Below are 111781 nucleotides of genomic sequence, written 5' to 3' on the forward strand. Positions count from 1 at the left end.
AGCAAACCTCGCTGCAGGTGTTTTTCAGCCCCGAACTGGTGGCCGGCAAACAGGCGCCAGCGGTCGACGGCGACCTTTCGCCAGAGCAGGCTTTGCGGCAGCTGTTGCAGGGCAGCGGTCTCGATTATCAGATCAATGAAGGCTCGGTGACGCTCGCTCCAGCCGCCACCTCCGCAGCCAGCAACGGCCCGCTGGAGCTCGGCGTGACCGACATCAAAGTGGTCGGCGACTGGCTCGGTGACGCCGACGCGGCGGTGGTGCAGAACCACCCCGGCGCACGCACGGTGATTCGCCGCGAAGCGATGGTCGAGCAGGGCGCGATGAACGTCAGCGACGTGCTCAAACGCGTGCCCGGCGTGCAGGTGCAGGACTCCAATGGCACCGGCGGCAGTGATATTTCCCTCAACGTCGGCGTACGCGGTCTGACTTCGCGCCTGTCGCCACGCTCGACCGTGCTGATCGACGGCGTACCTGCCGCGTTTGCTCCGTACGGCCAGCCGCAACTGTCGATGGCGCCGATTTCCTCGGGCAATCTCGACAGCATCGACGTCGTGCGTGGCGCCGGTTCCGTGCGTTACGGGCCGCAGAACGTCGGCGGCGTGATCAACTTCGTGACCCGCGCGATCCCGGAGAAAACCACCGGCGAAATCGGCACCACCCTGGAAACCACGCAGTACGGCGGCTGGAAACACATCGACACCGCATTTCTTGGCGGCACCGCCGACAACGGCATGGGCGTCGCGCTGCTGTACTCCGGCGTCAACGGCCACGGCTATCGCGAGCGCAACAACGGTAACGACATCGACGACGTGCTGCTCAAGACGCACTGGGCGCCGACCGATCAGGACGACTTCAGCCTCAACTTCCACTACTACGACGCCAATGCCGACATGCCCGGCGGCCTGACCCAGCGTCAGTACGACGACAAACCGTACGAATCGGTGCGTGACTACGACCAGTTCACAGGCCGGCGCAAAGACGTGTCGTTCAAGTGGATCCGCCAGATCGACGAGCGCACTCAGGCAGAAATTCTCACCTATTACACCGACAGCTTTCGCGGCAGCACCATCGCCGCGCGCGATCAGCGCACCCTCAGCTCGTACCCGCGTTCCTACTACACCCTCGGCATCGAGCCGCGCGTGTCGCGGGTGTTCGATGTCGGCCCGACCACCCAGGAAGTCAGCGTCGGTTATCGCTATCTGAAAGAGGCGATGCACGAAGAGTCGAGTCGTCTGGCGCTGGTCAACAATCAGCCGGTGGTCACGCCAACCTCTGACGGCCATGTATTCCAGGATCGCACCGGTGGCACCGAGGCCAATTCGGTGTATGTCGACAACAAGATCGACGTCGGCAACTGGACCATCACCCCAGGCATTCGCTTCGAACACATCAGCACCGATTGGCACGACCGCGCCGTGCTCGACACCGCTGGCCGGCCGGTCCAGGAGAAAAACCGCAGCATCGAAAGCAATGAGCCGCTGCCGGCGCTGAGCGTGATGTATCACCTCTCCGATGCCTGGAAACTGTTCGCCAACTACGAAACCTCGTTCGGCAGCCTGCAATATTTCCAGCTCGGCCAGGGCGGTTCGGGTGACAGCACCGCCAACGGTCTGGAGCCGGAAAAGGCCAAGACCTACGAGATCGGCACGCGTTACAACGATGATGTCTGGGGCGGCGAGGTGACGCTGTTCTACATCGACTTCGATGACGAACTGCAATACATCAGCAACGACGTCGGCTGGACCAACCTCGGCGCGACCAAGCACCAGGGCATCGAAGCCTCGGCGCACTACGACATGGCCGCCCTCGATCCGCGCCTCGATGGTTTGACCGCCAACGCCGGTTTCACCTACACCCGCGCCACCTATGAAGGCGAGATCCCCGGCTTCAAGGGCCGCGATCTGCCGTTCTATTCGCGGCAGGTGGCCACGGTCGGATTGCGTTACGAGATCAACCGCTGGACGTACAACATCGATGGCTTCGCCCAATCGAAACAGCGTTCGCCGGGCACCGGTGTGAATGCGGATGGCAGCTTCAATGGCAACTACATCACCGAAGGCACGGCGGACGGGCAGTACGGCGACATCCCGGGTTACGTGACCTGGAACGTGCGCGGCGGCTACGACTTTGGTCCGCAAGTGTCGAACCTCAAGCTCGGCGCCGGGGTGAAGAATGTCTTCGACAAGCAATACTTCACCCGCTCCAGCGACAACAACTCGGGGATGTATGTCGGCGCGCCGCGCACGTTCTTCGTGCAGGCCAGCTTAGGTTTTTAAAGCACAAGATCAAAAGATCGCAGCCTTCGGCAGCTCCTACAGGGGAACGCAAATCCATGTAGGAGCTGCCGAAGGCTGCGCTCTTTTGCTTTAGACCTTCAGGACTTTGCCGCCGATCGCCACAGCCACCAGCAACACTGCCATCAATCCGAAGGCAAAACTCAGGCTGCTGGCATGCGCGACAAAACCGATCACCGCCGGCCCGGCGAGAATCCCGGCATAACCCAGCGTGGTAATCGCCGGTACCGCGATGCTCTCCGGCATCACCGTCTGCTTGCCCACCGCCGTGTACAGCACCGGCACGATGTTCGAGCAACCGGCGCCGACCAGCGCATACCCGATCAGCGCCGCTTGCCAGCTCGGCGCGAAGGTGGCGAGAAACAACCCCGCCGCCGCCAACAGACCGCCGAACAGAATGATCCGCGTCGCACCGAGCTTACGCACGATGCGGTCACCGAGCAGACGGCCGACGGTCATGGTCAGGGCAAACGCTGCGTAACCCATTCCCGCGTAAGCCGTGTCGATCCCGCGTTCCTGAGCGAGGAACACTGCGCTCCAGTCCAGCGCCGCGCCCTCGGTGAGGAACACGATAAAGCACATGCCGCCGATAAACAGCACGATGCCATGGGGAATGGCGAACGCCGGGCCGGAGCTGTCGCTGCCATAGGGCAACATGTGCGGCACGCACTTGAGCAAGGCGCCGATCAGCAAAACCACTACCACCAGCATCGCCGCCAGCGGTGTCAGCCCGAGGCCGAGCAGGGCACTGACGCCCGCCGCACCGACAATGCCGCCGAGGCTAAACAGGCCGTGGAACCCCGACATCATGTGCTTGCCGCTGGCGCGCTCGACGATCACTGCTTGCAGGTTCACCGTTGAATCCACCGTGCCGAGGCCGGCACCGAACATGAACAGCGTGGCGATCAGCGCCGGGATCGATGACACCGTCGCCAGCAACGGCAGCGCCGCGCAGATCAGCAAGGTGCCGCCGGTGGCCACGCGTCGACAACCAAAACGCGTGGCGAGAATCCCCGCCAGCGGCATCGCCAGAATCGAGCCGACACCCAGGCACAGCAGCAATAACCCCAGCGTGGCCTCATCCAGCCCGGCCCGCGCCTTGGCGTACGGCACCAGCGGCGCCCAGGCGGCGATGCCGAGGCCAGCGATGAAAAAAGCGACGCGGGTGGACATCTGTTGCAGACGTCCGGGGACGAAGGTGTCTTGGGGGTTGAGACTGGTCATATCGATCCTTGGCAAAAAAACAACTGCATCCCGAGTGACATTCTGACGGCGTTGAGGTTCGATCTCAGGCCTTTCGGGGCATAACGGTGAACATCCTACCCTGTGGGAGCGAGCCTGCTGGCGAAAGCGGTGGGTCAAATATGGAATTGTCGACTGACGCACCGCCTTCGCGAGCAGGCTCGCTCCCACACTGGTTTGCGGTTTACAGTCGGATTTTCGCCAGCATGGAATACGGGAACAAGGCATGACGAAGTTCTACGACGCACGCGGCAATATCTACGGAGTGGTCTCACCCGAAACCTTGCGCGAGGCCGGAATCGCTTTGCCAGCGAGGGCCGCAGAGTGCGCCGTATCCAGGCAGCAATGGAGCGAAGCCGCCATCGCCCGGTGCTGCGATTGGCCCGACGGCCAGCGTCCGGCCAACAGCAAACCCCACCGCAGCGACGGCCTGCTGATCGGCCCGTTTCAGGCATCTGCGCCGTTCGATGTACTGATCGTCAACACTGACGGCAGCCTCGCCGAGCGCAGCGGTAACGGCCTGACGATTTTTTCTCAGGCATTGACCGAGCAAGGCTTGATGCCGGAGCAGGGCGCCATGCTCCGCGTTCATCATGACAAGGGCGAAGCGCTGGAAACGGCGGTGACACCGGCCGAAGTCGGAGGCGTGCGCGGTTTCTGGCTCGACCTCGCTCAGCCTGGCTTCGGCCCGGAGGCTGTGGGTGCGCAGACGGTTGAAAACGCTCAGTTCAATCATCGCGACGTCAGCCATGTCCAGCCCCTGGCACAACTCGATCCCACTTGGACCCACAGCCAATTCGTCCGCATCGGCAATCCGCACTGTGTAACGCTGCTCAGCGATGCAAGCGCTTTGCCGAGCAACGAACAGATGCGTGAACCCACCCTGAACCAACGGCTTACAGCGATCGCCTATGCGATGCCCAACGGTGCCGGCAATCCGTGCCCGGCGGGCGTCAATCTGCAATGGGCCGTGCTGGTGTCGCCGCAGCAAGTCCTCGCCCGGGTATTCGAGCGTGGCGAAGGACCAACCGCATCATCCGGCACCAGCGCCAGTGCGGTCGCGTGTGCCGCGTGGCGGGTGGGTTGGGTCGAGGCGGGAGAAGTGCGGGTGGTCATGCCGGGTGGCACCGCACCGGTTTTGCTTGAGGTTTCTGAAGGGGAGTTGCTGCGCGTCAGATTGTTTGGCACGGCGCGGTTGATCGCTTGATTCCGCCGACGCTATCGCTGGGATCTTCTGTGAGAGCGAGCCTGCTCGCGAAGAGGTCGGCACATCCAATATCGAGGTGCTTGGCATGGCGCTTTCGCGAGCAGGCTCGCTCCCACAGGGTTGGCTCTCGGCCCATCAGGTTCAGCGTACTTCTCAGCTGAACTCCACCACCGGCATCTGCCGCTTCATCAACACCTTGCCGCCGCGAATCGAATACAGCGGCAGGCCCTGGCTGCGGATCACTTCGTAGTCGCTGTCCGCCGAGAGAATCAGCAGGTTCGCCGGGCGGCCCTGTTCCAGTCCATAACGCTCGCCCAGGTGCATGGCTTTGGCGCTGTTGTCGGTGACCAGATCCAGCGCACTTTGCAGGTTGCGATAACCGAGCATGTGGCAGATATGCAGACCGGCTTCAAGCACGCGCAGGATGTTGCCGTTACCCAGCGGATACCACGGGTCGACGATCGAATCCTGACCGAAACACACGTTCATGCCAGCTTCGAGCAGTTCATTGACGCGGGTCACGCCCCGGCGTTTCGGGAAGTTGTCGAAGCGTCCTTGCAGGTGAATGCTTTCGGTCGGGCAGGAGACAAAACTGATCCCGGAATGGCCGAGCAGGCGGAACAGTTTGGCGCAGTAGGCGTTGTCATAAGAGCCCATCGCCGTGGTGTGGCTGGCGGTGACGCGGGCGCCCATGTCGCGGCTGCGGGCTTCTTCGGCGAGCACTTCAAGGAAGCGTGAATGCGGATCGTCAGTCTCGTCGCAATGCACGTCGACCAGGCAACCGGTGCGCTCGGCCAGGTCCATCAGGAACTTCACCGAGCTGACGCCCTGATCGCGGGTGTACTCGAAATGCGGAATGCCGCCGACCACGTCGGCGCCCATGCGGATCGCTTCTTCCATGAGCTCACGCCCGTTGCGGAACGACTCGATGCCTTCCTGCGGGAACGCGACGATTTGCAGGTCGATCAGGTGACGACTTTCCTCGCGCACTTCGAGCATGGCCTTGAGCGCGGTGAGTTGCGGGTCGGTGACGTCAACGTGGGTGCGCACGTGCTGAATGCCGTGGGCGGCCAGAGCCTGAATGGTCTTCTTGGCGCGGGTCTTGGTGTCTTCTTCGGTGATGGTGACCTTGCGCTCGCCCCAGCATTCGATGCCCTCGAACAGCGTGCCGCTCATGTTCCAGCGCGGCTCGCCAGCGGTGAGGGTGGCGTCGAGGTGGATGTGCGGCTCGACGAAGGGCGGCACCACCAGATTGCCGCCGGCATCGAGGTCATCCGGGCCGAGGGTCGGCGCTTCGGTCTGACGGGCGATGCTGTGGATCAGGCCGTCTTCAAGGTGCAATTCGTGCAGGCCTTCCTGGTTGCGCAGGCGGGCGTTGATGATGTGCATCAGGCGAATCCTTTTTATAGGTCTTGTAGTGGTGCGCTGACGCGACGGGCGCCGAGCATACCGGTGACGATGACATACGTTAGCGCGGCAGCGGCAATGCCTACCAGCGGCGCGACCCAGGGCGAACTGAACGCAGCGACGGTACCCACCCCGTAGGCCCCGAGCCCCGGCCAGTTGAACGCCGGCAACCGTGCGTCGGCCAGGCGCGGATAGTGCCCGCGCCAGCGGTAGAAGAAGTCAGCCATGATCACCCCGCCAATCGGCGGAATCACCGTGCCGAGCAGAATCAGATACGGCACCAGCATGTCGTACATGCCCAGCAGGGCGAGCAGGGTGCCGATCACCGCGCCGCCCAGGGTCACAGTTTTGCGCCGCCCGGTGCGCAGCAGGTTGCAGCCGGCGACGGCGAAGTTGTAGATGGTGTTGTCCTGAGTGCTCCAGATGTTCAGCAACAGCATGGCCATCGCGGCCATGGCGAAGCCTTGCAACAGCAGCACTTCGACCACATCCGGCTGTTGATAGACGATCGCGCCGTACGCGCCGATCAGCACCATCAGGCCGTTGCCGATGAAAAAACCGATCAGGCTCGCCAGCACCGCGACTTTTGCCGAGCGCGAAAATCGCGTCCAGTTGGTAGCTTGCGTTGCGCCGCTGACGAAGGTGCCGAAGACCAGGGTGATCGCTGTCGACCAGTCCAGCGAACCGCTCGGCACCACGCTGAGCAAGCCTTCGAAGCCGCCGACTTTCACGGTCGCTGCCCACATCGACAGCATCAGAAGCAACATCATCGCCGGCACCGCGATGTACGAGAGAATTTCCAGGCCGCGATAACCGATGTACGCCGTGGCGCAGAAGCCCAGACCGAATAGCACCATCAGGACCAGCACGGTGGTTTCATCGAGATTGAAATACTTGCCGATCACCACCGCCGCTGTCGCCGTGCCCCACGCGTACCAGCCGATCTGGGTAAAGCCGAGGATCAGGTCGCTGAGCTTGCTGCCGACTTCGCCAAAACAGAAACGGCCCATCAGCACCGAATTGAGGCCGCTCTTGAAGGCGATGTAACCCAAGCCTGCCGCGTACAGACCGAGCAACAGGTTGCCGACAATGATCACCGCCATCATCTCGGCGAAACCGAACGCGACCCCGAGCTTGCCGCCGGCAAACATGGTCGCGGTGAAAAACGTGAAGCCCAGTAACACCATCGCCGTCGAGGCCAGGCCTTTGCGCGCGTGCATGGGGACTTCACTGAGCGGGTAATCGTTGCCGGAAGCGTTCTGCGTCATGGGGCAGTCCTTGCTGGAAGGGGAAGACGCAGGAGGGTTGCAGCTGTCGTGCCAAACGGCGCAAGTGAACGAATGTGTAGACGCGAGTGAGATTTTCAGCGCGAAAGCAGTGCACTGAATGCACCAGGAGCCCAATGTGGGAGCGAGCCTGTGATGTGCACGGCAGATGAGTCAAACCTGGCGCCGGACTCTTGTGGGAGCGAGCCTGCTCGCGAATACGGAGTGTCAGTCACCGAATAAATTGACTGGAACGACGCTTTCGCGAGCAGGCTCGCTCCCACAGGGGCGGGGAGATGTGTGTTGCTTATTCGCCGCGATAGATGCAGCCGCTGGTGCACGTCTCATGAATGCGGATCGCGCTGAGTTCCGGCAGCAATGGCTTCATCTCATTCCAGATGAATTTGGCCAGCACTTCGCTGGTCGGGTTTTCCAGGCCGGGAATGTCGTTCAGGTAGTTGTGGTCGAGGCGCTCATACAGCGGCTTGAAAATCGCTTTGATCTCGGAGAAATCGCGAATCCAGCCAGTGTGCGGATCGAGGTCGCCGCTCAGGTGCAGCGCGACCTTGAACGAGTGACCGTGCAGGCGTCCGCACTTGTGGCCGTCCGGGACGTGCGGCAGGCGGTGGGCGGATTCGAAAGTAAACTCTTTGAAGATTTCCACGGTATTTTCGGCTCTGTTCAGATGGCGTTCGCCGCAGCGATTCGGGCAGGCGGCGAGTTTATCAGCTTGTCTTTGACCGTGCTGACTAAAGGGTCAGCAAGCGCTCGGCGAGGCGACCGTTGGCCGTCAGTTCGAGAAATTCGTCGCCCAGTCGGCGGCTCTCGTCCATCGCCGTGTGCCAGTATTTCTGCCGGCTCGGCGCATCGCCCATAAAGCGTTTGAAGTCATTACGATCGGGCAGTTTGCCGTAGGGCAGGCGCGCCAGATATTCCTTCGACGGCGCGACCAGCAGCACATCCTGCAGACGCTGCACCGAAGCGCGGCGCCAGGGCAGGGTCTTGTCGAACCAGCCGGGAATCACCCGATCGGTGAAGTGCGGATAGAGCACGATGCCGTCGCCGCTGTAGGGCAGGTCGAGGTGGTAGTCGAGCAAACCGCCGTCGCGGAACGTACCCGCGCCGGCGCCGGGCAAGTCGCGTACGCCTTCCATGACCATCGGGATCGATCCGGAAGCGAGCAGGGCCTGGCGCAGGTTGCCGGTGTTGAGGGCAACGAAGCGCGAGGGGAAATCGGTCAAGGCATCAAGCGGCGGCGCCAGGCGCGGATCGTGGATGATCAGCCGTTCGAAGTGCCGCGACAGCCGCGCACGACCGCGCAGGTTGTCGGCGATCACCGAGCCCAACGCCAGACCGAGGCGCCCGCGATGGTCTTCAGCGAGGCGGCCCTGGCTTTTCACCACCATGATGTTCAAGCGGTAATCGGCGTTCTCGAGGATGCTCGCATCGCGGCCGTCGAGCAGGTCATTGAGCATGCGCTGCGAGCTCTGGCTGATCTCGGCCATGCTCACGCCTTTGTTGAAATTCTGCTCGGCATACAGCTGGCCGAGGCGGCGAATGCCCTCGGCGGCGTCCGGCAGGCAGGCGCTGGCGAAGCGCCAGGAACCCACCGAGGCGCCGATCAGCGAACGCTCGCGCGGCGCACTCGGCAGCCACTCGCCGAACAACGCCAGATCGAGCCCCTGTATCCCCAACGCCTTCGGCCCACCGGCCGCACCGGGCAGGGTGCCGACGTCCGCGGCGTGCAATCCCTGCGCACGAATCCGCGCCATGGCCCGTGGGCCGGCCTTGAGGGTGAGGGCGGGAAACTTGATGTGGATGGCGGTCATACCGGTCTCGATCGTTAGCAAGCTGGCGATTATAAGCACATGTTGCAGGCCCATGTAGGAGTGAGCCTGCCCCACAAGGGGGGCAGACGCAAACCAGTGTGGGAGCGAGCCTGCTCGCGAAAGCGGTGGGTCAGAAACATCGTTGCGGCTGACACTGCGCCTTCGCGAGCAGGCTCGCTCCCACAGGGGACCTTGCCAGCAATGGGGCACAATGATGGCCATTCAGTTTCAGTTAAGTTGACCCCGCTATGGTGCCCACCGTAAGCAACATATAAGAATTCGGAGACACCCATGAAAACCCTGACTGCCCTGACCACTGCCTCGATCCTCGGCCTTGGCGCCAACACTGCGCTGGCGCGCGATCTCGGACCTGACGAAGCGCTTCGTTTGCGCGACGCTGGTACTATCGTCTCCTTCGAGAAGCTCAATTCAATCGCGCTGGAAAAACACCCCGGTTCGGAAATCACCGAAACAGAGCTGGAGGAAGAGTACGGCAAGTTCATTTACCAGATCGAACTGCGCGACCCGAAAGGGCTGAAGTGGGATCTGGAGTTGAACGCCGTCGATGGTGAAGTGCTCAGGGATCATCAGGATACGTAATGAAGCTGAATAGTCGCGCCACCCGCCTGACGGCGCTGGCGCTGGTGTTGTTGTGCAGCACGGCCATGGCTCGCGACCTCGATCAGGACGAGGCGCTGGCCCTGCGTCGCGATGGCGTGATCCTGCCGCTGGAGCAAGTGCTGCAGCAGGCCATGGATCGCTACCCCGGCGCCAAACTGCTGGAAGTCGAGCTGGAAGAAAAACACGACGTGTACATTTACGAAGTCGAATTGCTGACGGTCGAAGGCGTGGCGCGCGAGCTGCACCTGAAGGCCGATACCGGCGAGTTAGTCAAAGACAAGGAAGATTGATCGATGCGTTTGCTTCTGGTGGAAGACCACGTACCGCTGGCCGACGAATTGCTTGCCGGCCTGCAACGCCAAGGCTACGCGGTGGATTGGCTGGCCGATGGTCGTGACGCGGTGTATCAGGGCAGCAGCGAGCCCTATGACCTGATCATCCTCGACCTCGGCCTGCCCGGCGTGCCGGGGCTGGACGTGTTGGCGCAGTGGCGTGCGGCCGGACTGGCGATTCCGGTGCTGATTCTTACCGCGCGCGACTCATGGGGCGAGCGCATCGAAGGGCTGAAGGCCGGCGCTGACGATTACCTGACCAAACCTTTCCATCCGGAAGAGCTGTACCTGCGCATTCAGTCACTGTTGCGCCGCTCCAAGGGCCAGGCCAACCAGCCGACCCTGCAAGCCGCCGGCCTGCATCTGGACGAAGGTCGCCAGTGCGTGGTTCGCGACGGCGCCGACATCCAGCTGACCGCCGCTGAATTCCGTCTGCTGCGCTATTTCATGCTGCACCCCGAACAGATCCTCTCGAAAAGCCACCTCGCCGAACACCTCTACGACGGTGAGACCGAGCGCGACTCCAATGTCCTTGAAGTCCACGTCAATCACCTGCGGCGCAAGCTCGGCAAAAGCGTGATCGAAACCCGTCGCGGCCAGGGTTACCTGTTCGGCGGGCAAGCTTCATGAGATCAATCCAGCGCCGTTTGAGCCTGGGTTTGATCAGTGTGATGGTGATCGTCGGTCTGGTACTGGCGCAAACCAGCCTGTGGTTGTTCGAAGTCGGTTTGCAGCGCTACCTCGAAGCCGGCCTGCGCAACGACAGCGAAAGCCTGCTGGTAGCGCTGGTGCGTGGCCCGCAAGGTTTGCAATTGGATGAGCGGCATCTGTCGCCGGCCTATCAGCGGCCGTTTTCCGGGCATTACTTTCGCATCGATTTCTCCGACAGCCACTGGCGTTCGCGCTCGCTGTGGGATCAGGAACTGCCGCTGCTGCAACACCCGGGGCTGCACAGCAACCTGCAACTGGGCCCGGGCGGGCAACGCTTGCTGATACTGCGCTCGGACTATCGGCGCCTGGGTCAGTCGATCTCTATCAGCGTCGCCCAGGATTACACGCCGGTCAGCGACAGCTTCCAGCGCATGCGCCAGATCGGCCTCGGCCTGGGGCTGGCGGCGTTGCTGCTGATCCTGTTCCTGCAACGCCTGACCGTGCGCCGCGCGCTGAAACCGCTGGAACGCGCGCGCGAACAGATCGCTCAGTTGCAGCAGGGCCAGCGCTCGCAACTCGACGATCAGGTGCCGGTGGAACTGGAGCCGCTGGTGGCGCAGATCAACCATTTGCTCGCCCACACCGAAGACAGCCTCAAGCGCTCGCGCAATGCCTTGGGCAACCTTGGCCACGCGCTGAAAACCCCGTTGGCGGTGCTGCTTAGCCTGGCCTCCAGCGACAAGCTCGATGACCATCCCGAGCTGCGCAGGATTCTCAAGGAACAACTGGAACAGGTGCAGCAGCGCCTCAATCGCGAACTCAATCGCGCGCGGTTATCCGGGGATGCGCTGCCCGGCGCGTTGTTCGATTGCGATGCCGAGTTGCCGGGGCTGCTGGCGACGCTGAACATGATTCACGGCGAGCATCTGGCCTTGAGCTACGTCGCACCGCCGGGCTTGCAACTGCCGTGGGACCGCGAGGACTTGCTGGAACTGCTCGGCAACCTGCTCGACAACGCCTGCAAATGGGCCGATGCCGAAGTGCGCTTGAGTGTGATCGAACGGTCTGACGGCTTTGCCCTGAGCGTGGAAGATGATGGGCCAGGGATTCCCGAGGAGCAGCGGTCTCAGGTGTTCAGCCGTGGCACGCGGCTGGATGAGCAGACCCACGGGCATGGGCTCGGCCTTGGGATCGTGCGGGATATTGTCGATACCTGGGGTGGCTTGCTGGTGCTGGGGGAAAGCGAGTGGGGCGGGTTGAAAGTGGTGATTGAACTGCCTCGGCGGTGAGCCCTTGAAAAGCCCCTCACCCCAACCCTCTCCCAGAGGGAGAGGGGACTGATTGTGTTGTTCTTGAGAGATGCATCCACTTGAAATCCGAGTCGAACTCAGGACTTGAATGGCATGAAGATCGGCTCCCTTTCCCCCTCGCCCCCCTTGGGGGGAGAGGGCTGGGGTGAGGGGGGATTGGAACTGACACCCCGCACTTGTCAAACGCGAAACTGATCCATCAACCGCTGCTGCTGATTCGCCAGGCTGTTGAGTGACTGACTGACCCGCGCCGACTCGTTCGCCTGGCCGGACAGCGACTCGGTCACATCGCGAATCGTCGCCACGTTGTTATTGATCTCCTCAGCCACCGCGCTCTGCTCTTCGGCAGCACTGGCGATTTGCAGGTTCATGTCGCTGATCACGGTAACCGCATCGCCAATCTGCCGCAGTGCCGTGACAGCCTGTCCCACCTGCTCGACACTGCCCTGGGCCTGACGATGGCTGTTGCCCATCGAGCCGACCACTTCCTGCGTGCCGTTCTGCAATTGCTCGATGACCTGACGGGTTTCCTCCACCGACTCCTGAGTGCGGCGCGCAAGGTTGCGCACTTCGTCGGCGACTACGGCAAAACCGCGTCCGGCTTCCCCGGCGCGGGCGGCTTCGATGGCGGCGTTGAGCGCCAGGAGGTTGGTCTGCTCGGCGATGGCGCGGATGGTTTCCAGCACCGTGCCGATCTTCTCGCTGTTCGCAGCCAGCCCTTCGACCTGAACCATCGCTGCGCTCATGTCGGCGGCGAGGGTGTCGATGCTTGCGGTGGTGCGGTCGATCACGGTCAGGCCCTGACGGGTGGCGCGGTCGGCGTCCTTGGCAGCTTCGGCGGCCTGGGCGGCGCTGCGTGCCACATCCTGCGCTGTGGCGCTCATTTCGTGGGACGCGGTGGCGACCTGATCGACCTGACGATATTGCTGCTCCATGCCGGCGCTGGTCTGGGTGGCGATGGCCGAAGACTGGTCAGCGGTGTTGCGCGCGTCCTGCACCGAGCGTTTCACCTCGGCGATGATCGGCTGCAACTTGTCGAGGAACTTGTTGAACCAACCGGCCAACTGGCCGAGCTCGTCCTGCTTGTCATAGGCCAGACGCCGGGTCAGGTCGCCTTCGCCGCTGGCGATGTCTTCAAGCATGTGCGCCACGCCGAGAATCGGTTTGGTCACGCTGCGCGCCATCAGCCACACCAGCAGCAAACCGATCAGCGCGGCGAGCAGGCCGAGGCTCAGTTCGATCAGCGTGCCCGAAGTGTTGCTCGCATCCAGTTGCTGCTTGAGCGCTTCGGCGCGGCTGACCAGGACTTTCTCCGGCACATCAAGCAGCACGCCCCACGCCGGTCCACCGGGAATCGGCTGGAACGGCGACAGCACTTTCAATTGGCCGTTGCTGTGCAGGCTGCTCACGCCAGTGCTCGCGGCGAGCAGGCGCAGCAACTCGCTGCCGCTGGCCTGATCCACCGCATCCAGGCGCTGGCTGAGTTTGCCGGCATCCGGGCTGTAACCGGCGAGCAGGCCGGCGGGGCTGACAATACTGACGGCGGTCTGACCGTCATACAGCTTGCGGCTGGCGTTCTGGCTGATCGCTTGCAGGCTGTTGAGGTTGATGTCGACCGACAACGATGCGATGACTTTGCCGTTGACCTGCAGTGGGAAGACGATGCTGGTCATCAGTACTTTCTGCCCGTCGATGACATAGAAGTACGGCTCGATCACGCACGGTTTGAGCGTGGTGCGCGGGCAGGTGAACCAGGCGTTGGCGGCCTGACCGCTGGGGCCGGTGCTGGTGTCGCTCATGTCGCTTTCCGGCAGCGCCATCGAAGTGACTTTGCCCGGGGTCGGCTGCGACCAGTACAGGGCAAAACGGCCCTTGTCGTTGCTGCCCAGCTCAGCCTGATCGGCGAACAGTTCGTCCTTGCCGTCCAGTGCATTGGCTTCGAACACCAGCGACAGGCCGAGCAGGTCCGGGTTGGCTTGCAGCGCGGATTTGACCTGACGGGTCATGTCCTCGCGCAGATCGAAGGCATCGAGAAAACGCTTCTCGGCCTGCTCACGCAAAAACAGTACCTGCCGCGAGAAACCGTGGCCGTACTGATAGGCGTCCATGAATTGCTGACGAATGCCGCCGGCCTGCACTTCACCTTGCGACTCGATCCGCGCCTGCGCCGACTCGGTGAGCATCTCCATGCTCGAGGCCTTGACCAGCGCCGAGCTGTGTTCCATGCGATACAGCGAAAGACCGACCAACAGGGTCACGATACCGGCCAGGCAGAGGCCGGCGAGCAGGGTGATTTTCCATTGGATGGAAAGTTGTCTGAGCGACATGGAAATATCCTTATCCGATAAATATCTGAGACTTTGCACTGTAGCGGCAGAAAAGCAGGTTTCTTGAGCGGCAAGCCACAAGCCACAAGCCACAAGCTGCAAGCCACAGGCGCTATGGCTATCGCTTTTCGCCTTTTTCTTGCCGCTTGAAGCTTGAAGCTTGAAGCTGCTTCCTTCAAAGTGCGCTCCCTTCTAATAAGACCCTCTGTACACCTCCGCCGGCCAACCCCGGGCGGACTCATCCTGTCTGGCGGTGTGTTTTCACCCGCAGTGTTTTTTGAGGTAGTGAAATGAATGCAGTCATAGCAGCCGTCGGCGTCATGCTGATCCTCAGCCTGTCGCGCGTGCATGTGGTGATCGCGCTGATCGTCGGGGCGCTGGTCGGTGGCCTGACCGGCGGTCTGGGCATCGACGCAACACTCAAGGCGTTCAACAGCGGTCTGGGCGGCGGCGCGACCGTGGCGTTGTCCTACGCCTTGCTCGGCGCTTTCGCCGTGGCGATTGCCAAATCCGGCCTGGCCCATGCGCTGGCCGACAAGGCCCTGGCCATGGTGGATCGGCAGCATGCAACCGGCGGCGGTAACGTCAAATGGCTGCTGATTGGCTTGCTGTGGGTGGTGGCGATTGCCTCGCAGAACATTCTGCCGATCCACATCGCATTCATTCCGCTGCTGGTGCCGCCACTTCTATATGTACTGACCAAGCTGCAACTCGATCGCCGTTTGATCGCCTGTGTCATGACCTTCGGCCTGATCACCCCGTACATGTTCCTGCCGGTGGGCTTCGGCAACATTTTCCTCAACGAAATCCTGCTGGCCAACGTCGCCCGCAGCGGCGTCGACATCAGCGGCATCAATGTCACCCACGCCATGGGCATTCCGGCGCTGGGCATGGTCTTCGGCTTGGCGATCGCGTTCATCAGCTATCGCAAGAAGCGCGTGTATGACCTGGCGAAGATCGAACAGGTCGAGCAGACGGCGGTGCACTACAACCCGCTGAGCCTGATGATCGCCGGTGTGGCCATTGCTTCGGCATTCGTGGTGCAGTTGCTGCTGGACTCGATGATTATCGGCGCTCTGGTCGGGTTTCTGATTTTCTCGGTGTCGGGCATCGTCAAATGGCGCGAGACCGATGACCTGTTCACCGAAGGCATGAAAATGATGGCGATGATCGGCTTCATCATGATCGCCGCCTCAGGTTTTGCCGAGGTGATGAAGGCCACCGGGCAGGTGCAGACGCTGGTCGAATCGTCGGCGGCCTGGATCAATCACAGCAAAGGCGTCGGGGCTTTGTTGATGCTGCTGGTGGGCTTGCTGGTGACCATGGGCATCGGTTCGTCGTTCTCCACCGTGCCGATTCTCGCAGCGATCTTCGTGCCGTTGTGCGTGCAACTGGGCTTCAGCCCGATCGCCATTGTCTGCATCGTTGGCACTGCCGGCGCGCTGGGCGATGCCGGTTCGCCGGCCTCGGACTCGACCCTCGGCCCGACCTCGGGTCTGAACATCGACGGCCAGCATCACCACATCTGGGACACCGTCGTACCGACCTTCCTGCACTACAACCTGCCGCTGCTGGTGTTTGGCTGGGTTGCGGCGATGGTTCTCTAAACGCCCCACCAACCCCTGTGGGAGCGAGCTTGCTCGCGAAAGCGGTGGATCAGTCGCAGTTGCAGCGACTGACACGACGCCTTCGCGAGCAAGCTCGCTCCCACAGGGGCCCGGGTATTTCCCGGACTCAACTTTTGCTCCGGCGTGCCGTTAAAGCCTTTAACCACGCCAACAAAATCAAAAGAGTGAGTCCCCCGATGCGCCTGAGTCTCAAGGCTAAAGTCCTGTCCCTTGCCGTTCTGCCGGTGCTGCTCTTCGCGCTGGTCATCAGCGTGACCACGCTGTTCATCCTTCAGGAACAGGCGCGCAAGGAAGTCGAACAGACCCGCGAGCGGCTGCTCAGCGACGCCAAGGCCACCCTGCAAAGTTACGTCGCCGTGGCCATGACCACGATCAAACCGCTTTACGACGCCGCCGCACCGGGCGACGACGCGGCGCGGGCGCAGGCGATCAAATTGCTCTCGGGCATCCGCTACGGCAAGGACGGCTACTTCTTCGGCTACGACTCCGAGACCGTGCGTCTGTTCAAGGCCAACGACCCCGACGGCGTGGGCAAAAGCTTCAAGGACAACCGCGATCCGAACGGCGTCTACGTCAACCTCGGCCTGGTCAAAGTGGCCAAGGACGGCACCCACTATCTGCAATACAGCTCGCCGCTGCCGGGCAACGCCAAGGTGCTGGTGCCGAAACTCGGCTACACCGAATACCTGCCGAAGTGGGACATGGCGGTCGGTACTTCGGTCAACCTCGACGGCATCGAAGCACAAGTGGCGCAGGTCGAGGCGCAAGTGCAGGAGCGCGTGCAAGGCGTGGTGCTGAGCATTGTCGGCGTCGCGGTGCTGGTGCTGTTGGTGATCGCGGCAGCGGGCATGCTGCTGGCCAACACCATTCTGCGCCCGCTGACCCTGATGAAAGCCAACCTCGACGACATCGCGGCGGGCGAGGGCGACCTGACCCGGCGCCTGAACATCACCAGTCAGGACGAACTCGGCGAACTGGCTGGCTCGTTCAACCGTTTCGTCGACAAGATCCACGGCCTGGTGCGGCAGATCACCGAGATGACCACGCAACTCACCGGGCTGGTTACTCAGGTCTCGGAACAGGCGCAGCGTTCCGATCAGGCCATGGAGCGTCAGCGCCACGAAACCGATCAGGTCGCCACGGCGATCAACGAAATGTCCGCCGCCGCCCAGGAAGTAGCCAAGAGCGCACAGAACGCCGCCGTCGCCGCTCAGCAGACCGACGAAGAAGGCCAGAGCGCCAAGCGCGTGGTCGCGGGCAGCATCAAACAGATTCATGCGCTGGTCGACGATATCCGCAACAGCGGCGTGTCGCTGGACAGCTTGCAGCAGGACGTCAGTTCGATTGTCGGCGTGCTTGGGGTGATTCGTTCGATTGCCGAGCAGACCAACCTGCTGGCGCTCAACGCCGCGATCGAAGCGGCGCGCGCCGGTGAGGCCGGTCGTGGCTTTGCGGTGGTTGCGGACGAAGTACGCGCACTGGCCAGCCGCACGCAGATCAGCACCCAGGAAATCCAGGGCATGATCGACCGCTTGCAGGCCGGCACGCAGCAGGCGGTCGAGGCCATGCGCCGGTCCAGCGAGGCCGGCGACGGCACTTCCCAGCAAGCCAATCAGGCCGGTGCATCGCTGGACGCCATGGCGCAGTTGATCGCGACGATCAACTCGATGAATGCGCAGATCGCCAGCGCAGCGGAAGAGCAGACGGCGGTGGCCGAAGAGATCAACCGCAGCGTGCATCAGATTGCGGTGGCAGTGGATAGCGTCGCCGATGAAACGCAACTGGGCGCGCAGACGTCACGCAGTCTGGCGGAGCTGGGACAGCGGTTGGGCAAGCTGGTCGGGCAGTTCCGCATCTGATGGCCTGAAAAGCCTCTCACCCTAGCCCTCTCCCAGAGGGAGAGGGAACCGATTGGGGAATATTGCGGGATTACGCCGACCTGAAAGTCCTGCTTTGAATCCATAATCGACGCGGTTTTTCAGGTCGATGCAGTAGGTGGGACACCTCGGTCGGTTCCCTCTCCCTCAGGGAGAGGGCTAGGGTGAGGGGCTCTTGATCTTCAGGCTCTGTCCCAATAGGGAATCTCGCCAAAGCACTCGACAAAAAAATCAATCACCGTGCGCACCTTCACCGACAACCGTCGGCTCCCCGGCCACAGCACGGCGATCTGCTGCGGTTCCAGGCTGTTCGACACCTGATATTCCCCCAGCACCGGCACCAGTGTGCCCTCGCGTACCGCTTCGCCAATCAGCCACGACGGAAACATCACCAGCCCCAGCCCCTGCTGAGCGGCCTGGGTCAGTGTGTCGGCGTGGTTGCCGGTGATCGGGCCTTTGACGGTGTACGGCGTCCAGTCCTCGCCATCACGGCGGAAAAACCAGCGCTGCTGACCGGCCGCGCCTTTGTAGGCCAGGCACTGATGTTGCGCGAGTTGGTCGGGATGCTGCGGCGTGCCGTGGCGTTTGAGATAGGCCGGGCTGGCCGCGACCTGAAAACGGTGCGGCGCCAGAATGCGTGCCTGCATGCTCGAATCGTGCAGCGCGCCAATGCGAAACAGCAGGTCGGCGCCTTCCTGTAGCGGGTCGACGTAATGGTCGGTTTGCTGGATATCCAGTTGCAGCTTCGGATAGCGCGCGCAGAGCTCGCCCAGCCAGGGCGTCAGATGGCGCTGGCCGAACACCACCGGGGCGTTGATGCGCACCAGTCCGGTGGGTTCGCTTTGCTGTTCCTGCAACGCCTGTTCGGCTTCTTCCAGTTGCACCAATAGCAGCCGCGCATGGTGGCCGAGCGTGCGCCCGGCTTCGGTAGGCGTGACGGCGCGAGTGTGGCGGTAGAGCAATTGCTGGTTGAGCGCCTGTTCCATCAATTGGATCTGCCGCGAAATGGAGGAGGGCGCGACACCTTCGCGGCGGGCGACTTCGGAAAAACTGCCGTGGTCGAGGACCGCTACAAACAGCCTTAACGCTTTGAATCCGAGTTCGTTGAGCCCGTGCATGCCATGTCTCGCTGTGCGTATTGCGCAAAAGTGTTGTCCGGATGCTCCCATTTATCGCACAGCGGCGCCAGCCGATAATCCGCGCCATTGTTTTTGAGCGTGGAAGGTTATGTATGCAGACGTTGGATGAAGGGGGGGTTGCTGCACCGGTGAAAAGATCGGTGTTGCGTCTGCTGTTGCTGCCGCTGGTGATTCTCGCTGGCATGGGCTTGTCGGTGGAGGCCGGTTTGCTCGGGCCGCTGGGTGAGCAGGTCGGGCATCTGTGGGCGACGTTGAGCATCTTCGGCGTGGGTTCGGCGATCCTGTTTTTGCTCTTGCTGTTCGCCGGTCCGCAAAAAGGGCCGGCGCTGACCGAGTTGCCGCGCTGGCAGTTGATCGGCGGGTTTCTCGGGCCGATCTACGTGGTGGTGCTGACGCTGGCGACGCCGCATATCGGCATCGCCATGACGATGATTGCGATTTTGTCCGGTCAGGTCGGCAAGAGTGTGCTGATCGACCATTTCGGCTGGTTCGGCGCGACGCGCAAGAAGGTCAACGGTGAGCGCTGGCTGGCGTTGGGCTTGATTGTGGTGGCTTTGGTTCTGATTGCGCGGGGGTGAGTGATGGGTCTGGTGATTTTGTTGGCGGTGGTGGTGTTGGCCGGTGCGGTGTTGAGTGTGCAGGCTGCGATCAATGGTCGTCTGGGTGAGACGGTCGGTGTGCTGCGCTCCAGTCTGCTGACCTTTGCGGTGGGCGCGGTGGTGACCGGGTTGTTGATTCTGTTTTTCGAACCGGCGCAGGCGGTGAGTCTGCTTGAGGTGCCGAAGTGGCAGTTGACCGGGGCGCTGTTCGGCGTGGTGTACATGATGGTGATGGTGGGCGCGGTGCCGGTGGTCGGGACGGCTGTGGCGACGGTGGCGGTGATTGTCGGGCAGTTGGGGATGGGGATGTTGATCGACAATTTCGGCTGGTTGGGGAATCCGGCGATCGGCTTGTCTCCGAGCCGGATGTTGGCGATGGTGTGTCTGGCGGTGGCTTTGGTGTTTATGTATCGGAGTTCGCGGCAGGCGCAGTGATTTTATTTGTTTGACTGTGTACATATCCGTTGCAGCGGGTGTTGCTTCTGGCGGTTCCGCTGTGTACGACTGCGTCGTTCGGTCGCTGCGCTCGCGTTTTGAGTGGTTAGGAGCGGGTGGTGTCTGGCTTTGGTTTTGTGCTGGGATTCGCCCCTCACCCCAGCCCTCTCCCGGGGGAGAGGGGGCCGATTTTCGCGCTTTTCAAAATCTGCGTTCGACTCGGTATTCCACGTCGGCGGGTTTCTCGCAATCATCTCGGTCAGTTCCCTCTCCCTCCGGGAGAGGGCTAGGGTGAGGGGCTTTTGATTTTTGCGCAGGTCTGTGCTGCGCGCAGTTGTTCTGTTGGAGCGAGCTTGCTCGCGAAAGCCATCTTCCGGTCGCTCAATCTCTCATCAATGACCCAGCCTGCAACACCACCTTCTACACTGTCCCTTATGGCTTGCTCGCAAGCCTCAGACAACCACCACGCAAGGAGTCTGTCCCATGTCCGACAAAAAATGCGACTGCCCGGGCTGCAACTGCACGATCAAAGAAGGCGAACATTCCTACGCTGTGCACCGCAAACACTATTGCTGCGAGGCTTGCGCTCATCACCACAAGGGCGGTGAAGAGTGTGCGATGAAGGGTTGCGGTTGCGCTCATCCGAAATAAGCGGGGCAAAAAAAAGTGGAGCCTAATCAGGCTCCACTTCCATTTTCAGACTGTCGTCTTCCTGTCGCTCAAAGTGCCTCACCGTGCCTTGCAGTGTTCGCCCTTCAACCTTGACCACGACAATCTTCGCTTGGTCGAGGTCTTCCGGTACCGGTGCCTGGACGCACAAGGTGAAGCGATAAGGGTCATCCGCGACCGTTTCCAGTGCGACTGCGCAATTCACCGTTTTGGTGATCTGGCCGAAGAAGGTGGTCAGGCCGTAGTCCAGTCGGGCCGGGTGATAAGTGTCGGTCATCGGTCGATTCCCCCTGTCGATTGCCAAGCCTGCGGTGAAGGCGGTGGGGTCAGTTGGTCTGGCGCCAGGTGACGTTTTCCAGGCCGAATTTTTCTGCCATCGGTTTGCTGGTCTTTTGTACTTTCTCGCGGCCGAAGCGCGGGATGCGACCCACGCCCGCGTCGCAGCTTGCCCAATGCCAGGCTTCGGCGTTGTCCATTTTGTCCGAGCGGATAATGAACGACTTGGGGGTGCCATGCAGTGTGTAGTCGATGACGTAAAGTTTTGCGTTGTTCATAAAGCCCGTATTCCTCCCTGTGGTATTAAACGGATCGCGCTGTGCCGGGAAAATTCATTCGGATTGTCCGACGGTAGCTATCGTTGGCGAGGGCGGGGCGTGCTGGTTACCATGGTGGCTTCGCCAACCCCCTGTGAACGCTCGCCATGGCCCTCGCCGCGCCCCCTGATCTGACCGACACCGATGTGCCCGTGCAACCGCTGGCGCGGACCTACCCTCGTGGCTTGTTCATCGAGCCGCACGAGCATGTCTGGGGGCAGTTGCTGTATGCGATGAGCGGGGTGATGTGGGTGGAAACCCCGCACGAAGCGCTGGTGGTGCCGCCGCAGCGGGCGGTGTGGTTGCCGCCGGGAGTGCCGCACGGGATTCGTGTGGTGTCGGATTTGCAGATGCGCAATATCTACCTGCGCCCGGCGCTGGCGGCGACCCTGGATGCGACGGTGCAGGTGATCGAGGTCGGCGGGTTGCTGCGCGAGTTGATCGTCGGGCTGGTGGCGCAGGGCGATGCCGGCGAGGCTGAGTATTACGATGCACTGGTCGGGCTGGCGTTGCTGGAGCTGCGCCGGGCCAGGCGTTCGCAACTGAAGATTCCGCTGCCGGACGAGTCCGACCGGCGTCTGATGAATCTGTGTCAGGCCGTGATGGCCGCGCCGTCGCTGGAGATTCCGTTCGAGCAGCATGCGCAGAACGCCGGGGCCAGTGTGCGTACGCTGGCGCGGTTGTTCAAGGACAGCCTCGGCATGGGCTTCGCCGAATGGCGACGGCAGGTGCAGTTGGCGACGGCGGTGGCAGCGTTGATTCAGGGCGTGGCGGTGAGCGTCATTGCTCGCGAACTGGGTTATTCACCGAGCAGCTTCAGCGACATGTTTCGCCGAGAGCTGGGGGTGGCGCCTTCGCAATTCTCGGCAACTTGAACAGATCCCGGTGGGAGCGAGCCTGCTCGCGAAAGCTTTGCACCAGGCAATGAAGTGCTGACTGGAAGACCGCATTCGCGAGCAGGCTCGCTCCCACACGGTTCTATGGCGGCTGCAGAAGGTTTGTCCGAAATTCAGAAGTCCTTGGCCGATACCGCTCCGCCCGTTTCCCTAGACTCTGCCCATCACTTATCGCGGCGGAGTTCCTCCATGAACTACCTCATTTCTCTGGCCATCGGCCTGGGCGTCGGCCTGCTCTACGGCGCGCTCGACTTCCGTTCTCCCGCACCACCGGCGATCGCGCTGGTCGGTCTGCTCGGCATGTTGGCCGGTGAGCAGTTGTGGCCGCTGGGCCGGCAACTGGTCGCTGGCTGGTTGTCCTGAATTTCCCTTTTTCCTTTCGATGGATGTGCCCATGAAAGCGTTGCAATTCGATCAGACCGGCGACCTGTCTTCCCTGCGTTTCGTCGACGTCCCGACCCCGGTGCCCGGCGCCGATGAAGTGTTGGTGCAGATTAAGGCTGCCGGGCTCAACCCCAGCGATGTGAAAAACGTCCTTGGGCGTTTTCCTTACACCACACTGCCACGGGTTCCGGGGCGGGATTTTGCCGGGGTGCTGGTCGAGGGGCCGCAAGCACTGATCGGTCAGGAAGTCTGGGGTACCGGGCGCGAGCTGGGCTTCTTCGCCGACGGCGCCCATGCGCAATTCGTCAAATTGCCGGCCAGCGGCGTGGCGCACAAACCGGCGCATTTGAGTTTTGCTCAGGCGGCCAGCCTTGGCGTGCCGTACACCACGGCGTGGGATGCGCTGGAACGCAGCCTGGTCAGCGCCGATACGCACTTGCTGGTGATCGGCGGCGGGGCAGTGGCCACCGCGGCTTTGGCCCTGGCAAAAGTACGCGGCGCGCAATTGCTGGCGGCGGCGCGCCGGCCCGAGCAGGTCGCGGATCTGCAGCAGCAGGGCTATCAGACGATTCAACTGGATAAGCCTGAAGACCTCGGTGCCCAGGTCAACGCGGTGTATCGCGGCGGCGCCGACGTGATCTTCGACACCACCGGTTTCTGGCTGCCGGCCTCGGTGGCGGCACTGGCCACCTTCGGCCGCATCGCCATCATCGCCGCGCCGGTCGACGGCCACGTGCAATTGCCGGCGCTGGCGCTGTATCGCAAGGGCGGTTCGGTGGTCGGGATCAACTCCTTGTTGTACGGCGTTGAGGCGTGCGCGGCGATGCTCGAGCAGTTCGGGCGGTTCTTCGATGAGGATCGCTTGCCGCTGCCGCAGGGCCTGGTTGAGGTGCCGCTGTCTGAAGGGCCGGCGCGCTATGCAGAGGTCAACCAGGGCGGTGGCGACAAGATCATTTTGCTGCCCTGACTCACGCAAACCCCTGTGGGAGCGAGCCTGCTCGCGATGGCGGTGTATCATTTAAACAGTCGGCGACTGACACTCCGCTTTCGCGAGCGGGCTAGCTCCCACAGGAAATCACGCTACAAATGTGGGAGCGAGCCCGCTCGCGAAAGGGCCGCTCGGTCAGCACAAAAATCTGCGCGCTCGCGCTCTGCTAGAATCCGCCCCATTCATTGCCAGAGACTCTCCCATGAGCGAGCCGATTCGTCTGACCCAATACAGCCATGGCGCCGGTTGTGGCTGCAAGATTTCCCCGCAGGTGCTGGAAGTGATCCTCGCCGGCAGCGGCGCACAGAACCTCGATCCGAAACTCTGGGTCGGCAACGCCTCGCGTGATGACGCGGCGGTGTATGCGATCGATGCCGAGCGTGGTGTGGTGTCGACCACCGATTTTTTCATGCCGATTGTCGATGACCCGTTCGACTTCGGCCGAATCGCCGCAACCAACGCAATCAGCGACATCTACGCGATGGGTGGCGATCCGTTGATGGCGATCGCGATCCTCGGCTGGCCGGTGAATGTGCTGGCGCCGGAAGTGGCGCGGGAAGTGATTCGTGGCGGTCGCTCGGTGTGCGACGCGGCGGGCATTCCACTGGCGGGCGGGCATTCGATCGATGCGCCGGAGCCGATCTTCGGCCTCGCCGTCACCGGTCTGGTGGAAAAACGCCACATGAAACGCAACGACACTGCTACCGCCGGTTGCCTGTTGTACCTGACCAAACCGTTGGGCATCGGCATCCTCACCACCGCGGAAAAGAAGGGCAAGTTGCGCGCCGCCGACGTCGGTGTGGCCCGCGACTGGATGTGCACCCTGAACAAGCCCGGCAGCCGCTTCGGCAAACTCGCCGGCGTCACCGCGATGACCGATGTCACCGGTTTCGGCCTGCTCGGGCACTTGGTGGAAATGGCCGACGGCAGCCAGTTGACCGCGCGCATCGCCTATGACCGCGTGCCGCGTCTGGACAGCGTCGAGTACTACCTCGATCAGGGCTGCGTGCCGGGCGGTACGCTGCGCAACTTCGACAGCTATTCGAGCAAGGTCGGCCGCGTGCAGGAGTTGCACAAACGCGTGCTGTGCGATCCGCAAACCAGCGGCGGTCTGCTGATTGCGGTCACGCCTGAAGGCAATGACGAGTTCCTCGGCGTCGCCGCCGAACTGGGCCTGAACCTTGCGCCGATCGGCGAACTGGTTGAGCGACAGACGAACGCGGTCGAGGTGATTTGATGCTCCGCGACTGCACCGACTACCGCGACATTTTCCTCAACGACCGACCAATGATGGATGCCCGCGCGCCGGTCGAGTTTCACAAAGGCGCGTTTCCCGGCGTGGTCAATCTGCCGCTGATGAACGATCTGGAACGGCAGAAGATCGGCACCTGCTACAAGCAGCATGGCCAGCAGGCGGCGATCGAGCTGGGCCACCAACTGGTGTCCGGCTCGGTCAAGGCCGAGCGCATCCAGGCCTGGGCCGACTTCGCCCGGGCTCATCCCGATGGTTATTTGTATTGTTTTCGCGGTGGCTTGCGCTCGCAGATCACCCAGCAGTGGCTGCGCGACGAGGCGGGCATCGACTATCCGCGCGTCGGCGGCGGCTACAAGGCGATGCGCAGTTTTTTGATCGACACCCTTGAGCAAGCCATCGCGCAGTGTGATTTTGTTTTGCTCGGCGGCATGACCGGTACCGGCAAGACCGAAGTGCTGGTGCAGTTGCGCAACGGTGTCGATCTGGAAGGCCACGCCAACCATCGCGGCTCCAGTTTCGGCAAACGTGCCACCGGGCAGCCGTCGAACATCGATTTCGAGAATCGCCTGGCCATCGACTTTCTGAAGAAACGCGATGCCGGGATCGAGCAGTTTGTGCTCGAAGACGAGAGCCGCGTGGTCGGCAGTTGCGCCTTGCCACTGCCGCTGTATCAGGGCATGCAGCAGTACCCGATGGTCTGGCTGGAAGATCGTTTCGAGGATCGCGTCGAACGGATCCTGCGTGATTACGTCATCGATCTGTCGGCGGAGTTCGCCTCGGTACACGGTGAAAACGGTTTTGCCTTGTTCTCCGAACGTCTGCTGGAGAGTCTCAACAACGTACAGAAACGCCTCGGCGGCGAGCGCCATTCGCGGATGCTGGTGTTGATGGAGCAGGCGCTGGCCGAGCAGGGCCGCAGCGGCGCGGTGGACCTGCATCGCGGCTGGATCCAGGGCTTGCTGCGTGAGTATTACGACCCGATGTATGTGTTCCAGCGCGAGAAGAAGGGCGGGCGGATCGAGTTTGCCGGGGAGCGGGGGGCGGTAATCGAGTATTTGCGTGCGAGGGTGAGTCAGAAGGCTTGAGGCGCAAGCGACTGGCCTCTTCGCGAGCAGGCTCGCTCCCACAGTTGAAATGCGTTCCCCTGTGGGAGCGAGCCTGCTCGCGAAGACGCAAGGTCAGGCGCTACAAAAATCAGGTCGGGCAAGTGTCCTTGCCGTTATCCAGCCCCTGCTTGTAGCTGTGGCTCTGCAGACTGGCCTTGCCGTTGTGCCACTTCAGGGTCAGCACATACAGCGAGTCGAAGTCATCGCCGGCCCAGTCATCGGTGATCTTCTGCCGCTCGCCCACTGCGTTGCCGGCGACCTTGTTGATCAGCTCCGGCAGGTAGCCGTGAGACCAGGCGGTGTAGATCGTCGAGTTGTGGTACTTCTCGTCCAGCAGCTCGCGGGCCAGATCGCTGGTGTCGTTGGCGGAGAACTCGATGTTCACCGGCAGGCCGAGCTTGATCGCGGCCGGGCTGATGGTCATCAGCGGACGAATGTAGCTGTAGGAATTGTCCAGCTCGCCTTCCTCGACGTTGCGCGTCGGGTTGGCGGCGAACACGTAGTCAGCCTTGCCGAATTTTTCCGGCAGCAGCGTCGACAGGTCGATGGCGCGGTTCAGGCCCTGGCAGTTGAGCTGGCCGAGGCCGCCTTCGGGCTTTTCCGCGTGGCGCAGGAACACCAGCGTCTGCGTGCCGTCCGCCGGTTGTGCGCGGCTTTCGCTGGATTCGAGGGACAGAAACAGCGCGCTGACTGCCAGCAGGGAGGGCAGGGCCACGTACGCGCGATGTTTGAAGCGTTTGGCGAAACTCATCAGGTTCGTCATCAATTTGAAGGTTCTTCAGCAAATCGGTTAAGGCTGACAAACCTTGGCACCGCGGGCTCCCAGCACCGGGTGTTTCCCTGTCGTGAACAGCTTCCTCTGCGAGAAAGGCATAGCTCAGAGTCCTGTAATGCCCGTTTGGTTCGATCCGGGCCATTGCGCAGCACTCTAACGGCAACCTTTGCGGGCATGCAGGCAGGTTAGCGACAGGATGTTACGGTTCGTGTAGGCGCAGCGGCGGGCCTACTTTATGATCGGTTTTCAATTTGTGACTGGATGCTTCCAATGACCGATCTGTCTGCATTCCCGATTACTCAGAAATGGCCGGCGCAGTACCCGGACTGGATTCAGCTCTACTCCCTGCCGACCCCCAACGGCGTCAAAGTGTCGATCATGCTCGAAGAGATTGGCCTGCCGTATGAGCCGCACCGCGTCGGTTTCGACACCAACGACCAGACCTCGGCGGAATTTCTCTCGCTGAACCCGAACAACAAGATTCCGGCGATCCTCGACCCGCATGGCCCGGAAGACCAGCCGCTGCCGTTGTTCGAATCCGGCGCCATCCTGATTTATCTGGCCGACAAAAGCGGCCAGTTGCTCGCTCAGGAAGGCGCGCTGCGCTACGAGACCGTCCAGTGGCTGATGTGGCAGATGGGCGGCGTTGGCCCGATGTTCGGCCAGCTCGGTTTCTTCAATAAATTCGCCGGCAAGGATTACGAGGACAAGCGTCCGCGTGATCGTTATGTCGAAGAGAGCAAACGCCTGCTGAACGTGCTCAACACTCGCCTCGAAGGCCGCGACTGGATCATGGGTGAGCGCTACACCATCGCCGACATCGCTACGTTCCCGTGGGTGCGCAATCTGCTTGGTTTCTATGAGGCCGGGGATCTGGTCGGGATTCAGAGTTTCCCCAATGTCACGCGGGTGCTGGAGCGGTTTCTCGCGCGCCCGGCGGTCATTCGTGGCCTGACCATCCCGTCCTGACACAACACAGTCGCCTCTGTGGGAGCGAGCCTGCTCGCGAAAGCTTCGTATCAGACACCATTTTCGTGTCTGATCCAGCGCATTCGCGAGCAGGCTCGCTCCCACAGGGGGAAATGCGCGATCAGCAGCAGGATTATTACAAGCCCGGTAACGCTCTCTTGATTGATCCAGGTTTGTCCCGCACCCGCCGCAAGGCATAAGCTTCGCCCCCTACGACTTTCGTCTCATCCGCTGTTTTCAGGAAAGGCCCCATGTCCAGTCAGTTCCCCGAAGCACGTCCCCGCCGTCTGCGCCGCAATGCGAGCCTGCGCAGTCTGTTCCAGGAAACCGAGTTCAGCCTGAATGATCTGGTCCTGCCGATCTTCGTCGAGGAAGACATCGACGACTTCGTGCCGATCACCAGCATGCCCGGCGTGCAGCGCATTCCCGAGCGCAAACTGGCCAGCGAAATCGAGCGCTATGCCCGTGCCGGCATCAAGTCGGTGATGACCTTTGGCGTGTCCCATCATCTCGATGCCAACGGCAGCGACACCTGGCGCGAAGACGGTCTGGTGTCGCGCATGTCGCGCATTGCCAAGGACGCCGTGCCGGAAATGATCGTGATGTCCGACACCTGCTTCTGCGAGTACACCGATCACGGCCATTGCGGCGTGATGCACAACCACGAGGTCGACAACGACCAGACCCTGATCAATCTCGGCAAGCAAGCCGTAGCGGCCGCCCGCGCCGGGGCTGACGTGATCGCACCGTCGGCAGCAATGGATGGACAGGTGCGCGCGATTCGTCAGGCGCTCGACGCCGCCGGCTTCACCCAGATTCCGATCATGGCCTACTCGACCAAATTCGCCTCAGCGCTGTACGGTCCGTTCCGCGAGGCCGGCGGCAGCGCGCTCAAGGGCGATCGCAAAAGCTATCAGATGAACCCGATGAACCGCCGCGAAGCCCTGCGTGAATCGCTGCTCGACGAGCAGGAAGGTGCCGATGCGCTGATGGTCAAACCGGCCGGCGCCTACCTCGACATCATCCGCGACATCCGCCAGGCCTCGAACCTGCCACTAGCGGCGTATCAGGTCAGCGGCGAGTACGCGATGATCAAGTTCGGCGCCCAGGCCGGAGCGATCGATGAGGATCGCGTGGTCCGCGAAAGCCTAGGCGCGATCAAGCGTGCGGGGGCGGATCTGATCTTTACTTACTTTGCGATGGATCTGGCGCTCGCCGGGATCTAAGCAACACCTTGTCCTCCTGTGGGAGCGAGCCTGCTCGCGAAAGCGATATGTCAGCCGACATCCATGTTGGCCGAGATACCGCCTTCGCGAGCAGGCTCGCTCCCACATTTTAATTTTTGGTGTGTCAGTTGAAGAACGGCCGAATGCCGTGATCGCGGAAGTAGCGTTCGATCACCTTCGGATCGGCGCTGTTATCGGCAATCGCCACATAGGTATCCGGCCGCAGCAGGTAAAACCCGTTGCGCCCCAAACCCGCCGTTTCGAACGCCGGGCGCCAGCCGAAGACGTGCAGCGGCAAGTGGTGTTCGGCGCACCAGGCGATCATTTCGTCGCTGGTGTCGCCATAGACATGCACTTGCCAGCACGGCTGCCGTAGCGGTTCGAAATTATCCCCTTCGCCATCATGCGCCCACGGCAAGCGGTCACCGCCGTGCACATGGCCTGCTTCACCCTGGCTGAGCGGCATGCCGCGATAGTTGAGGGTGACTTGCGAGACCGTGCGAAACAGGAACTCGCGACTGGCCTCGAATCCAGCCATTTTCGGAATCAGAAACGGCGCCACGCGCATCCGTAACAGGTCTGCCATACGCCCTTCGGCAGTGACGAAACTGAACACCTTGTCAGTGGTGGACACCAGCCGGCGAGCGAAGGCGATGCGCTCGGTTTCGTAGGTGTCGAGCAGTCTCGGTTCGGCGCCACCGCTGAGCACTGCTGCAAGTTTCCACGCCAGATTGATCGCATCGCCGATGCCGGTGTTCATGCCCTGCCCACCGGCTGGGCTGTGCACATGGGCGGCATCGCCGAGCAGAAACGCCCGGCCGCTGCGAAAGTGCTCGGCCACCCGGTGATGCACGCGATAAGTGGAGAACCAGTGCACGTCTTCGATATGCACTTTCAGGTGCTCGATAGCGCGGCTGCTGACGTCGGAAAACTGCAAGGTGTCGGCACGCTCGGCGCGTTCATCACGCACCGTGCCGATCAGCCGCGCACGGCCTTCGCCGGCCAGTGGGAATACCGCAAGAAAATCCGCTTCGTCCAGATCCAGATGCAGCTCGCCATTCAGTGCCGGGCCGCTGGCCGTGACATCAGCGACGTAGAAAATCTGCTGATAGGTGCCACCGGTGAAGTCGGTGTCGAGGGTTTTGCGCACCACCGAACGAGCACCGTCGCAACCGGCCAGATAACAGGCTTGGCAGGCTTCCTGCTGGCCATCGGGCAGGCGCAGACGAGCGGTAATGGTGTCGGCGGTTTCTTCGAAACTGTCCAGCGCGGTATTGCGTTCGACGCTGACGCCGTAGTCTTCGAGGCGCTCGAGCAACAGCCGTTCGTGCTCGTCCTGCGGGAAGATCTCGACGACGGCGTAGGGTGTCAGGCCTTCGCCGATGCGCTTGAGCGGCAAGTGCGCGACCGGTTTGCCGTTGACCCAGAAATTCGCCGCCGCGACCTGATGGCCGCGACGCACGATGGTGTCGGCGAGGTCGAGTTGGCGATACAGCTCGAGGGTGCGTGCCTGCACGGCCAGAGCGCGGGAAGTGGAGCCTGGCGCCGAGGTCTTGTCGATGATGCGCACGCGCACGCCGAGTTTGCTCAGCCACAGCGCCAGGACCAGACCGGTCGGGCCGGCGCCGATGATCAGCACGTCGCTGCGGTTCATGGGGCTGTCCTTTTGTGGCGGTGCAGCAAGTATGGATCAGCGGGAGAGGGTGGCCAGTGTGGTCGGCCAGACGGGACAGGGCGGCTGTTTTGCGCATACCTGGAAATGGGCTGCACGGCTGAAAACCCCTCACCCCAGCCCTCTCCCGAGGGAGAGGGAGCCGATCGGGGGCTTTTCAAGTCCTGAGTTCGACTGGATATTTCAGGTCGGCGTAATTCGAAAGAACATCTCGGTCAGTCCCCTCTCCCTCTGGGAGAGGGTTAGGGTGAGGGGCTTTTGATCTTTTCAGCAGTCAGAAATCAATCGTCCCGGACAACTTCGCCACTCGCGGTTCACCTTGGGTCAGATAGCCGCCCTGAGCCGATTCCCAGTACTTCTTGTTCGCCACGTTCTCAACACCGAACCGCACGGTCACGTCCTTCTCCGACACCTTGAACGCATAGCGCGCGCCCGCGTCGAAGCGGTTCCAGGTCGGCAGGCTGAGGTTGTTCGCCGCATCGGCGTATTGCCCGCCGGTGCGCAGCATCCGCGCATTCAGCGCGACGCCTTGCAGACCCGGCACGTCCCAATCCACGCCAGCGTTGAACTGGAAGGTCGGCACGCCGATGGCGTGGTTACCGTCGTTGGCGCCGTTGAGGGTATTTTTCAGTTCGGTGTCCATCAGGGTCAGGCCGCTGATCAGGCGCAGGCCGTCGATCGGCTCGCCGAAGACGTTCATCTCCACGCCTTTGTTGATCTGCTCGCCTTCGCGCACGTAGGTGCAAGTGGTAGCGCTGTTGATTTCGCAGTAGCCGTCGCTTGGCTGTTCGATGCGATAAACGCCCAGGCTCGCGCCGTAGGTGCCCATGTCGACCTTAACGCCGAGCTCGGTCTGCTTGGAGCGCTTCGGTGCGTAAACCTCGTTGCCGTTGGTCACGCGGAAACCGCCAGAGCTGGTCGGCGAAGTCGGCCCTTGGGCCAGGCCTTCGATATGGTTGGCGTAGAACGACACATGCTCCCACGGCTTGAACACGATGCCGTACACCGGCGTGGTGATCGATTCGTCGTAGCTCGACGAACGCGGGCCGCTGCCGTAGCTGGCGTAGCTGTAACCCTGCACCACCAGTTGCTGACGACGCAGACCGGCCGTGACCAGCAGGCGATCATCGAAGAAACCGAGGGTGTCGGAAATTGCCACGCTGCGGTTGAAGGTCTTGCCGACGATGCCTGGATCGTTGAGATCGCCGCCAGAGAAATTGCCGACCGGTGCCGGAGGAGTGATCGGGTGATAGATGTTGTTCGAGTAGCGGGTCAGGTCGAAGTCATAGGCACTGCGCTGCTCGGCCCAGATCCCGGTCAGGCCGAAATTCAGCTTGTGGCTGACCGGGCCAGTGTTGAATTTGCCGTTGAGACCGGCCATGACGCTGGTGTTGTCCTCGTCATGCGGGACGAACGAGCCGGTGGTGAACGAGGCGCCGCTGTTGCCAACCAGCGTGGTCGAGTTGTAGCGGCCGACTTCACGGGTGTGCTTGGCGCCACCGGCGGCGTAGGCGGTCCAGTTGTCGTTGAGGTCGTACTCGGCGCGGAGCATGCCGAAGGTGTCTTCGATGTCGGTGTAACCCCATTTCGGCGCGTAGTTGGTGTCCGCCGATGGCGCATCCGGGATGTGCGTGGCGGTGCCGAGGTTGACCGAGCTGCGGCCACCGTTGACGCGTTCCTTCTGATAGGCAAAGTCGCCGGAAACCCGCAGCGCATCGCCGCGATAATCCAGACCGATGGCGAACAGTTTCGAGCGCTGGTTCTCGTGATCGATACCGGTGTCGCCTTCGCGCTGCGACAGGTTGACCCGCGCGCCGAAGCGGTTGTCTTCACCGAAACGCTGGCCGATGTCGAAGTGATGACCGATGCGGCCTTCGCTGTTGATGTCGGTGGTGTAACGGCGCAGCGGCACGTCGCCGGCGCGCTTGGGTTGCAGGTTGACGCCGCCGCCGATGCCGGAACCGGTCGGGGTCACGCCGTTGATGAAAGCGTTGGGGCCTTTGAACACTTCCACGCGCTCCAGCGCATCGGTGGAAATGATCTGCCGGGGCAATACGCCGTATAGGCCGTTATAGGAAATATCATCGCCATTGAGCGGCAGGCCGCGAATCATGAAGACCTGCGCCTGGTTGGAGAAGCCCGAGGCCTGGCGCACGGAAGAATCGTTGAGCAGCACGTCGGCGACGTTTTCCGCCTGCTGATCCTGGATCAATTGCTCGGTGTAGGACGCTGCGCTGAACGGCACGTCCATCATGTCCTGATTGCCGAGCACGCCCAACTGGCCGCCGCGCGCAACCTGACCGCCAGCGTAGACCGGGGGCAGGGCGTTGGGTGTCGGGGCCTGGGCATTGACGTTGACGTCGTCGAGCACCAGCGCTTTGCTGTTTTGTTCAGCAGCGTGAGCGGTGACGGTCAGGGAGCACAGCAGGGCAAGCAAAGTCGGGCGAAATGGAGCGCCGAGTCGAGCTGAAGCGGGCATGTCGGATACCTGGAGGCGAACGGCCAATGAAAAAAAAGGGCGGCGCGGAACTCCTTGCGCTAATGCGACTCCAGGCGCGAATGATAGGGTTTCGCAGTAACGTTTTGCAATCAGTTTGTCATCAGCCTTGGAGGCGCTGCCGAAGGCATGGGTCGCGATCGGACGATCTTTTGATTTTGTCTTTTAAAACAAGATCAAAAGATCGCAGCCTGCGGCAGCTCCTACGGGGATTGTGTATCGTGGCTTCGGGTTCACGGATTGGAAAAGTGCATGTACACCTCAAGATTGATCATCGCCCTCGGCGCCGTGCTGCTGCTCGCCGGTTGCGCCAGCCAGCGCAGCAACGAACCGGCGCCGCGTCCGCCGGCTGAAGTGAAGGCGGAAATCGTTCGGCTGTTGCCGGCGAAAACTGCCGACCGTCAGGGCTGGGCCACGGACATCTACGCCGCGTTTGCCGCACAAGGCATCAGCACCACCACGCAGAATCTGTGTTCGGTACTGGCCGTGGCCGAGCAGGAGTCCACTTTCCAGGCTGACCCGACGGTGCCCGGCCTGGGCAAGATCGCCCGCGACGAAATCGATCGCCGCGCCGCCAAGGTGCACATCCCCAGCCTGCTGGTCAGCGGCGCTCTGCAAGTGCGCTCGCCCAACGGCAAGAGCTACAGCGAACGTCTGAATGCGGCGCGCAGTGAAAAAGAGCTGAGCGCGATTTTCGACGACTTCATCGGCATGGTGCCGATGGGCCGCACGCTGTTCGGCGGCTTTAACCCGGTGCACACCGGCGGGCCGATGCAGGTCAGCATCGAATTCGCCGAGGAGCACGCCAAGGATTACCCGTACCCGGTGGACGGCACGATTCGTCGTGAAGTGTTCAGCCGGCGCGGCGGCATGTATTTCGGCATCGCCCATTTGCTCGGTTACCCGGTGAATTACCGCGAGCCGTTGTATCGTTTCGCCGATTTCAACGCCGGCTGGTACGCCAGTCGCAATGCCGCGTTTCAGAATGCGGTGAGCCGCGCTTCCGGCATCCCGCTGACCCTGGACGGCGACCTGATTCGCTACGACTCGATCATGCCCGGCAGTACTGAACTGGCGGTGCGCACCCTCGGCAAGTCGCTGGGCATGCGCAACCCGACGATTCGCGATCAACTGGAGAAGGGCAAAACCCTGGAATTCGAAGAGAGCAAACTCTATCAGCGCGTGTTCGAACTGGCGGAGCGGGCCGAAGGCAAGGCGTTACCGCGCGCGGTATTGCCGGGGATTGTGCTGCAGAGTCCGAAGATCACCCGCAAACTCACCACAGCCTGGTTCGCCAAGCGCGTGGACGAGCGCTACAAACGCTGCATGGCCAAGGCCGGATAAAACACGCAGACATAAAAAACCCGGCTGCGGGAGCCGGGTTTCTCTGCGGTGTTGCGCTTGCAGTCATGCATCAGGCAACACGGCGTTCGATCAGACGATCCGAACCGCCTTCTGCAACGCGACGTTCGATCAGACGATCCGAACCGCCTTCTGCAACGCGACGTTCGATCAGACGATCCGAACCGCCTTCTGCAACGCGACGTTCGATCAGACGATCCGAACCGCCTTCTGCAACGCGACGTTCGATCAGACGATCCGAACCGCCTTCTGCAACGCGACGTTCGATCAGACGATCCGAACCGCCTTCTGCAACGCGACGTTCGATCAGACGATCCGAACCGCCTTCTGCAACGCGACGTTCGATCAGACGATCCGAACCGCCTTCGGCTACACGGCGCTCGATCAGACGATCCGAGCCACCTTCGGCAACGCGGCGTTCGATCAGACGATCCGAGCCACCTTCGGCCAGACGGCTTTCGATCAGCTTGTCCGAACCGCCTTCGGCGATCATGGTGTGCGCCGGGGTGGCGGCGAAAGCGTTAACTGCGAAAACCGAGAAAGCGATGCTGAGAAGAGTCTGGCGTTTCATGATGGTGTGCTCCGGGGTGTTGTTGGTTGGTATGGAGCTGATGTTACGCCCGGGATTTTTTATGAGAACTTCATTGCCGTGATGGTGAACATCGACGTCGCTGATGGTTGCGGACAACCGCGTAGCAGAGCCTCAGAGCACCTTTACCGCACGCCCGATCGCCTGAATCGGCCCGGTCGGTTTGCCGATCGGTGAGCCGTTGGCGCCTTCCAGCGTCAGCTCAAACAGCTGGTTCGGCTGCAACGGCGGCAGTTTGTCCAGCGGCACCGACAACGCCTGCCCCGGCTTGACCAAGCCCAATGAAACCGGCCCCGACCAGCCGTCAGCCTTGGTCCAGAACTCCAGCGCCTTGTCCGCCGGCACCTCGACCACTCCTAACGGGATCAACTGGATCTCCCGCGCATTGCTCGCCTGAATCACCCAGCCCGGCGCTTTGTCCTGCGGCGCCACCAGCACCACCAGATAACTCGGTTTCGGCGCAGTCTGGGTCAGAAGCATCGTGCCGAGGATCAATGTCGCCGCCAGCCCGGCCGCGCTCAAGCCGCGCCACAGTGGCAGCAGGTTCCACCACGAAGTCAGTGGTTTCTTCACCGTCAGCCGTTCGAGACTGCGCTCGATGCGCGGCCATAACTGCGCCGAGGGTTGCTGAGGTTCGGCCAGATCGGTCAGCTCCAGCAGACGCCGCTCCCAGGCATCCACCGCTGCACGCAATTCGGGATCGTTCGGCAGGCGCCGTTGCACCTCGATGCGCTGCTCGAACGATAAGGTCCCGAGTACGTATTCGCCGGCCAGTTCATCCCGTTCCTGCGCTGATTCGCCGGTCATCCCATGCACTCCCGCAAAGCATTGAGGCTGCGCTTGATCCACGCTTTGACCGTGCCCAGCGGCGTGTCGAGGCGTGCGGAAATCTGCGCGTGGCTGTAACCGTCGACGTAGGCGTGGAGGATGCAGCTGCGCCGCTGCGGTTCCAGCTGCTCGAGGCAGCGATGAATGCGCGCCGAGTGAACATCGACCGCCTCATCAGGCGCCGCTGACTCATGTTCTTCGCTGAACGGCGTTTCCCGACTTTGCTTGCGCAACTGATTCAACGCCAGGTGCCGGGTCACGCTGAACATCCAGCCCCGCGCCGAACCCCGCGCCGGGTCGAAGCCGGCCGCGCCGTGCCAGATCTTGATGAATGCCTCATGCACAATGTCCTCCGCCAGCGCCGTATCGCGCACCAGCCGCTTGGCCACGCCGAGCAGGCGCGGGCCTTCCTGCACATACAAATCGCGCAAAGCCGCGCGCTCGCCCCGGGCACAGGCGGCGAGGCGGGCTTCATAATCGAAAACGGATTCGGGTAAAGGCATGGGGTGCAATCTAGCTCACATTTCCCAAACATCCAGATGCATTGTTCCCAGTGGGAGCGAGCCTGCTCGCGAATGCGGTGGGTCAGAAAGTAATAAGGCGACTGACACTCCGTCTTCGCGAGCAGGCTCGCTCCCACAGGATTGTGCACTGCTTCCGAATATCAGTTCGCCGCCCAGAAAATATAATCCGCCTGGTACTTCACCACTTCCTGCTTGCCCTTGTTTGCCATGGTGCACTCGCTGCCCGGCGCGACGCCGCCCTTGAGCGCGACACGCTGGATATAGCTGACCCCGGTCATCGCGCCTTTGCCCTCGGCCGGATTGGCCTTGACCAGTTGATAGGGCAGGTTGCCCGGGCTCGACGGTGCCACGGCCAATTGCGTGCCGGTGACTTTCGAACCGTCCTTGGCTTGCCAGGTCGCTGGCGGGCCGAAATAGGTGCCGACCTGTTTGCCGCTGCGATCATTGAGCACCGCTTTCGGACCGACAAAGGTCCATTCGGTCTGCCCGGCCATATTGGGCTTGTCGCGGCATTCGTAGGTGATCTCGCCAACCCCGGTGGTTTCCAGGGCAATCTTGTGCCCGTCCGGCACCTTGATCGCGTCGGGATAACTGCTCTGGGCGAAGGTGGTCGCGGTGAAGGCGAGCAAACCGGTGAAGCCAATCAGCTGGGTGATGTTCATCCGATGATTCTCCGAAAAGGGTAGGGCGCTGACAGCACCAGAGTGGGCTGTTACAGGGACTACCCGTGGCGGAGGCGATTGGATGCAGTGCCGGAAAAATAAATTTCAAACACCACCGATCAAACCTGTGGGAGCGAGCCTGCTCCGGGCGGCGTTCCGACGAAAGCGTCGGGCCAGCCAGCACTTATGTGACGGATGCACCGCATTCGCGAGCAGGCTCGCTCCCACAAGATTTTGCATCTGGCGTGAACGATTCATTGACAGAATTTTCTACGTCAGGCCAGCCAGCCATCTACCCTGTGCAAAGGCCTTATCGGGGGAACGGACATGTACCAGCTCTACGGGCACAAGAATTCCGGCGCGGCTGCCATCGAGGCGGCACTGGAGTTGTGCCAGATCGCCTATCGCTTCATTGATACCGAAGCCAGCGCCGAGGCCGACGAGGCGCTGGGCAAACTCAATCCGTTGAAACAGATACCGACCCTGCAACTGCCGGACGGCAGCGCCATGACCGAAAGTGCGGCGATCCTGATTCACCTGGGCCTGACGTTTCCCAAGTCCGGCCTGCTGCCGAGCAAGGCTGCCGATCGTGATCAGGCGATTCGCGGCCTCGCCTATATCGTCAGCAATTGCTACGCGGCGGTCGGCATCATCGATTACCCCGAGCGCTGGCTGAGCACGCCCGACGAGAGCGCACGGCAAAATCTGATCGCCGGCACGCGCCAGCGCTTGCACTTCAGTTGGGAGGTGTTTGCCGATCAGTTTTCCGGGGAGCTGTATCTGGATGATGAAACGCCCGGCGCACTGGATGTGCTGGCGGCCGTGGTGAGCCGCTGGGCCGGCAGCCGCGAACACCTGCGCCAGACCCGCCCGGGCTTTTATGCGTGGCTGCAAAGGATCGACCGGCACCCGGTGCTGGCACCGGTGTTTGAGCGGCATTGGCCGGCCTGACGGGCGAGATCGTTCCCACGCTCTGGGTGGGAATGCCTCAACGGACGCTCCGCGTTCGGCTTTAGAGGGACGCGGAGCGTCCCGGGCTGCATTCCCACGCAGAGCGTGGGAACGATCATCACTGACCTGGCGCATTCGCGAGCAGGCTCGCTCTCACAAGGGGTCACGGCGGTGGGCTCATTCGCCGCGAATGTACTGCTCCAGCTGTTTGATCAGCTCGGCCTGTTCGGCAATCGCTTCCTTCACCAGGTCGCCGATCGACAACAGGCCGATCAACTGGCCGTCCTCGACCACCGGCAAGTGGCGCAGGCGTTTGTCCGACATGATGCCCAGGCAAGTATCGACGGTTTGCCGGGTGTCGACGGTGATCACGTCCTTGACCATGATGTCGCGCACTGGCGTACCGACCGAAGAGCGTCCGTGCAGCACCAGTTTGCGTGCATAGTCACGCTCGCTGATGATGCCGACCACTTTGTCGTCTTCGACCACCAGCAAGGCGCCGACGTTTTTCTCGGCCATCTTCATCAGCGCTTCGAGCACCATGTGATCGGGTTTGATCTGGTGCACTTCCTGATTTTTCTGATCTTTGAGCTTGAGCAGTTGGGCGACGGTCTTCATGGCGGTTACTCAGGTGTTGTCGTTGTTCATCAAGCATCGTAGACGCAGCCGCGCAGAGCAAGGTGGCAAAGCGGCAGTTAGCGTGCAAAAAACGCCATTTGCCGGAAAAAACATCTTTGTATCGGTAAATGAAGCATCTGTGGCCAAGGGATTTTATCTGTAACAAGGGTATTTATCTCTGGCAGAGGATTTATCTGTGGTGATGGGATTTATCTGTGGCGAGGGGATTTATCCCCGCTGGCCGCGAAGCGGCCCCGCTTTTAATGAAAGGGCCTGCTGCGCAGGCCAAAGGGGATAAATCCCTAGCCACAAATGCTGCGTAGAATGGCGCTCTGATTGAAACGTTGAGGTCGCAGTGGTGGATTTACAGCAGGGCTTCGTCCTGACCCGGCATTGGCGCGATACGCCGGCCGGCACCGAAGTCGAGTTCTGGCTGGCGACGGACGCCGGGCCGCGCCGCGTGCGTCTGGCGCATCAGCCGTCGGTCGCATTTATTCCCGCCGCACAGCGAGAAGCAGCCGAGCGTCTGCTGCACGATGAAAAGAATGTGGAGCTGCGATCGTTGGCCTTGCTCGATTTCCAGCATCGTCCGGTGCTCGGTCTGTATTGCCAGCAGCACGGCCAGTTGATGCGCCTCGAAACCGCGCTCAACCGCGCCGGCGTCGACGTCTTTGAAGCCGACGTGCGTCCACCGGAACGCTATCTGATGGAGCGCTTCATCACCGCGCCGGTGCTGTTTGGCGGCACGCCTGATGCTGACGGCGTACTGATCAACGCCCAACTGAAACCCGACCCCACTTACCGGCCGAAACTGCGCTTGGTCTCACTCGACATCGAAACTACCGAAAACGGCGAGCTGTATTCCATCGCGCTGGAAGGCTGTGGCGAGCGGCAGGTGTACATGCTCGGCACGCCGAACGGCGACGCCAGCATTGTCGATTTCGACCTCGAATACTGCGATTCGCGCACGCTCATTCTGAAGAAGCTCAACGACTGGTTCGCCCGCCACGACCCTGACGCGATCATTGGCTGGAACGTCGTGCAGTTCGATTTGCGCATCCTCCATGAACATGCGCGGCGTCTTGGCGTGCCGCTGAAGATCGGTCGTGGCGGCGAAGAAATGCAGTGGCGCGAGCACGGCAGCCGCAATCACTACTTCGCCTCGGCAGCGGGGCGGCTGATCATCGATGGTATCGAGTCGTTGCGTTCGGCGACCTGGAGTTTTCCCTCGTTCAGCCTGGAAAACGTCGCGCAGACCCTGCTCGACGAAGGCAAGGCGATCAACAACCCGTACCAGCGCATGGACGAGATCAACCGCATGTTCGCCGAAGACAAACCGGCGCTGGCCAAATACAACCTCAAGGACTGCGAGCTGGTTACGCGGATTTTCGCCAAGACCGAACTGCTGACGTTTTTGCTCGAACGCGCCAGCGTTACCGGACTGCCGGCCGACCGCAGCGGCGGTTCGGTTGCCGCGTTCACCCATTTGTACATGCCGTTGATGCACCGTCAGGGCTTCGTTGCGCCCAATCTGGGCACCAATCCACCGCAGGCCAGCCCCGGCGGGTTTGTCATGGATTCACGCCCGGGGCTTTACGAATCGGTGTTGGTCCTCGATTACAAAAGCCTCTACCCGTCGATCATTCGCACCTTTCTGATCGACCCGGTGGGCTTGATCGAGGGCCTGCAACACCCGGACGACGCCGACTCGGTAGCGGGTTTTCGTGGCGCACGCTTCTCGCGCACCCGGCATTGTCTGCCGTCCATCGTGGCGCGAGTGGCCGAAGGGCGCGAGACCGCCAAGCGTGAGCACAACGCGCCGTTGTCCCAGGCGTTGAAAATCATCATGAACGCCTTCTACGGTGTGCTCGGCTCCAGTGGTTGCCGGTTTTTCGATACCCGGCTGGCCTCGTCGATCACCTTGCGGGGCCACGAAATCATGCTGCGCACCCGCCAGTTAATCGAAGAGCAGGGCCATGCGGTGATTTACGGCGACACCGATTCAACCTTCGTCTGGCTGCGCAGTCTGCACGGTCAGGATGAAGCAGCGCAGATCGGCCATGCGCTGGTCAAGCACGTCAACGATTGGTGGCGCACGCATGTGCGCGAGGAATATGGGCTGGAAAGCGCGCTGGAATTGCAGTTCGAGATTCACTACAAGCGCTTCCTGATGCCGACGATTCGCGGCGCCGAGGAGGGCAGCAAGAAGCGCTACGCCGGTCTGGTCACCCGCGCCGATGGCAGCGAGGAAATGGTCTACAAAGGCCTGGAAACCGTGCGCACCGACTGGTCGCTGCTGGCCCGGCAATTTCAGCAAGAACTGTATGAGCGGATCTTTCAGCGCAAGCCGTACCAGGATTATGTGCGCGATTACGTGCGCAAGACCCTCGCCGGCGAGTTCGACGATCGGCTGATCTACCGCAAGCGTCTGCGCCGCACCCTCGACGACTACGAACGCAACGTACCGCCGCACGTCCGCGCCGCGCGGCTCGCCGATGACTACAACGCCGAGCAGGGTCGGCCCCGGCAGTATCAGAACGGCGGCTGGATCAGCTACGTCATCACCCTGGCCGGCCCGGAGCCGCTGGAGGTACGCCGCGCCGCCATCGACTACGACCACTACATCACGCGACAGCTGCAACCGGTGGCGGATGCGATTCTGCCGTTTGTCGACGACGACTTCTCAACCCTGATCGGTGGGCAACTGGGCCTGTTTTGAGTCGAGCAGTTGCAGCGTCCATTCATCGAGAATGCCGTGGAAGTACCGCTCCAGCGCCTGATGGAACAGACTGTCCTCGGCGCTGAACTGGGCGAACAGGGTCATCGAAGAATGAAATTTCAGGTCATCGGGATGGCCAAACATTTCTGCAATCGAGCGCTGCGGCACATTCAGCACCAGTTGCGTGCAGGTGCGCAGCCGCGCCCCGAGCAGGTCGTGGACCAGATAGGCCCGGGCTTCCTCGGCTGAACCGATGGCGAAGCGGCGGGCCATTTCGCTGCCGCCCAATCCGGCGAACTGCGGGAAGACGAACCACATCCAGTGGCTGCGCTTGCGGCCTGTCTCGAGTTCACGCTGGACCCGTTCGAACACCGGATCCTGTGCCTGGACAAAACGTTGCAGGTTGTACGGGTCTTGCAGATCTGTGCTTCTCATCGCGAAGCCCTCGCAGTCGGCAGCTCAGACCATGGCCAGGCGCTGCTTGCGTTGTGGCGCCGGGAACACTTTGTCCAGCGCCGCCAGATCCCCGGCGTCCAGTTGCAACTGGGCCGCCTCGGCATTGAGTTGCACATGCTCGGGGCGCACAGCTTTGGGAATCGCAATCACGCCGTCCTGACGCAGGAGCCACGCCAGTGAAATCTGCGCCGGGGTGGCGTTGTAACGACTGGCAATGTCTTGCAGTACCGGCTCGGCGAGCATCGCGCCGCCCTGGCCGATCGGACAGTACGCCATCAACGGCAGGCGCTGATGCTGGCACCACGGCAGCAGATCGAATTCGATGCCGCGCTCCTCGAGGTTGTACAACACCTGATTGGTGGCGCAGGCCGAGCTGGACAGTTCTTCGAGATCGTCGACATCGAAATTCGACACGCCCCAACGGCCGATCTTTCCGTCCTCGCGCAGACGCTCGAAGGCTTCGACGGTTTCCTCCAGCGGATACTGACCGCGCCAGTGCAGCAGATACAGATCGATGTAGTCGGTGCCGAGCCGACGCAAACTGCGCTCGCAGGCTTGCGGGATGCCCTGGCGGCTGGCGTTGTGCGGGTAGACCTTGCTGACCAGAAAGACTTGATCGCGCAGACCGGCAATGGCTTCGCCGACCACCGTTTCGGCACCGCCCTCGCCGTACATCTCGGCAGTGTCGATCAGGCTCATGCCCAGCTCGATGCCGCTGCGCAGCGCAGCCACTTCACGGCTGTGCGCCGAACGATCCTCGCCCATGCGCCAGGTGCCCTGGCCAATCACGGGAACCTGCACGCCGGCCAACTCAAGGGTACGCATTCAAACCTCCTGGCTTAAAGAGTCGATATCTTTAGTGGGCAGCAGGATAGGGCAAGGGTTCCCGGAAGGAAGCCAAGGATGAACCCAGATCAATTGTGGCGAGGGGATTTAGTGGCGAGGGGATTTATCCCCGCTGGGCTGCGAAGCAGCCCCAAAAGCCTGCAACAGAACGCTGTCTGATACAGCGCGTGTTGCAGGATCGGGGCTGCTTCGCAGCCCAGCGGGGATGAATCCCCTCGCCACAGGGGGAGCATGGCAGGTTACTTGGCGGAGAACTTGAGGATCACGCTTTGGGTATACGTCTGCCCCGGATCAAGCCGCGTGCTCGGGAAGTCCGGCTGGTTCGGCGAATCCGGGTAGTGCTGGGTCTCGAGGGTGAATGCGCCCCAGTGTGGATAGACCTTGCCGCCCTTGCCCTTGACCGTGCCGTCGAGGAAGTTGCTGGTGTAGAACTGCACGCCCGGCTCGCTGGTGAACAGTTGCAGGACGCGTCCGGATTGCGGGTCGCTGACTTCGGTAGCGAGCTTGCTGACATCGCCCTTGGTGTCCAGCGCCCAGTTGAAATCGAAGCCGCCCTGTTTCGGCTCGGCGAATTTCAGCTGCGGATGATCAGCCTTGATGTGCGTGCCGATCGCCGTCGGTTTGCTGAAGTCCATCGGCGTACCGGCGACAGGCGCCAGCTCCCCGGTCGGGATCAGTTTCGCGGTGACCGGGGTGTAATGGCTGGAGTTGATCATGGCGACTTGCTTGAGAATGTCGCCATTGCCGGCACCGGCCAGGTTGAAGTAGCTGTGGTTGGTCAGGTTGAGCACGGTCGGCTTGTCGGTGCTGGCCTTGTAGTCGATGCGCAGCTCGTTGTTGTCGGTCAGGCGATAGGTGACTTCGGTGGTCAGATTGCCCGGGAAACCCATCTCGCCGTCGGCCGAGAGGTAGGTAAGGGTTACGCCCACCGAATCCTTGTCCTTGGTTTCCCTGGCCTTCCAGACTTTCTTGTCGAAACCTTCGGGGCCGCCGTGCAGGGCGTTGGATTTGTCGTTCTGCGGCACTTGATAGCGCTTGCCATCGAGTTCGAAAGCACCTTCGGCCAAACGGTTGCCGAAGCGGCCGATGGTCGCGCCGAAGTACGCGGTGCCTTTCTGATAGCCCTGCACATCGTCAAAACCCAAGACGACGTCGTCGAACTTGCCGTGTTTGTCAGCGACTTTCAGCGCTTGCAGGGTCGCGCCGTAGGTAATCACGGTGGCTTGCATGCCGTGGCTGTTGCGCAGGATGTACTGTTCGACAGGCGTGCCGTCATTGGTTTTGCCGAAGGCTTTGTGTTCGGCGGTCAGGCCCGCCGCGTTGGCGGAAAGGGTAGCGATCATCAGGGACAGTCCGAGGCCGGAGAGCAGGTGACGGGATTGAAGCATGGTTGACCTTCCTTTTTGTTGTTGTTTTCGCATTGACCGTAGGAGCTGCCGAAGGCTGCGATCTTTTGATCTTGATCTTGATTTTTAGAAGCTAGATCAAAAGATCGCAGCCTTCGGCAGCTCCTACATGTCACTAGTCATGCTATTAGAGTCGAGAGAGAAGATTTATAGCGGATTTACCGCTGTTGGCAAATATAAAGTCCGACTAATTGATATGGCGAAAAGCACCGAAGGTCGGCTCACCGCCCGGGCACTGCACTTTTTCGCAATCGGCGGCTCTATGCATGGCCAGGATGCGGTGACTCCCGCCGCACAGGAATGTGCCTCTCCGAGACTTCATGCCGAGTGTTTTTGCCCTGATCACCGTCGCTCACCGCCGCCCGTGCCTGCTGCTGGCCTGCCTGTTGTCGCTGTTGCTCAGCGGCTGCAGCCACCAGAACGGCAACGGATTTTTCAATCAGATGCGTGAAGGGCAGCCGCAGGAATTTCTGCAGACCAGCGTCGACCGCATGGCCACCCTGGCGATGCGCGACAACCTCGACAGCCTCTATCGATTGATGGGCAAGCTTTACCTGCGCAACCCGGAAGAACTGCGCAAATCCGGTTTCCTCACCGTCAACGCCGCCGTGAAACAGGTGCGCCTCGCTGTCGAGCAACAGCAGCCGTTGCCCGTGCTGGGCGGGCGCAAGGACCTGGCGGCGCTGAGCTATGCGATGAGTCCGGAATTCCTCGGCGACCGCGTCGGCGCGTTCATCTATGCGATCGGCAGCATGCTGGTTACCGCCCACGGCAATCGCACCGAGTTCTACATGACCGACGCGATCAACCCGACGTTCGTGCACAACGCCGCGCGCAACATCGAAAAAGCCATGTGGATTTTGTCGCAACGGCAGAACAAGGAAGGCCAGCCGTTGCTGTTCTCCAACGAAATCTCGGAGGAGGGCAGCAACCTCAGCTTCGCCACCGAATTCAGCAAAATCGTCGCGCGCCTGGATCTGCTCACGCAGATGCTCGATGAGCGCTATCGCAGGATCGGCCTGAATTACGCGCAGAGCCTGCTGTTCTTGAATTTCCTGCCGGTGCAGTGAGCCCCGCAGGTTTGCTGTAGCGCAAAGATCCACTGTGGGATCTGCGGTGAATTCGATATGGCATAACGATAGACCGCATCGATATATGTGGTTATAAGAAAAATCGCTATGCTGCGGGCCAGATTTTCCTGTCGTTTTCTGGACGTTTGAATGGAATTGGCAAATTTCGGCCTGGTGATTGCCGGGCTGGTGGTGGGGTTTATCGTAGGCATGACCGGTGTCGGCGGCGGTTCGTTGATGACGCCGATCCTGCTGTGGTTCGGCATCAACCCGGCGACGGCGGTGGGTACCGACCTGCTGTACGCCGCAATCACCAAATCCAGCGCCGTCCTCGTTCACAGGAAGAACAAGAACATCGACTGGGCCATCACCGGCTGGCTGACCCTCGGCAGTGTGCCGGCGGTGGCCATGACCCTGTGGTTCCTCAGCACCCTGCACACCGCGCCGGACGCGATGAACGCCATCATCAAACAGGCGCTCGGCTTCGTCCTCTTCGCCACCGCCCTGGCAATCTTCTTCAAGAAACGCTTGCTCGAATTCGCCCACAAACGCGCGGGTGGCAACTACAACCCGAGCGGTTCGCGGCTTAACGTGATGACGGTGATCACCGGTCTGATCCTCGGCACCATGGTCGCCCTGACCTCGATCGGCGCCGGCGCACTGGGCACCGTCGCCTTGTTTATCCTTTACCCACTGCTGCCAACCCGCCGCCTGGTCGGCACCGAAATCGCCCACGCCGTACCCCTGACCCTCGTCGCCGGCCTCGGCCACGCAAGCATGGGCAACATGGACTGGGGCGTGCTGGGCTTCCTGCTGATGGGCTCGCTGCCCGGCATCTGGCTCGGCAGCCACCTGACCGGACGCATCTCCGACGAAGTCCTGCGCCCGTGCCTGGCGACGATGCTGGTGTTGATTGGTTACAAGTTGGCGTTCTGATTCGACCTGGAGAAAACACTTCCAATGCAGCGGCCTTAGGGATGTGCCGATGATCGCTTGCGTCATGTTGCGCAAAGTTCTCCCTGACCTAAGCTTCTGACAGGGCAATGCCTTTTTGCCAGACGCCGCCGGAACAATCGCCACGATGCGCAATCAGTAGTGCGTGGATATCAAAAGGAGATGCGCATGCTCATCAGGTCCCTGACCCTGACCCTCTTGCTGGCAATCGCCGGCCCCCTGTTCGCCGCCGACAGCGATTCACCCCTGGCCGGGGACGTGGGCCGCGCCCGCCCGCTGATCGTGATTGCGCAAAGCACCGTCGACCCGGTGTGGCTGAGCCTGAAAAAGTCGCTGGAAGACCCCGCCAACAAAAAGGGCGTCACCGACCGCAACATCAAGGTCTACACCATCCTCAGCATGTCCGGCCAGCTCGACGGCAAGGACATGGGCCAGCAGGACACCATGGCCCTGCTGCGTTCGCTGAAGCTCGGTGCCGGCGCTTATCCAAAAGTGTTCCTGGTGGGCAAGGACGGCGAAACCAAGCTCTCCGCCTCGGGTGATGAAGCCAAGGCATTGAGCCTGGCGAAAATCTTCGAAACCATCGACGCCATGCCCATGGCCGAAAAAGAAGCCGCCGCTGCGGCCGCCGCCGCACAAACGCCTGCCGCCACCGAGCCGGAACCGGCCAAAGGCGCGAAGGGCAGCAAACCGGCGAAACCAAGCAAACCACCGCAGATGCCGGATGATTGATTGCGCGTTGCGTGAGTGAAGCAAAATCCCTGTGGGAGCTGGCAAACCAGCTCCCACATTTTTTTGTGAAGTGCACAGTTCAAATGTGGGAGCGAGCCTGCTCGCGATAGCGGTTTTTCAGGCGCTGAAAGGTGACTGATCGAGCGCATTCGCGAGCAGGCTCGCTCCCACAAGTCATCTGCTGATCGAAAGTCATTGCAGCATGTGCCTGCCGAAACGTCTGACGCCAACACCCTTCAAATCGAGTGGATTTTTCCTGCAAGACGCGGCGGTCGTGGTGAACTGGTGCGTTGTGACGCAGAGGGATAACCTCTTTTGGCCGCTGAAAAACACAGTGGTCGGATGTGGAAGTCCGGTTGTTCGGTTACATCCATCAATGTCTCAAAAGCGCATGTCGACGGGTTTTATGTCAACATCGCCGCGTTTTGGCGGCTGTGCGCAGGAGCACTCTCGAGTGCGCCGGGTATTGGTGGATTGGCCTGGTCTTCCACACCTGCGTACAGCTGCCACCCTCATGTGGAAGTGAGACAGGTAGTGTTTCCTACAATCCACAACGGTAATCAACACATGAAAAAACACACTCCAAATCCCCCCGAATCCCCCCTGGATTCAAGCTCCTTCGACTCCAATAATCCGCGTCTGCGCCACCCCGGCCAACCCGATCCCATCAGCCACGTTTTCACCATTCTCCCCGACATCGACACGGCGACACTGCTGAGCCATGCCTGCGAAACCCTTGCCTCACTGAACGTACTGACCACCGATCTGGCCTGCGAGTTGAGCGGTGCGCAGCGCAGCCTGACGTTGTCGATCCAGCAATTGGCGGTAGTCGGAGAACTGCTGGTCAACCGCGCGCTGGACAATCTCGATTCACCCGCAACGGCGACTCAACATTGAACAGGGAGGTTCTACCATGGCGCGCTACATACCGATCACCGGGATCGACTGCAAGATCCCCTGTCTGCTGATCGACAGTGAAGCTCCACTGGATGTCCTGCACGGCACTGCGGCCTATCGCTTGCGCTGTGTAACGCAATTGATGGAAACCCTGGCGCTGGTTGACGGCAAGGGGCACGACGCCTTGTTGCTGCAGGATCTGGCTCGGGTCTCGGCAACCGTGCTGCGTGACAGTTGCGACCTGATGGATGTCATCGGCTGGAAGTTGCAGGCGCAGCTTTAAGCGCTGAAACGAAAAGATCGCAGCCTGCGGCAGCTCCATCAACCGAGTGAAAACCCGATCCTGTAGGAGCCGCCGCAGGCTGCGATCTTTTGCTCTTAATCCGCCAACGCACTGAAAACCGTATACGCAATCTTCACCCGTTCGGCATTCGGGTAATTCTTGTTGGCCAGAATCACGATGCCCATGTCTCGCGACGGCACGAACGCCACATACGCGCCAAAGCCCCGCGTAGATCCGCTTTTGTTGAACAGCACGTTGGCCGGTTCAGCTTGCGGTGGGGTCAGCCACTCGACTTTGTGCGGCTCCATGGCCATGGGGGTCGAGTTGCCGTTTTGCAGTTTTTCCAGGCTGAGCGGGTAGGCGTAGCGTTCCCAGCCCAGGCCTTGGGTCATGTCGCCGACGCGGTAATAACCGATGTGGGTGTTGGCGATGGCTTGGTGCAGATCAGGCGCAAGGCTGGCCGGTTGCAGCTGTGCCTGGACGTAACGCAGCAGGTCGGCGGCGCTGGTTTTGATGCCGTAGGCTTCGGCGTCGAGGGCGCCGGGGCTGACGCGTACCGGTTGGTCGGCGCTGTCGTAGCCTTGGGCATAAAGCTTCGACTGCGCTGACGGTACGCTGAGGAAGGTGTGCTGCAAGCCGAGTTTCGGCAGCAGGGTTCGCGTCATTGCCTGGTCGAACGGCTGGCCGAGGCTTTTCGCCGTCAGGTAGCCGAACAGGCCCAGGCTCGGGTTGGAATACAGGCGATGGCTGCCGGCGGGAAATTGCGGTTTCCACTGTTGGTAATAGCCGAGCATCTTGTCGGAAGAATCCGCCTCAGCGGGGAATTGCAACGGCAGTCCGCCTGCACTGTAGGTGCCCAGTTGCAGCACGCTGATGTTGTCGAAGGCGCTGCCCTTGAGCTCCGGCCAGAGTTGGCTGGCCTTGCTCGACAGGTCGAGTTTGCCTGTGGCCTGTGCGTAACCAGCGAGGGTGGCGGTGAAGGTTTTGCTCACCGAGCCGACTTCGAACAGGGTGTTTTCGCTGACCTTTTGCGCGGTGTCTTTAGCGGCAACCCCGTAGTTAAAGTAATGCGCCTGGCCATTCAGCGTGATCGCTACCGTCAGCCCCGGGATGTTGTTTTGCCGCATCACCGGGGTGACGGCTTGGCTGACCAGTGCCTGCAATTGCGCATCCGTCGGCGTTGCGGCATGACAGGCAACGCTGCCGACGAACAGTGCGAAAGCGCTGTAGGAAAAGACCTTGCTCGGTTTTAAGGAACACATGATTGAATCACTCTCCATGAGTGTCGATTGTTGTATCCCGCTACACTGCGGGTGATTTTTCATCGGACGGCCGATCAGCGCGGCCAATTTAGGCACTTCGCCGGCCATCGACAAACGATGAAAACTCGCATGAGCCATTAGAAAAATTTGGGGCAACGCATGATTCGACCGCAACTGCCGCTCAACGCTCTGCGCGCGTTTGAAGCCTCGGCACGCCATCTGAGCTTCACCCGCGCCGCCGTCGAACTGTGCGTAACGCAGGCAGCGGTCAGCCATCAGGTCAAAAGCCTGGAGGCGCAACTCAACCTGACCCTGTTCAAACGCCTGCCCCGTGGGCTGATGCTGACCAGTGAAGGCGAAACCTTGCTGCCGGTACTCAGCACATCATTCGATCATATTGCGCAGATGCTCGAGCGTCTGGCCGGTGGGCAGTATCGCGAGATGTTGACGGTCGGCGCGGTGGGTACGTTTGCGGTGGGTTGGCTGTTGCCGCGGCTGGCGGACTTTCGGGGGAAACATCCGCTTATAGATTTACGTCTGTCGACCAATAACAACCGGGTGGATGTGGCGGCGGAAGGACTGGATTACGCCATTCGTTTCGGTGCTGGCGCCTGGCATGGCATTGAGGCGACACGCTTGCTCGATGCGCCGTTGTCGGTATTGTGCGTGCCGGAGATTGCCCGGCAACTGCACTCGCCGGCGGACCTGTTGCAGCAGACCTTGCTGCGTTCCTATCGCACCGATGAATGGCCGGAGTGGTTTCACGCGGCGGGCCTGGCGACACAGGCCGCGCCACCGCAAAGCATCGTGTTCGATTCGTCGCTGGCAATGATGGAAGCCGCATTGCAGGGCGGCGGCGTGGCGTTGGCGCCGCCGCTGATGTTCGCCCGGCAACTGGCGGCAGATGCGATTTGCCAGCCGTATTCGATCGAGATCACCACGGGTAGTTACTGGCTGACGCGGTTGCAGTCGCGAGCGGAAACGGTGGCGATGAAAGCGTTCAAAACCTGGTTGCTGCAAGTTTCTGCCTGACACAAAACCCCCTTGTGGGAGCGAGCCTGCTCGCGAAAGCGGTGTATCAGCGACAGCACTATCGACTGACCTGACGCCTTCGCGAGCAGGTCGCTCCCACAATTGAAATCAGCGGCGCCTGCTGGATCAACGCACCAGACACGGCCGTTTGTTATCGAATTTCCACCCCGGAATCAGGAACTGCATCGCCACGCTGTCGTCCCGCGCGCCGAGGCCCATGCCTTTGTACAGTTCGTGGGCCTTGGCCACTTGATCCATGTCCAGTTCCACGCCCAGCCCCGGTTTTTTCGGCACCTGCACGAGACCATCGACAATCTGCAGCGGTGCCTTGGTCAGGCGCTGACCGTCCTGCCAGATCCAGTGGGTGTCGATGGCGGTGATCTCGCCGGGTGCGGCGGCGGCGACGTGGGTGAACATGGCCAGGGAAATATCAAAGTGGTTGTTGGAATGCGAGCCCCAGGTCAGGCCCCATTCGTGGCACATCTGCGCGACGCGTACCGAACCCTGCATGGTCCAGAAGTGCGGGTCGGCCAGCGGGATGTCCACTGACTGCAACTGAATCGCGTGGCCCATTTCACGCCAGTCGGTGGCGATCATGTTGGTCGCGGTTTTCAGCCCGGTGGCGCGGCGGAATTCAGCCATGACTTCGCGCCCGGAATAACCGTTTTCGGCACCGCACGGGTCTTCGGCGTAGGCGAGTATGTGGTGCTGATCGCGGCACAGACGAATCGCTTCTTTCAGCGACCAGGCGCCGTTCGGATCGAGGGTGATCCGCGCGTCCGGGAAACGCTCGGCCAGTGCCGTGACCGCTTCGATTTCGGCATCGCCACTGAGCACGCCGCCCTTGAGTTTGAAATCCTTGAAACCGTACTTGGCGTGCGCCGCCTCCGCTAGACGCACCACCGCTTCGGCGGTCATGGCTTTCTCGTGACGTACGCGGAACCAGTCGTTGTCGGCGTCCGGTTCGCTGCGATAGGCCAGATCGGTTTCGTGCTGATCGCCGACGTAGAACAGATAACCGAGCATCTTCACTTCGTCGCGTTGCTGACCTTCACCGAGCAGCGCCGCCACCGGCACGTCGAGGTGTTGGCCGAGGAGGTCGAGGAGGGCGGCTTCCAGGCCGGTGACCGCGTGAATGGTGATGCGCAGGTCGAACGTCTGCAGACCACGGCCACCGGCATCGCGGTCGGCGAAGGTCTGGCGCACCTGGTTGAGAATTTTCTGGTACGTGCCGATGGGGCTGCCGACCACCAGATTGCGCGCATCTTCCAGGGTCTGGCGAATGCGCTCGCCACCGGGCACTTCGCCGACGCCGGTGTGGCCGGCGTTGTCCTTGAGGATGACGATGTTACGGGTGAAAAACGGCCCGTGGGCGCCGCTCAGGTTGAGCAGCATGCCGTCGTGACCGGCCACCGGAATGACCTGCATGTCGGTGATGATCGGAGCTTTGGCGGTGTCATGAACAGTCATTGTTGTTTTCCTTGTCGAGACATAGTCAGGCGTGTTTCGGCGCGGCGTCGGCCACAGCCTTTTCAGCAGCGGGTTTCGGCGTGGTGCGCGCGGCGAAGACAATGATTGCGGCGATGATCGAGGTCGCGGCCAGACCATAGAGGCCGCCCTGAATCGAGCCGGTGTGTTGCTCCAGCAGACCAAAGGTGGTCGGCGCGACGAAGCCACCGAGGTTGCCCACCGAGTTGATCAGCGCAATCACCGCCGCCGCGATGCGTGCATCCAGATAAGCCTGGGGAATCGGCCAGAACAGCGACGAGGCGGATTTGAAACCCAGCGCCGCAAAGCAGATCGCTACGAAGGCGAAGATCGGCCCGCCAGTGGTGGACATGAACATTCCCGCTGCGGCGATCAGCAGTGCAGTGGCGACCCATGCTTGCTGGTGTTTCCACTTCGCCGACAGCGAGGCGAAGGCGTACATGCCGACGATCGACAGCAACCACGGAATCGAGTTGAACAGGCCGACCTGCACGTCGCTGAGTTCGCCCATCTTCTTGATGATGCTCGGCAGCCAGAAAGTCGCCGCATAAATGGTCAGCTGAATGAAGAAGTAGATCAGGCAGAACAGAATGATCTGCCGGTCCTTGAGCAGTTTGCCCAGCGACGGCCGGATCGGCGTCGCGGCTTCGCGGGCCTTTTGCTCGTCGTCGATGGCGCTGACCAACGCATCCTGTTCGGCGCGGCTCAGCCATTTGGCGTCGTGGGGTTTGGCGTCCAGCCAGAACCAGACAAACACGCACAGGCACACCGAGAACATCCCCTCGATGAAGTACATCCACTGCCAGCCGTGCATGCCCAGTCCGTTGATCTGCAGGAGCAGGCCGGACAAGGGACCTGAGATCAGCGAGGCCACGGCCGAGCCGCTGAGGAAGATCGCGATCGCCTTGCCACGCTCGACGCCCGGCAGCCAACGGGTGAAGTAATAGATCACCCCGGGAAAGAATCCGGCCTCGGCGACACCGAGCAGGAAGCGCAGGATATAAAAGTGGGTTTCGTTCTGGATGAACGCCATGCAGGCCGCGACTATGCCCCAGGTGAACATGATGCGGGTCAGCCAGATGCGTGCGCCGACTTTCTGCAAAAGCATGTTGGACGGCACTTCGAACAGCGCGTAACCGATAAAGAACAGCCCGGCGCCGAAGCCATAGGCGGCAGCACCGATGCCCAGATCGGTTTCCATGTGGGTGCGGACGAAACCTATGTTCACCCGGTCAATGTAATTGACGATGAACATGATCACGAAGAGCGGCAGGACGTGGCGTTTGACTTTCGAGATGGCTGAGGCGAGCGTCGGGTCGACGCTGTCCTGCATCCCGGAGATGGAGGTTTTCACTGATGTTTCTCCCACTGATTATTTTTATGCGGGGTAGGACTGGGTGCTGCGTTGTTGCTAGACATCATACAACTGTAATTTTTTGTCCTACAAGTGGTGAGGGCGATCAAATTCTTCTGATTGTTTGGTTTTTTATGCAAAAACAGGATCTAGGCTCGTATTTATTGATTGTTGCGCCAGTCGAGCGGAGCGCCTGTTTGAGATATGAATGGTAATGCGTGGTGGCTGGCTATCGAAAATATTCGACGTAATTGAGTGTTGTCATACAAGCTGATGGCCCGTCCACCGCTAAAATCCATCTCAACCGTCATCCCGCAGTGCTACGATCGGCAAGCCCCGATCACCGGAACCGATCATGCAAGAAGACCTCGACGCGCCCGCGCGCAAACGCACGCACAACCTCGCTCATGACCTGGTGGAAAAGCTCACCCAGAGCATCCTGCTCGGACAACTGTCGCCCGGTGACAAATTGCCGTCGGAGAATTCCATCGTTCAGGAACACGGCGTCAGCCGCACGGTGGTGCGCGAGGCGATTTCCAAGTTGCAGGCCTCGGGGCTGGTGGAGACGCGCCATGGCATCGGCACTTTCGTGATCGAGCGTGCAGCGGAGCAGGGCCTGCGCCTGAACGTCGATACGGCGCTCGGCGTGCGCAGCATTCTCGAATTGCGCATGGGCCTGGAGACGCAAGCGGCGGCGCTGGCGGCGCAGCGGCGCAGTGAGCAGCAGGTGCAGCAGATGCGTCAGGCGCTGGATGACTATCAGCGGCTGCTGGCGAACAACGACAGTTGCGTGGAGGCCGATCGGCGTTTTCACCTGCTGATCGCCGAGGCCACCGGCAACGCTTGTTTCAGCGAGATCATGCAGCACCTGGGCAGTGCGATGATCCCGCGCAATCGCCTGAATGCCGCCGAGCGCGGCGCGGCGGATCTGAGCAAGCTCGGGCACTTGGCCAATCTGGAACACGAGGCGATTCTGAATGCGATCAAGCGTCAGGACGCCGATGCCGCCCGCGCCGCGATGTGGCTGCACCTGACCAACAGTCGTGATCGCTTTATCGCCCAAGGCTGATGCCGCTGGTCTGATCTACCGCACGCCCTCAGCACCCGCGCTTCCAAGTAATACGCCCCGGATAATCCGGGCCAGTATTGTGAGGTGCAGCATGGCTGATGACTCGCTTGTTCCCGGTGGCATGGCGCCCACCGACCAGACCCGCCCCGTATCCGGCACCGACGAGCCGACCCTGAGCGATCACGATGCACCGCCGGGCATGGATCCGGGGCGCGATCCGCTGAGCGATGCCGACCGCCCGGATGACTGGAAGGATCCGCCGGATGACGAGGATGTACCCCCGGCGGATGAGCCGACACCGTTGTCGGATGATATGCGCTGAGGTCTCGATTATTCATTGAGTGGGCCGGCCTCTTCGCGAGCAGGCTCGCTCCCACAGGGAGTTTGTGTCATCCACTGTGGGAGCGAGCCTGCTTGCGAAGACGGCATCGGCTTCACAGCAGACTCAAGCCTTGCTCTCAACTGCCCGAACGACGCCAACCCCACGCTCCAGATTCAATGCCAACACACTGATCAACACCACCATCGCCCCCATCAGTACCATCAACGTCGGCCGTTCACCCAGTCCCCAAGACGCAATTCCCATGGCCGTCGGCGGTATCAGATACAAGGTCATCGTCGCCCGACTCAAGTCCACATGCTTGAGCACGAAACCCCAGGCCAGATACGCCAGTGCGCTGGGAAACACCCCCAACATCAGCACCGCCCACTGCGCACGCGGCGGCGCCTGCATCACGGCGTCAGTCAGCCCCGGCAGATAAATCAGCAACAGCAACGTCCCCGACCACACCGCGTAGCAGCCCAGACTGAAACCGTCGTAGCGCCGCGCATGATGCTTTTGCAGGGCGAAATAGAGGCTCCAGGAAAGCGCCGCCAACAAGATCAACAAGCCATGGGCATTGATAGCGCCCAGGCCCTTGTCGCCACTGACCACGATCACCACGCCGACAAATCCAAGCAGCACACAGCCCCAACGCCAGGCGCTGACGCGGTCCTTGAACACAAGGCGCGCCAGCAGCGTGCTGAATAGCGGGCTCGATTGCGCCAGCACGCTGGAAGCCCCGGCACTGATGCCTTGCTGGCCGATGTTCAAGGCGACGTGATGCAGGCTGACGGCGAAGAAGCCCAAGGCAAACAGTAACGGCACATCGCGCCACTGCGGCAGGCGAATGCCTTTGAAAATTGCGATCAGCGCCATCAACAGCGACGCCAGCAAAAAACGCAGCAAGGCCAGATGTCCGGGCTCATACCCTTGCAAGCCGATGTGAATGCCGGTGGGCGAATAGGACCAGCAGCCGATGACAAACGCCATGGCCAGGATAATTTTGCAGGTAGAAGTGGAAGTCATGATCGAGGCACCAGGGCAGTGGATGCGCCGAGTATCCGGGCGCCCGAACATTCGCCACAACTGACTTATACTGCGCTGACTGTTCACTCAGAGTGATGATTATGGAGCTGGCGCAAATCCGCATGTTCAAGACCGTGGTCGAGGCCGGCAGCATTGCCCGGGCCGCCGAAAAGCTATTCTGCGTGCCGTCGAATATCACTGCGCGGATCAAAGCGCTGGAGGCCGAGTTGGGCGTGGCGCTGTTCTTGCGCGAGGGGCGCGGACTGCGCATCAGCCCGGCGGGGCAGACCTTTCTGGTTTATGCGGAAAAGATTCTGGCGCTGACCGTCGAAGCCAAACGCGCGCTCGACCCGGCCGCCGAGCCGTCCGGACCGCTGCGCATCGGCGCCATCGAGTCCTCGGCGACCGGGCGCTTGCCACGGCTGCTGGCGAAATTCCACAAGCGCTACCCGCAAGTGGCACTGGAACTGACCACCGGCACCTGGAGCCAGCTGCTCGACGACACCGTCAACCATCGCCTCGATGGCGCAATTGTGGCGGTGGATGTCGAACGTGCTCAGCTCAAACGCACGCCGATGTATCGAGAGGAATTGTTACTGATCGCCTCGACTTCATTCGGCCCGGTGCGCGACATCGGCGATCTGCAAGACAAAACCCTGTTCATGTGGCCACCGGGTTGCCCATACCGCGCGGCACTTGAGCATTGGTTGCTGCGCCGAGGGCAGGCGCTGCCGATTGTCAGTCTGGCCAGTTACGGAGCGATCGTCGGCTGCGTCAGTGCCGGCGCCGGAGTGGCGTTGGTGCCCAAGGGTGTGTTCGAGCAGTACGCCAAAGGCGCGGGCTGCGTGGGTCATGAATTTGCCGAACTGACGGCGATCGAGAATTTGTTCTACTGGCATGAAAACGCCGGGGTGCACCCCGCGCGGGAGGCATTTGTGGCGATGTTGCGCGAGGAGTTCGCCCAATAGAAAAGCGGCCCTCACCCCAGCCCTCTCCCGGAGGGAGAGGGGGCCAACCGAGGTGTCTTGCGCCAGACATCGACCTGAAAGTCCGAGCCGATTATGGATTCACGAGCACAACCAGCGCTGTGTAGTTTGCGGATTCAGCGGTCCCCGTTCCGGTCAGCGTACCTCTGAAATAACCCCCGATCAGTCCCCTCTCCCTCTGGGAGAGGGCTAGGGGGGGACTCAGGTCCTCGGCAAATCCCGCATCAACAACCCAAAGCGCAAATCCACCGCATCCGGAATCGGCACGTACACCGTATGCCCGTCTCCCGGCGCCACTTCGATCGCTTTGCCGCTGACACTCTGCAATTCATGCAGATCAAAATGGAAATTGCCCTTGGGCGTCATCAGTTCCAGATGATCGCCCACGGCAAAGCGATTCTTCACTTTCACCTCGGCCAGGCGATCCCGGCGCTCGCCGGTCAGCTCGCCAACGAACTGCTGCCGCTCCGACACCGAACTGCCGTGCTGATAGTTCTGATATTCGTCGTGCACATGGCGGCGCAGAAAACCTTCGGTGTAGCCGCGCTGGGCCAGCGACTCGAGATCCAGCATCAGGCTGCGATCGAACTCGCGTCCGGTCACGGCATCATCGATCGCCCGGCGATATACCTGGGTGGTGCGCGCGCAGTAGAAATGCGATTTGGTCCGGCCTTCGATCTTCAATGAATGCACGCCCATGCGCGTCAGCCGCTCGACATGCTGCACGGCGCGCAGGTCCTTGGCGTTCATGATGTAGGTGCCGTGTTCGTCTTCGAAAGCCGGCATCAATTCATCGGGACGATTGGCTTCCTGCAACAGAAAGACCTGATCGGTCGGTGCGCCGAGACCTAGGGTCGGCTCGGGTTGAAAGGTCTGGACGATCTCGCCGAGCTGGTTTTCCGTGGCTTGTAGCGCCGTGTACTTCCAGCGGCAGGCGTTGGTGCAGGTGCCCTGATTGGCATCGCGTTTGTTCATGTAACCGGAAAGCAGGCAGCGCCCGGAATAGGCCATGCACAGCGCGCCGTGCACGAACACCTCCAGCTCCATGTCCGGTACCTGCTCGCGGATTTCACCGATTTCTTCGAGGGACAGTTCGCGCGACAGAATGATCCGGCCCAGCCCCTGTTGCTGCCAGAACTCGACGCTCGCCCAATTCACCGTGTTGGCCTGCACCGAAAGATGAATCGGCATCAGCGGAAAATGCCGGCGCACCAGCATGATCAGGCCCGGGTCGGACATGATCAGCGCATCCGGTGCCATCTCGATCACCGGCGCCAGATCCTTGAGAAACGTCTTCAGCTTGGCGTTGTGCGGGGCGATGTTGACCACCACATAGAAGCGCTTGCCCTGCGCCTGCGCCTCACGGATGCCCAGCGCCAGGTTGGCATGATCGAACTCGTTGTTGCGCACCCGCAGGCTGTAGCGCGGCTGGCCGGCGTAGACCGCATCAGCGCCGTAAGCGAAGGCGTAACGCATGTTTTTCAGGGTGCCGGCGGGGGCGAGAAGCTCGGGGGCGATGAGAGTCTGCATTTGGGTGTCGGTCGCAAAAGCCGCGCAGGGTAGGGCAGCTGCCGCGAGGGTTTATTGATCTGGATCTATGCTCCATGAATAAACATGGCACTCGCGCGCTCGGCGGCTGACTAAGTGGGGCGGGCGTGCGTGACGTCTGACTGACATGGACCGGATATGAACGAAAAGAGTCTGCAATTCAAATCCCTGACGGTGCTGCTGGTGCTGGTCACGGTGGCCTTTATCTGGATTCTGCTGCCGTTTTACGGCGCGGTGTTCTGGGCTGTCATCCTCGGCATTCTGTTTGCGCCGGTACAGCGCAGGTTGCAGCAGAAGTTCGGCTGGCAACGCAACGTGACGTCGCTGTGCACCTTGAGCCTGTGCCTGGTGATCGCGATTCTGCCGGTGATCATCGTCAGCATCCTGCTCGTGCAGGAAGGGGCCACGGTCTACAAGAATATTGAAAGCGGCGAGCTGGACATCGCTGCCTATTTGGCGCAGTTCAAGCACAGCCTGCCGCCGTACTTTCAGCACTTGCTCGACCGCTTCGGCATGGGCGAACTCGACAGCTTGCGCGAGAAGATCGTCAAAGCGGCGATGCAGGGCAGCCAGGCGCTGGCGACTCAGGCGTTCAGTTTCGGCCAGGGCACATTCGAATTCGTGGTGAGCTTTTTCATCATGCTGTATCTGCTGTTTTTCTTCCTGCGTGACGGCCCCGAGCTGGCGCGCAAGATGCGCACTGCCGTGCCGCTGGAAGAAAACCACAAGCGCCGCCTGCAACTGAAGTTCAACCGCGTGGTGCGCGCGACAGTCAAAGGCAACGTGGTGGTGGCCGTGACCCAAGGTGCGCTGGGCGGGCTGATTTTCTGGTTTCTCGATATTCCCAGCGCGCTGCTTTGGGCGGTGCTGATGGCGTTTCTGTCGCTGTTGCCAGCAGTAGGCGCGGGGATTGTCTGGGCGCCGGTGGCGGCGTACTTCCTGCTTAGCGGCATGATCTGGCAGGGCGTGGTGCTGGGCTTGTTCGGCGTATTCGTGATCGGCCTGGTCGACAACGTGCTGCGCCCGATCCTGGTCGGCAAAGATACCAAGATGCCTGATTACCTGATTCTGGTTTCCACCCTCGGCGGCCTCGCGGTCTTCGGCCTCAACGGCTTTGTGATCGGGCCGTTGATTGCCGCGTTGTTCCTGTCGAGCTGGGCGCTGTTCGTCGAGACCAAGCCCAAGGTGCAACTGCCTTAAGCGTGAAACGTGCTGCTGGCGACCTGTTGCGACAAGGCCTGTGCTGCTGGCAAGGAGGTGAGCGGGCCGCTGATCGGCTCGCCATCGCGCACCAGATACCAGCAAGCGAGCAAACCGGATGCACGCAGCGAAGCGGGAACTGCGCTGCCGATCACCGACATGATTTGAACCTGTGCCATGGGAAAACCTCCATCAAACTGATGGGGCTACCTTAGAGATTTGCCGGCACGACGGACAATCAACGCTTTCGATAGTGGTCATTGATGCCAGTGAGGTCTGCCGTCATTCCACCACTTGATCGAGCATGTGCATGACTTCGCGCTCATTGAGCAGGCCCTTGTGCACGAGGTTTTCGGCAAGCAGGGACAGCAGCTTGGCGCAGCGATGGCCTTCCAGATGCTTGAGCTCGGTGAGTGCGCTGTACACCTTGTTCGAGGTGCACAGACCGACGATGCGGTGCGGGTTTTGTGTGGGCATACAGTCGTCCTTGTTGTTATCGATCTGTTGTTTACGGACGGATTCAGATTGCGGTTCCGTCATGACAAAGCGGTGACCGTTCGATGAAAAAAGCCCGACGGTCGATTCCATCATGCCGACTTTAGCTGCTCGGACTGTCCTCACAGCGACCTTGGCGAGATTTTTTCAGACGTTGGCCGACCAGCGGTCATAAAAAAGCCCTGCTCGAAAGCAGGGCTCTGCGTTGCGCTTACCAGCGTGGACCGCCGTAGTAGCCATGCGGGCCGCCGTAGTAGCCGTGGGGCCGACCGTAATAACCACGAGGCGGGCCGTAATAGACGGGGGCTGGCTGCACGTAGACCGGTTGTTGTACATACACCGGCGCGGGTTGGTAGTAGACCGGTGGCGGCGGTTGCTGCACGTAGACCGGTTGCGGCTGCACATAAACCGGTTGCTGCTGCACATACACCGGCCGATCCTGGTTGATCAATGCCGAGCCGATGATGGCCGAGCCGACGATCGCGCCAAACACTGCAGGGCCCTGCCAGCCATGGCCACCACCCGCTTCAGCCTGGCCGGTGACGGCAAGTGTGCCAATCAACAAAGCCATGATGGGAAGTTTACGAATCATGATAAGTCCTCGGTTCTTCGACCCGGCGCCGCGGCCTGAATCAGGCCCACAGTTGTCGCGGGGATACAGCTAAGACAGCAAATTTGCGAAATTCAGCACAGCCGCTGGGTAAATTTTGTGTAAGGTCTGTAGCGGCTTCTTTACCCGGCTGCGCGGCGCCACAAACAAGTCTCAATGATGATTCAGAACCCGGTGGGCCGGCCAATCCCGTCCATCCGAAAGTGCGTTTGAAGGAGAAGTTTCATGCAGATGAACCCGAACAAAGACACCCAACTGTGCATGTCCCTGTCGGGGCGGCCGGGGAATTTCGGTCTGCGTTTTCACAACCATTTGTATGAACAGCTGGGCCTGAATTTCTATTACAAAGCGTTCAGCAGCCAGGACCTGACCGGCGCGGTCGGCGGAATTCGCGCACTGGGCATTCGCGGCTGCGGCGTGTCGATGCCGTTCAAGGAAGCCTGCATTGCGCTGGTCGATGAGCTGGATGCGTCGGCGGCGGCGATCCAGTCGATCAACACCATCGTCAACACTGGCGGCCACCTCAAGGCCTACAACACCGATTACATCGCCGTCGCGCAATTGCTGGAGAGCCACGCGGTGCCGAAGGATTCGACCTTCGCCCTGCGTGGCAGCGGCGGCATGGCCAAAGCGGTGGCCAGCGCCCTACGCGATGGTGGGTACCCGAACGGTTTGATTGTCGCCCGTAACGAACGCGCCGGCCGCGCCCTGGCGGATTCGCTGGGTTATCGCTGGCAGGCCGAGCTGGGTGACGAGCGCCCGCAGATGCTGATCAATGTCACCCCGGTAGGCATGGACGGCGGGCCGGAGGCGGGGCAACTGGCGTTTGAGCCTGAGGTGATCAAAGCGGCTGAGACGGTATTCGACGTGGTGGCGATCCCTTCGGAGACGCCGCTTATCGTGCGAGCGCGAGCCGAGGGCAAGCGGGTAATCACCGGGCTTGAGGTGATTGCGATTCAGGCGCTGGAGCAGTTTGTCCTGTACACCGGAGTGCGGCCGAATGAGGCGCAATTTGCGGCGGCGGTGGATTTTGCGCGCAGCTGATTGATCTTTTAGTGGCTGGGCTGGCCTCTTCGCGAGCAGGCTCGCTCCCACAGGTTGAGCTGGAATGCGATTGAATGTGGGAGCGAGCCTGCTCGCGAAGGCCGCGCTGCGGTTCTGGATCACTATCTATAATCCTCGCCAGCACGCACAGACGTGCCCATCACAAAAACCATAACCGAGGCCGCCCATGCATCCGCCCATCCTCAACCTGAACGAGGTCGAACTCGAAGCCCTTCCCGAAGCCCTGGCCCCTGAAGGCGAAACCGCCGGGCGTTATCAGCAGCGTATCGCGCGGATCGGTCAGCAACTTGGTGCGCAGAAACTCGGCTATCGCCTGTATGCGCTGCCAGCGGGCATGCGCGGCAGTCCATTCCACAGCCATCGGGTCAACGAGGAAATGTTCTACGTGGTGGCCGGGGAGGGCGAGGTGCGGTTGGGAGGCGAGCGTTTTCCGATCCGCGCCGGTGATGTGATCGCCTGCCCACCGGGCGGACCGGAGAAGGCACATCAGATCATCAATACCAGCGCGGGCGAACTGCGTTATCTGGCGGTGAGCACTCAGCAGCAGCCGGAGATCTGCGAGTATCCGGACTCGAACAAGTATGCGGTGATGGATAATTTCACGGTGGATGCCGACGGCAATGCCTCGGGCTTTGTCGCTGTCGCGCGGCAGGTGGATGGGGTGGATTATTGGGATGGTGAATAACAAATCTGAAAATCGCTGATGTCCCTGTGGGAGCGAGCCTGCTCGCGAAGGCGACGGGTCATTCAAGATCAGTGGTGACTGACACTACGCTTTCGCGAGCAGGCTCGCTCCCACAATGGCTTTGCGGTGGTTATTCGAGGCGGGCCAGGCGTTCTTCCAGCGCCGCGATGCGGGCCTCGAGTTCTTCGATACGCTCCAGTGAAACGCCACCGCCCGATCGCTCCCCGGGATTCTGCCGCGCCGCCAATATCGCCTCGATATCCGCCGGATCGCCCAAGGCATGGGTATAACGATCCTCGCGCTGCCCGGCCTGACGCGGAATCAATACCGCCAGACCGCGTGCAATCAGGCGTTCAAGCTGATGCACGACCTGCTCGGCGTCCTCGAACTCGTGCATGCGCCCGCTGCGGGTCAGCAGTTCGTTGACGGTCTGCGGACCGCGCAGAAACATCAAACCCGTCAGAATCACCTGCGCCGGCACCAGTTCCAGCGCCTTGTCGACCTTGTGCTCCCAGCGGTCGGCACGGCTGCCCATTACCAGCCGGGCAAAACCACGCCCTTCCAGAGCGCGCAGGCTCTGGCCGACCTGGCCCTGATTGAGGTTCATCACCGGTTCGCGGCTGGTTTTCTGATTGCAGGCCAGCACCAGCGCGTTGAGGGTCAGCGGATAGGTTTCCGGGCTGGTGGCCTGTTTTTCGATCAGCGCACCGAGAATGCGGATTTCCGTGGCATTGAGCCGTGGCTGGTCGGAGGTGGATTCTTGTTCGTTGCTCATCGCGCGTTCCCTCTGCAGTCGAAGCCGCCTAGCCTAATCCTTGCCAAACAAAAGGCAAGCCGTGTGCTCATCAAGCATGGCTATAATCGCCACCGCGTATTACCCAGCCATCACATGAGACTGCCATGACCATTTCACTGTACGCCGCATCCGTCCCGGTTTTTCAACAAATGCTCAACGCCCTGAGCGATGTGCTGAAAAAGGCCGAAGCCCACGCCAGCGCGAAAAACATCGATCAGAGCGTCTTCCTGCAAGCGCGTCTGTACCCGGACATGTTCCCGCTGGTGCGTCAGGTGCAGATCGCCGTGGATTTCGCCAAAGGCGTGTCGGCGCGTCTGGCTGAAGTCGAACTGCCGAAGTACGACGACACCGAAACCACCTTCGCCGAACTGCAAGCGCTGATCGCCAAGGTCCTGGCCTTCATTGGCGAGATCAAGCCAGAGCAGATCGATGGCAAGGAAGGCATCGAAATCGTCACCCGTCCGGGTACGCCGAAAGAGAAGCGCTTCAGTGGTCAGGCGTATCTGCTGACTTACGGCTTGCCGCAGTTCTTTTTCCACGTCACCACCACTTATGCGCTGCTGCGTCATAACGGTGTTGAAGTGGGCAAGCGCGATTACATGGGCGCGTTCTAAGCCCGCAAAAGCCCCTCACCCTAACCCTCTCCCGGAGGGAGAGGGGACTGACGGGGGAATATTGAAAAGTTACGCCGACTTGAGCGATTTGCAGTGAATCCATAATCGACTCGATCGTTCAGGTCGACATATAAAGCCGAACACCTCGGTCGGCTCCCTCTCCCACCGGGAGAGGGCTGGGGTGAGGGGATATTTCCAGCCACAAAAAAGCCCGCCAAGGTTCACACCAAGGCGGGCTTTTGGTTGCGCGAGAAATTACGCCGTACGCTGAGCCTTCTCTTCTTCGCCCAGGCAAGCCGCCGCGGTAAACAGCACATCAGTCGACGAGTTCAGCGCGGTCTCCGCCGAATCCTGCAGCACGCCAATAATGAAGCCCACCGCCACGACCTGCATGGCGATCTCGCTCGGGATGCCGAACAGGCTGCACGCCAGCGGAATCAGCAGCAGCGAACCACCGGCCACACCCGAAGCGCCACAGGCGCAAATCGCGGCGACGACGCTGAGCAGGATTGCGGTCGGAATGTCCACGGCGATGCCCAAAGTGTGCACCGCCGCCAAGGCCAGCACGGTAATGGTGATCGCCGCACCGGCCATGTTGATGGTCGCGCCGAGCGGGATCGACACCGAGTAGGTGTCTTCGTGCAGGCCCAGGCGCTTGCTCAATTCCAGGTTGACCGGAATGTTCGCCGCCGAGCTGCGGGTGAAGAACGCGGTGATGCCACTTTCGCGCAGGCACATCAGGGTCAGCGGGTACGGATTGCGGCGCAGCTTCCAGAACACGATCAGCGGGTTCATCACCAGCGCGACGAACAGCATGCAGCCCAGCAGCACCGCCAGCAGGTGCGCGTAGCCAAGCAGTGCGCCGAAACCGGAGGTGGCCAGTGTCGACGCGACCAGGCCGAAGATGCCCAGCGGCGCGAAGCGAATGACCACGCGGACGATCACGGTGACGCCGTTGGACAAGTCACCGAGCACTTCGCGAGTGGTATCGCCAGCGTGGCGGATGGCAATGCCCATGCCGATCGCCCAGGCCAGAATGCCGATGAAGTTGGCATTCATCAGCGCGCTGACCGGGTTATCGACGACGCTGAGCAACAGGCTTTGCAGGACTTCGCCGATGCCGCCAGGCGCAGTCACGGCAACGTTTTCGGTGGATAACACCAGATTCGACGGGAACGCCATGCTGGCGACCACGGCCACCACCGCAGCGCTGAATGTACCCAGCAGGTAGAGGAACAGGATCGGCCGGATGTGGGTTTCCTGACCGTGCTTGTGGTTGGCGATCGAGGCCATCACCAGAACGAACACCAGAATCGGCGCCACGGCTTTCAACGCCGAGACAAACACCTTGCCGATGAACGCGGTGGACTTCGCCAGCTCCGGTGCAATCAGGGCCAGGGCAATACCGGCGATCAGACCAATGACGATCTGGCTGACCAGACTCAGGCGTTTCAGGCGTTGCAGTAACGAAGGGGATGAAGCGGTCATAGCGGCATCTCTGTTTTTTATAGGGTGCGAAGCGTCGTGGGCAGTCACGAAACGCCTGTCGAAGTGACATCAACGCCGCCAAACGGCACGTTGAACAGCTGTACGATTTTCAGGGCGCGGACTTTATCACAGCGTAGGCGTGAACCTTCAGGCCTGTGACGATCTGCCACCGGATCGGCCCGGCAGATCGGCAGTTTTGGGCAACTCAGTGCGGACGCAGTCTGTTAAGCTTCGCCATCCTCATTTTCAAGTTCTGCCAGCGGGCCTTCGGGTCATCGCTGGTGTCGTCGTTTTGCTGGAGTTGCGCATGCTGTTGCCTATTCTTCTGTTGTCCGCCGCCGGATTCACGGTGCTGACCACGGAATTCGTCATTGTCGGCCTGTTGCCGGCGATCGCCCGAGACCTCGAAGTCAGCATCCCGCAAGCCGGGCTGCTGGTGACCTTGTTCGCCTTTACCGTGGCGCTGTTCGGCCCGTTCCTGACCGCGTATTTCGCCCGTTTCGAACGGCGCAAACTGTTCATCAGCATTCTGATCATGTTCGGTCTGGCCAATACCGTTGCAGCGTTGGCGCCGAATATCTGGGTGATGGCCATCGCACGGTTGATTCCGGCGTTGGGTTTGCCAGTGTTCTGGGCATTGGCCAGTGAAACCGCCGTCGACATCGTCGGCCCGGATTTCGCCGGCCGCGCCATCGCCAAGATCGGCTTCGGTATCGTCTGCGCCACGGTGTTCGGCATTCCGGTCGGCACGCTGATTTCCGACGCGTTCGGCTGGCGCAGCGCATTCGGCATTCTGGCATTGATCGCGTTTGCCAAGGCCTTGCTGCTGTTTGTCTACCTGCCGAAAACCAGTCTGCACCAGCATCAGGTCAGCTTCCGTTCGCAGTTCAAGATCCTGCGCAGCCCGCTGATGCTCGGCCATATCTTGTTGTCGATTCTGGTGTTCAGCGGCATGTTCACCGCTTACACCTACCTTGCTGACATCCTCGAACGACTTGCCGGTTTCAACGGCACCGTGGTCGGCTGGTGCCTGATGGCGTTTGGCGCAGTCGGGCTGATCGGCAACTCGCTCGGTGGGCGAGCGGTGGATCGGCATCCGCTGGGGGCGTCGGTGTTGTTCTGTGCGTTCATGATCGCCGGCATGGTTTCGCTGGTGCCGAACATTCATTCGCCAGTGGGTCTGGCGGTGGCGATGGGCATCTGGGGCGTGACTCAGGCGGCGCTGTTCCTGGTCAGCCATGTGCGCCTGATGAAAGCCGCACCGGAAGCGCCGGCCTTCGCCGCGTCGCTGAACATCGCCGGGGCCAATCTCGGCATTGGTCTGGGCGCGATGGTTGGCGGCCGGGTGATCGACACTGCCGGGCTGGGCTTTCTCGGCTTTGCCGCTGCCGGCTTCATTTTGCTGTCGGTGTTCCTCGCCATGGTGCTGATGACGCTGAAGCCGCGTGAAGTCTGCGCTTCATAACCCGGTAAACAACTCGCGTCGGGCACCCTCGGTAATCGCTACGATGCCAGGGTGCTTGACCTTGCGTTCCACCGAAATGGCATAGAACGACTCGCTCACCGCGTCGGTCTGGCCGATCAACTCGACGCCGTACTGGCGCTTCACTTCCTCGGCAATCACGCTCGGGCCAATAAAGATCCCGCTGCCGGATTGGCCGAAGGCCTGCATCAAAGCACTGTCATCGAATTCGCCGACAATCTGCGGCTGGATCTGCTGTTCGGCGAACCAGCGCTGCAAACGGCTGCGCACCACGGTTTCCGCGCCGGGAATCAACAGCGGCGCGCCGTGCAGGCTGCGCGGGAAATCCTGGCCATACTGCGCGGCGAGTTCGGCGGTGGCGAAGAAACTGATTCCGCACTCACCGAGCTTCTGGCTGTAGCCTTTGATGTCCAGATGCGAGGGCATCGGGCTGTCGGAAATCACCAGATCCAGACGCTGAATGGCCAGATCGGCGAGCAGGCGTTCGAGTTTGTCCTCGCGGCAGGTGATGCGCAGCGGCTCGCTCAATTCCATGGTCGGCGCGATCAGGCGATAAACAATGGATTTGGGCACCACGTCGGCCACGCCGACGCGAAAGAGGATCTGCTGCTCGTTGGGCTGCGCTCGCAGCATCAGCTCCAGCTCGCCGCCCAACTGAAACATCTGCTCAGCGTAGGGCAGGGCCTGGCGCCCGGCTTCGGTGAGCTCCAACTGGCGGCCAACCCGGCGAAACAGTTCCACGCCATAAGTTTGCTCAAGCAGTGAAATCTGTCCGCTGATGGTCTGTGGCGTCAGGTTCAGTTGCTCGCAGGCGCGGACGATGCTGCCGGTTTTGGCTACAACCCAGAAGTAATGCAGTTGTCGGTAATTGAGCATAGTGATCGCCACTTCGTGAAAACCGAAGTATAGCCGCTAAAAATACGAATTTTCCTGAAGTGTTCATCTCCCTAGAATGCCCAGCCATCGACGGCCGGTGTGTGCGCCTGTCTGTTCATTCGAAGGAAACCCTATGAAATACACATTTCCCGCAGTGATGTTTGCGTCTTTACTGGTTCTGGCCGGTTGTGATCAGGCGGAAAAAAGCGCCCAGCAACTGATGGGCGCGGCGGCTGAAACTGCCAAGCAAGCGATTGATGACACCCATAAAGCCGCTGAGCAAGCACTCAGCGATGCCACCGGTGGCTTGATCGAGAAAAAAGAAACACCGGAAAAATCAGCGGAAGAATCCGAATCTTCCTCCAAGACCATCTAAACCGTCTTACACAGAGTCAGGACTGACCCATGGAATATCTGTTAGAACTCGCCGCCAGCCCCACTGCTTGGGTTGCTTTGGCCACACTGGTGGTAATGGAAATCGTGCTTGGCATCGATAACCTGATCTTTATTTCGATCCTGACCAACAAGCTGCCCGAACAGCATCGGCAGAAGGCGCGCCGTATCGGTATCGGCATGGCCCTGATTCTGCGTCTGGCGTTGTTGAGCACCATCGCGTTCATCGTGCAGTTGACCGAGCCTGTGATCGAAATCCTTGGCCAGGCGTTCTCCTGGAAGGACATGATCCTGATCGCCGGTGGCCTGTTCCTGGTGTGGAAAGCCACGACCGAGATCCATCACAGCATGGACCCGTCGCCGGAAGACCCCAAGACCGCGACTTCCACCGTAACCCTGGGTTTTGCCGCGGCTATCGGTCAGATCCTGATGCTCGACATGGTGTTCTCGATCGACAGCATCATTACCGCTGTCGGCATGACCGAACACTTGCCGATCATGATCATCGCGGTGGTGGTGTCGGTGCTGGTGATGCTGCTCGCGGCTGATCCGCTGGCCAAGTTCATCAACGATAACCCGACGGTGGTCATGCTGGCGCTGGGCTTCCTGATCATGATCGGCATGACGCTGATCGCCGAAGGCTTCGGCGCCCACGTACCTAAAGGTTATGTGTACGCGGCCATGGCGTTCTCGGCGGGCATTGAGGTGCTGAACATGATGTCGCGCCGGGCGAAGCAGAAGAAGGTTGCTCAGCAGGCGTAATTGCTGAGAACACAAAAAACCGCCTGGGCTAGTTGAGCTCAGGCGGTTTTTTATTCACCTTTTGCTGAGTTGTCGAGAGCTTGGTGCTGCTGAGCGCTCTCATAAGGGGAAGACCTTGTTGGTCTTCAATGCGCAGCAATGTGCCGCACTGGGTGCTTCTCTGTCTTCTCAACCGGCATCGTCTGCACCGGATGATGATGGCGCCGCGAAATCCGCAGCACGCCCCACAACATGGCAGTCGCCACGGCCAGCCAGCCGGCTATCAACATCACGATGGTCATGGTCAGGCTCATTGGTGCCTCCTCTTCGCCCTGCATCGGGCGCCCGCTTTTCGCAATTCGCTCTATTTCAGTGACAGTCTAGTCAATGGGGTGTTTCAAGCTATTGACCAAAGGTCGTTAGTGACCAATCAGTTTGCTCTATGCAATCGCAGCGTCTGCGGTTTAAGGCTATACCCCGGGCGGGTGCGGCTCTATGATCGCTGGCGTTGCCGGAACACGATGACCGGCGTCTGGAAGAGAGTGATTGATGGTGCAGGTATTTTCTCGAGTGCATGGGGCGCTGCTGGTCGCCGCCTGCGTGGCGGTGCTGGGCGGATGTGCGGGCAACGTAGCGCCAGAAGTCAAACGCTTGCCGGAGCGGGTTGAACTCAGCGGCACTTTCTATCGTGGCGAAGCCAACCAGAGTGGGCCACAGGTGCTGGCCAGTCTGCTGTCGCAACAAGGCATCGTGATCACCCCGGGCCTTCTGGAAAAACCGCTGCACTTGCCGGGCGCTGAGGACAAGCTGCAGCAGAACATGCAGAACCTAGCGCGGGAATACGGTCTGGTGGTTTATCCGCTCGACAGCAAGCTGCCAGCCTTGCTGACCCAGGTCGCGGCGGGCTACCCGGTCATGGTGCGTTTCAGTGAAGGTTCGGCGTTCTGGGCCGAGCCGCGTTACGCGATCCTGTCCGGCTACGACCGCAATAAACAGAAAGTCCTGCTGCGTGCCGGCATGAACCGTCGGCAGTTGATGGATTTCGGCAGCTTTGAAGCAGCGCTCGAAAAGGCCGGTGGCTGGGCAATCCTCATTCAGAAACCGGCGCAGATCCCGGCAGCCGTCGACCGCTCCCGTTGGCTGAAAGCCGCCGATGAACTGGCGCAGGCCGGTGAAGAAAACGCTGCGGCGCAGGCGCGAAAGGCTCTGGCGGCGCAATAAACCTCCGTTCGTCATCTGCCGGGCACGACTGCGCCCGGCCAGCCTCTGAAGATTAATGCCCGTGCTTCGCGGGTGAATCAAGGAGGCAACATGGCAGATTCCCCAAACCCGAAAGGCCCGCACTCGTCCGAACATTCCTCGGGTGATGATCTGGGATTCGATCCGGATTCGCCGGACCTTGACGATCCGCAAGTCGATCCCGTCGGGCCGGCGAAGGCGCCGCTGGATGTCGAGCCCGGTGAAGATCCGAAGAAACCGGCCAAGCCTTATGATCCGTTAGCCGATCTGAAACCTTGATGTGAGGTGCGTATGAGTACCGATTCAAGCTTCGATGACCACAAACCTGACAGCGTGCCGACCACGCCGGAGCCTGAGGTTGATCCGGTGCTGGACCCGGACAGCCCGATGCGTGACCCGCTGGCCCGGCCCAATGTGCTGACGCCGGAGGTTTCGCCAGAGCCCAGCTCGGGCGATGGCATCCCCGATGACGACAAGATGCCGCTGCCCAACGACTGATGCGCAGACGAAAAAAAGCCCCGAAGATTCGGGGCTTTTTCATCATCGCCGGATTTACTTCGCCGCCTCGACCACGCCGCTCTGACGGCTCTTGAGGTTCTTGTCGGCTTTGTACTGCTGTGCCACCGCTGGAACACTGGCGCTGCGCCCGGTTTCCACCCAGCTGCGGATACGGCTGGCATCGGCAAAATGCGTGTATTTGCCAAACGCATCGAGAATCACCAGGGCGACCGGACGGTTGCCCATCTTCGTCACCAGCACCAGGCAATGGCCGGCCGGATTGGTGAAGCCGGTCTTGGTGATCTTGATGTCCCAATCGGCCTTGTTGACCAAGTGGTCGGTATTGCGGAAGCCCAGCGTGTAGTTGGGCTTGCGGAACGCCACGGTCTTTTCCTTGGTGGTGGTCAGTTGCACCAGAAGCGGTTGCTTGTGCGCAGCCACCAGCAGTTTGCTCAGGTCTCGGGCGGTGGAAACGTTGCGCTCCGACAGGCCGGTCGGCTCGACAAAGTGCGTGCTGGTCATGCCCAGCGCCTTGGCCTGGGCGTTCATTGCCGCGATAAAAGCAGCGTAGCCGCCCGGATAATGATGGGCGAGGCTGGCGGCAGCGCGGTTTTCCGAGGACATCAAAGCGATCAACAGCATCTCGCGGCGCGGCAGCTCACTCTTGAGTTTGACCCGGGAGAACACGCCCTTCATTTCCGGAGTGTTCCTGATGTCGACATCGATCCATTCGTCCATGTTCTGTCGAGCTTCTACCACGACCAGGCCAGTCATCAGCTTGCTGACGGAAGCGATCGGCACGATCACGTCAGGGTTGCTGGAATAGATGACTTTGTTGGTCTGCATATCCATGAGCAGGGCGCTGCCGGACGCGATCTTCAATGTCGAAGCGTCACGTGGGACAGCGGTGGTTTCCGCAGCGTTGATCGTTGGCGTGATGAATGTGCCTGTAACAGCAAACAACAGGCTCAGAATCGAGAGACGAATTTTCACGCGGGCGAACTCTAAAAGGTTGGATATACCGTTAGTTTGTAACGGGTTATTTCTTAAAACCGGCGCATTTTAGGAGTATGGCTGAAGAACTGTCGATGGTTGTTTGTAAGACCTGAAAATCTCGTGAAAAGGCCTGTAAAAAGAGCGGTTTCCGGCGAACGGTTGAAGTTTTTTCTCAGGCACGAAAAACCCCGCACGAGGCGGGGTTCTGGTGCAGCGGAAAAATTCGATCAGACGTGCAGGGTTTCTGCGGCGTAGAGGGTATTTTCCAGCAGGCAGGCGCGGGTCATCGGGCCAACGCCGCCCGGTACCGGGGTGATCCAGCCGGCGCGGGGCAGGGCGGTTTCGTAGACGACGTCACCGACCAGTTTGCCGTCGTCCTGACGGTTGATGCCGACGTCGATCACGATCGCGCCTTCCTTGATCCACTCGCCTTTGACCAGGCCCGGTTTGCCGGCGGCAACGACTACCAGATCGGCACGACCGACGTGACCGGCCAGATCCTTGGTGAAGCGGTGAGTGACAGTGACGGTGCAGCCGGCCAGCAACAATTCCATGGCCATCGGGCGACCGACGATATTCGAGGCGCCCACAACTACCGCATCCATCCCGTAAAGATCAGCGCCAGTGCTTTCCAGCAAGGTCATGATGCCTTTCGGGGTGCAGGGGCGCAGCAGCGGGATGCGCTGGGCCAGGCGGCCGACGTTGTACGGGTGGAAGCCGTCGACGTCTTTATCCGGACGAATGCGTTCCAGCAGCTTGGACGCGTCGAGATGTTCAGGCAGAGGCAACTGCAGGAGAACGCCGTCGATGGCCGGATCGTCGTTGAGGCGATCGATCAGATCGGTCAGGGCGTCCTGAGTGGTGTCAGAGGGCAGGTCGTAGGCTTGAGAGAGGAAGCCAACCTCTTCACAGTCTTTACGCTTGTGCGAGACATAAACCTGAGAGGCAGGATCGCTGCCGACCAGGATCACCGCGAGGCCGGGGGTGCGCAGGCCTTGCTGGCGACGCTCGGCAACTCGTTGGGCGATCTGCTGGCGCAGGCTGGCGGCGATCGATTTGCCGTCGATTAGTTGTGCAGTCATTGCGCGTGATTAACCATCGAGAGGGGAAAAAATGAGAACGCATTCTCGCATGTCGAGCGGTGAGGGCAAAGGCGCTTGGTCAGCAAATTCCTCTAACTCCTTTAATTAAATGAATTTTTTTCAAAAAGGATTTGACGACCTTTGGAGCCCTCTATACTATTCGTCGCACTTGTCGGGCACAGCCTAGCACTGGTTAAGAAGGTGGAGCGGAATCAAGGTTCTGCGACGCTGGAAAGCACTTAGTTTGTAGTCCTTTAAGAGTACAGATTAACAAGGCGCCCGTAGCTCAGCTGGATAGAGCATCCGCCTTCTAAGCGGATGGTCGCAGGTTCGAGTCCTGCCGGGTGCGCCATTAGGCAGCTTTGGCACAAGTAACGCGATATGGTGGGCGTAGCTCAGTTGGTAGAGCACGGGATTGTGACTCCCGTTGTCGTGGGTTCGATCCCCATCGTCCACCCCATATTTCGAAAGGCGCCAGATTTAACGGTCTGGCGCCTTTGCTTTAAAAGCTTCATCCGCGGATGTGGTGGAATTGGTAGACACACTGGATTTAGGTTCCAGCGCCGCGAGGCGTAAGAGTTCGAGTCTCTTCATCCGCACCAAATAAAGCTTCATCTGTGCCTCCGGCCTGATGAAGTTTCAACAAAGAAGTTGTTTGGCTTTTTTGTTACGCAATATGGTGGGCGTAGCTCAGTTGGTAGAGCACGGGATTGTGACTCCCGTTGTCGTGGGTTCGATCCCCATCGTCCACCCCATATTTCGAAAGGCGCCAGATTTAACAGTCTGGCGCCTTTTTTGTTTTAGCGGTTTCGAAATCCGGCCATGGCCGATTTCGAAACGCAGGGCAGGGCACTTCATCGCTTTTAAAGGATCGGATGACGCTGAACTGCTCGTCGTTCCGGTTTTGCCGGAGCGTCTGTCGGGGCGGATTTGATAGTTGCTTCTATATATAGAAGCGTTGCTGCAGAGCCCTGACGTGATCGCTTGTATTCGCCAGTGGAGTGCACGGCATTTGTGCGGCGCTCCCTATAAATTGCCTGCTGTTTTTTTACCCGTTTCCAGTAGGGTGACTTCTTGAGTTTGACCCACTAGAATGCATGCCCTTGATTCTGGGGTCGGAAACGGCCGGCTAACGTCTGTGCAACGAGGAATATCCATGCAAGTTTCTGTTGAAAATACTACTGCTCTCGAGCGCCGCATGAGCGTCACCGTGCCGGCAGAGCGCATCGAGACTCAGGTCAACAAGCGTCTGCAGCAGACTGCCCAAAAGGCCAAAATTGCTGGCTTCCGTCCAGGCAAAGTGCCAATGAGCGAAATCAAGCGCCGTTTCGGTGCTGATGCGCGTCAGGAAGCGGTAGGCGACGTCATCCAGTCTTCCTTCTACGAAGCTGTGGTCGAGCAGAAGCTCAACCCTGCCGGTTCGCCTTCGATCGAGCCAAAGTCGCTCGAAGCGGGCAAGGATCTGGAATACGTTGCTGTATTCGAAGTCTTCCCTGAGTTCACCGTTGCTGGCTTCGAAGGCATCACCGTTGAGCGTCTGAGCGCTGAAGTGGCTGACGCTGACCTGGACAAGATGCTCGACATCCTGCGCAAGCAGAACACCCGTTTCGAAGTGGCAGACCGTGCTGCCCAGAACGAAGATCAGTTGAACATCGATTTCGTTGGCAAGGTTGACGGCGAAGTGTTCGCTGGCGGCTCCGCCAAGGGCACTCAGCTGGTACTGGGTTCCGGCCGCATGATCCCGGGCTTCGAAGAAGGCCTGGTTGGCGCTAAGGCTGGCGAAGAGCGCGTTCTGAACCTGACCTTCCCTGAGGACTATCAGAACCTGGACCTGGCTGGCAAAACCGCCGAGTTCACCGTGACCGTCAACACTGTGTCCGAGCCTAAGCTGCCTGAGCTGAACGAAGAGTTCTTCGCTCAATTCGGCATCAAGGAAAGCGGCATCGACGGTTTCCGCACCGAAGTTCGCAAGAACATGGAGCGTGAACTGCGTCAGGCGATCAAATCCAAGGTCAAGAATCAGGTCATGGACGGTCTGCTGGCCACCAACCCGATCGAAGTGCCAAAGGCTCTGCTGTCCAACGAAGTTGACCGTCTGCGCGTGCAGGCTGTTCAGCAGTTCGGCGGCAACATCAAGCCAGACCAACTGCCGGCCGAGCTGTTCGAAGAGCAAGCCAAGCGCCGCGTCGTGCTGGGTCTGATCGTTGCTGAAGTGGTCAAGCAGTTCGACCTCAAGCCTGACGAAGCTCGCGTTCGCGAAATGATTCAGGAAATGGCTTCCGCTTACCAGGAGCCTGAGCAGGTCGTGTCGTGGTACTACAAAAACGAGCAGCAACTGAACGAAGTGCGTTCGGTTGTGCTGGAAGAACAAGTTGTGGATACTGTTCTGCAGAAAGCTAGTGTGACCGACAAATCGGTCTCCTACGAAGAAGCAGTCAAGCCGGTAGAAGCTCCAGCAGCCGACTGATTGATTTTGCGTTAGAAGTGCACACCATAAGCCAGCTCTCGAGCTGGCTTATGCGTATTCAAGACATAACTATTTGGGAGCGCCTGCAGAGCATGTTCCGTAATTCTTATATTCAGCAGAACTCTGATATCCAGGCCGCTGGCGGCCTGGTCCCGATGGTTGTCGAGCAGTCCGCTCGTGGCGAACGCGCCTACGACATCTACTCGCGCCTGCTCAAGGAGCGAGTGATCTTTCTGGTGGGCCCGGTAGAGGACTACATGGCCAACCTGATCTGTGCGCAACTGCTGTTCCTTGAAGCGGAAAACCCGGACAAGGACATCCATCTGTACATCAACTCGCCGGGCGGTTCGGTGACTGCCGGCATGTCGATCTACGACACCATGCAGTTCATCAAGCCGAACGTGTCGACCACCTGCATCGGTCAGGCCTGCAGCATGGGCGCATTCCTGCTCACCGCAGGTGCACCGGGCAAGCGTTTCTGCCTGCCGAACTCGCGCGTGATGATTCACCAGCCACTGGGTGGGTTCCAGGGCCAGGCGTCGGACATCGAAATCCACGCCAAGGAAATCCTCTTCATCCGCGAGCGTCTGAACATGCTGATGGCCAAGCACAGCGGCCGTACTCTGGAAGAAATCGAGCGCGACACCAATCGCGACAACTTCATGAGTGCCGAAGCTGCGAAGGAATACGGCCTGATCGACGAAGTGATCAACCAGCGTCCAGCTTAATATAAGCAGCGCAAAACAGGCCTGATCGGCATGTCCGATCAGCGGCGGGCTTGAAAAAGCCCGCAATAGCCTTCATCTTGTGTTGCAAGCCTATCGGATTTGGATCGAACGAATGACTGACACCCGCAACGGCGAGGACAACGGCAAGCTGCTCTATTGCTCCTTCTGTGGCAAAAGCCAGCATGAAGTGCGCAAATTGATTGCCGGCCCCTCGGTCTTTATCTGCGACGAGTGCGTCGACCTGTGCAATGACATCATCCGCGAGGAGGTGCAGGAAGCACAGGCCGAAAGCAGCGCGCATAAATTGCCTTCGCCTAAAGAAATCAGCGGCATCCTTGACCAGTACGTCATTGGTCAGGAGCGTGCGAAAAAGGTTTTGGCCGTAGCGGTGTACAACCACTACAAGCGCCTGAACCAGCGTGACAAAAAGGCTGACGACGTCGAACTCGGCAAGAGCAACATCCTGCTGATCGGCCCGACAGGCTCCGGTAAAACCCTGCTGGCCGAAACACTGGCCCGCTTGCTGAACGTTCCGTTCACCATCGCTGACGCAACTACCCTCACCGAGGCAGGTTACGTGGGTGAAGATGTCGAGAACATCATTCAGAAGCTGCTGCAGAAGTGCGATTACGACGTAGAGAAAGCCCAGATGGGCATTGTCTACATCGACGAAATCGACAAGATTTCCCGCAAGTCCGACAACCCGTCGATCACCCGTGATGTTTCCGGTGAAGGCGTGCAGCAGGCCTTGCTCAAGTTGATCGAAGGCACGGTCGCTTCGGTACCGCCGCAAGGTGGCCGCAAGCATCCGCAGCAGGAGTTCCTGCAGGTCGACACCCGTAACATCCTGTTCATCTGCGGTGGTGCGTTCTCCGGCCTGGAAAAGGTCATTCAGAACCGTTCCACCAAAGGCGGCATCGGCTTCAACGCCGAAGTGCGCAGCAAGGAAGAGGGCAAGAAGGTTGGTGAATCCCTGCGTGAAGTCGAGCCTGACGATCTGGTCAAGTTCGGTCTGATCCCGGAATTCGTCGGTCGTCTGCCGGTCCTGGCGACACTGGACGAGCTCGACGAGGCTGCGCTGATGCAAATCCTCACCGAGCCGAAAAATGCTCTGACCAAACAGTATGCCAAGCTGTTCGAGATGGAAGGCGTGGATCTGGAATTCCGTTCCGACGCGCTGAAATCGGTCGCCAAGCGTGCCCTGGAACGTAAAACCGGTGCCCGTGGCCTGCGTTCGATTCTCGAAGGTGTGCTGCTCGACACGATGTATGAGATCCCCTCGCAGTCCGAGGTGAGCAAAGTCGTGATCGATGAAAGCGTGATCGAAGGCAAGTCCAAGCCACTGTATATCTACGAAAACAGTGAGCCGACGGCCAAGGCAGCGCCGGACGCGTAAGCGTTCACAGCGCCGCAACAAAGAAGGGGCCTTCGGGCCTCTTTTTTTTTAAGTCGTTTTTTACCTCCGCTTTGCGCTTGTTTTTTTTCGAGGCAGCCCCCATCTTGGTTTCAAGCTTAATTCCATCTGATTACGGCCATACGGCCGCCGTAGAGGCGAAATCATGAAGACAACCATCGAATTGCCTCTCCTGCCATTGCGTGATGTCGTGGTTTATCCGCACATGGTTATCCCGCTGTTCGTGGGGCGCGAGAAATCCATCGAAGCCCTCGAGGCCGCGATGACGGGTGACAAGCAGATTCTGCTGCTGGCCCAGAGAAACCCGGCTGACGATGATCCCGGTGAAGACGCTCTCTATCGCGTAGGTACGATTGCCACGGTTCTGCAACTGCTGAAGCTGCCTGACGGCACCGTCAAGGTTCTGGTCGAAGGCGAGCAGCGTGGCACTGTCGAGCGCTTCAGCGAAGTCGATGGCCATTGCCGCGCCGAAGTGTCTCTGATCGAAGAAGTCGACGCCGCCGAGCGTGAGTCGGAAGTCTTCGTGCGCACACTGCTTTCGCAGTTCGAACAATACGTTCAGCTGGGCAAGAAGGTTCCGGCTGAAGTCCTGTCGTCGCTCAACAGCATCGATGAGCCCGGTCGTCTGGTCGACACCATGGCCGCGCATATGGCGCTGAAAATCGAGCAGAAGCAGGAAATCCTCGAGATCATCGATCTGTCGGCCCGTGTCGAGCACGTGCTGGCACTGCTGGATGCCGAAATCGATCTGCTGCAGGTTGAAAAACGCATTCGCGGTCGCGTCAAAAAGCAAATGGAGCGCAGCCAGCGCGAGTACTACCTGAATGAGCAGATGAAGGCCATTCAGAAAGAACTCGGCGACGGCGATGAAGGCCACAACGAAATCGAGGAGCTGAAAAAGCGCATCGATGCTGCCGGCCTGCCGAAAGATGCGCTGGCCAAAGCCACTGCCGAGCTGAACAAGCTCAAGCAGATGTCGCCGATGTCGGCTGAGGCAACCGTGGTGCGCTCCTACATCGACTGGCTGGTGCAGGTACCGTGGAAGGCGCAAAGCAAAGTACGTCTCGACCTGGCTCGTGCAGAAGACATTCTCGACGCCGATCACTACGGTCTCGAAGAGGTCAAGGAGCGCATCCTTGAATACCTCGCCGTGCAGAAGCGCGTGAAGAAAATCCGTGGCCCGGTGTTGTGCCTGGTCGGTCCTCCAGGTGTGGGTAAAACCTCGCTGGCGGAATCGATTGCTCACGCAACCAACCGTAAATTCGTACGTATGGCCTTGGGCGGCGTGCGTGACGAAGCGGAAATTCGTGGTCACCGCCGGACCTACATCGGTTCGATGCCGGGAAGATTGATTCAAAAGATGACAAAAGTGGGCGTACGCAACCCGCTGTTCCTGCTCGATGAAATCGACAAGATGGGCAGCGACATGCGTGGGGATCCTGCGTCGGCGTTGCTGGAAGTGCTTGATCCCGAGCAAAACCACAACTTCAACGATCACTATCTGGAAGTCGATTACGACCTGTCCGATGTGATGTTCCTGTGCACCTCGAACTCGATGAACATCCCGCCAGCGCTGCTGGACCGGATGGAAGTCATCCGTCTGCCGGGTTACACCGAAGACGAGAAGATCAACATCGCCGTTAAATACCTCTCGCCGAAACAGATCGCCGCTAACGGTCTGAAGAAGGGCGAGCTGGAATTCGATGAGGAAGCGATCCGCGACATCATCCGTTATTACACCCGTGAAGCGGGCGTGCGGGGCCTCGAGCGACAGATCGCCAAGGTCTGCCGCAAGGCAGTGAAAGAGCATGCGCTGGAAAAACGCTTCTCGGTAAAAGTGACAGCTGACTTGCTCGAGCATTTCCTTGGTGTGCGCAAGTTCCGCTACGGCCTGGCCGAGCAGCAGGATCAGGTGGGGCAGGTGACTGGCCTAGCGTGGACACAGGTGGGCGGCGAATTGCTGACCATCGAAGCCGCAGTGATTCCGGGTAAAGGGCAGCTGATCAAGACCGGTTCGCTCGGTGATGTGATGGTCGAATCGATCACTGCCGCACAGACCGTTGTGCGCAGCCGCGCCAAGAGCCTGGGCATCCCGCTGGACTTCCACGAGAAGCGCGACACGCACATTCACATGCCGGAAGGTGCTACGCCGAAAGACGGCCCTAGCGCTGGCGTGGGCATGTGCACCGCACTGGTCTCGGCTTTGACCGGTATTCCGGTGCGCGCCGACGTCGCCATGACCGGTGAGATCACTCTGCGTGGGCAAGTGCTGGCAATTGGCGGTTTGAAAGAAAAACTGCTGGCGGCACATCGCGGCGGTATCAAGATTGTGATTATTCCGGAAGAAAACGTCCGCGATCTGAAGGAGATTCCTGACAATATCAAGCAGGATCTGCAGATCAAACCGGTTAAATGGATTGACGAGGTCCTGCAAATTGCGCTGCAATACGCGCCGGAGCCCTTGCCGGATGTGGCTCCGGAGATAGTTGCCAAGGACGAAAAACGCGAGTCTGATGCCAAGGAAAGAATTAGCACGCATTAATACGTTTTAGCCTGGGGGGCTTTCCTTGACAGCATTTTAGAGCCCTTGTTATAAAGCGGCTCTTAAGTGTCTGTAGGCCATTCAGCACTCGTTTTTGCTTTCACCAAAAAACTTAGAAACATCTCAAAATAGATATAAGGGGACTTAGAGTGAACAAGTCGGAACTGATTGATGCTATCGCTGCATCCGCTGATATCCCGAAAGCTGCTGCTGGCCGTGCGCTGGACGCTGTAATCGAATCCGTCACTGGCGCTCTGAAGGCTGGCGACTCCGTTGTTCTGGTTGGTTTCGGTACTTTCTCCGTGACTGACCGTCCGGCTCGTACCGGTCGTAACCCGCAAACCGGCAAGTCTCTGGAAATCCCGGCTGCCAAGAAGCCAGGTTTCAAAGCCGGTAAAGCGCTGAAAGAAGCTGTTAACTGAGTTTCCAGGTTTTTACCCATCCGGGTCGGGGTCAAGCCTGACTTGGCAGCGGAGCGGTAGAGCAGGTGGCTGAAAGAGCCACCTGTAACGCCGGGATCGAGGGTTCGAGCCCTGTCCGCTCCGCCAGTTACGAGAAGGCGCATCCTCGGATGCGCCTTTCTTCTATCCGGATTCTACCCACGCTCCACGGTTGCCTAAATTGAAGTTCAACCGTTTCTGGGGGACGCATGCTGCAGAATATCAGGGACAATTCACAAGGCTGGATTGCCAAGACCATTATCGGGGTCATCGTTGCACTGATGGCCCTGACCGGTTTCGATGCCATTTTCCAGGCCACGACTCACAAGAACGAGGCGGCCAAGGTCAACGGTGACGAAATCAGCCAGAACGAGCTGAGCCAGGCCGTTGATATGCAACGCCGTCAGCTGATGCAACAGCTGGGCAAGGACTTCGATGCTTCCTTGCTCGACGAAAAAATGCTGCGCGAATCGGCGCTCAAAGGCCTGATCGACCGCAAGTTGCTGCTGCAAGGCGCCGAACAGGCGAAGTTCTCGTTCTCCGAAGCCGCGCTGGATCAAGTGATCCTGCAGACGCCTGAATTCCAGGTCGATGGCAAGTTCAGCTCCGAGCGTTTCGACCAGGTGATCCGTCAGTTGGGCTACAGCCGCATGCAGTTCCGCCAGATGCTGGCTCAGGAAATGCTCATTGGCCAATTGCGCGCTGGCGTTGCCGGCAGCGGTTTCGTCACCGACGCCGAAGTGCTGGCATTCGCCCGTCTGGAAAAACAGACCCGTGATTTCGCCACTCTGAACGTCAAGGCCGACCCGGCTGCGGTCAAGCTGACCGATGACGAGGTCAAGGCTTACTACGACGAACACGCCAAGGAATTCATGACGCCGGATCAGGTGATCATCGATTACGTCGAGCTGAAGAAGTCGTCGTTCTTTGATCAGGTTGCGGTCAAGGAAGAAGACCTTGAGGCGGCGTATCAGAAAGAGATCGCCAACCTGTCGGAGCAGCGTCGTGCCGCGCACATCCTTATCGAAGTGAACGACAAGACCACCGAAGCGCAGGCCAAGGCGAAGATTGACGAAGTCCAGGCGCGTCTGGCCAAGGGCGAGAAGTTCGAAGCGCTGGCCAAGGAGTTCTCGCAGGATCCGGGTTCCGCCAACAATGGCGGTGACCTCGGTTACGCCGGTCCTGGCGTTTACGACCCGGCCTTCGAAAAGGCTCTGTACTCGCTGTCGAAAGACCAGGTGTCCGAGCCGATTCGTACCGACTTCGGTTATCACCTGATCAAGCTGTTGGGCGTGGAAGCGCCTGAAGTGCCGACCCTGGCCAGCCTGAAAGACAAGCTGACCCGCGAGCTGAAAGCCGCGCAGGTCGAGCAGCGTTTTGTTGAGGCGACCAAGCAACTGGAAGACTCGGCGTTCGAAGCCTCTGACTTGGCGCAGCCAGCAGCGGATCTGAAACTGACCGTGCACACTTCCAAGCCGTTCGGCCGTGAAGGTGGCGAAGGTGTTGCCGCCAACCGTGCCGTGGTCACTGCTGCGTTCAGCCCGGAAGTGATTGATGAAGGTGCCAACAGCACCGCCATCGAACTGGATCCGGAAACCGTGATCGTGCTGCGCGCCAAGGAGCACCTCAAGCCTGCGCAATTGCCAATGGAAAGCGTGAGCGCGGCGATCCGCACTCAGCTGACCAAGGAGCACGCCAGTGCCGAGGCCAAGACCCGTGCCGAGAAGCTGATCGCTGATCTGCGCGATGGCAAGGCGCCGCTGGACAAGGCCATTGACGGTCAGAACTGGAAGATCACCGAAGCGGCCACCCGTGGTCAGGAAGGGGTTGATCCGGCTGTGCTGCAGGCACTGTTCCGTATGCCGAAGCCGGCTGCCAAGGACAAGCCGACGTTCTCCAGCGTTACGTTGCCGGATGGCAGTCTGATGGTTGTGCGACTCAACGGTGTTAACGAAGCTGCCGCGCCTACTGATGAAGAGAAGGCGCAATATCGTCGCTTCCTGGCTTCCCGTGAAGGGCAGCAGGACTTTGCGGCGTATCGCAAGCAGTTGGAAGCTGAGGCGGAGATCGAGCGGTTCTGATCTTTTGACTGACGTTTGAAGGAGCCCCGGCCTGGTTGGTCGGGGCTTTTTTGTTTTTTGGGCGTGGCGGCCTTTGGGCCGGCCATGCTGTTGGGTTTTGGGTGAATATCCGTTTTTTGCGGTGTTGCGGCTGGCGGTTTCGCCCTTACGGCGACTCACTTTTTTTACAAACGCCTAAAAAAAGTAAGCAAAAAAACGCTTGCTCCTACGTTCGGCCCTCGCAGGCTCGGGTCCCTTCGCTCCGGGATCGATCCGGGCGCAGCGGCTACGGTTTGCTTCGCTGCACCTCCTTCCGCTGTGTCTGGCTGCGCCAGACGGTCGCTACGCTCCCACACCCGGATCAATCCCTCCGCTCAGCCTTCCGACGTCGCCGGTGGATCAAGATCAAGAGCACTCGAGCTTGCGCTCATTGTTGAGTGGGGCGGCTGCGCCGCGGGCAGCTGCGCTGCTTTGCTTTTCTGTGGGAGCGAGCCTGCTCGCGAAGGCGGCCTGACAGCCGACCTGATTCTTGGATGTACACTGTCCCTTGGCGTTTAGAACACGACGGGCTGTTAGGGTGTTGTGGCCATTGAGCCGACAAGCCACGGCGAAATTGCGCGCGTTGATCGATCATTTGTCCACGCGGCTTTTTCCTGGCGGTCATGATCGGTAAAGTTGTAACCGATTCTTGACACTATTCCATGCGCCATGGGGCGGCGATCTGTTGCACAATACGCCCCGGACTGTTTTCCCTCAGGATGTTCAATGTTGATTTCCACTCCCATGCGTGTTGTCGGGCTGGCGCTTTTGTTGACTGCGGTGGCCGGTTGTTCGAAGGACAAGCCGATCTATGAGCATGAGAACTTCGATGACTCCGGCACCTTTTCGCGCAATTATCCGGTAACCGACACCGCCAGTTGCGAAGCGGCCCGGCGCGCGTTGCTCAGTCAGGGCTACATCATTACCAGCAGTGATCCGAAGCTGGTCAGCGGTCACAAGAGCTTCCAGCAGACCGGCGAGACCCATCTCGAGATCAGCTTCAACGTGGTCTGCGCCGAAGATGGCAGCGCCGGGCATCATGCGACGGTGTTCGCCAACGCCCTGCAGGATCGTTATGCGTTGAAGAAGACCAACAACTCGGCCAGCCTCGGGGTTGGTGTGTTGGGCTCGGTGTCGATGCCGATCGGCTCCTCGGATGATTCGATGGTCAAGGTCGCCAGCGAGACGGTCACGGCGCAGAAGTTCTACGAGCGCTTCTTCACTCTGGTGGAGCAGTTCCTGCCCGCCGATGCGAAGAAAGCGGCGCATATCGAAGAAAAACCGAAAACCGACCTCGGCGTGCCAGAACCAAAAGCCGCGCCTGCACCTGCTCCTCTGGCGCCTGCAGCGGAACCGGCAGCAACGCCAGCGCCGGCTGCAGAACCTGCACCAGCCCCGGCTGAAACCGCACCAGTGAGTTCCGAGCCGGTGGTACCGCCAGCGGAATCGACGCCGATTACGCCTGCCCCAGCGCCCGTGGAAGAGCCCACGCCCGCCAGCGAAACCATCACGCCACCGACCAACCCGGATATTCCGCCACCGTCGGAGCCGATTCCGGCGATGCCTGCGTCGGGCCAATAAGAAACCAAGCGAGACCCAGTGGGAGCGAGCCTGCTCGCGAATGCGTAGTGTCAGTCGACAGATGATCAGACTGACACACCGCCTTCGCGAGCAGGCTCGCTCCCACAGTAGTTTTCGGGTTGGCTTAAAGTCTGGTTACATACCTGCGACACCATCGCCGCGATAAATCCCCAGCCACCTGCTACGTTTTATTCATGAAGGCCGCGTTTCACTTTTCCTTCACACGGGCACTTTATGCTCGGGGCACAGGTCGATTGATCAGGCCATTTACACAGCGAGCGGTTTGGGGGATTTATACGATGGATGAGTATCAGGAAGAACTGCTCGAATACCAGGCCTTTGAACTGGATCAACCGGAACCGGCTGACGACGCGACGGAGCTCTGAGCTTCAGGCTCCCGAGCGGTAATTTCGTCGGGATTCGCCGGGCGTCTGCCCGCTCCAGCGTTTGAATGCGCGCTGGAAGGCTTCGGCTGAGGCGAAGCCAAGCAGGTAGGCGATTTCGCCGAACGCCAGTTCGGTGTCGCGGATGTAGGTCATCGCCAAATCGCGGCGTGTGTCATTGAGGATCGCGCGAAACTGCGTGCCTTCCTCGGCGAGTTTGCGGCGTAAGGTCCAGGTTGGCAGTTTCAGGCGTGCCGCGACTTCCTCGAGATCCGGCTCGCGGCCGCCGTTCAGCAGCGGGCCTAACAGTTGCGTGATGCGCTCGCGCAAACTGCGGGTGCGGGTCAGTTGTTCCAGCTCCCGCTCGCACAATTGCAGCAGATGTCGCCAGGTGCTCGGGCAATGTTCGGGATTGCGCAGGGCAAGGCTGTTCAAACTCAGGCGCAGCTGATTGCGTTCGGCGCTGAACTGGATCGGGCAGTCACCGAGCATTGTGTAGGCGTCGCGGTAATCCGGCGCTTCGAATTCGATTTCGATCCGCTCGGCGCGCAACGTTTCGCCGCACAGGCTCGACAACTGATGCAGCCAGCCGGCGAGGATCGAGTCGACCACGAAGCGGTTATAGGCGTTGTAAGGGCTGATCGAGTAGAAGCGCAGCCACGCACCGTTGGCATCTTCGTGAAAACTGGACTGCCCGCGATAGTTGGAGCCGTAGAGCGGTTCGAAGCGCGTCAGGCAGCGGGCCGCTTCGCGCACGGTGGGGGCTTGCGCGGCGGTGATGCCGGCCAGCCCAGCCTGATTCAAGCGGATCATCCGGCCCATGCGCAGGCCCAGGGCCGGATCGCCGGTCAGTTGAATCGCCGCATGGCCCAAGCGCATGTAACGCGGGATCGACAAGCGTGCCCCGGCCTCGGCCAGTCGCGCGGCATCGAGGCCGTATTGCTCGAGCAGAGGCAGCGGGTCGGTGCCGTGGCTGCGCACGGCGTCGGCCAGACTATGGACGAAGCCCACCGACAGATCCCCGAGGCGCATCGGCTGCGGCTTCATGGTTTACAGCCAGACGTTCAGCAAACGCGCACCACGGGCCTCGCCATCGGCGAACTGCTGGCCGTTGCTGCTGAGGAAGCTTCTGCCGGTACTCGGCTTGTCCCAGAACTGCCCGCGCATGAACACACTGACGCCGGCAATAGCGCGACTGCTTGGCGGTTGCGCGGTGAGAGTCAGTCGATGCCAGGCCTGACCTTCGCTGAGGTCGCCGGGCTTGAGGCTGACCGACCCCGGCGTGCTCGAACCTTTGTAGCCGCGCCATGGTTTGTCCCAGGCGCCCTGGCCGATGACTTGCGCCGGCACGGCCACCAGTTGCGCGCCTTGTTCATCGAGGGTGCGGTAGTTGCCGGGATACCAGCTGTCACTGCCGATCAGGATGCCCAAGCGTCCGGCCGGTGTGTCGACGACCTGGATGGCGTGTTTGTCTTCGGCCTGAATCACACCTTGCTGATCGAAGATCGGATGCATCTGCCGCTGCGGCTGACCCAACGGTACGCCATCGCGACCAAACACCACGCTGCTGTTGAACAGGGCGCCGCTGCCGGGCTTGAGCCGGCCGTCGCGGATGCTTGGCTCCGGCAGCACGATGGAGCCGGCGACCAGAGTGACCTGGAACTCCTTGGCCAGACCGCCGAACAGCGCCTGGTAATCCTTGGCCATGGCCTTGGCTTTCATCCGCAGATAAGCGTCATCCAGGCGTTGCTCGCCCTTGGCCCGCAGCCATGCTCGGGCAAACAACAGCGGATTGCTCGCCGCCAGCCAGTTCATCGCCTCCGCCAGGGTCGGCGCCTGATAAAGCTCGTCTTTCTCGCCGCTGATCATCAGCCAGGTGCCGACGTGCTCGGGCAATACCACCACGGTTTTTTCGTTGAGCAAGCCTTGATCGCGGGCCTGCTGAAGGTACGCCGCAAGCTTGCGGTGCAGGCGTGCGGAGCTTTGGTAATCGGTGGGGAACAGTTCGGGCTGGATGCCGAGCAGATTGCCACGGTCGCCGGGCGTGCCCTGATTGACGGCGAGCTTGATGCGCAGGTCCGACAGGTAATGTCCCGCCGGCCGGTCTGCCGCCCACATGGCGTAGGTGGTCAGGGCGGCAACGAGGGCCATGGAGAAAAACAGATACAGAAGTTTGCGCATGAAAACCAACAACAGCCGGGTACAGGATGTGCCGACTAGGGTAGGGCCCATGGCCCGGGTTGCCAAGGGGCGCTGTGCATTTGGATCAATAACTTGTCAGTTACGGTCATTGAGTGACAGCGGTGCGACTCTTAGTCTGTCGAACATGACTGACGGGGGACGTAGAGCTCCCGCAACTTTTCCGTGATCGCTCGTTGTGGAGTTACCGATGACCGCCGCTCATTACCCGCATTTGCTGGCCCCGCTGGACCTGGGATTCACCACGCTGCGCAACCGTACCCTGATGGGCTCGATGCACACTGGCCTTGAAGAAAAGCCGGGTGGCTTCGAGCGCATGGCGGCGTACTTCGCCGAACGTGCCCGTGGCGGTGTCGGCCTGATGGTCACCGGCGGCATCGGCCCGAATGACGAGGGCGGCGTGTATTCCGGCGCGGCCAAGCTCACTACCGAGGAAGAGGCGCTCAAGCACCGCATCGTCACTCGCGCGGTGCACGAGGCGGGCGGCAAGATCTGCATGCAGATTCTCCACGCCGGCCGCTATGCCTACAGCCCGAAACAGGTAGCACCGAGCGCGATTCAAGCGCCGATCAACCCGTTCAAGCCAAAAGAGCTGGACGAAGAGGGCATCGAGAAGCAGATCAGCGATTTCGTCACCTGCTCGGTATTGGCGCAAACCGCCGAATACGACGGTGTCGAAATCATGGGTTCGGAAGGTTACTTCATTAACCAGTTCCTCGCCGCGCACACCAACCACCGCACCGACCGCTGGGGTGGCAGCTACGAAAACCGCATGCGCCTGCCGGTAGAAATTGTCCGTCGTGTGCGCGAAGCGGTCGGGCCGAATTTCATCATCATCTTCCGCCTGTCGATGCTCGATCTGGTCGAAGGTGGCAGCACCTGGGATGAAATCGTCATGCTGGCCAAAGCCATCGAACAGGCGGGCGCGACCATCATCAACACCGGTATCGGCTGGCACGAAGCGCGGATTCCGACCATCGCCACCAAGGTTCCGCGTGCAGCGTTCAGCAAGGTCACGGCCAAGTTGCGCGGCTCGGTGAGTATTCCGCTGATCACCACCAACCGCATCAATACCCCTGAAATTGCCGAGCAGATTCTTGCCGAGGGCGATGCCGACATGGTCTCCATGGCCCGCCCATTCCTCGCCGATCCGGACTTCGTCAACAAGGCCGCAGCAGGCCGTGCCGACGAAATCAACACCTGCATCGGCTGCAACCAGGCGTGCCTCGACCACACCTTTGGCGGCAAACTCACCAGTTGCCTGGTCAACCCGCGTGCCTGCCACGAAACCGAACTCAATTACCTGCCGGTGCAGCAGATCAAGAAAATCGCCGTGGTCGGTGCCGGCCCAGCGGGTTTGTCCGCCGCCACCGTGGCCGCCGAGCGCGGTCATCAGGTGACGCTGTTCGATTCGGCCAGCGAGATCGGTGGGCAGTTCAACATCGCCAAGCGCGTACCGGGCAAGGAAGAGTTCTTCGAAACCCTGCGCTACTTCAACCGCAAGCTGCAAACGACGAATGTCGAGGTGTGCCTGAACACCCGTGTCGACGTGGCCAAGCTGGTCGAAGGCGGTTACGACGAGATCATCCTTGCCACCGGTATCGCCCCGCGCGTGCCGGCGATTCCGGGCGTCGAGAATGCCAAGGTGCTGAGTTATCTGGATGTGATCCTCGAGCGCAAGCCGGTCGGCAAGCGTGTCGCGGTGATCGGTGCAGGCGGGATCGGTTTCGATGTCTCTGAATTTCTCGTTCATCAAGGCGTGGCCACCAGTCTGGATCGCGCGGCGTTCTGGAAAGAGTGGGGCATCGACACGCAACTGGAGGCCCGTGGTGGTGTGGCGGGAATCAAAGCGGCTCCGCATGCGCCGGCCCGTGAGGTGTTCCTGTTGCAGCGCAAGAAAACCAAGGTCGGCGACGGTCTGGGCAAAACCACCGGCTGGATTCACCGTACCGGTCTGAAGAACAAGCAGGTGCAGATGCTCAACAGCGTCGAATACCTGAGCATCGATGACCAAGGCTTGCACATTCGCATCGGCGAATCCGGCGAGCCGCAACTGCTGGCAGTGGACAACATCGTGATCTGTGCGGGGCAGGATCCGTTGCGTGAGTTGCACGATGGTCTGGTTGAAGCCGGGCAGAACGTGCACTTGATCGGCGGCGCGGATGTCGCGGCGGAGCTGGATGCCAAGCGCGCGATCAATCAGGGTTCGCGGCTGGCGGCTGAGTTGTAAACACACCGCATCACCTGTGGGAGCGAGCCTGCTCGCGAAAGCGGAGCGTCAGCTACGAAGATTTCGCCTGACACGACGCCTTCGCGAGCAGGTTCGCTTGCAAACAGCAGGTTTTTTGCGACTGCTGTTAAGATGCTGGCTCTGCAAACAGAGCCGGCATTTATGCTTTTGCCTCCCCCCAACTGGCAACCCCAGGCCCCCCTCGAACCGCTCCGTCTGGACTGGCTGACAAGCGCGGGCATCGAAGTCGCGATCCTGCGCCTCGATCGCATCGACCCGCTGATCAGCGGCAACAAGTGGTTCAAACTCGTTGAACATCTCAAAGCCGCCGAGCGTGCCGGCGCCGAGGGCATCATCAGCCTCGGCGGTGCGCATTCCAATCATCTGCATGCGCTGGCGGCGGCGGGCGAGCGGCTGGGCTTCAAGACCGTGGGACTGCTGCGCGGGCACCCGCAGGAAACGCCGACAGTGCGGGATCTGCAAGCGTTCGGCATGCAGTTGCATTGGCTCGGTTACGCCGGCTATCGCGCGCGGCACGAAGCGGGATTCTGGGTGCCATGGCAAGCGCAATATCCGACGCTGCATGCGGTGCCCGAGGGCGGTGGTGGACTGGCCGGCGCCTTGGGTTGCGCAGCGATCAGGCAGCAGGCCGAAGAGCAATTGGCCAAGCTCGGCTGGGATGATTTCGACGCCTGGTGGCTGGCCTGTGGCACCGGCACGACACTGGCCGGACTGGCGCTCGCCGAGCAAGGCAAGCGCGCGGTGTACGGTGCTCTGGCAGTGCCGGATGATCACGGCGTAGCGCCGAACATTGAGTCGATCCTCGCGCACGCCACCCAGCCTGCGGCGGATTATCAACTGATCGATGCCAGCCGCGGCGGTTTCGCCAAAGTTGACGAGGCGTTGCTGACCTTCATCGATCAGACCGAGCAAACCAGCGGCATCCCTTTGGAACCGCTGTACACCGGCAAGGCCTTGCTGGCGCTCAAGCAGCATGTCGAGTCAGGCGAATTCGCGGTCGGCACGCGTCTGGTCTTTGCCCACACGGGTGGCCTGCAGGGACGACGCGGATTTGCAGCGAAGTAGCCGATGGTCGCGATCAATACATGCCAACCTGCGGCGTGATGATATTTGCAATCAATCGAAGTTCGAGTTTTACGGTTTATGACTTCTGTTTATTGAAAGTTATTGTTGTGCTTTGGTCTGTGCAGCGTAACTCTATGTTGTTTATATCTTGTGGTTTCTTTTGGTTTGAATAGTTTGTTGTGCGTGATTATTGTCGGATCGGCTCTTTAGTTTGTTATTAAAGATCAAAACTATATTTATCAAATTGAGTGTGAATATGAAAAGTCCGATCTCCAAGCCTCGCCCTACTACCACGACGTCAAAGCCGGTAGCACCGACAAAGCCAGTAATTCCAACCAAACCAGTGGCGCCGACCAAGCCGGTAGCGCCAACCAAGCCAGTGGCGCCGACCAAGCCAGTAGCGCCAACCAAGCCAGTGGCGCCGACCAAGCCAGTAGCGCCAACCAAGCCAGTGGCGCCGACCAAGCCGGTAGCGCCGACCAAGCCAGTAGCGCCAACCAAGCCAGTGGCGCCGACCAAGCCAGTGACGCCAACCAAGCCAGTAGCGCCGACCAAGCCAGTAGCGCCAACCAAACCAGTGGCGCCGACCAAACCTGTGGCCCCGGTTGACACCAAGCGTCCGCCAATGCCATGGCCGACCCTTAACATCAACATCGATCCTGTGGCCTTGATAACGCTGATTCAAACAATTGGTGCGAAAGTCAATGTCGATGGCTCCACCACACTGCCTGACGGCAGCGTAGTCGCTGTAGATAAAACTTCGATCAAGCGTCCCGACGGCATCATTCAATATGAAGACGGCCGGGTAGAGTATCCGGACGGGCGAATCGTCTGGCCGGATAATACCGTTGAATATCCGGACGGCCGTATTGTCTGGGAAGATGGAACTGAACAATTGCCGGACGGAAGTGTTAAACATCCCGATGGTCTTGCGTACGATGCGCAAGGTAACCTTATTTCCGAATAAGTCATAACCAAGCGATGTCTTCATTCAAGGCAGTGCAAAAAAAACACCGCTGATTACCATCAGCGGTGTTTTAGTTTTTCAGCCTCAGGCGTTTTGCGGCATCTCACCGTTGGCCAGACGCTTGTTGATGTCGGCGATGACTTCCGGCAGATCGCTGATAGTGTCGATCATGTAATGCGGGCGCGAGCTTTCAAACAGCGCGTGGATGCGCTGGCGTTCGCTGGCGAGTTCATCGCTGCCGAGCGCGCGGAAACCCTCGTAGTCCAGACCCAGCGCGTTGCCCGAGCAAATCAGCGCAACCGTCCACATGCCGGCCCGGCGACCTTCGAGAATGCCCGGCACGGTGTCGTCGATCTTCACGCACGCTGCAACATCGTCGATGCCCAGAGCGATCACGTTGGCCAACGCTTGCGCCGGCCATGGACGACCGTTTGGCACTTCGTCGGTGGCGACCACGTGGTCGGCGACGTAGCCGTTGCTGGCGGCGAGTTCGACGACTTTGTCCATGACCGCTTTCGGGTAACCGGAGCAGGAACCGATCTTGATGCCTTGTGCGCGCAGTTGGGCGATGGCGTCCAGCGCGCCGGGAATCAGTGCCGAGTGCTCGGCGATTTTCTCGATCTGCAACGGCATGAAGCGGTTGTAGATAGCGGTGACGTCATCGTCGGTCGGCGTGCGGCCGAACACCTTGCGATAACGCTCGGCCACTTGCGGCTGATCACAGAGGGTGCGGATGTGGTCCCACTTGCCCATGCCCATCGGCCCACGGGCTTCTTCAATCGACACCTGGACATCGAATTCGGCGAAGGCTTCGACGAAGATTTGCGTCGGCGCGAACGAGCCGAAATCGACTACGGTACCGGCCCAGTCGAGGATCGCGGCTTGCAGCTTGCTTGGATGGGTGTAGTTCATGGCAATCAATTCCTGATTTGAAAATGAGATCAAAATGTGGGAGCGAGGTGAGGCTCAGATATCGAGCACTTCCATCTCGCGCAGCACTTCACCCACTGCTGCTACGGCCTGGCGTATTTCGTCCGGGGTGACGTGGCCGATGCAGCCGACGCGGAAGGTTTCGACCTGGGTCAGTTTGCCGGGGTAGAGGATGTAACCCTTGGCCTTGACCCGCTCATAGAAGTCCTTGAACTGGTAACGCGGATCCTGCGGCGCATGGAACGTGGCGATGATCGGCGCCTGAATTGCCGCCGGCAGGAAGCTGCGCAAGCCGAGCTTGGTCATCTCTTCCATCAGCGCCTTACAGTTGGCCGCATACCGCGCATGCCGCGCCGGCAGGCCGCCTTCTTCGCTGTATTGCAGCAGTGCTTGGTGCAGCGCCGCGACCACATGGGTGGGCGGGGTGAAGCGCCATTGCCCGGTTTTCATCATGTAGGCGTGCTGGTCGTACAGGTCCATCGCCAGCGAGTGCGAGTTGCCAGCCGCAGCGGCCAGCGATTCCTTGCGGGCGAAGACAAAACCCATCCCCGGTACGCCTTCCAGGCATTTGCCGGAAGCGGCAATCAGCGCGTCGAACGGTACTTTCTGCGCATCCACTGGCAATGCGCCGAATGAGCTCATGGCGTCGATGATCAGGCGTTTGCCATGTTGCGCAACGACCTCGGCGATCTCGGCCAGCGGATTGAGAATGCCGGTGCTGGTTTCGCAGTGGATCAGCGCCACGTGGGTGATGTCAGCGTCGGCGCGCAGCAAGCGGTCGACGTCGGCGGCGGTGGTCGGTTCGTCTTCGGCGGTTTCGAAGGTGCTGAACGAGCGGCCGAGCACTTCGCAGATCTTCGCCAGACGCTTGCCGTACGCGCCGTTGATCAGCACGAGGATTTTGCCGTCGCGCGGTACCAGCGTGCCGATCGCCGCTTCGACGGCGAAGGTGCCGCTGCCCTGTAACGGTACGCAATGGTGGCTGGCGGCGCCGTTGAGGATGGCCAGCAATTGCTCGCACAGGCTGGCGGTCAGCTGGTTGAAGCGGTCATCCCACGAACCCCAATCGACCATCATGGCCTGGCGGGTGCGGGCCGAAGTGGTCAACGGGCCGGGAGTGAGCAGAATCGGTGCGGCGGTACTCATTCGTTTGTCCTCGCGAAAACGCTGTGGGATGAAGCTACGGGGCCTACGTTGCAATTCGCCGTTGCATCAATCAAATTGTTTGTTGTTATGCCAGCCATCAGTGAGGGTTATCCATGAATCTGTTTCAGCTGCGCGCCTTCGATGCCGTGGCCCGCGAAGGCAGCTTCACCCGCGCGGCTGCGAGGTTGTTCATCAGCCAGCCGGCAGTCACCGGACACATCAAGGCACTGGAAGAGCATTACCAGATCACCTTGCTGCGGCGCACCGCGCGACGGGTGGAACTGACCGAGGAGGGCACCAAACTGGCGGCGATCACTCGCGCCATGTTCGGCCTGGCGGAAGAAGCGCAGACGCTGCTCGAGGCCAATCGGCAGTTACTGACCGGGCGTCTGGAGGTGGCGGCGGACGGGCCGCACATGGTCATGCCGATGCTGGCAAGCCTGCGCGCACGCTATCCGGGGATCACCGTGAACCTGCGTCTGGGCAACGCGCAGGAAACTTTGGCGGCGCTGTTGTCGGAACACGCCGATGTCGCGGTGCTGACCGAGGTCGAGCCGCGCAAGGGCCTGCATCTGCAAGCGCTGAGCGAATCGCGGATCTGCGCGCTGGTGCCGGCGGGGCATCGCTGGGCGAATCGCTCCGGGGAAATGAAACTCAAGGAGCTGGACCAAGTGATCATGGTCCTGCGCGAGCCGACTTCGATCACCCGGCGCACGTTTGACCAGGCGTGTGCGCAGGCCTCGATTCAGCCGCGGGTGTTGCTGGAGCTGGACAGTCGCGAGGCGGTGACCGAAGCGGTCGCGGCCGAGTTGGGGGTCGGTGTGGTGTCATCGGTGGAGGTCAGTCATGACCCGCGCGTGGTGGCGATCCCGATTGCCGGGGAAGGGCTGGTGAACCGGCACATGATTGGCTGTATGGAGCGCCGGCGCGAGTTGCGCTTGATTCAGGCGTTTTTTGATCTGGCGCCAGACTGAAAACCGAGGCGACTCCTTCGCGAGCAGGCTCGCTCCCACACTACAGAGCGCGGTCCCATGTGGGAGCGAGCCTGCTCGCGAAGGGGCGCGGCCGCCTATACGACACTTTTTCGCACTCGGTGCACAACGGTATCGGCAGGCCGGGCTGAGCCTGGGACTACTGCTCGGCGCGGTGGCTCAGCCAGTCGAGCAACAGGCTGTCGCGCGCGGGTTCTGATTCGCGCTCCGGCGGCTGGCGTGCGTGGCTGAGGCACAGGATCGGTCGGTCCGGATCACTGTCGAGGAAACTCACCCACACTTCACTGCCGGCACGCGGTAATTGATCGACGGCGACGGGGCCGCTGAGCCGGCTCATGGCGATCGGCAGCCACAGGGCATCGCTGGCGGATTTATCCGCAGACGGCCACAGGCTTACAGCGAGGCAGCCGTTTTCGTCCACTTGCGCAGGTTGCCCAGGCGCACCCGCGACTTTCGCCAAGTGATAACCGGCAATATTCGGGCGAGCTTGTTTGAGTGGCGGACGGAAGTCGGTCGACCAGGGCTGCGCAGTGAAGTCGTTGTGATAACGCTGAACGCTTGGCGCCGGATCAAGGATCGAAGGGTGCTGCCCTTGGTGGCGCACGGCGCATATGAGCCATTGTTCGTTGAAATGATGGATCGGGTGGTCGGCCACAAGCAGCAGTCGGCCACTGAGCAAATCGCTGCAATCACTGCGCCCGTGAATGGAACGCAATTGGCAGCGCTGGCGTTGCAGATGACGGCGGCTGCGCTGTTCGGCGTGCAGACGTTCCGGCGATCGCGCGGGCATCGGCAACTCGGTGGAGACTTCGTTGGCGGCTTCGGCGTTGCCGGTTGGCTGACCGCGATTGCGCACTGCATGCAGCATCGGCACGGGCGCCGCGCGATGCTGTTGATAGAGTGCGCTAACGCAGGGCGATGGTGGTTGCTCATCAGCATTGAAAGGGATTTCGACCGGTTGCTGGGGCAGGCTCAGGCTGTCGTCGGCGAACACCACGACGTGTCCGTCCGGCCCATGTTCGAAGTGATAGTGGATGCCTTCTTCTTCGCATAGCCGCTGCAGCAATGCCAGATCGCTTTCTTCGTACTGAATGCAAAACGCCCTTGCCGGGTAGTGACCGACGCTCATTTCAATGCGGTAGCTGTGCGCTGGCAGGGCATGTTCCTCGAGCAGTTGCTGGATGATCTGCGGCGTACTCAGGTGAGTAAACACGCGGCGTTTGTGCGTTTGCGCCAGTTGTTGCAGATGCGGCACCAGAATCAGTCGATAGCCGACCCGATGCGTCCCGCGATGTTCGCAACTGGCGCTGGAAATGACGCCGTGCAACCCGTGCTGCTCACTGAGCCGCAGAAAGGCTGGCCGGTGCAGGAAGGATCCCGGGACGATGGCCGGGGCCAGGCCGAGCAGTTCGATGTCGAAACGGTAAGGCTGGTTCAGCGCTTCCTCGCCGCGAAAACGCACCACCGGCAGGCGCAATCCGCTGTCGGTCAGCGTAAGGGTGAAGGGACTTTCCTTGTCATTGAGCATTCGAGCAGGCCCTGTCAGGCGATACGGGGTTTCAAGGGTACGAAACCGTCGGCCTGAATGGTCATGTCAAAGGCGCTTTTCAGAATCCCCCTACATGCTTTGGTGAAGATGTCGATTCCGTCGGCTGTTTTTTTGGTCGATTGCCGACTTTAGGCCGTATAAACTTGCCGCCACGCGTCGGCCAATAGATGTCTCGGCGCCACAGATCAAGAGAGTGAGTAATGGGCGCACAGTGGAAGGTTAAACACAAAGAAGCGGCAGCCAACGCCAAAGGGAAGATCTTCGGCAAACTGGTGAAGGAAATCACCATTGCTGCACGCAACGGTGCCGATACCGCCACCAACGCACACCTGCGTCTGGTGGTCGAACAGGCGAAGAAAGCCTCGATGCCAAAAGAAACCCTCGATCGCGCGATCAAGAAAGGCGCCGGTCTGCTGGGTGAAACCGTGCAATACCATCGCGTGACCTACGAAGGCTTCGCGCCGCATCAGGTGCCGCTGATCGTTGAATGCGTCACCGACAACATCAACCGCACCGTTGCGGAAATCCGCGTGGCATTCCGCAAGGGCCAGTTGGGCGCTTCCGGTTCGGTGGCGTGGATGTTCAACCACGTCGGCATGATCGAAGCCTCGCCGGACAGCCCGGATGCCGATCCGGAAATGGCTGCGATCGAAGCCGGTGCCCAGGATTTCGAGCCGGGTGAAGAGGGCGCGACGCTGTTCCTCACCGACCCGACCGACCTCGACGCCGTGCAGAAAGCCCTGCCGGAACAAGGCTTCACCGTGCTCTCGGCCAAGCTCGGCTACCAGCCGAAGAACCCGGTCAGCGGCCTGAGCGACGAGCAGATGGCTGAAGTCGAAGCGTTCCTCGAAGGCCTCGACAACCATGATGACGTGCAGGACATGTTTGTTGGTCTGGCTGGCTGATCTGTCGCGCCAGTAATGATCTCTTCGCGAGCAGGCTCGCTCCCACACTGGAATGTATTTCAACTGTGGGAGTGAGCCTGCTGGCGATTGACCGTGCAGCGGTCACAGGTTCTCCAGCACCTCGATCACTTCACTGAACCCCGGCCGCCCCAGCACATCGGCCTGACAGCAACGTCGCTCCAGCGCCTGCATTTGCGCGCGCCGCTCCGTACTCAATCCTGAGTCGACACGCTCCAGCAATTCCCCCAACAACACACCGAACGCACGGACTTCCAGGCGCTGCAATGCGCGCGTCTGCACATCATCGCCGGTGGCATGAAACGACGCCGCGCCGAAATCCCCCAGCAGACAATCGCCACGATCGTTCAACAGAATGTTGTGGCCATACAGATCGCCGTGGGTGATGCCTTTGCGGTGCAGGTGCTGCGCTGCTGAGGCGATGCCTTTGGCGATGCGCAGGGCAACGTCGGCGGAGAACCGGCGATCTTCGGCATAAACATCCCGCGAGCAGGAGTCCAGGCTGGGCAAACCGGCGAGATTGCCGAAGCTCGGATCAATCAATTGCATCACCAGCCCCTGCTGTTGATCGGGATGGCCGCAGATGCGCCCTTCGACGCGGATCAGGTTCGGGTGCAGGCCGGCGGTGATGCAGGCGTTCATCTCATGCAACGGCGAGCCGTCGCTGGTCATCTCGCCTTTGTACAGCTTCACCGCAACCGCTTGCGCCGTGCCATCGTCACGCTGCCAGACCGCCCGGGAAATCACCCCGGAAGCGCCTTCGCCCAATTGCTGTTCAAGGCGCAGCACCGACCAGTCGATCAGCGGCGTGGCCTCAAGGGCAGCGGCATCGGCTTCGGTCTCCAGCGGATTGCCGGCGTAGGCCAGCCAGGTCAGGCTCGGCAAGGTCAGCAACCACTGCGGCAGTTCGCTGAGTTGGTTGGCAGCGATGCGGAGCAATTCCAGCCGATGGCAGTGGCGCAGGGAGTCTGGCAGCGATTGCAGGCGATTGCCGGCGAGCATGAGCTTCCGCAGAGCGGGGCGTTCACCGAGTTCGCTGGGCAGGCTTTCGATGCGGTTATCGGTGAGGATCAGCCAGCGCAGCTGCGGCGGCAGGGCGGCACCGGGCACATTGACGATGCGGTTGGCCTTGAAGCCGACCATGGTCAGCGCGGTGCACTGGCCGAGGCACGCCGGCAGTTCGGTGAAATGGTTGTCGGAGCAGAACAGCACGCGCAGGCGGGTCAGGCGATGCAGGTCAGCGGGCAGGCTGCTCAGCGCGTTGCCGCTGAGGTTGAGCACTTCCAGCGTGTCGGCCAGTTGGAAAATTTCGTTGGGGAATTCGGTCAGCCCGCAGGACAGGTCGAGGCGGGTGATGCCCGACAGCTCGCCGGCGCGCAGTTGAGCAAGGGTGTGCATGTTTGATTTCGCTATTGATCGGTGGAGCGACGCGGGGGCGCTGGAATGGGCGACATGATAGCGGTAAAGCAATCTCTGGTTTATCTGGTATTGAAGTTGGCCCGGGACCTTGTGGGAGCGAGGCTGCTCGCGAAAGCGGTGTATCAGTAAATGAATTCTGACTGACATACCGCTTTCGCGAGCAGGCTCGCTCTCACAGGGTAGGGTGTCAGTTGGGTTCGTGGATTTCCTGCAACTGCCCCAACCGGCTGCGCGTGCGCGCCAGGTCGATGGCGTGACCTTCAAGGCTCTGGCCCAGCGGCAACTGGCCGAGCAGGGTCAGGTGTTTGTCCTGATCGTAGAGCACGTCGATCAGATTGATGAAGCGCTGTTGCACGGCGATCGGACATTCGCCGAGCTGCGGCAGGTCATCGATGATCCACTGGTCGAAACGCTGGCACAGTTGCAGATAATCCATCACTGCCGTTGGCTGTTCACACAGATCGTTGAAGGTGAACGCGACTCGCCGGCCTTGGCAAAAACGGGCCTGAAGCTGGCGCTTGCCAACCTCGAGGGCCAGGGCAGGCGCGTCGGCTGGTGGCAGGTCCAGAGTCTGACGTTGAGCTGCCGTCGCCGGCCAAACGTAATGTCCTTGGGTAAACACTTGATGCGTGTGTTGGCGGTTGAGTGCGCGGTAGTCGTGGGCGCCGCCGACTTCCATCACTTGCATGCGCGTGTTGATCAGCTCGATCACCGGTTTGAAGCGCGCGTGATACAGCGGATTGGGCAGCAGGCCCTCGGGTGCATAGTTGGAGGTCACCAGCAGCATGATCTGCCGTTTGAACAGGGCCTTGAACAGCCGCGTGATCAGCATCGCGTCGCCGATGTCATGCACGTGAAACTCGTCGAAACACAGCACCTGGCAATCTTCCAGCAACTCATCCAAGGTGATTTCCAGCGCGTCTTCCTCCTGGCGATGACGGAACATGCCGTCGTGCAACCGAGCGAAGAACTGATGGAAATGCAGGCGGCGTTTGCGCGTGATGGGCAGTGCCTGGAAAAATCCGTCGAGCAACCAGCTCTTGCCGCGCCCGACGGCGCCGTACAGATACAGACTCGGCGGGGTGTGGCCGCTGTCGCCGAGCAGCACGCTGGCTTGCTGCGCCATGCAGTCGATGACTTGCTGCTGACTGCGGCTGAGGGTGTAGCCCTGGCTTTTGGCCTTGTCACGGAAATAATCGCGGATGGTCGCGGCATGAGCGTCGTGCCCGGCGCCGGCGGGCAGGCCTTTGCCGAACAGGCGGCGCAGCAACGGCCAGCGTTGGCTCATTCGTGATCGTTTCGGCGTTCGGGCGGGCACGCGGGTCAGGCTCCTGGTTGATTGGGCCGACTCCACCGGAGCTCGGCGCTAAAGTTTAACCAGACCTCGGACATAGGCTCCATGAAATATGCATGATTCCCCTGTAGGAGCTGACGAGTGCAACGAGGCTGCGACTTTTGATCCTGGGTTGCCGCGAACAGATCGCAGCCTCGTTGCACTCGCCAGCTCCTACCAGAGGCGGATTTCAGAACGGTGGCGATTGCTTGAGCAACTGCGCTGCCGGCGAGTCGGTCGGCCTGACCACCGCATAGTTGTAGCCCGGCCCTGACCAGTAATCGGCCTGCAGATCGCCATCGCTGCGCGAGCCACGCGGCAGCAGGGTGTTTTTCGGCCCCGGTGGACGCAGGTAGAAACTGACCTTGTGGCCGCTGCCATCCTCATACATCACCATCGCCGCCGCGCCTTCATCGGTGCTGAGCAAGCGCCCGCTGACCGGCTCGAATCCGGCAGCTTTCAAGTCCGGCAAGCGCCCGGCACCGCTGAAGTAGCGGTCGAGCCAACGCTGCATGTCGCCGTCGCTGTCGACCTTGTAATCGGCGGGCAGTACGCCTTGCTGGGCGATCAGGCGATAGGCTTGCAACGCGTCAGTCATCGGCAATTGCGCAGGGCGCGCCAGGGTCATTTCCCGCGCCTGCCAGCCACTGAAACCGCCGACGCTGACGGCGATCAGCAACACCGCCGCGCTGGCCAGATGCCGACGAGACTGCTGGCGGCGGCGCTGGCGAATCATCATCGGGTCGAGCGCCGGATTGGCCGGTTGCTGCAACGCGCCACTCAGCGCTGCGCGCAACTGTTGGGCATCGCGTTGCCAGGCGCGCACCTGCGCCGCTTCTTCGGGGTGGCTGGCCAGCCAGGTCTCGAGCACGCGCCGATCGGCGTCGCAGAGCTGGTGGTCGACGTAGGCGTGCAAATCACGTTCGCTGGGAGGCAGGCTGATCATTTGAGTATCCGCAAGGAAGGGCTGCTGATTTCGCCGTCGCTGAGTTGGCGCAAGGCCTGGCGGGCGCGGGACAGGCGCGACATCACGGTGCCGATCGGGGCGCCGAGGATCTCGGCGACCTCTTTATAGGACAGGCCTTCCACCGAGACCATCAGCAGCAAAGCGCGCTGTTCGGTGGGCAGGCGTTCGAAGGCTTGCAGGGTCGACTGGGCGATTACCGTGCGTTCCACTGAGGGTTCGGCGTCGTCACGGCCGGTGAAAAATTCCAGCATCCGTGCATAGCGCCGCGAGCGACGGTGCGCATCGAGAAATTGCCGATAGAGAATTGCGAACAGCCAGGCGCGCAAGTCGCCCTCGGCGCGTTTCTCGCCCCAGGCCGACAGCGCCCGCTCGAGGCTGGCCTGGACCAGATCGTCAGCGCTGCTGCTGTTGCGCGTCAACGACACGGCGAAGCGGCGCAATCTGGGAATGATTTCTCTCAACTGTTCGTCGAATTCGCTCATGAATTTCTGCTGGTCGCTACGCTGTGGACTAGGAAGACGCCCGTCAGCGCAGGTTATTCCCCGTGCGCAAAAATAAATACCGCGCCGTGGAATAAACCCGGATGGGGTGCGTCTTGCTGACTCTTTCCACTTGTGGCCGATGGCCTGGAGATATTCATGGTTGATCGCTCGTCCCCCAACGCTGCACCGCCCGGCAGGCCGCCGCGCCAGCCACTGAGCGCCGCGAGCCTGGTCTTTCGCCTGGGCGGCATTGCCGTGATTGTCGCCGCCGTGGCCGGGGCGTTTGCCTACGTGCATGGCAACCTTGACCCACAACGATTGACGCCAAAAGCGTTGGTCGATGTGCTGGAAAAGAACAACGGCGTGCATCCCGGTTTCCGCCGCAATCACGCCAAGGGCGTGTGCGTGATCGGCCATTTCGAAAGCAGCGCCGAGGCGCGCGCGTTTTCCACCGCGCAAGTGTTCAATCTGCCGCAGACGCCGGTGGTGGGGCGTTTCGCCTTGCCGGCGGGCAATCCCTATGCGCCGGACAGCGCCGTACCGATCCGCAGCCTGGCGCTGCGCTTCACCCAGGCGAACGGTCAGCAATGGCGCACCGGCATGAACAGCATGCCGGTGTTTCCGGTGGGCACGCCTGAAGCGTTCTACCAATTGCAGCAGGCGCAGTCGCCGGATCCAGCCACTGGCAAACCCGACCCGACGAAGGTGCCGGCGTTCTTCGCTGCACACCCGGAAGCCGTGCCGTTCTTGACGTGGGTGAAGACCGCCAAGCCTTCGGCCAGCTACGCCACCGAAACCTATAACAGCATCAATGCGTTCTATCTGGTCGATGGCAACGGTAAAAAGCAGGCCGTGCGCTGGAGCATGACCCCGTTGGCGCAGGACGCGGCAGGTGCCACGGCCCCTGAAGGCGCAGACTTTCTCGAGAAGGACTTGGTGCAACGTCTGGCCGCCGCACCCTTGCGCTTCCAGTTGAACATCACCCTGGCCAACGCCGACGACCCGGTCAACGATGCCAGCAAGACCTGGCCCGCAAATCGCAAAGTGCTGAACGCCGGGACTTTGGTGCTGGAGAAAACCCAGCCGCAGCTCAGCGGTGAATGCCGCGACATCAACTACGACCCGCTGGTGCTGCCGGCCGGGATTCAAGGCTCGGCAGATCCACTGCTGGCCGCGCGTTCTGCCGGCTACGCCGATTCCTACCTGCGTCGCACCAGCGAAGTCAGCCAGTTGCCCGCCGCCAAACAGGAGGCTCGTCCATGAACAAGCAACCGACGCATTTCGTTTTGCTGGCGCGCCTGCTGCACTGGCTGATGGCGCTGATGATCATCGCCATGCTGTTTATCGGCGCGGGCATGGTCACTTCGGTGTCGTCTCGCCATGAATGGCTGATTCATTTGCACAAGCCGCTGGGCATCGCGATTCTGGCGCTGGTGATCGTGCGCCTGCTGGTGCGCTTCACCACCCGCCAACCGCCGCTGCCGGATGATCTGCCGGGCTGGCAGGTGTTGGCAGCCAAGGCTTCCCACGTCTTGTTGTATGCGTTGATGCTGGTGTTGCCGCTGCTCGGCTGGGCGATGATCAGTGCCTCGGGCGAGCCGGTGATGCTCACGGCGTCGCTGCATCTGCCGTCGATTGTGCCGGCTGACGCGCAACTGTTTGCGGTGCTGCGCAAGTCCCATGGCTATCTGGCGTATCTGCTGTTTCTGACGGTGCTGCTGCACCTGGCGGCGGCGCTGTTTCATGGCTGGGTACGTCGTGACGAAGTGCTCGACAGCATGTTGCGCGGGCGCGATCGCGGCTGACCGCTTAAAGCAAAAGATCGCAGGCCGGCTGCGATCTTTTGTCGTTACAGAGGAGGGAATCAGCGCAGGGTGTCGACCATGTCGGCGAGGGTGGTCAACACATCCTTGCCCAATTGCTTCGAACGTTTGCCCGACCAGCCGGTGATCTTGTCCGGGTGGTCGTCGTGGTCCTTGAACGGCATCTCCAGGGTCAGCGACAGGCAATCGTATTTCTGCCCGACGCTGTTGCAGGCCAGGGTCATGTTGGCCTGTCCCGGTTCGTCGCGGGTGTAGCCGTAGGTGGTCTGGAAGTCTTTGGTGGTGTGCTTCAGATGGCTGCGGAAATGCTCTTCAAGCTTTTCGATGCGCGGTGTAAAGCCAGGATTGCCTTCACAGCCGGCGGTAAAGACGTGGGGGATTTCCTCGTCGCCGTGCACGTCGATAAACGCATCGACGCCATATTTTTCCATCTGCTGCTGGACGAAAAGCACTTCCGGACTGATGTCCTGGCTGGCGTTCTGCCAGGCCCGGTTCAAGTCCTGACCCATGGCATTGGTGCGCAGATGGCCGTGGAAGGCGCCGTCCGGGTTCATGTTCGGCACCAGATACAGATCGGCGATGGCCAACAGTTTGTTCAATACCGGATCATCCTGGCGCTCCAGACGCTCGATCACACCTTCCATGAACCATTCCGCCATGTGCTCGCCCGGATGCTGCTGGGCAATGATCCAGATCTTGCGCTGGCCTTCGGCACCGGTGCCTTTGCGCAGCAGCTGAATGTCCCGGCCCTCGACACTTTTACCGGTCGCCAGCAATTCGGTGCCAGCCTTGCTCAGCGCCTGTTCGATCAACCAGTCGTGGCGGCCGCGGCTGTAGGGCTCGAAGTAGGCGAACCAGGCGTGGGTCTGTTCGGCTTCGAGGCAAAAGCGCAGGCTGTCGCCTTCGAAGCTGGTGGGGATGCGGAACCAGTTGACGTGGTCGTAGGAAGCGACTGCCTGATAGCCGGTCCAGGCCTTGTTATAGGAGGACTGGCTGGCGTTGACCAGACGAAACCAGTGTTCCTGATGCACATGCAGGCCGCTGGCCTTGAAGTGGAACCACTGAAAATGAGCGCTGCGGGTGTCCGGGCGGATGGCCAGAACCGGATTGAGCGGGTTGCTGATGTCGATGACTTGGATATTGCCGCTGTCGAAATTGGCGCTGATGTCGAACGAAGATTTGGCCACGGTCATAATCGCTTCCAGAGCAGGATTTTTATGACCGGTACTTTACACGCAGGCAGGGCTGAAACCGAGGGGAATTGCGGGCGTAGCGGGGGGCGTCTTCCGTGACGCGCCAGCAGCTTAGAGGCTATGCGATTGATTCTCAAGTGCTGATTGCCATTAGTTTTGCCCAATGTGGCCGGGCTCGGCTTGCCAATCAATATTCTTTTGATATTATCCGCGCCATCGAATTTGCAGCACCCCAAGACTTCATTAGCCTGAAGACACAAGCCCGAAAAACGGGCAAAAAAAGACCCGGCAAAAAGCCGGGTCAAAAACCGTGATTAGCCTGATGAGGAGATAGTCCAGAAGACCGACCTAAGGTCTCTGGTCCATCGACTGATCTCGCGACCAGCTGCTTGCAATAATAATCATTATCATTTGCAAGTCAAATGTTTTTATCTGCGCGATGGGAAAATTCTTTCCTGTCCGCCCGTACCTTGTCCGCCGTGACTTCGTCGTTATCGATCGAATGGTCGACCATCGCCCGCGCCATATCCACCATGTGCACCACCGAAAAGGCCAGATCGCGACTGGTGCCTTGCAGGTTTTCTGCGGCCTTGAACGCGGTGGCGGCTGCACATCGCAACAGATCCGAGGCATGCACCAGCGCTTCCTCGCCGCTGAGATGGCCTTTGACATTGAAAAAACGTTCGTCCGTCTCGGGTTCTGAAACAGCCGGTTTCAAGTAGTAATCCAGCGCGCGCTGTGCGGCGGCATTGCCTTGAGGGGAGGTGAAGCTGGTGTCGATTTGCAGATCGGGCAGGTCTTTGCTGCTGATGTTCATCATGAAACGTCACTCCATGTTCGATTGAAAGTCCGTTTCCTTAGGATAGTACCGCCTGTATTTGTGACGAGAATTTAAATACTACAATATGTGTTTTGCCGGTCGAAGACGTCCGCGTAAGGTGCGGCACATGGATAAATGGATTGAGTTGGTCAAGGCCAAGATGAGTGAACTCAAAGTCACTCAAACAGAGCTCGGAGAGCGCGTCGGCATGTCCCAGGGCGGGATCGGTCATTGGCTGAACAAGCGTCGCGAACCCGGTGTCACCGAAATGAACCGCGTGCTCAAGGCGCTGGGAATGGACTTCCTGGAAGTCGTTCTGGTGATCCGCGAACCGCAGTCGACGCCGGAAGACGAAATGCCGCTGGCACAGAAGTACAACCCGTACTTCCGTTACCCGGTTTACGACTGGCGAGCGCCATGTGAGGTGCGTGACGCGGCGGCGAGCTATCCCGGAGCATCAGCGAAGCAGCGCTTCGAACTGACGGATTACCACGCTCGCGGCGGTGCGGCGTTCTGGCTGACGGTGACGGGGGATTCGATGACCGCGCCGAGCGGCCAGAGCATTGCCGAGGGCATGCTGATTCTGGTTGACCCAGAGTTGGAGGCAGTGCCTGGCAAACTGGTGATCGCCCAGTGGCCGGACAGCGAAGAAGCGATTTTCCGCAAACTCGACGAACAGGCCGGCCAGCGCTACCTGGTGCCGCTCAACCCGACCTGGCCGAAAACCCTGCTCACCGATGAATGCCGGATCATCGGCGTGGTGGTTCAGGCAACGGCGCGTTACTGAACGGATCGATCCTCGCGCAAGGCCAGGATCGATCCTTTTATTTCATCCGTCTTCCAGTTCAACCAGAGCGCTGCCTTCGCTGACCATATCGCCTTCCTGGCAATACAGCGCTTTGATCACACCGGCGTGCGGCGCGCGGATGCTGTGTTCCATCTTCATGGCTTCAAGCACCACCAGTTGCGCCCCGGCCTCAACCGACTGTCCCGTTTCGACCAGCACGCGCACGATGCTGCCGTTCATTGGCGCGGTCAGACCGCCCTGATGGCTGTGGCTGGCTTCGACGGCACTGATCGGATCGAACGCTTCGATGCGCCGCAACTCGCCGTCCCATTGCAGATACAACGCGCCACCCTGACGAATCGCCCGTAATGTGCGGCGCACGCCGTCATGCTCGACGGTCAGCGCTTCGCCCTGCAGTTTTGCATGGGCCGCAGTTCTCAAGGTCAACGCGCGATCCTGTCCCTCGCAACTCAGATGCAAGGTGATTTCCGCCGGCAAGCCTGCGCGCAAACCACTGCTGCAAGACCAGGGAGAGGCGGCATCATCCGCCCGCGCACGCTTCGGCAAACTCTGCGCAAACGCTTGCGCCGCCGCTTGCCAGAACTCATCGCTCAACGCGCCCGGCGCTGGCAGCAATTGCTCCTGATAGCGCGGAATAAACCCGGTATCCAGCTCTGCCGCCGCAAACGCCGGATGCGCGATGATCCGGCGCAGGAAATTGATGTTGGTCTTCAGCCCGCCAATCGCAAACTCGTCGAGCATGCTCAACAGACGCAAGCGCGCCTGTTCGCGATCTTCACCCCAGGCAATCAGCTTGCCGAGCATCGGGTCGTAGAAGGGCGATATCGCGTCACCTTCCTCGACCCCGCTGTCCACCCGCCGCCCCGCGCCCTGTGCCGATTCGCGGTACAAGTCCAGACGCCCGGTGGCCGGCAGGAAATCATTCGCCGGATCTTCGGCATACAAACGCACTTCGATCGCGTGACCATTGAGTGGCACCTGCGCCTGAGTGATCGGCAGCGTTTCCCCACGAGCGACGCGAATCTGCCAGGCGACCAGATCCAGCCCGGTGATTGCTTCGGTCACCGGGTGCTCGACTTGCAGCCGCGTGTTCATCTCCATGAAGAAAAACTCGCCGCGCGCATCCAGCAAAAACTCCACGGTGCCGGCGCCGACATAACCGATCGCCTGCGCCGAACGCACAGCCGCTTCGCCCATTGCCCGGCGCAACTCGGGCGTCAGACCCGGCGCCGGGGCTTCTTCGACGACTTTCTGGTGCCGACGCTGAATCGAGCAGTCGCGCTCGTTGAGGTACAGGCAGTTGCCGTGCTGATCGGCGAACACCTGAATCTCCACATGACGCGGCTTGAGCAAATACTTTTCCACCAACATCCGCGAGTCGCCAAATGACGATTGCGCTTCGCGCTGCGCCGAGGCGAGGGCTTCAGAAAGTTGGCTGACATCTTCGACAACTTTCATGCCTTTGCCGCCACCACCCGCAGTGGCCTTGAGCAGCACCGGATAACCGATGCGCTCGCAGGCTTCGCGGAAGGTGTCGAGGTCCTGCGCTTCGCCGTGGTAGCCCGGCACCAGTGGCACGCCGGCCTTTTCCATCAGCGCCTTGGCGGCGGATTTGCTGCCCATCGCATCGATGGCCGAGGCGGGCGGGCCGAGGAAGATCAGTCCGGCGGCTTCGATGGCGCGGGCGAATCCAGCGTTTTCCGAGAGAAAACCGTAGCCGGGATGAATCGCCTGGGCACCGCTGGCCTTGGCGGCGGCGATCAATTTATCGATTTGCAGATAACTCTCGGCAGCCTTGCTGCCGCCCAGATCAACACGAATATCGGCTTCACGGCTGTGCCGCGCATCGCGGTCAGTGGCGCTGTGCACGGCGACGGTGGTCAGGCCCAGAGCCTTGGCGGTGCGCATCACGCGGCAGGCGATTTCGCCGCGGTTGGCCACCAGCAGGGTAGTAATCACAGGTGCGCTCATCAACGCGACTCCTTGGTGGATGCGGCTTGCCAGTTCGGTGGGCGTTTTTGCAGGAAGGCACGCAAGCCTTCCTGGCCTTCAGGGCTGACGCGAATCCGCGCGATGGCATTTTCGGTGTAGCGGCGCAGGGCCGGGGTCAGCGCGCCGTTGCCGACTTCGCGCAGCAAGTCCTTGCTGGCGCGCATGGCGGCGGGGCTGTTGAGCAAAAGGTTGTCGATCCACTGTTCGACCTGTTGCTCCAGTTCAACGGCCGGATAGCTTTCGGATAACAAGCCGATCTCCCGCGCCCGCTGCCCGCCGAAGCGCTCGGCCGTCAGCGCATAACGCCGCGCCGCCCGCTCACCGATCGCCTGCACCACGAACGGGCTGATCACGGCCGGTGCCAGGCCGATGCGCACTTCCGACAGGCAGAACTGCGCGTCATCGGCGCCGATCGCCATGTCACAGCAACTGATCAAGCCCAGCGCGCCACCGAACGCCGCGCCCTGAACCACAGCCAGAGTGGGGATTTTCAGCTTGGCGAGGTTGTACATCAGCTCGGCCAGCTCGCGCGCGTCGTCGAGGTTGGTGTGGTAATCGAGTTCCGCTGATTGCTGCATCCACGCCAGGTCGGCACCGGCACTGAAATGCCTGCCGCGCCCGCGCAGCAGCAGGAAGCGCAGGCTCGAATCGCTGGCGACCTTGTCGAGGGCGAGGATCAGTTCGCGGATCATCTCGGCGTTGAATGCGTTGTTTTTCTCCGCGCGATTGAGCCACAGCGTCGCGAAACCGCGTGGGTCGTTTTGCAGTTCGAGGGTATTGAAGTCGCTCATATTCATCCGTCTCCACGGTTCTTGTGGGAGCGAGTCTGCTCGCGAAAGCGGGGTATCAGTCGATCTATCCGCCGCCTGACAAAGCGCATTCGCGAGCAGGCTCGCTCCCACAAAAAAACATCACATCCGGAACACGCCGAAGCGGCTCGGTTCGATTGGCGCGTTCAGCGACGCGGACAAGGCCAGGGCCAGTACGTCGCGGGTCTGCGCCGGGTCGATGACGCCGTCGTCCCACAGCCGCGCGCTGGAGTAGTAGGGGTGACCCTGTTCTTCGTACTGATCGAGAATCGGCTGCTTGATCTCGGTCTCCTGCTCGGCGCTGAACGCCTGACCGCTGCGTTCGGCCTGTTCGCGCTTGACCTGCACCAGCACACCGGCTGCCTGTTCGGCGCCCATCACGCCGATCCGCGCGTTCGGCCACATCCACAAGAAACGCGGATCGTAAGCGCGCCCGCACATGCCGTAGTTGCCGGCACCAAAGCTGCCGCCGATGATCACGGTGAATTTCGGCACTTTGGCGCAGGCCACCGCGGTCACCAGTTTCGCGCCGTGCTTGGCGATGCCGCCGGCCTCGTATTTCTGGCCGACCATGAAACCGGTGATGTTCTGCAGAAACAGCAGCGGGATGCCGCGCTGGCAGGCCAGTTCGATGAAGTGCGCGCCTTTCTGCGCGGCTTCGGCGAAGAGGATGCCGTTGTTCGCCAGAATCGCGATCGGGTAGCCATGCAGGTGAGCGAAACCGCAGACCAGCGTAGTGCCGAACAGCGCTTTGAATTCATCGAACACCGAACCGTCGACCAGCCGCGCGATCACTTCGCGCACATCGAATGGCTGCTTGGCGTCAGCCGGAACCACGCCGTACAACTCGTCGCTGGCGTACAGCGGCGCAATCGGCGTGCGTTGCTGCACCTCGCCGAGCTTGCGCCAGTTGAGGTTGGCGACGCTGCGGCGGGCGAGGGCGAGGGCGTGTTCGTCGTTCTCGGCGTAATGGTCGGCCACGCCGGAGGTCTTGCAGTGCACATCGGCGCCGCCCAGATCTTCGGCGCTGACCACTTCACCGGTCGCAGCTTTCACCAGCGGCGGGCCGGCGAGAAAAATCGTCGCCTGGTTGCGCACCATGATCGCTTCGTCCGCCATCGCCGGCACATACGCGCCGCCTGCGGTGCACGAGCCCATGACCACGGCGATCTGCGGGATGCCCATGGCGCTCATGTTGGCCTGATTGAAAAAGATCCGCCCAAAGTGCTCGCGGTCTGGAAACACTTCGTCCTGACGAGGCAGGTTGGCACCACCGGAATCCACCAGATAAATGCACGGCAGGCGATTCTGCTGGGCGATGGTCTGCGCACGCAGGTGCTTCTTCACGGTGAGCGGGTAATACGAGCCACCTTTCACCGTCGCATCGTTGGCGACGATCATGCACTCCACGCCTTCGACGCGGCCGATGCCGGCGATCACCCCGGCAGCCGGGACGTCTTCGCCATACACGGCGTGAGCCGCCAGTTGGCTGATTTCGAGAAACGGCGAGCCCGGATCGAGCAAGCGATTGATGCGCTCGCGCGGCAGCAATTTACCCCGCGAGGTGTGGCGTTCCTGCGCTTTGACACCGCCACCCTGCGCAACTTGAGCGAGCAGGGTGTGCAGCGCGTCGACCTGTTTGAGCATCGCCGCGCTGTTGGCGGCGAACTCCGCTGAACGCGGGTTGAGCTGAGTGTGCAGAATCATGGGGCTTACTCCGTAAGCAGCTTCTAGCTACAAGCGGCAAGCTGCAAGTCGGGGCAAGAGCGTGGATCTCTTGCAGCTTGTAGCTTGCGGCTTGCAGCTGACGAAATTCATTTCGTCTCGTTGAACAGTTCGCGGCCGATCAGCATGCGGCGGATCTCGCTGGTGCCGGCGCCGATTTCGTAGAGCTTGGCGTCGCGCAGCAGGCGGCCGGCGGGGAATTCGTTGATGTAGCCGTTGCCGCCGAGAATCTGGATCGCATCGAGGGCCATTTGCGTGGCGCGTTCGGCGGTGTAGAGGATCACCCCGGCCGCGTCCTTGCGCGTGGTTTCGCCGCGCTCGCAGGCCTGGGCCACCGCGTAGAGATAGGCGCGGCTGGCGTTGAGCTGGGTATACATGTCGGCGACTTTGCCCTGGATCAGCTGGAATTCGCCGATGCTCTGGCCGAACTGCTTGCGGTCGTGGATGTACGGCACGATCAGGTCCATGCACGACTGCATGATTCCGGTCGGGCCGCCCGAGAGCACCACGCGCTCGTAATCGAGGCCGCTCATCAGCACTTTCACGCCACCGTTGAGCACGCCGAGAATGTTCTCTTCCGGTACTTCGACGTCATCGAAAAACAGCTCGCAGGTGTTGGAGCCGCGCATGCCGAGCTTGTCGAACTTGTTGCTGCGGCTGAAGCCTTTCCAGTCACGCTCGACGATGAACGCGGTGATGCCGTGCGGGCCTTTTTCCAGGTCGGTCTTGGCGTAGATCACGTAGGTGTTGGCGTCCGGACCGTTGGTGATCCAGGTTTTGCTGCCGTTGAGGACGAAGCGGTCGCCGCGTTTGTCGGCGCGCAGTTTCATCGAGACCACGTCGGAACCGGCGTTGGGCTCGCTCATCGCCAGGGCGCCGACGTGCTCGCCGCTGATCAGCTTCGGCAGGTATTTGCTTTTCTGTTGGTGATTGCCGTTGCGGTTGATCTGGTTGACGCAGAGGTTGGAGTGCGCGCCATAGGACAACGCCACCGACGCCGAGCCACGGCTGATTTCTTCCATCGCCACTACGTGCGCCAGATAACCCAGACCCGCGCCGCCGTACTCTTCCGGCACGGTGATCCCGAGCAGGCCCATGTCACCGAATTTGCGCCACATGTCGGCGGGGAACAGGTTGTCGTGATCGATCTGCGCGGCACGCGGGGCGATCTGATCGGCGACGAAGGACTGCACCTGATCGCGCAGCATGTCGATGGTTTCACCGAGGGCGAAATTCAGGGATGGATAGCTCATGAGGCACCTTTTGGCTTTTTTATCGGGTGGAGCGCACGACGAATCGGCGTTCAGCTTTACGTTAACGTAAAGCTTCCACAGTTCGGCTGTCAATCGGCTTTACGTAAGCGTCAACTTGGGCGAGAGTAAGGGCAGTTCAGGATCAGATATCGGTTTGTTTCTGGTGGGAGCGAGCCTGCTCGCGAAAGCGCTGTATCAGTCGCCCTCAAGGCTGAATGACGCAGCGTATTCGCGAGCAGGCTCGCTCCCACAGGGATTCAAAACCGGGAAAACCCACTAATAAAGACAATAGGGGTCGTCATGGATCAACCCAGTGCAAACCCGCAGCGCAGCTACACCCGTGGCTCTCAGGACCAAGCCCTGCTGGCGATGACCATCGGTCAGCGCTTCGATCAGACTGTCGCGCAATACCCTGACGGCGAGGCTTTAGTGGTGCGCCATCAGCAGTTGCGTTACTCCTGGCGGCAACTGGCCGAAGCGGTGGATGAGCAGGCCAGAGCCTTGCTCGCACTGGGTGTGCAGACCGGCGATCGCCTCGGCATCTGGGCGCCGAATTGCGCGCAGTGGTGCATTACCCAGTTCGCCACGGCGAAGATCGGCGTGATCCTGGTCAACATCAATCCCGCCTACCGCAGCTCCGAACTCGAGTACGTGCTCAAGCAATCCGGCTGCCAGTGGCTGGTTTGTGCCGGAGCGTTTAAAACCTCGAATTACCATGAAATGCTCCAGAGCCTGGCGCCAGAATTGGCCGAGTACGCCATCGGTAAGCTGCGTAGCGAACGCCTGCCGGAGTTGCGCGGCGTGATCAGCCTCGATGCCAATCCGCCGCCCGGTTTTCTGCCGTGGTCACAACTGAGCAAACTGGCCGCCAGCGTCTCGCCCGATCAATTGCGCGAACGCAGCGCCAGTCTGCATTTCGATCAACCAGTGAACATCCAGTACACCTCCGGCACTACCGGTTTCCCCAAGGGCGCGACCCTCAGTCACTACAACATTCTCAACAACGGCTACATGGTCGGCGAAAGCCTCGGCCTGACGGCTGC

Annotated in this window: 107 protein-coding genes, 4 tRNA genes and 1 pseudogene (2 of these 112 cut by a window edge); 62 read left to right on the plus strand and 50 right to left on the minus strand. The window is 60.7% G+C overall.

Going from position 1 to position 111781, the window contains the following annotated elements; genetic code table 11:
- Nucleotides 1-2276, plus strand: the 3' portion of a protein-coding gene (locus KVG85_RS03220; protein ID WP_122508344.1) for a TonB-dependent siderophore receptor. The gene continues 151 nt to the left of window position 1, outside the view; the window shows 2276 of its 2427 coding nt (coding positions 152-2427); its start codon lies beyond the left edge, outside the window; its stop codon occupies nucleotides 2274-2276.
- Between the two features lie 90 nt (nucleotides 2277-2366).
- On the opposite strand, the gene KVG85_RS03225 is transcribed toward KVG85_RS03220, so the two are convergent.
- The gene (locus KVG85_RS03225) at nucleotides 2367-3518 is read right to left on the minus strand and encodes an MFS transporter (protein ID WP_217862958.1); all 1152 of its coding nucleotides are present in this window, start codon (nucleotides 3516-3518) and stop codon (nucleotides 2367-2369) included.
- A gap of 244 nt (nucleotides 3519-3762) precedes the next feature.
- Between KVG85_RS03225 and KVG85_RS03230 the strand changes: the two genes are divergently transcribed.
- A complete protein-coding gene (locus tag KVG85_RS03230; RefSeq protein WP_217862959.1) occupies nucleotides 3763-4743 on the plus strand; it encodes a diaminopimelate epimerase in 981 nt (326 codons plus the stop codon).
- A gap of 153 nt (nucleotides 4744-4896) precedes the next feature.
- Here the strand turns inward: KVG85_RS03230 and codA are convergent, their stop codons facing one another.
- The 4 genes from codA to KVG85_RS03250 all read right to left on the minus strand — a co-directional run bounded on the left by codA (nucleotide 4897) and on the right by KVG85_RS03250 (nucleotide 9244).
- Nucleotides 4897-6132, minus strand: coding sequence for a cytosine deaminase (gene codA / locus KVG85_RS03235; protein ID WP_071172997.1), 1236 nt, complete (start codon nucleotides 6130-6132; stop codon nucleotides 4897-4899).
- Between the two features lie 14 nt (nucleotides 6133-6146).
- Complete coding sequence (gene codB, locus KVG85_RS03240) at nucleotides 6147-7418, minus strand: cytosine permease (protein ID WP_071172996.1); 1272 nt, start codon at nucleotides 7416-7418, stop codon at nucleotides 6147-6149.
- Between the two features lie 304 nt (nucleotides 7419-7722).
- The gene (gene queD / locus KVG85_RS03245) at nucleotides 7723-8079 is read right to left on the minus strand and encodes a 6-carboxytetrahydropterin synthase QueD (RefSeq protein ID WP_007915588.1); all 357 of its coding nucleotides are present in this window, start codon (nucleotides 8077-8079) and stop codon (nucleotides 7723-7725) included.
- A gap of 85 nt (nucleotides 8080-8164) precedes the next feature.
- Complete coding sequence (locus tag KVG85_RS03250) at nucleotides 8165-9244, minus strand: patatin-like phospholipase family protein (protein ID WP_133340414.1); 1080 nt, start codon at nucleotides 9242-9244, stop codon at nucleotides 8165-8167.
- 291 nt (nucleotides 9245-9535) lie between these two features.
- Here KVG85_RS03250 and KVG85_RS03255 point away from each other — a divergent pair, with 291 nt between their 5' ends.
- Genes KVG85_RS03255 through KVG85_RS03270 form a run of 4 tightly spaced genes read left to right on the plus strand, consistent with a single transcriptional unit; the run spans nucleotide 9536 to nucleotide 12137 of the window.
- Nucleotides 9536-9844 carry a PepSY domain-containing protein gene (locus tag KVG85_RS03255; protein ID WP_217862960.1) on the plus strand — a complete coding sequence of 103 codons (309 nt, stop codon included), beginning with the start codon at nucleotides 9536-9538 and terminating at the stop codon, nucleotides 9842-9844.
- Nucleotides 9844-10155: a PepSY domain-containing protein gene (locus KVG85_RS03260; RefSeq protein WP_016775413.1), complete on the plus strand. Its 312-nt coding sequence runs from the start codon at nucleotides 9844-9846 to the stop codon at nucleotides 10153-10155. Before KVG85_RS03255 ends, KVG85_RS03260 begins: the two co-directional genes overlap by 1 nt.
- A gap of 3 nt (nucleotides 10156-10158) precedes the next feature.
- Nucleotides 10159-10827 (plus strand): response regulator transcription factor, encoded by a 669-nt coding sequence (locus KVG85_RS03265; RefSeq protein WP_217862961.1) that lies wholly within the window; start codon nucleotides 10159-10161, stop codon nucleotides 10825-10827.
- Nucleotides 10824-12137, plus strand: coding sequence for a sensor histidine kinase (locus KVG85_RS03270; RefSeq protein WP_016775411.1), 1314 nt, complete (start codon nucleotides 10824-10826; stop codon nucleotides 12135-12137). The genes KVG85_RS03265 and KVG85_RS03270 overlap by 4 nt, the downstream gene beginning before the upstream one ends.
- Nucleotides 12138-12337: 200 nt before the next feature.
- Here KVG85_RS03270 and KVG85_RS26240 read toward each other — a convergent pair whose 3' ends face one another.
- Complete coding sequence (locus KVG85_RS26240; protein ID WP_371699990.1) at nucleotides 12338-13093, minus strand: methyl-accepting chemotaxis protein; 756 nt, start codon at nucleotides 13091-13093, stop codon at nucleotides 12338-12340.
- A 102-nt stretch (nucleotides 13094-13195) separates the two neighbouring features.
- Nucleotides 13196-14485, minus strand: a pseudogene (locus tag KVG85_RS26245) (cache domain-containing protein); the annotation flags it as partial.
- A gap of 290 nt (nucleotides 14486-14775) precedes the next feature.
- Here KVG85_RS26245 and KVG85_RS03280 point away from each other — a divergent pair.
- Both KVG85_RS03280 and ctpM read left to right on the plus strand, forming a co-directional pair.
- The gene (locus KVG85_RS03280) at nucleotides 14776-16092 is read left to right on the plus strand and encodes a Na+/H+ antiporter family protein (RefSeq protein ID WP_056791374.1); all 1317 of its coding nucleotides are present in this window, start codon (nucleotides 14776-14778) and stop codon (nucleotides 16090-16092) included.
- Nucleotides 16093-16289: 197 nt separating this feature from the next.
- Nucleotides 16290-17972, plus strand: a complete 1683-nt coding sequence (gene ctpM / locus KVG85_RS26400; protein ID WP_016775408.1) for a methyl-accepting chemotaxis protein CtpM — start codon at nucleotides 16290-16292, stop codon at nucleotides 17970-17972.
- Between the two features lie 200 nt (nucleotides 17973-18172).
- Here ctpM and KVG85_RS03290 read toward each other — a convergent pair whose 3' ends face one another.
- Nucleotides 18173-19108 carry a LysR family transcriptional regulator gene (locus KVG85_RS03290; protein WP_122746855.1) on the minus strand — a complete coding sequence of 312 codons (936 nt, stop codon included), beginning with the start codon at nucleotides 19106-19108 and terminating at the stop codon, nucleotides 18173-18175.
- A gap of 113 nt (nucleotides 19109-19221) precedes the next feature.
- Here KVG85_RS03290 and KVG85_RS03295 point away from each other — a divergent pair, with 113 nt between their 5' ends.
- From KVG85_RS03295 to KVG85_RS03305, 3 genes are all read left to right on the plus strand, one after another.
- Complete coding sequence (locus KVG85_RS03295; protein ID WP_217862963.1) at nucleotides 19222-19707, plus strand: DMT family transporter; 486 nt, start codon at nucleotides 19222-19224, stop codon at nucleotides 19705-19707.
- 3 nt (nucleotides 19708-19710) lie between these two features.
- Entirely contained in the window at nucleotides 19711-20163 is a 453-nt protein-coding gene (locus KVG85_RS03300; protein WP_016775406.1) for a DMT family transporter, read from the plus strand.
- Between the two features lie 483 nt (nucleotides 20164-20646).
- The gene (locus KVG85_RS03305) at nucleotides 20647-20814 is read left to right on the plus strand and encodes a metallothionein (RefSeq protein ID WP_217862964.1); all 168 of its coding nucleotides are present in this window, start codon (nucleotides 20647-20649) and stop codon (nucleotides 20812-20814) included.
- A 22-nt stretch (nucleotides 20815-20836) separates the two neighbouring features.
- Here KVG85_RS03305 and KVG85_RS03310 read toward each other — a convergent pair whose 3' ends face one another.
- Nucleotides 20837-21109, minus strand: coding sequence for a hypothetical protein (locus KVG85_RS03310; RefSeq protein ID WP_110646947.1), 273 nt, complete (start codon nucleotides 21107-21109; stop codon nucleotides 20837-20839).
- 49 nt (nucleotides 21110-21158) lie between these two features.
- A complete protein-coding gene (locus tag KVG85_RS03315; RefSeq protein ID WP_016775403.1) occupies nucleotides 21159-21386 on the minus strand; it encodes a DUF6555 family protein in 228 nt (75 codons plus the stop codon).
- 146 nt (nucleotides 21387-21532) lie between these two features.
- On the opposite strand from KVG85_RS03315, the gene KVG85_RS03320 reads away from it, so the two are divergent.
- The 5 genes from KVG85_RS03320 (at nucleotide 21533) to mnmH (ending at nucleotide 26033) form a co-directional block, all read left to right on the plus strand.
- Nucleotides 21533-22300, plus strand: coding sequence for an AraC family transcriptional regulator (locus tag KVG85_RS03320; RefSeq protein ID WP_217862965.1), 768 nt, complete (start codon nucleotides 21533-21535; stop codon nucleotides 22298-22300).
- Nucleotides 22301-22510: 210 nt separating this feature from the next.
- Nucleotides 22511-22684 carry a DUF1427 family protein gene (locus KVG85_RS03325; RefSeq protein ID WP_073471384.1) on the plus strand — a complete coding sequence of 58 codons (174 nt, stop codon included), beginning with the start codon at nucleotides 22511-22513 and terminating at the stop codon, nucleotides 22682-22684.
- Between the two features lie 31 nt (nucleotides 22685-22715).
- A complete protein-coding gene (locus KVG85_RS03330; RefSeq protein ID WP_217862966.1) occupies nucleotides 22716-23672 on the plus strand; it encodes a quinone oxidoreductase family protein in 957 nt (318 codons plus the stop codon).
- 223 nt (nucleotides 23673-23895) lie between these two features.
- Nucleotides 23896-24930, plus strand: a complete 1035-nt coding sequence (selD, locus tag KVG85_RS03335) for a selenide, water dikinase SelD (RefSeq protein WP_024013506.1) — start codon at nucleotides 23896-23898, stop codon at nucleotides 24928-24930.
- Nucleotides 24930-26033 (plus strand): tRNA 2-selenouridine(34) synthase MnmH, encoded by a 1104-nt coding sequence (mnmH, locus tag KVG85_RS03340; RefSeq protein ID WP_217862967.1) that lies wholly within the window; start codon nucleotides 24930-24932, stop codon nucleotides 26031-26033. The genes selD and mnmH overlap by 1 nt, the downstream gene beginning before the upstream one ends.
- A 109-nt stretch (nucleotides 26034-26142) precedes the next feature.
- On the opposite strand, the gene KVG85_RS03345 is transcribed toward mnmH, so the two are convergent.
- A complete protein-coding gene (locus KVG85_RS03345) occupies nucleotides 26143-26817 on the minus strand; it encodes a hypothetical protein (RefSeq protein WP_039763430.1) in 675 nt (224 codons plus the stop codon).
- Between the two features lie 282 nt (nucleotides 26818-27099).
- Here KVG85_RS03345 and KVG85_RS03350 point away from each other — a divergent pair, with 282 nt between their 5' ends.
- The gene (locus tag KVG85_RS03350; protein WP_217862968.1) at nucleotides 27100-27798 is read left to right on the plus strand and encodes a glutathione binding-like protein; all 699 of its coding nucleotides are present in this window, start codon (nucleotides 27100-27102) and stop codon (nucleotides 27796-27798) included.
- Nucleotides 27799-28049: 251 nt separating this feature from the next.
- A complete protein-coding gene (gene hemB / locus KVG85_RS03355; RefSeq protein WP_016775388.1) occupies nucleotides 28050-29024 on the plus strand; it encodes a porphobilinogen synthase in 975 nt (324 codons plus the stop codon).
- A 124-nt stretch (nucleotides 29025-29148) separates the two neighbouring features.
- On the opposite strand, the gene KVG85_RS03360 is transcribed toward hemB, so the two are convergent.
- On the minus strand, nucleotides 29149-30678 hold the full coding sequence (locus tag KVG85_RS03360) for an FAD-dependent oxidoreductase (protein ID WP_217862969.1): 1530 nt from the start codon (nucleotides 30676-30678) through the stop codon (nucleotides 29149-29151).
- Nucleotides 30679-30970: 292 nt separating this feature from the next.
- A complete protein-coding gene (locus tag KVG85_RS03365) occupies nucleotides 30971-33175 on the minus strand; it encodes a TonB-dependent receptor (RefSeq protein ID WP_122611214.1) in 2205 nt (734 codons plus the stop codon).
- A gap of 270 nt (nucleotides 33176-33445) precedes the next feature.
- On the opposite strand from KVG85_RS03365, the gene KVG85_RS03370 reads away from it, so the two are divergent.
- Nucleotides 33446-34537 carry a DUF1615 domain-containing protein gene (locus KVG85_RS03370; RefSeq protein WP_217862970.1) on the plus strand — a complete coding sequence of 364 codons (1092 nt, stop codon included), beginning with the start codon at nucleotides 33446-33448 and terminating at the stop codon, nucleotides 34535-34537.
- Between the two features lie 70 nt (nucleotides 34538-34607).
- Here KVG85_RS03370 and KVG85_RS03375 read toward each other — a convergent pair whose 3' ends face one another.
- The 4 genes from KVG85_RS03375 to KVG85_RS03390 form a co-directional block, all read right to left on the minus strand.
- A complete protein-coding gene (locus tag KVG85_RS03375) occupies nucleotides 34608-35126 on the minus strand; it encodes a phage infection protein (RefSeq protein WP_217862971.1) in 519 nt (172 codons plus the stop codon).
- Between the two features lie 132 nt (nucleotides 35127-35258).
- Entirely contained in the window at nucleotides 35259-35951 is a 693-nt protein-coding gene (locus KVG85_RS03380) for an anti-sigma factor (RefSeq protein ID WP_016775384.1), read from the minus strand.
- Nucleotides 35948-36475, minus strand: a complete 528-nt coding sequence (locus KVG85_RS03385; protein ID WP_038861889.1) for a sigma-70 family RNA polymerase sigma factor — start codon at nucleotides 36473-36475, stop codon at nucleotides 35948-35950. Before KVG85_RS03385 ends, KVG85_RS03380 begins: the two co-directional genes overlap by 4 nt.
- 161 nt (nucleotides 36476-36636) lie before the next feature.
- Nucleotides 36637-37158 (minus strand): DUF3455 domain-containing protein, encoded by a 522-nt coding sequence (locus KVG85_RS03390; protein WP_016775383.1) that lies wholly within the window; start codon nucleotides 37156-37158, stop codon nucleotides 36637-36639.
- A 327-nt stretch (nucleotides 37159-37485) separates the two neighbouring features.
- On the opposite strand from KVG85_RS03390, the gene KVG85_RS03395 reads away from it, so the two are divergent.
- Nucleotides 37486-38109 carry a glutathione S-transferase N-terminal domain-containing protein gene (locus KVG85_RS03395; protein WP_073471360.1) on the plus strand — a complete coding sequence of 208 codons (624 nt, stop codon included), beginning with the start codon at nucleotides 37486-37488 and terminating at the stop codon, nucleotides 38107-38109.
- Nucleotides 38110-38286: 177 nt separating this feature from the next.
- Here KVG85_RS03395 and KVG85_RS03400 read toward each other — a convergent pair whose 3' ends face one another.
- A complete protein-coding gene (locus tag KVG85_RS03400) occupies nucleotides 38287-38727 on the minus strand; it encodes a CBS domain-containing protein (RefSeq protein WP_016775372.1) in 441 nt (146 codons plus the stop codon).
- Nucleotides 38728-38749: 22 nt separating this feature from the next.
- Here KVG85_RS03400 and KVG85_RS03405 point away from each other — a divergent pair, with 22 nt between their 5' ends.
- Both KVG85_RS03405 and KVG85_RS03410 read left to right on the plus strand, forming a co-directional pair.
- Entirely contained in the window at nucleotides 38750-38890 is a 141-nt protein-coding gene (locus KVG85_RS03405) for a hypothetical protein (RefSeq protein ID WP_217862972.1), read from the plus strand.
- 195 nt (nucleotides 38891-39085) lie between these two features.
- Nucleotides 39086-41446, plus strand: coding sequence for a DNA polymerase II (locus KVG85_RS03410; protein ID WP_217862973.1), 2361 nt, complete (start codon nucleotides 39086-39088; stop codon nucleotides 41444-41446).
- On the opposite strand, the gene KVG85_RS03415 is transcribed toward KVG85_RS03410, so the two are convergent.
- From KVG85_RS03415 to KVG85_RS03425, 3 genes are all read right to left on the minus strand, one after another.
- Nucleotides 41411-41881 carry a DUF1810 domain-containing protein gene (locus tag KVG85_RS03415; RefSeq protein WP_217862974.1) on the minus strand — a complete coding sequence of 157 codons (471 nt, stop codon included), beginning with the start codon at nucleotides 41879-41881 and terminating at the stop codon, nucleotides 41411-41413. The genes KVG85_RS03410 and KVG85_RS03415 overlap by 36 nt on opposite strands.
- 24 nt (nucleotides 41882-41905) lie before the next feature.
- Entirely contained in the window at nucleotides 41906-42727 is an 822-nt protein-coding gene (locus tag KVG85_RS03420; protein WP_217862975.1) for an aldo/keto reductase, read from the minus strand.
- Nucleotides 42728-42987: 260 nt separating this feature from the next.
- Nucleotides 42988-44136, minus strand: a complete 1149-nt coding sequence (locus tag KVG85_RS03425) for an aldose epimerase family protein (protein ID WP_217862976.1) — start codon at nucleotides 44134-44136, stop codon at nucleotides 42988-42990.
- A 338-nt stretch (nucleotides 44137-44474) separates the two neighbouring features.
- Between KVG85_RS03425 and KVG85_RS03430 the strand changes: the two genes are divergently transcribed.
- The 5 genes from KVG85_RS03430 to KVG85_RS03450 all read left to right on the plus strand — a co-directional run bounded on the left by KVG85_RS03430 (nucleotide 44475) and on the right by KVG85_RS03450 (nucleotide 48090).
- On the plus strand, nucleotides 44475-45224 hold the full coding sequence (locus tag KVG85_RS03430; RefSeq protein WP_217862977.1) for a hypothetical protein: 750 nt from the start codon (nucleotides 44475-44477) through the stop codon (nucleotides 45222-45224).
- A 150-nt stretch (nucleotides 45225-45374) separates the two neighbouring features.
- Nucleotides 45375-46160: a sulfite exporter TauE/SafE family protein gene (locus KVG85_RS03435; protein WP_217862978.1), complete on the plus strand. Its 786-nt coding sequence runs from the start codon at nucleotides 45375-45377 to the stop codon at nucleotides 46158-46160.
- A gap of 186 nt (nucleotides 46161-46346) precedes the next feature.
- Nucleotides 46347-46910 (plus strand): DUF4174 domain-containing protein, encoded by a 564-nt coding sequence (locus KVG85_RS03440; RefSeq protein ID WP_016775365.1) that lies wholly within the window; start codon nucleotides 46347-46349, stop codon nucleotides 46908-46910.
- Between the two features lie 567 nt (nucleotides 46911-47477).
- Entirely contained in the window at nucleotides 47478-47807 is a 330-nt protein-coding gene (locus tag KVG85_RS03445) for a DUF6124 family protein (RefSeq protein ID WP_217862979.1), read from the plus strand.
- Nucleotides 47808-47823: 16 nt separating this feature from the next.
- Entirely contained in the window at nucleotides 47824-48090 is a 267-nt protein-coding gene (locus tag KVG85_RS03450) for a hypothetical protein (RefSeq protein WP_217862980.1), read from the plus strand.
- 95 nt (nucleotides 48091-48185) lie between these two features.
- On the opposite strand, the gene ampC is transcribed toward KVG85_RS03450, so the two are convergent.
- Complete coding sequence (gene ampC / locus KVG85_RS03455) at nucleotides 48186-49352, minus strand: class C beta-lactamase (protein WP_217862981.1); 1167 nt, start codon at nucleotides 49350-49352, stop codon at nucleotides 48186-48188.
- Nucleotides 49353-49511: 159 nt separating this feature from the next.
- On the opposite strand from ampC, the gene KVG85_RS03460 reads away from it, so the two are divergent.
- Nucleotides 49512-50384, plus strand: coding sequence for a LysR family transcriptional regulator (locus tag KVG85_RS03460; RefSeq protein ID WP_217862982.1), 873 nt, complete (start codon nucleotides 49512-49514; stop codon nucleotides 50382-50384).
- A 126-nt stretch (nucleotides 50385-50510) separates the two neighbouring features.
- Here KVG85_RS03460 and gudD read toward each other — a convergent pair whose 3' ends face one another.
- The gene (gene gudD / locus KVG85_RS03465; protein WP_217862983.1) at nucleotides 50511-51854 is read right to left on the minus strand and encodes a glucarate dehydratase; all 1344 of its coding nucleotides are present in this window, start codon (nucleotides 51852-51854) and stop codon (nucleotides 50511-50513) included.
- 25 nt (nucleotides 51855-51879) lie between these two features.
- On the minus strand, nucleotides 51880-53226 hold the full coding sequence (locus KVG85_RS03470) for an MFS transporter (protein ID WP_024013478.1): 1347 nt from the start codon (nucleotides 53224-53226) through the stop codon (nucleotides 51880-51882).
- Nucleotides 53227-53581: 355 nt separating this feature from the next.
- Between KVG85_RS03470 and KVG85_RS03475 the strand changes: the two genes are divergently transcribed.
- Together KVG85_RS03475 and KVG85_RS03480 are read left to right on the plus strand one after the other, a co-directional pair.
- Nucleotides 53582-54295, plus strand: a complete 714-nt coding sequence (locus tag KVG85_RS03475) for a FadR/GntR family transcriptional regulator (RefSeq protein WP_016775357.1) — start codon at nucleotides 53582-53584, stop codon at nucleotides 54293-54295.
- 91 nt (nucleotides 54296-54386) lie between these two features.
- A complete protein-coding gene (locus KVG85_RS03480; protein ID WP_071172961.1) occupies nucleotides 54387-54617 on the plus strand; it encodes a hypothetical protein in 231 nt (76 codons plus the stop codon).
- Between the two features lie 123 nt (nucleotides 54618-54740).
- Here the strand turns inward: KVG85_RS03480 and KVG85_RS03485 are convergent, their stop codons facing one another.
- Nucleotides 54741-55643 carry a DMT family transporter gene (locus KVG85_RS03485; RefSeq protein WP_225926625.1) on the minus strand — a complete coding sequence of 301 codons (903 nt, stop codon included), beginning with the start codon at nucleotides 55641-55643 and terminating at the stop codon, nucleotides 54741-54743.
- A gap of 101 nt (nucleotides 55644-55744) precedes the next feature.
- On the opposite strand from KVG85_RS03485, the gene KVG85_RS03490 reads away from it, so the two are divergent.
- The gene (locus KVG85_RS03490; RefSeq protein ID WP_217862985.1) at nucleotides 55745-56611 is read left to right on the plus strand and encodes a LysR family transcriptional regulator; all 867 of its coding nucleotides are present in this window, start codon (nucleotides 55745-55747) and stop codon (nucleotides 56609-56611) included.
- 219 nt (nucleotides 56612-56830) lie between these two features.
- Here KVG85_RS03490 and trhP read toward each other — a convergent pair whose 3' ends face one another.
- Nucleotides 56831-58159, minus strand: coding sequence for a prephenate-dependent tRNA uridine(34) hydroxylase TrhP (gene trhP / locus KVG85_RS03495; protein ID WP_217862986.1), 1329 nt, complete (start codon nucleotides 58157-58159; stop codon nucleotides 56831-56833).
- A 156-nt stretch (nucleotides 58160-58315) separates the two neighbouring features.
- Between trhP and KVG85_RS03500 the strand changes: the two genes are divergently transcribed.
- Entirely contained in the window at nucleotides 58316-59377 is a 1062-nt protein-coding gene (locus KVG85_RS03500) for an AI-2E family transporter (protein ID WP_217862987.1), read from the plus strand.
- Here KVG85_RS03500 and KVG85_RS03505 read toward each other — a convergent pair.
- The 3 genes from KVG85_RS03505 to KVG85_RS03515 all read right to left on the minus strand — a co-directional run bounded on the left by KVG85_RS03505 (nucleotide 59374) and on the right by KVG85_RS03515 (nucleotide 60464).
- Entirely contained in the window at nucleotides 59374-59556 is a 183-nt protein-coding gene (locus tag KVG85_RS03505; RefSeq protein WP_041477171.1) for a hypothetical protein, read from the minus strand. The genes KVG85_RS03500 and KVG85_RS03505 overlap by 4 nt on opposite strands.
- 103 nt (nucleotides 59557-59659) lie before the next feature.
- Nucleotides 59660-59854 (minus strand): hypothetical protein, encoded by a 195-nt coding sequence (locus KVG85_RS03510; protein ID WP_056789862.1) that lies wholly within the window; start codon nucleotides 59852-59854, stop codon nucleotides 59660-59662.
- A gap of 229 nt (nucleotides 59855-60083) precedes the next feature.
- Nucleotides 60084-60464, minus strand: coding sequence for a hypothetical protein (locus tag KVG85_RS03515; protein WP_217862988.1), 381 nt, complete (start codon nucleotides 60462-60464; stop codon nucleotides 60084-60086).
- Between the two features lie 243 nt (nucleotides 60465-60707).
- Between KVG85_RS03515 and KVG85_RS03520 the strand changes: the two genes are divergently transcribed.
- Together KVG85_RS03520 and KVG85_RS03525 are read left to right on the plus strand one after the other, a co-directional pair.
- Nucleotides 60708-61526, plus strand: coding sequence for a shikimate 5-dehydrogenase (locus tag KVG85_RS03520; protein ID WP_217862989.1), 819 nt, complete (start codon nucleotides 60708-60710; stop codon nucleotides 61524-61526).
- Between the two features lie 187 nt (nucleotides 61527-61713).
- Nucleotides 61714-62232 carry a cupin domain-containing protein gene (locus KVG85_RS03525; RefSeq protein WP_217862990.1) on the plus strand — a complete coding sequence of 173 codons (519 nt, stop codon included), beginning with the start codon at nucleotides 61714-61716 and terminating at the stop codon, nucleotides 62230-62232.
- 130 nt (nucleotides 62233-62362) lie between these two features.
- Here KVG85_RS03525 and KVG85_RS03530 read toward each other — a convergent pair whose 3' ends face one another.
- Nucleotides 62363-63007: a YceH family protein gene (locus KVG85_RS03530; RefSeq protein WP_217862991.1), complete on the minus strand. Its 645-nt coding sequence runs from the start codon at nucleotides 63005-63007 to the stop codon at nucleotides 62363-62365.
- 125 nt (nucleotides 63008-63132) lie between these two features.
- Between KVG85_RS03530 and KVG85_RS03535 the strand changes: the two genes are divergently transcribed.
- A complete protein-coding gene (locus tag KVG85_RS03535) occupies nucleotides 63133-63642 on the plus strand; it encodes a DUF1993 domain-containing protein (RefSeq protein ID WP_016775348.1) in 510 nt (169 codons plus the stop codon).
- A gap of 255 nt (nucleotides 63643-63897) precedes the next feature.
- On the opposite strand, the gene sstT is transcribed toward KVG85_RS03535, so the two are convergent.
- Nucleotides 63898-65130: a serine/threonine transporter SstT gene (gene sstT / locus KVG85_RS03540; protein ID WP_073471344.1), complete on the minus strand. Its 1233-nt coding sequence runs from the start codon at nucleotides 65128-65130 to the stop codon at nucleotides 63898-63900.
- A 307-nt stretch (nucleotides 65131-65437) separates the two neighbouring features.
- On the opposite strand from sstT, the gene KVG85_RS03545 reads away from it, so the two are divergent.
- Nucleotides 65438-66595: an MFS transporter gene (locus KVG85_RS03545; protein WP_122612098.1), complete on the plus strand. Its 1158-nt coding sequence runs from the start codon at nucleotides 65438-65440 to the stop codon at nucleotides 66593-66595.
- Here the strand turns inward: KVG85_RS03545 and nhaR are convergent.
- Nucleotides 66590-67489, minus strand: a complete 900-nt coding sequence (gene nhaR / locus KVG85_RS03550) for a transcriptional activator NhaR (protein WP_016775345.1) — start codon at nucleotides 67487-67489, stop codon at nucleotides 66590-66592. The two genes, KVG85_RS03545 and nhaR, sit on opposite strands and share 6 nt — an antisense overlap.
- Before the next feature lie 133 nt (nucleotides 67490-67622).
- Between nhaR and KVG85_RS03555 the strand changes: the two genes are divergently transcribed.
- Nucleotides 67623-67865, plus strand: coding sequence for a hypothetical protein (locus KVG85_RS03555; protein ID WP_137214744.1), 243 nt, complete (start codon nucleotides 67623-67625; stop codon nucleotides 67863-67865).
- 29 nt (nucleotides 67866-67894) lie between these two features.
- Nucleotides 67895-68644: a TerC family protein gene (locus KVG85_RS03560; protein WP_071172950.1), complete on the plus strand. Its 750-nt coding sequence runs from the start codon at nucleotides 67895-67897 to the stop codon at nucleotides 68642-68644.
- A 125-nt stretch (nucleotides 68645-68769) separates the two neighbouring features.
- On the opposite strand, the gene KVG85_RS03565 is transcribed toward KVG85_RS03560, so the two are convergent.
- Nucleotides 68770-68937 (minus strand): hypothetical protein, encoded by a 168-nt coding sequence (locus tag KVG85_RS03565; RefSeq protein WP_024013464.1) that lies wholly within the window; start codon nucleotides 68935-68937, stop codon nucleotides 68770-68772.
- A gap of 235 nt (nucleotides 68938-69172) precedes the next feature.
- On the opposite strand from KVG85_RS03565, the gene KVG85_RS03570 reads away from it, so the two are divergent.
- The 3 genes from KVG85_RS03570 (at nucleotide 69173) to KVG85_RS03580 (ending at nucleotide 70360) form a co-directional block, all read left to right on the plus strand.
- A complete protein-coding gene (locus KVG85_RS03570) occupies nucleotides 69173-69844 on the plus strand; it encodes a cysteine peptidase family C39 domain-containing protein (RefSeq protein WP_217862992.1) in 672 nt (223 codons plus the stop codon).
- 90 nt (nucleotides 69845-69934) lie between these two features.
- The gene (locus KVG85_RS03575) at nucleotides 69935-70141 is read left to right on the plus strand and encodes a DUF6021 family protein (protein ID WP_024013462.1); all 207 of its coding nucleotides are present in this window, start codon (nucleotides 69935-69937) and stop codon (nucleotides 70139-70141) included.
- A gap of 12 nt (nucleotides 70142-70153) precedes the next feature.
- Complete coding sequence (locus KVG85_RS03580; protein WP_016775340.1) at nucleotides 70154-70360, plus strand: hypothetical protein; 207 nt, start codon at nucleotides 70154-70156, stop codon at nucleotides 70358-70360.
- Between the two features lie 54 nt (nucleotides 70361-70414).
- Here KVG85_RS03580 and pbpG read toward each other — a convergent pair whose 3' ends face one another.
- Nucleotides 70415-71353, minus strand: coding sequence for a D-alanyl-D-alanine endopeptidase (gene pbpG, locus KVG85_RS03585; RefSeq protein ID WP_217862993.1), 939 nt, complete (start codon nucleotides 71351-71353; stop codon nucleotides 70415-70417).
- Between the two features lie 230 nt (nucleotides 71354-71583).
- The gene (folD, locus tag KVG85_RS03590) at nucleotides 71584-72438 is read right to left on the minus strand and encodes a bifunctional methylenetetrahydrofolate dehydrogenase/methenyltetrahydrofolate cyclohydrolase FolD (RefSeq protein WP_016775338.1); all 855 of its coding nucleotides are present in this window, start codon (nucleotides 72436-72438) and stop codon (nucleotides 71584-71586) included.
- Nucleotides 72439-72713: 275 nt separating this feature from the next.
- Here folD and KVG85_RS03595 point away from each other — a divergent pair.
- The 11 genes from KVG85_RS03595 (at nucleotide 72714) to KVG85_RS03645 (ending at nucleotide 83709) form a co-directional block, all read left to right on the plus strand.
- Nucleotides 72714-72790 (plus strand) — tRNA-Arg (locus tag KVG85_RS03595).
- Nucleotides 72791-72822: 32 nt separating this feature from the next.
- Nucleotides 72823-72898 (plus strand) — tRNA-His (locus tag KVG85_RS03600).
- Nucleotides 72899-72955: 57 nt separating this feature from the next.
- Nucleotides 72956-73040, plus strand: a tRNA-Leu gene (locus KVG85_RS03605).
- A 77-nt stretch (nucleotides 73041-73117) separates the two neighbouring features.
- Nucleotides 73118-73193: transfer RNA gene (locus KVG85_RS03610), tRNA-His, on the plus strand.
- 401 nt (nucleotides 73194-73594) lie between these two features.
- A complete protein-coding gene (gene tig / locus KVG85_RS03615) occupies nucleotides 73595-74905 on the plus strand; it encodes a trigger factor (RefSeq protein WP_016775337.1) in 1311 nt (436 codons plus the stop codon).
- A gap of 92 nt (nucleotides 74906-74997) precedes the next feature.
- Nucleotides 74998-75633, plus strand: a complete 636-nt coding sequence (clpP, locus tag KVG85_RS03620; RefSeq protein ID WP_016775336.1) for an ATP-dependent Clp endopeptidase proteolytic subunit ClpP — start codon at nucleotides 74998-75000, stop codon at nucleotides 75631-75633.
- Between the two features lie 112 nt (nucleotides 75634-75745).
- Nucleotides 75746-77029, plus strand: coding sequence for an ATP-dependent Clp protease ATP-binding subunit ClpX (gene clpX / locus KVG85_RS03625; protein WP_016775335.1), 1284 nt, complete (start codon nucleotides 75746-75748; stop codon nucleotides 77027-77029).
- A gap of 163 nt (nucleotides 77030-77192) precedes the next feature.
- Nucleotides 77193-79589 carry an endopeptidase La gene (lon, locus tag KVG85_RS03630; RefSeq protein WP_016775334.1) on the plus strand — a complete coding sequence of 799 codons (2397 nt, stop codon included), beginning with the start codon at nucleotides 77193-77195 and terminating at the stop codon, nucleotides 79587-79589.
- 149 nt (nucleotides 79590-79738) lie between these two features.
- A complete protein-coding gene (locus KVG85_RS03635; RefSeq protein WP_016775333.1) occupies nucleotides 79739-80011 on the plus strand; it encodes an HU family DNA-binding protein in 273 nt (90 codons plus the stop codon).
- Nucleotides 80012-80238: 227 nt separating this feature from the next.
- Complete coding sequence (locus tag KVG85_RS03640) at nucleotides 80239-82110, plus strand: SurA N-terminal domain-containing protein (protein ID WP_217862994.1); 1872 nt, start codon at nucleotides 80239-80241, stop codon at nucleotides 82108-82110.
- A gap of 744 nt (nucleotides 82111-82854) precedes the next feature.
- Nucleotides 82855-83709: a DUF2242 domain-containing protein gene (locus KVG85_RS03645; protein ID WP_217862995.1), complete on the plus strand. Its 855-nt coding sequence runs from the start codon at nucleotides 82855-82857 to the stop codon at nucleotides 83707-83709.
- Between the two features lie 389 nt (nucleotides 83710-84098).
- Here KVG85_RS03645 and KVG85_RS03650 read toward each other — a convergent pair whose 3' ends face one another.
- Together KVG85_RS03650 and KVG85_RS03655 are read right to left on the minus strand one after the other, a co-directional pair.
- Nucleotides 84099-85139, minus strand: a complete 1041-nt coding sequence (locus KVG85_RS03650; RefSeq protein WP_217862996.1) for an AraC family transcriptional regulator — start codon at nucleotides 85137-85139, stop codon at nucleotides 84099-84101.
- Nucleotides 85140-85142: 3 nt separating this feature from the next.
- Complete coding sequence (locus KVG85_RS03655) at nucleotides 85143-86273, minus strand: nitrilase-related carbon-nitrogen hydrolase (protein WP_217862997.1); 1131 nt, start codon at nucleotides 86271-86273, stop codon at nucleotides 85143-85145.
- Nucleotides 86274-86481: 208 nt separating this feature from the next.
- Between KVG85_RS03655 and KVG85_RS03660 the strand changes: the two genes are divergently transcribed.
- From KVG85_RS03660 to KVG85_RS26095, 3 genes are all read left to right on the plus strand, one after another.
- Entirely contained in the window at nucleotides 86482-88521 is a 2040-nt protein-coding gene (locus tag KVG85_RS03660) for an NADPH-dependent 2,4-dienoyl-CoA reductase (protein WP_123442093.1), read from the plus strand.
- A 162-nt stretch (nucleotides 88522-88683) separates the two neighbouring features.
- On the plus strand, nucleotides 88684-89607 hold the full coding sequence (locus tag KVG85_RS03665) for a 1-aminocyclopropane-1-carboxylate deaminase/D-cysteine desulfhydrase (RefSeq protein WP_217862998.1): 924 nt from the start codon (nucleotides 88684-88686) through the stop codon (nucleotides 89605-89607).
- A 256-nt stretch (nucleotides 89608-89863) separates the two neighbouring features.
- Nucleotides 89864-90574, plus strand: a complete 711-nt coding sequence (locus KVG85_RS26095; protein WP_217862999.1) for a hypothetical protein — start codon at nucleotides 89864-89866, stop codon at nucleotides 90572-90574.
- Between the two features lie 84 nt (nucleotides 90575-90658).
- Here KVG85_RS26095 and phnX read toward each other — a convergent pair whose 3' ends face one another.
- Both phnX and KVG85_RS03680 read right to left on the minus strand, forming a co-directional pair.
- A complete protein-coding gene (gene phnX / locus KVG85_RS03675; RefSeq protein ID WP_217863000.1) occupies nucleotides 90659-91486 on the minus strand; it encodes a phosphonoacetaldehyde hydrolase in 828 nt (275 codons plus the stop codon).
- 54 nt (nucleotides 91487-91540) lie between these two features.
- Nucleotides 91541-92650 (minus strand): 2-aminoethylphosphonate--pyruvate transaminase, encoded by a 1110-nt coding sequence (locus KVG85_RS03680; protein ID WP_217863001.1) that lies wholly within the window; start codon nucleotides 92648-92650, stop codon nucleotides 91541-91543.
- Nucleotides 92651-92763: 113 nt separating this feature from the next.
- On the opposite strand from KVG85_RS03680, the gene KVG85_RS03685 reads away from it, so the two are divergent.
- The gene (locus KVG85_RS03685; protein WP_217863002.1) at nucleotides 92764-93624 is read left to right on the plus strand and encodes a LysR substrate-binding domain-containing protein; all 861 of its coding nucleotides are present in this window, start codon (nucleotides 92764-92766) and stop codon (nucleotides 93622-93624) included.
- Nucleotides 93625-93781: 157 nt separating this feature from the next.
- Here KVG85_RS03685 and KVG85_RS03690 read toward each other — a convergent pair whose 3' ends face one another.
- Nucleotides 93782-95170, minus strand: a complete 1389-nt coding sequence (locus tag KVG85_RS03690; protein WP_217863003.1) for a type VI secretion system Vgr family protein — start codon at nucleotides 95168-95170, stop codon at nucleotides 93782-93784.
- Nucleotides 95171-95391: 221 nt separating this feature from the next.
- On the opposite strand from KVG85_RS03690, the gene KVG85_RS03695 reads away from it, so the two are divergent.
- Nucleotides 95392-96096, plus strand: coding sequence for a YebC/PmpR family DNA-binding transcriptional regulator (locus tag KVG85_RS03695; RefSeq protein WP_073471330.1), 705 nt, complete (start codon nucleotides 95392-95394; stop codon nucleotides 96094-96096).
- Nucleotides 96097-96198: 102 nt separating this feature from the next.
- Here KVG85_RS03695 and KVG85_RS03700 read toward each other — a convergent pair whose 3' ends face one another.
- The 4 genes from KVG85_RS03700 to KVG85_RS03715 all read right to left on the minus strand — a co-directional run bounded on the left by KVG85_RS03700 (nucleotide 96199) and on the right by KVG85_RS03715 (nucleotide 100315).
- Nucleotides 96199-97512, minus strand: coding sequence for a protein kinase (locus tag KVG85_RS03700; RefSeq protein ID WP_217863004.1), 1314 nt, complete (start codon nucleotides 97510-97512; stop codon nucleotides 96199-96201).
- Between the two features lie 208 nt (nucleotides 97513-97720).
- Complete coding sequence (gene zapE, locus KVG85_RS03705; RefSeq protein WP_217863005.1) at nucleotides 97721-98851, minus strand: cell division protein ZapE; 1131 nt, start codon at nucleotides 98849-98851, stop codon at nucleotides 97721-97723.
- 205 nt (nucleotides 98852-99056) lie between these two features.
- Nucleotides 99057-99812: an anti-sigma factor family protein gene (locus KVG85_RS03710; RefSeq protein ID WP_217863006.1), complete on the minus strand. Its 756-nt coding sequence runs from the start codon at nucleotides 99810-99812 to the stop codon at nucleotides 99057-99059.
- Nucleotides 99809-100315 carry an RNA polymerase sigma factor gene (locus KVG85_RS03715; RefSeq protein ID WP_016775320.1) on the minus strand — a complete coding sequence of 169 codons (507 nt, stop codon included), beginning with the start codon at nucleotides 100313-100315 and terminating at the stop codon, nucleotides 99809-99811. Before KVG85_RS03715 ends, KVG85_RS03710 begins: the two co-directional genes overlap by 4 nt.
- A 156-nt stretch (nucleotides 100316-100471) precedes the next feature.
- Between KVG85_RS03715 and KVG85_RS03720 the strand changes: the two genes are divergently transcribed.
- Nucleotides 100472-101578, plus strand: coding sequence for a catalase family peroxidase (locus KVG85_RS03720; protein WP_217863007.1), 1107 nt, complete (start codon nucleotides 100472-100474; stop codon nucleotides 101576-101578).
- Nucleotides 101575-102120, plus strand: coding sequence for a cytochrome b (locus KVG85_RS03725; protein ID WP_122880191.1), 546 nt, complete (start codon nucleotides 101575-101577; stop codon nucleotides 102118-102120). Before KVG85_RS03720 ends, KVG85_RS03725 begins: the two co-directional genes overlap by 4 nt.
- Nucleotides 102121-102179: 59 nt before the next feature.
- Here KVG85_RS03725 and KVG85_RS03730 read toward each other — a convergent pair whose 3' ends face one another.
- On the minus strand, nucleotides 102180-103331 hold the full coding sequence (locus KVG85_RS03730) for a M14 family metallopeptidase (RefSeq protein ID WP_217863008.1): 1152 nt from the start codon (nucleotides 103329-103331) through the stop codon (nucleotides 102180-102182).
- Nucleotides 103332-103426: 95 nt separating this feature from the next.
- Between KVG85_RS03730 and KVG85_RS03735 the strand changes: the two genes are divergently transcribed.
- Nucleotides 103427-103645, plus strand: coding sequence for a hypothetical protein (locus KVG85_RS03735; protein WP_217863009.1), 219 nt, complete (start codon nucleotides 103427-103429; stop codon nucleotides 103643-103645).
- Between the two features lie 104 nt (nucleotides 103646-103749).
- Here the strand turns inward: KVG85_RS03735 and KVG85_RS03740 are convergent, their stop codons facing one another.
- On the minus strand, nucleotides 103750-104148 hold the full coding sequence (locus KVG85_RS03740; protein ID WP_038862224.1) for a DUF6124 family protein: 399 nt from the start codon (nucleotides 104146-104148) through the stop codon (nucleotides 103750-103752).
- A gap of 130 nt (nucleotides 104149-104278) precedes the next feature.
- On the opposite strand from KVG85_RS03740, the gene KVG85_RS03745 reads away from it, so the two are divergent.
- Nucleotides 104279-104938, plus strand: a complete 660-nt coding sequence (locus tag KVG85_RS03745) for a LexA family protein (RefSeq protein ID WP_217863010.1) — start codon at nucleotides 104279-104281, stop codon at nucleotides 104936-104938.
- A gap of 42 nt (nucleotides 104939-104980) precedes the next feature.
- Here KVG85_RS03745 and KVG85_RS03750 read toward each other — a convergent pair whose 3' ends face one another.
- The 4 genes from KVG85_RS03750 to KVG85_RS03765 all read right to left on the minus strand — a co-directional run bounded on the left by KVG85_RS03750 (nucleotide 104981) and on the right by KVG85_RS03765 (nucleotide 110738).
- Nucleotides 104981-106930 carry an acetyl/propionyl/methylcrotonyl-CoA carboxylase subunit alpha gene (locus tag KVG85_RS03750; RefSeq protein ID WP_217863011.1) on the minus strand — a complete coding sequence of 650 codons (1950 nt, stop codon included), beginning with the start codon at nucleotides 106928-106930 and terminating at the stop codon, nucleotides 104981-104983.
- Complete coding sequence (locus KVG85_RS03755; protein WP_217863012.1) at nucleotides 106930-107742, minus strand: gamma-carboxygeranoyl-CoA hydratase; 813 nt, start codon at nucleotides 107740-107742, stop codon at nucleotides 106930-106932. The genes KVG85_RS03750 and KVG85_RS03755 overlap by 1 nt, the downstream gene beginning before the upstream one ends.
- A 120-nt stretch (nucleotides 107743-107862) precedes the next feature.
- On the minus strand, nucleotides 107863-109467 hold the full coding sequence (locus KVG85_RS03760) for a carboxyl transferase domain-containing protein (protein WP_056788823.1): 1605 nt from the start codon (nucleotides 109465-109467) through the stop codon (nucleotides 107863-107865).
- A gap of 107 nt (nucleotides 109468-109574) precedes the next feature.
- Complete coding sequence (locus KVG85_RS03765; protein WP_217863013.1) at nucleotides 109575-110738, minus strand: isovaleryl-CoA dehydrogenase; 1164 nt, start codon at nucleotides 110736-110738, stop codon at nucleotides 109575-109577.
- Between the two features lie 300 nt (nucleotides 110739-111038).
- Between KVG85_RS03765 and KVG85_RS03770 the strand changes: the two genes are divergently transcribed.
- A protein-coding gene (locus tag KVG85_RS03770; RefSeq protein WP_217863014.1) for an AMP-binding protein crosses the window boundary here: on the plus strand, nucleotides 111039-111781 show its 5' end (the start). It continues 955 nt past the right edge of the window; the window shows 743 of its 1698 coding nt (coding positions 1-743); the start codon lies at nucleotides 111039-111041; the stop codon falls past the right edge of the window.

The organism is Pseudomonas triticicola (assembly GCF_019145375.1).
Lineage (GTDB): Bacteria > Pseudomonadota > Gammaproteobacteria > Pseudomonadales > Pseudomonadaceae > Aquipseudomonas > Aquipseudomonas triticicola.

Bases quoted from the DNA above. Each gene is read 5' to 3' on its own strand.
- KVG85_RS03225 (WP_217862958.1), bottom strand. From the start codon at position 3,518: ATGACCAGTCTCAACCCCCAAGACACCTTCGTCCCCGGACGTCTGCAA.
- KVG85_RS03230 (WP_217862959.1), top strand. From the start codon at position 3,763: ATGACGAAGTTCTACGACGCACGCGGCAATATCTACGGAGTGGTCTCA.
- codA (WP_071172997.1), bottom strand. From the start codon at position 6,132: ATGCACATCATCAACGCCCGCCTGCGCAACCAGGAAGGCCTGCACGAA.
- codB (WP_071172996.1), bottom strand. From the start codon at position 7,418: ATGACGCAGAACGCTTCCGGCAACGATTACCCGCTCAGTGAAGTCCCC.
- KVG85_RS03250 (WP_133340414.1), bottom strand. From the start codon at position 9,244: ATGACCGCCATCCACATCAAGTTTCCCGCCCTCACCCTCAAGGCCGGC.
- KVG85_RS03255 (WP_217862960.1), top strand. From the start codon at position 9,536: ATGAAAACCCTGACTGCCCTGACCACTGCCTCGATCCTCGGCCTTGGC.
- KVG85_RS03260 (WP_016775413.1), top strand. From the start codon at position 9,844: ATGAAGCTGAATAGTCGCGCCACCCGCCTGACGGCGCTGGCGCTGGTG.
- KVG85_RS03265 (WP_217862961.1), top strand. From the start codon at position 10,159: ATGCGTTTGCTTCTGGTGGAAGACCACGTACCGCTGGCCGACGAATTG.
- KVG85_RS03270 (WP_016775411.1), top strand. From the start codon at position 10,824: ATGAGATCAATCCAGCGCCGTTTGAGCCTGGGTTTGATCAGTGTGATG.
- KVG85_RS26240 (WP_371699990.1), bottom strand. From the start codon at position 13,093: ATGGAGCAGCAATATCGTCAGGTCGATCAGGTCGCCACCGCGTCCCAC.
- KVG85_RS03280 (WP_056791374.1), top strand. From the start codon at position 14,776: ATGAATGCAGTCATAGCAGCCGTCGGCGTCATGCTGATCCTCAGCCTG.
- ctpM (WP_016775408.1), top strand. From the start codon at position 16,290: ATGCGCCTGAGTCTCAAGGCTAAAGTCCTGTCCCTTGCCGTTCTGCCG.
- KVG85_RS03290 (WP_122746855.1), bottom strand. From the start codon at position 19,108: ATGCACGGGCTCAACGAACTCGGATTCAAAGCGTTAAGGCTGTTTGTA.
- KVG85_RS03295 (WP_217862963.1), top strand. From the start codon at position 19,222: ATGCAGACGTTGGATGAAGGGGGGGTTGCTGCACCGGTGAAAAGATCG.
- KVG85_RS03300 (WP_016775406.1), top strand. From the start codon at position 19,711: ATGGGTCTGGTGATTTTGTTGGCGGTGGTGGTGTTGGCCGGTGCGGTG.
- KVG85_RS03305 (WP_217862964.1), top strand. From the start codon at position 20,647: ATGTCCGACAAAAAATGCGACTGCCCGGGCTGCAACTGCACGATCAAA.
- KVG85_RS03310 (WP_110646947.1), bottom strand. From the start codon at position 21,109: ATGACCGACACTTATCACCCGGCCCGACTGGACTACGGCCTGACCACC.
- KVG85_RS03315 (WP_016775403.1), bottom strand. From the start codon at position 21,386: ATGAACAACGCAAAACTTTACGTCATCGACTACACACTGCATGGCACC.
- KVG85_RS03320 (WP_217862965.1), top strand. From the start codon at position 21,533: ATGGCCCTCGCCGCGCCCCCTGATCTGACCGACACCGATGTGCCCGTG.
- KVG85_RS03325 (WP_073471384.1), top strand. From the start codon at position 22,511: ATGAACTACCTCATTTCTCTGGCCATCGGCCTGGGCGTCGGCCTGCTC.
- KVG85_RS03330 (WP_217862966.1), top strand. From the start codon at position 22,716: ATGAAAGCGTTGCAATTCGATCAGACCGGCGACCTGTCTTCCCTGCGT.
- selD (WP_024013506.1), top strand. From the start codon at position 23,896: ATGAGCGAGCCGATTCGTCTGACCCAATACAGCCATGGCGCCGGTTGT.
- mnmH (WP_217862967.1), top strand. From the start codon at position 24,930: ATGCTCCGCGACTGCACCGACTACCGCGACATTTTCCTCAACGACCGA.
- KVG85_RS03345 (WP_039763430.1), bottom strand. From the start codon at position 26,817: ATGACGAACCTGATGAGTTTCGCCAAACGCTTCAAACATCGCGCGTAC.
- KVG85_RS03350 (WP_217862968.1), top strand. From the start codon at position 27,100: ATGACCGATCTGTCTGCATTCCCGATTACTCAGAAATGGCCGGCGCAG.
- hemB (WP_016775388.1), top strand. From the start codon at position 28,050: ATGTCCAGTCAGTTCCCCGAAGCACGTCCCCGCCGTCTGCGCCGCAAT.
- KVG85_RS03360 (WP_217862969.1), bottom strand. From the start codon at position 30,678: ATGAACCGCAGCGACGTGCTGATCATCGGCGCCGGCCCGACCGGTCTG.
- KVG85_RS03365 (WP_122611214.1), bottom strand. From the start codon at position 33,175: ATGCCCGCTTCAGCTCGACTCGGCGCTCCATTTCGCCCGACTTTGCTT.
- KVG85_RS03370 (WP_217862970.1), top strand. From the start codon at position 33,446: ATGTACACCTCAAGATTGATCATCGCCCTCGGCGCCGTGCTGCTGCTC.
- KVG85_RS03375 (WP_217862971.1), bottom strand. From the start codon at position 35,126: ATGAAACGCCAGACTCTTCTCAGCATCGCTTTCTCGGTTTTCGCAGTT.
- KVG85_RS03380 (WP_016775384.1), bottom strand. From the start codon at position 35,951: ATGACCGGCGAATCAGCGCAGGAACGGGATGAACTGGCCGGCGAATAC.
- KVG85_RS03385 (WP_038861889.1), bottom strand. From the start codon at position 36,475: ATGCCTTTACCCGAATCCGTTTTCGATTATGAAGCCCGCCTCGCCGCC.
- KVG85_RS03390 (WP_016775383.1), bottom strand. From the start codon at position 37,158: ATGAACATCACCCAGCTGATTGGCTTCACCGGTTTGCTCGCCTTCACC.
- KVG85_RS03395 (WP_073471360.1), top strand. From the start codon at position 37,486: ATGTACCAGCTCTACGGGCACAAGAATTCCGGCGCGGCTGCCATCGAG.
- KVG85_RS03400 (WP_016775372.1), bottom strand. From the start codon at position 38,727: ATGAAGACCGTCGCCCAACTGCTCAAGCTCAAAGATCAGAAAAATCAG.
- KVG85_RS03415 (WP_217862974.1), bottom strand. From the start codon at position 41,881: ATGAGAAGCACAGATCTGCAAGACCCGTACAACCTGCAACGTTTTGTC.
- KVG85_RS03420 (WP_217862975.1), bottom strand. From the start codon at position 42,727: ATGCGTACCCTTGAGTTGGCCGGCGTGCAGGTTCCCGTGATTGGCCAG.
- KVG85_RS03425 (WP_217862976.1), bottom strand. From the start codon at position 44,136: ATGCTTCAATCCCGTCACCTGCTCTCCGGCCTCGGACTGTCCCTGATG.
- KVG85_RS03430 (WP_217862977.1), top strand. From the start codon at position 44,475: ATGCCGAGTGTTTTTGCCCTGATCACCGTCGCTCACCGCCGCCCGTGC.
- KVG85_RS03435 (WP_217862978.1), top strand. From the start codon at position 45,375: ATGGAATTGGCAAATTTCGGCCTGGTGATTGCCGGGCTGGTGGTGGGG.
- KVG85_RS03440 (WP_016775365.1), top strand. From the start codon at position 46,347: ATGCTCATCAGGTCCCTGACCCTGACCCTCTTGCTGGCAATCGCCGGC.
- KVG85_RS03445 (WP_217862979.1), top strand. From the start codon at position 47,478: ATGAAAAAACACACTCCAAATCCCCCCGAATCCCCCCTGGATTCAAGC.
- KVG85_RS03450 (WP_217862980.1), top strand. From the start codon at position 47,824: ATGGCGCGCTACATACCGATCACCGGGATCGACTGCAAGATCCCCTGT.
- ampC (WP_217862981.1), bottom strand. From the start codon at position 49,352: ATGTGTTCCTTAAAACCGAGCAAGGTCTTTTCCTACAGCGCTTTCGCA.
- KVG85_RS03460 (WP_217862982.1), top strand. From the start codon at position 49,512: ATGATTCGACCGCAACTGCCGCTCAACGCTCTGCGCGCGTTTGAAGCC.
- gudD (WP_217862983.1), bottom strand. From the start codon at position 51,854: ATGACTGTTCATGACACCGCCAAAGCTCCGATCATCACCGACATGCAG.
- KVG85_RS03475 (WP_016775357.1), top strand. From the start codon at position 53,582: ATGCAAGAAGACCTCGACGCGCCCGCGCGCAAACGCACGCACAACCTC.
- KVG85_RS03480 (WP_071172961.1), top strand. From the start codon at position 54,387: ATGGCTGATGACTCGCTTGTTCCCGGTGGCATGGCGCCCACCGACCAG.
- KVG85_RS03485 (WP_225926625.1), bottom strand. From the start codon at position 55,643: ATGACTTCCACTTCTACCTGCAAAATTATCCTGGCCATGGCGTTTGTC.
- KVG85_RS03490 (WP_217862985.1), top strand. From the start codon at position 55,745: ATGGAGCTGGCGCAAATCCGCATGTTCAAGACCGTGGTCGAGGCCGGC.
- trhP (WP_217862986.1), bottom strand. From the start codon at position 58,159: ATGCAGACTCTCATCGCCCCCGAGCTTCTCGCCCCCGCCGGCACCCTG.
- KVG85_RS03500 (WP_217862987.1), top strand. From the start codon at position 58,316: ATGAACGAAAAGAGTCTGCAATTCAAATCCCTGACGGTGCTGCTGGTG.
- KVG85_RS03505 (WP_041477171.1), bottom strand. From the start codon at position 59,556: ATGGCACAGGTTCAAATCATGTCGGTGATCGGCAGCGCAGTTCCCGCT.
- KVG85_RS03510 (WP_056789862.1), bottom strand. From the start codon at position 59,854: ATGCCCACACAAAACCCGCACCGCATCGTCGGTCTGTGCACCTCGAAC.
- KVG85_RS03515 (WP_217862988.1), bottom strand. From the start codon at position 60,464: ATGATTCGTAAACTTCCCATCATGGCTTTGTTGATTGGCACACTTGCC.
- KVG85_RS03520 (WP_217862989.1), top strand. From the start codon at position 60,708: ATGCAGATGAACCCGAACAAAGACACCCAACTGTGCATGTCCCTGTCG.
- KVG85_RS03525 (WP_217862990.1), top strand. From the start codon at position 61,714: ATGCATCCGCCCATCCTCAACCTGAACGAGGTCGAACTCGAAGCCCTT.
- KVG85_RS03530 (WP_217862991.1), bottom strand. From the start codon at position 63,007: ATGAGCAACGAACAAGAATCCACCTCCGACCAGCCACGGCTCAATGCC.
- KVG85_RS03535 (WP_016775348.1), top strand. From the start codon at position 63,133: ATGACCATTTCACTGTACGCCGCATCCGTCCCGGTTTTTCAACAAATG.
- sstT (WP_073471344.1), bottom strand. From the start codon at position 65,130: ATGACCGCTTCATCCCCTTCGTTACTGCAACGCCTGAAACGCCTGAGT.
- KVG85_RS03545 (WP_122612098.1), top strand. From the start codon at position 65,438: ATGCTGTTGCCTATTCTTCTGTTGTCCGCCGCCGGATTCACGGTGCTG.
- nhaR (WP_016775345.1), bottom strand. From the start codon at position 67,489: ATGCTCAATTACCGACAACTGCATTACTTCTGGGTTGTAGCCAAAACC.
- KVG85_RS03555 (WP_137214744.1), top strand. From the start codon at position 67,623: ATGAAATACACATTTCCCGCAGTGATGTTTGCGTCTTTACTGGTTCTG.
- KVG85_RS03560 (WP_071172950.1), top strand. From the start codon at position 67,895: ATGGAATATCTGTTAGAACTCGCCGCCAGCCCCACTGCTTGGGTTGCT.
- KVG85_RS03565 (WP_024013464.1), bottom strand. From the start codon at position 68,937: ATGAGCCTGACCATGACCATCGTGATGTTGATAGCCGGCTGGCTGGCC.
- KVG85_RS03570 (WP_217862992.1), top strand. From the start codon at position 69,173: ATGGTGCAGGTATTTTCTCGAGTGCATGGGGCGCTGCTGGTCGCCGCC.
- KVG85_RS03575 (WP_024013462.1), top strand. From the start codon at position 69,935: ATGGCAGATTCCCCAAACCCGAAAGGCCCGCACTCGTCCGAACATTCC.
- KVG85_RS03580 (WP_016775340.1), top strand. From the start codon at position 70,154: ATGAGTACCGATTCAAGCTTCGATGACCACAAACCTGACAGCGTGCCG.
- folD (WP_016775338.1), bottom strand. From the start codon at position 72,438: ATGACTGCACAACTAATCGACGGCAAATCGATCGCCGCCAGCCTGCGC.
- tig (WP_016775337.1), top strand. From the start codon at position 73,595: ATGCAAGTTTCTGTTGAAAATACTACTGCTCTCGAGCGCCGCATGAGC.
- clpP (WP_016775336.1), top strand. From the start codon at position 74,998: ATGTTCCGTAATTCTTATATTCAGCAGAACTCTGATATCCAGGCCGCT.
- clpX (WP_016775335.1), top strand. From the start codon at position 75,746: ATGACTGACACCCGCAACGGCGAGGACAACGGCAAGCTGCTCTATTGC.
- lon (WP_016775334.1), top strand. From the start codon at position 77,193: ATGAAGACAACCATCGAATTGCCTCTCCTGCCATTGCGTGATGTCGTG.
- KVG85_RS03640 (WP_217862994.1), top strand. From the start codon at position 80,239: ATGCTGCAGAATATCAGGGACAATTCACAAGGCTGGATTGCCAAGACC.
- KVG85_RS03645 (WP_217862995.1), top strand. From the start codon at position 82,855: ATGTTGATTTCCACTCCCATGCGTGTTGTCGGGCTGGCGCTTTTGTTG.
- KVG85_RS03650 (WP_217862996.1), bottom strand. From the start codon at position 85,139: ATGAAGCCGCAGCCGATGCGCCTCGGGGATCTGTCGGTGGGCTTCGTC.
- KVG85_RS03655 (WP_217862997.1), bottom strand. From the start codon at position 86,273: ATGCGCAAACTTCTGTATCTGTTTTTCTCCATGGCCCTCGTTGCCGCC.
- KVG85_RS03660 (WP_123442093.1), top strand. From the start codon at position 86,482: ATGACCGCCGCTCATTACCCGCATTTGCTGGCCCCGCTGGACCTGGGA.
- KVG85_RS03665 (WP_217862998.1), top strand. From the start codon at position 88,684: ATGCTTTTGCCTCCCCCCAACTGGCAACCCCAGGCCCCCCTCGAACCG.
- KVG85_RS26095 (WP_217862999.1), top strand. From the start codon at position 89,864: ATGAAAAGTCCGATCTCCAAGCCTCGCCCTACTACCACGACGTCAAAG.
- phnX (WP_217863000.1), bottom strand. From the start codon at position 91,486: ATGAACTACACCCATCCAAGCAAGCTGCAAGCCGCGATCCTCGACTGG.
- KVG85_RS03680 (WP_217863001.1), bottom strand. From the start codon at position 92,650: ATGAGTACCGCCGCACCGATTCTGCTCACTCCCGGCCCGTTGACCACT.
- KVG85_RS03685 (WP_217863002.1), top strand. From the start codon at position 92,764: ATGAATCTGTTTCAGCTGCGCGCCTTCGATGCCGTGGCCCGCGAAGGC.
- KVG85_RS03690 (WP_217863003.1), bottom strand. From the start codon at position 95,170: ATGCTCAATGACAAGGAAAGTCCCTTCACCCTTACGCTGACCGACAGC.
- KVG85_RS03695 (WP_073471330.1), top strand. From the start codon at position 95,392: ATGGGCGCACAGTGGAAGGTTAAACACAAAGAAGCGGCAGCCAACGCC.
- KVG85_RS03700 (WP_217863004.1), bottom strand. From the start codon at position 97,512: ATGCACACCCTTGCTCAACTGCGCGCCGGCGAGCTGTCGGGCATCACC.
- KVG85_RS03710 (WP_217863006.1), bottom strand. From the start codon at position 99,812: ATGATCAGCCTGCCTCCCAGCGAACGTGATTTGCACGCCTACGTCGAC.
- KVG85_RS03715 (WP_016775320.1), bottom strand. From the start codon at position 100,315: ATGAGCGAATTCGACGAACAGTTGAGAGAAATCATTCCCAGATTGCGC.
- KVG85_RS03720 (WP_217863007.1), top strand. From the start codon at position 100,472: ATGGTTGATCGCTCGTCCCCCAACGCTGCACCGCCCGGCAGGCCGCCG.
- KVG85_RS03725 (WP_122880191.1), top strand. From the start codon at position 101,575: ATGAACAAGCAACCGACGCATTTCGTTTTGCTGGCGCGCCTGCTGCAC.
- KVG85_RS03730 (WP_217863008.1), bottom strand. From the start codon at position 103,331: ATGACCGTGGCCAAATCTTCGTTCGACATCAGCGCCAATTTCGACAGC.
- KVG85_RS03740 (WP_038862224.1), bottom strand. From the start codon at position 104,148: ATGAACATCAGCAGCAAAGACCTGCCCGATCTGCAAATCGACACCAGC.
- KVG85_RS03745 (WP_217863010.1), top strand. From the start codon at position 104,279: ATGGATAAATGGATTGAGTTGGTCAAGGCCAAGATGAGTGAACTCAAA.
- KVG85_RS03750 (WP_217863011.1), bottom strand. From the start codon at position 106,930: ATGAGCGCACCTGTGATTACTACCCTGCTGGTGGCCAACCGCGGCGAA.
- KVG85_RS03755 (WP_217863012.1), bottom strand. From the start codon at position 107,742: ATGAGCGACTTCAATACCCTCGAACTGCAAAACGACCCACGCGGTTTC.
- KVG85_RS03760 (WP_056788823.1), bottom strand. From the start codon at position 109,467: ATGATTCTGCACACTCAGCTCAACCCGCGTTCAGCGGAGTTCGCCGCC.
- KVG85_RS03765 (WP_217863013.1), bottom strand. From the start codon at position 110,738: ATGAGCTATCCATCCCTGAATTTCGCCCTCGGTGAAACCATCGACATG.